The sequence below is a fragment of the Amycolatopsis coloradensis genome (assembly GCF_001953865.1).
GTDB lineage: Bacteria > Actinomycetota > Actinomycetes > Mycobacteriales > Pseudonocardiaceae > Amycolatopsis > Amycolatopsis coloradensis.
This window is the reverse complement of sequence record NZ_MQUQ01000001.1, coordinates 112,767-226,938: the sequence shown is the minus strand read 5'-3', so window position 1 is coordinate 226,938 and position 114,172 is coordinate 112,767. Positions and strand designations below refer to the sequence as shown.

Sequence of the window (114,172 nt, the reverse complement as noted above, 5' to 3'; positions counted from 1 at the left end):
CGTGGCGCGCCTTCCATTCGCCCTCCAGCATCGCGAAGACGAGTTCGTCGGTCCAGTCGCCCTTGACGACCTCGTTCTCGCGCAAGTGCGCTTCCTTGCGCATTCCGAGGCGTTCCATCAGCGTGGCCGACGCGGTGTTGCGGCCGTCACAGCGGCCGATGATCCGGTGCAGGCCGAGGTCTTCGAAGCCGAGCCGGAGCAGTTCGACGGCGGCTTCGGCGGCGAACCCCTTGCCGTGGTGATCGGGATGGAACACGAAACCGATCTCGCCCTGGCGGTGCTCACTGCTGATGTACTCGAGGTTCAGGTCGCCGATCAGCTGCCCGGTCTCGGTCAGCTCGACGGCCACGGCCAGGAACTGGCCTTCCTGGGACAGGGTGCTGCTGTGCACTCGTTTCGCGAGCGCGGCGGCGGATTCGGCGCGGCTGCGCGGGCCCCAGTAGAGGTAGCGGGCGACGTCGGCGCGGGACTGGAAGGAGTTGAGTTCGTCGAGATCGTCCTGGCGGAAAGCGCGGAGGGTGAGTCGCGGCGTGGTGATCGGGAAATCGGGCCTCAACATGGCGTCAGGCTATCCAGTCTTCGGAGTTCCGGGGCGGGCCGGCGGCGGACGGTTCTCCAGGGCGGTCGGCGGTCCCCCGAAGCCGCGCAAAAGGGCGATAACCCCGGAAATAGGGGAACCCCGAGGTGGCTCCCGGACGCCGGAATCGGCGGCCGGGCCCGAGCCGGACCGGTGCTCGGGAACCTCGGGGGCCCGGTGACTGCCTGGTATTCGCTATCAGGCACCACGCGAAGCAGAGACGACGAGCCGAAGGTGGCTCCAACTTGCGTTGTATCGCTGCTCAAAAGTCCTACGCGTGCCGTCCGCTAGCGGACAGTCACCTCACGAGTCCTGTTGGAATACAACTTTGGACCACCTCCTCTCTCGTGTACCGCCACGCTATGCGAGGACTTCAGGGTCCTGCAACAAGATTTCTTCGATCTCCGTCAGCAGGACGGTTTTGGCCGCCGGAGCGAGGAACGACGCGTTCACGGCGTTCCGTGCGAACCGGGCGATTTCGGTCGTGGTCAGACCCAGTGTTTCGGCGACGGCCAGGTACTCGCCGTCGAGCGTGGCACCGAACATCGGCGGGTCGTCGGTGTTGAGCGTGACCAGCACACCGTGGTCGAGCAGCCGCCGCACAGGATGCGCTTCGATCGACGGAAACTGTCCTGTTCGGACATTCGACGTCGGGCAAACCTCCAGCGGAATCCCTTGGGTGGCAAGGTGTTCCAGGAGTGCCGGATCGGTGTACGCGCCGACGCCGTGGCCGATCCGCTCGGCGCCGAGGTCGTGCACCGCCGACCAGACGGTGGCCGGACCGGTCGTCTCGCCCGCGTGCGGGACGCTGTGCAGCCCCGCCTCCCGTGCCGTGGTGAAGAACGGCGCGAACTGCGCGCGGCCGACGCCGACCTCGGGTCCGCCGAGCCCGAAGGACACCAGGCCTTCGGGGCGTTCGCGGAGCGCGAACACGACCGTCTCGCGCCCGGCGACGACCCCCTTCTCGCCGGGAATGTCGAAGCACCAGGCCAGTTCCACTCCGTGCTCCGCCCGTGCCGCGGCTCGCCCGGTGGCGAGACCGCTGAGGAGATCGTCCGGGGACATCCCGTCGAGGACGTGGTTGTACGGGGTCACGGTCACTTCGGCGTACCGGGCGTTCTGCGCGGCCAGATCGGCCGCCAGCCCGGTGACGAGGGTGTGGACGTCGCGGGCGTCGCGCACCAGCGACGTCACCGCCAGGTAGGTGCGGAGGAAATGCGGGAAATCGCGGAAGGTGAAGAAGCCGGCGAGTGCTTCGGCCTCGGTCGGCACCCCCGCCGAGGGGCGCCGCCTGGCCAGTTCCAGCACCGTGGGCAGGCTCGCCGAACCGACGAGGTGGACGTGGAGTTCGACCTTGGGCAGGGCGTGCACGAACGCGCGCAGCGCCTCGCCCGTGAGGAATCCGGGCATGACAAAGCTCCCTGGAAAGAGGTGGAGGGTGACGTGCGAAGGGAGCGGGCGGCTCAGGGAGCGAGGTCGCCGCGTTCGGTGTCCGTCCCGTAGAGCGGGAGCTTGAACAGCGTCACATGGCCAGCTTAGCGGCCCGGGGCGGGTCCGGTCTGGCATCGGGGGCAGTACCAGGTCGGCCTCGCCTGATACCCCGCGCCCTGCGGGGCGACCCGGAGCCGTCCGCCGCAGCGGAAACAGCCCTGTTTCGTCCGTTCGTAGGCCCAGTGCTCGCGGCCGCGGCGCAGATCCCCGGTGGTGGTCTGCGAGGTGCGCCAGGCGTTGGCCTTCAACAGTTTGCGGCCGAGCGCGACGGCCTTCGCCGGGTCGACCGCGGACACCGGCGTCCACGGCGTGACGCCGAGCAGGAAGCACATCTCGACCTTGTACATGTTCCCGATCCCGGCCATGATCCGCTGGTCCAGCAGGGCGTCGCCCAGTTCGCGATCCGGGTCCGCGGCCAGCGCGGCCGCCGCCCGTTCCGCGAGCTCGTCCGTCCACTGTGGATCGAGCAGGTCCGGGCCGAGATGCCCGACCAGGCGGTGCTCTTCGTCCGTGGGCACGAGTTCGAGATCGTGCACCCGGAAGCCGACCGCCTGCACACCTTCGGCCGCCAGGATGACGCGCGCGTGGTGGGCCGGACGGCTCCAGCGCCCGCCCGCCGGATAGACCGCCCACTTGCCGTCCATCCGGAGGTGACTGTGCAGGGTGAGGTCGCCCGAGAAGCGCGTCAGCAGATGTTTGCCGACCGTGCCGACGCCGAGCACGTCCCGCCCGGCGAGATCCGCCATGGCCAGCCGCGGCACCCTGAACTCGCCGCGCACGAGCGTCTTCCCGGCCAGCGCCTTGTCGAGGACCTTGCCGGTGAGGAAGACAGTGTCGCCTTCGGGCATCGGCGCTAACCCGTGCCGGTGTCGCTCAGCTTGGCGGGAGCTTCGGTCGTCTCGGGCTCTGGAACGTCTTCGTCACCGCGGACGCGATGCCGTCCGGCCCGGCTCGAACGGAGGACCTTCGCCAGCACCATGTTGAAGGTGAGCGCGATCTCCTGCGCGCCGGGGGAGTGCCATTCGTGGATCGGGCTGCACGCGCCCTGCGCCTGCTGCACCGCGAGCCTGTCCGGGATCGCCGTCGGCATCACCAGCGGGCCGAAGTTCTCCCGCAGTTCGGCGACGCGGAACTGGTGCTCGTAGGAGCGCACACGGAGCTTGTTGACCACGACGCCGATCGGGCGCAGCCCCGGGTTCTGCTCCTCGCGGATCTTCTCGATCGCCTCGAGCGCGCGGCGGGCGCCGGAGACGGCGTACATCGTCGGCTCGGTGACGATCAGGGCGCTGTCCGCGGCCACCAGCGCCGAACGGGTCAGCCTGCCCAGCGACGGGGGGCAGTCGAGGATCACCAGTTCGTAGGGTTCTTCGCGCAGCGGGTTGGTGTGCAGTTCGTCGAGCGCGCGGGAGAGGTTCTCCAGGCGGCGGTTGTCGGCGTCGGGCTCGTTGAGCATCTCCAGCTCTTCGGCGCCGACGAGGACGTCGATCTGGTCGCTCCACACACTGGGCGCGATCGCGCGTTCGAGTACCGACCGCACCGGCGTCTCCAGGACGTCGGCCAGCGTGCGCTCGGTGAGAGGCGGGTCCAGCGAGGTGGTGGCGTTGCCTTGCGGGTCGAGGTCGGCCACGAGGGTCCGGGCGCCCCTGCGCAGGGCGGCGGACGCGACACCGAGGGCGACCGTCGTTTTACCGACGCCACCCTTCAGGCTGAGAACAGCGACCGTGTGCACTCGATACAGCCTACGGGCAGTCGGCGGGGTGGCTCCTTGGCAAGGTGTCGAACACCGCATCGGACTACACCCGCAGGGCGCTCGAGGGCGGGCATTACCCTGTGCGTTTATGAAGACGGACACCGTGGCCACGCGGGGCTCGGGGGCGGTCCGCCGGGTTCTCGAAGCAGAACTCCGGGCCGCCCGGGCGCGAGGCGCACAACAGCCGGACGTCGTCGACGTCGGCGGCGGGAGCGGCGGCTGGGCGGTGCCGCTGGCATCCGCGGGCTGCCTGGTGACCGTCGTCGAGCCGAACCCCAACGCGCTGGCGACCCTCCGCCGCCGCGCCGAGGAGGAGGGCGTCTCCGGCAGCATCACGGTGATCGCCGACGACTCCGACGCGCTCGGCGCCCACGTCGCGGCCGGATCGGCCGACCTCGTGCTCGCGCACGGCCTGCTCGAAGTCGTCGACGACCCGGCTGCGGTGCTCGCCGCGCTGGCCGCCGCGGTCAAACCCGGCGGCGCGGTCTCGGTGCTGGTGGCGAACCGCCACGCCGCGATCCTGCAGCGCGCGCTGGCCGGACGGCTCGGCGAGGCACGGGAGCTGCTCGCGGCCCAGAGCGGCGTGCTGGGCGGCGGCCGGGAGACCGTGCTGCGGCGCTTCGACGCCGAGGCCCTCCAGGCGCAGCTGACCGCGGTGGGGCTCGAAGTGGTCTCGTTGCAGGGTGACGGGGTCGTGGCGGACTTCGTGCCCGGCGGGGTGCGGGAAGAGGACCTGGCGGAGTTCGAGCTGGCGGCCGCGTCGGTCTCGCCGCTGCGGGACATCTCCAGCAGGCTGCACATCCTGGCGCGCCGTCCGGCCTGATCGCCGGCCGCCCCGCCGGGTTGCGATAAAAGTCCCGTTCGTCACACTTCCGCCTTCGGGGTGCGCGGAATTGTCGGTGGTCCGGGCTAGCGTCTGCTCGTGGGGAGAAACGCTGAATTGCCCGGTGCGATGGCCCGCTACCGGGTGGCCACCGGGGCCACCACCTGGCCGGACGACACCGGCTGCGGTCTGCTGCACGTCGACATGGACGCCTTCTTCGTGTCCTGCGAGCTGCGCACGCGTCCGGAACTGGAAGGCAAACCGGTGGTCGTCTCCGGTGGCGGTCCCCGGTCGGTCGTGGCGGCGGCGAGCTACGCGGCGCGGGAGTTCGGTGTCCGGTCGGCCATGCCGTTCTCGACCGCCAAGCGGCTTTGCCCGCACCTGATCTGCATCACCCCGACGCCCGGCCTCTACGGCGAGGTGTCGAAGGGCGTCATGGGGATCTTCCGCGAGCTGACGCCACTGGTGGAGCCGCTGAGCCTGGACGAGGCTTTTTTGGACGTCAGCGGGGCCCTCAAGCGGCTGGACTCCTCGCCCGCGCGGCTCGGCGCCTGGATCCGGGAACGGGTCGCCGCCGACTTCGGGATCAGCTGCTCGGTCGGCGTCGCGAAGGTCAAGTTCGTCGCGAAGCTGGCGTCCGGGATGGCGAAACCGGACGGCATGGTCGTCGTCCCGGCGGCCGAGACGCTCGCGTTCCTGCGTCCACTGCCGGTGTCGGCGCTGTGGGGTGTCGGCAAACGCACCGAGGAGCACCTGCGGCAGCAGGGCCTCGACACGATCGCCGACGTCGCCGCCGCGCCGCTGCCCCGGCTGAGGCGCTCGCTCGGGCGGGCGCTGGGGGAGCATCTGTGGGCGCTCGCGAACGGGCACGATGAGCGCGAGGTGGTCCCTGAAACCCCGGACAAGTCGATCGGCGCCGAAGTGACCTTCGACGTCGACCTCCACGACCGCTCGGCGCTCGGGCTGGAACTGCTCCGGCTGTCCGAACGCGTCGCCGCCACCCTGCGCCGACGAGGGCTGCGCGGGCGGACGGTGTCGATCAAGGTCCGGTTCGCGGATTTCAAGACCATCACCCGCGCCAGGACGGCCGCCGTCCCGGTGGACGTGGCCCGCGACCTCCATCGCACCGCCGTCGAACTCCTCACCGAGCACGCGCCGACGGGCGCAGTCCGCCTGATCGGCGTAAGAGTCGAGGGTTTGGACACGGAGAGTGACGGAGAACAGCTACTTTTCGCTTCACCCGAACCTCGCTGGCGGGACGCGGAAGTCGCCGCCGACGTCGCGAGGTCGAAGTTCGGCGCCGCCGCGGTGCGGCCCGCTTCCCTGCTGACCCCCCGTGACCAGTGACATTGCCTGTTCGGCCGTCTTCGAGAGAGCCGAGTCGGGTGGTTTCGGCCAATTCGATCCCTTCTGGATACGGGATCGGGTAGTCGGACGAGCGCGGGGCTCGTATCCTGGACAGAGACACCCCGCCTGGGGTTGTCTGTTGGGTCCATGACGTTGCGCGGCCCGGCGCCCGCGACAGCTGTGCCGGAGGAGGAAAGATGCCACTCTCCGAGCATGAGCAGCGGCTGCTCGACCAGATCGAGCGCGAGCTCTATGCCGAGGACCCCAAGTTCGCATCCACGGTGCGAGGCACCCGGTTGCGCCGCCCCGCCCGCCGACGGCGTTTGCAGGGCATCGCCCTGTTCGTAGTGGGCGTCGCACTTTTGGTGCTCGGCGTGGTGGTCAACATCCGGGTCGTCGACATCCCGGTGATCAGCGTGCTCGGGTTCCTCGTGATGTTCTTCGGAGTCATGATGGCCGTCACGTCGATTCGGCATGGCGCCGAAGCGGAAGGCGGCAAGGACAGCGGTGGCCAAGGGGCAGGCGGAGGTGGCGGCGGCAAGTCGTCCCCGCGCCGGAGTTCCTTCACCCAGCGCATGGAAGAGCGCTTCCGCCAGCGCTTCGAGGAGCAGTAGCTCACACACACGCGAACGTGCCGGCAGGGCGATGCCCTGTCGGCACGTTCGCGTTGTCATACGCGTTTAGCCGACTACTTGCGGCGTGGGCCGACCGGCGCCACTGCCGTCCCGGCAGCATCCATGACCACGGTGAGTTCGCGTGAAGGTCTTTTCGCCCGGCTGAGCCTGTATCAGTGGACCACCCGGCGGCTGCGTTGGTCGCCACCCCTCGGAGTCGGCCGAGTTCACGATGTGATCTCTGGTGACGTTGGGCTGCTGTGACGTTGGCGTCCCGTCCTGAAGTACGTAAAGGACCCCTTCCTGTACCTAGGCGCAGTGAAGGGGTCCTTCATGTACCTGGATCACCCCGCCGCATCGAGGCCGCGGCCGTGGGTGGCGTGGCCGCCTACCGACCTGTCGGCAGCCCGCGCGGGGAGCCCGCAAGCACGGACCCAAGCCTTACTTTCCTCGGCGAAGTGACCGCGGGAACAGGCGGCCTTTCCACGACATGGGCGCGTTCCGCTTCAGGCTCTTGCGGACTTCGTCGAAAGCCGGGCCCAGCGCCTGGGCGTCCGGCGGCTCGTCCGAGTACCAGGACCTCTCGACGACGCCGATGACCGTCCGCAGGCCGGAGCGGCCTTCTTCGTCCAGGCGGTGCTTCTCGACGACCTTCCGGCCCGCCACGCGCACCGTGTCGCCTTCGGAGAGCGGCAGGCCGCGGTCCGCGCACTCGTCCATCAGTTCACGCCACGCCGCGTCGGCCGCGGCGGGGGAGTGGGACGTGATCTTCTGCAACCGCAGCCGTCGTTTGATCTCCCGGATCGCCGTCGGCGTGCCGAGGCCGCCGAGGACGACCACCACGGCCAGCGCGAACCACCAGGACACCCATGCCGCGAGGAACGCGAACGCTCCCACCCACAGTCCGATCGCGATCAGCGGGAGCCAGTTCGTCACGTTCGGGTTGTTCAGGAACCCGCCCTCCTCACGGAGGGGAACAGGCGCGTCCGGAGCGCGGGGCGCGGGCGACGAGCGCAGGAGCGCCCGGTATCTCAAGCGGGTGCGCACGACCACGATCACGCTCACCGCGGCCGCCAGCCCGCCGAGAAGACCGGCGAGGATGGCGGGCCACAGCGGCTCCTCCTCCTGCTGGTTCCCGGTGCCGTCCGCGCCGGGGTTCGTGTCCGGGTCACGGGGCGTGCCGGTCGCGGGAGCGCTCGACGCCGCCGCGGTCGGCACCTCCTGGGTGTCGTTGGGCTTGGAGGCGCTGGTGTCGGGCTGCAGGTACGGCGGGACGACCGCGCGGCCGTCGAGCAGCGGGGTCGGGTCGAAGCTGACCCAGCCCTTCGTCTGGAAGTAGACCTCGACCCACGCGTGCGCGTCCTCGGAGCTGATCGAGACGTAGTCGCCCTTCGGGGTACCGGAGGCGAAGCCGATGGCGACCCGGGACGGGATGCCGACCGCGCGCAGCATCACGGCCATCGCGGACGCGAACTGTTCACAGAACCCGCGTTTGCCGTTGAGGATGAAGTCGGCGAGCGCGTCGGAGTCGGTGGCGTCGGCGGTCTTGGTGTCGTAGACGAAACCGTTCTGCGCGGTGAAGAACGACCAGAGCGCCTGTGCCTTGTCGAAGTTGTTGGACTCGTTCTCCGTCAGCTGCTTGGCCTTCGCGACCACGCGGGGGTCGACCTGGTCGACCTGGGTGAACTGAGGTGGGACTTCGGCGAGGCGAGCGTCGTCGAGGCGGAGTTCTTCCTTCGACGGTTCTCTGATCGACGCGGTCTCCGTGTACGCGGGCGCGTTCTGCTTGGTGGTGGTGAACACGGCACCGCCGACCGGGTCGTACAGCCAGTTGTCGGCCAGGCCGGCGAACGTCCGCGGCACGCCGTAGAACGGCAGCCAGTTGTCGACCCAGTTCGTCGGTTCGATCCGGATCTCGCGTCCGGGGCCGGTGCGGTCGTCGCCCTTCACGGCCGGGAGCGGCTGGTTGGCCTGCACACCCTGCTGGGCGCGGCCGTTCTGTGCCAGTCCCCAGCCCTTGTTCGGCGTGTAGGTGTCGAGGGTGAACGCGCGCAGCAGCCGCTTGTCCGCGCCCATCCCGTAGATCTTGAACAGTTCCACGTTCTCGCCCTGGTCGAGCAGACCGCGCAGCTGCGTGAACGGTTCGACGCCGAAACCGCCCGCGCCGCCCCGGCCCGACCCTGTTCCGCCGGGGAGACTGCCGACCGTGCCGACGCCGGTGGCGGCCGTGCCGATGACCAGGCCCAGCGCGATCGCGGCGCTCACCACGCCGACGGGGGCGGACAGCGTGCTCGCCGAGTTGCCCAGTCCGGGCGCCTCCCGGTTGCGCCAGCGGCGATGCCGGTGGTTGCCGTCGACGGCGAGCAGCGCGGCGAACGCGGCCGCGCCGAGCAGGAACGTCCACCACGGCAGCATGTCCTCGGCCAGCGCGGCGGGCACGGCGTACACGCACAGCAGCACGAGACCGGTCGCGGCGGGCGCGGCGGCGGCCACGGCCAGGGTGTCGACCAGCACCGCGACCAGGCCGATCGCGATGGTCACCAGGCAGAGGATCGGCGGCGTGCCCTCGATGGGCGGCAGCCCGACACGGATCTGCTCGGCCGACGCGGCGAGCACGCCGCGCAGTTCCTCGAGCGCGTCCGGGCCAGGGATGATCTTCAGGATCCCGCTGGTGGTGAACGCCCCGGTGATCAGGAACAGCAGCACCAGCAGCTGAGCGAGGCCGACGACGATGGTCGGCGCGCGCAGCGAGCGCAGGGCGAGCCCGGTGGAGGCGATCAGCACGACGGCGACCAGCAGGTAGCCGAACCACGCCCAGCCGGAGACGACGCCGGTCAGCGAGGTCGAAGCGAACAGCGTGGCGAGCCCGGCGGCGACCGGCGCGAGCACACTGCTCGTCCAGACCGGTGCCGGTGCCTCGGGGCGCGGTTTGGGGGTGTGCGGGCGGGGTGGCGCCGTCGCGGTCACAGGCCGCCTCCGATCAGCGTGCCCCGGCGGGTGGCCGTCTGGCACAGTTCGGCCCAGACCTGCTGCATGGGCGATCCGGGGCCCGCGACGACGACGCCCCAGCCCGCGGCGCGCAGCAGCGCCACCGATTCCTCGGTGGCGGCGGCCCGGGTTTCGGGCCGGTTGACGCCCGAGGACCAGCCGGGGGTGTCGAGCAGCACGGCGAGGCTCCGGATCCCGCGCGGGCGGTACCGGGACAGCTCGTGCACGGATTCGTTGCTGACGGTGCCGAGCACGGCGATGAGTTCCTGTCCTTCGGCCGGATCGTGGCCGAGGGTGATGTCGCGCTGGTGCGCGGGCTGGAGCGCGGCGAGGACGTCGAGCACGACGTTGTCGTAGTGCTCGCCGCCTTCACCGGGGGTGTCGGCCAGGGTCTGGCCGTGTTCGGTGATCAGCCGGACGCGGTGACCGGAACGGCGCAGGTGAAGCCCCACCGAAGCGGCGAACGAGACGGCCCATTCGAGGCTCGCGGCGGGACCGGTGCCGTGGTGCGCGGCCGCGCGGTGGTCCAGCAGCACCGTGGTGCCGCCACGCCACGGCCGCTCCTCGACGCGGACCATGATCTCGTCGCGGCGGGCGGTCGAGCGCCAGTGGACCTTCCGGAGGTCGTCACCCTGGCGGTATTGCCGGACGATCACGTCCGCCTCGCCCTGCCCGGCGTGCAGGCGGATGCTGCCGTCGTCACCGGCGCCGATCCCGGCGCCGCTGGGCAGGCCCCACAGGCCGACCACCTTCGGCACGACGACCAGCCGTGAATGCCCGATCAGCTCGCGTTCGAACTCGCACAGGCCGAACGGGTCGGTGATCGTCGCCCGCAGTGGGCCGACCTGCTGGATCCCGCGCAGCACCGGCTGCAAGGGGTACCGCAGCGCGACCCGCCGGTCGTGGGGCAGCCGCTCGACGACGAAGCGCGGCCGCGAACCCAGCGCGTACGGCACGCCGTCTTCGAGCAGCACCTCGCCGGCGGGAAGCCTGCCGTCGCGCCAGAGTTCGAGCTGGACCTCACCGGGCGAACCGACCGAGACCCGCTCCGGGCGCAGCGCGCGGGCCGCGCCCAGCCGCAGCCGGGTCGCCGAGATGAAGAAGGCGACCAGCAAGGGCAGGGCGACGACGAACACCGCGACCCGCAGCAGATCCCGTTCGTTGAGCACGAACGAGCACACCGCCGCGGCGACGCCGGCGGCGAGGAGACAGCGGCCACGTGTGGTCAGGCCGGACAGCGCACGCAGCATGGCTGTTCTCTTATCTTCTCTCTCAGCGGTGGTTCGTACCCGCGGAGCCCTGCGGAACGGGAACGCGGTTCAGGATCGCGCGGACCACGTCGGTGGCCGAACGACGGGCGGCGTGCGCCTCGGTGGTGAGCACCATGCGGTGCGCCAGCACCGGGACCGCGACCGAATGCAGGTCGTCCGGGACAACGAACTCGCGGCCCGAAAGCGCGGCCTGGGCACGGGCGGAGCGGACCAGTTGCAGTGTCGCGCGCGGCGAGGCGCCGAGGCGGATCTCCGGCACCTGCCGGGTCGCGGACACCAGCTCGACGGCGTACCGGCGGACCTCCGGCGACATGTGCACCGACCGGACCGTCTCGATCAGCCGCTGCACCGACTCGCGGTCGGAGACGGGTTCGAGATCGGCCAGCGGGTTGTGCCCGGCGTGCTCGTCGACCATGGCCAGTTCGGCCTGCTGGTCGGGGTAGCCGATGGACACCCGCGCGGTGAACCGGTCCCGCTGGGCCTCGGGCAGCGCGTAGGTGCCCTCCATCTCGATCGGGTTCTGGGTGGCGATCACCATGAACGGCTCTTCGAGGTGGTACGTCGAGGTGTCGACGGTGACCTGGTGCTCTTCCATGCATTCGAGCAGCGCGGACTGCGTCTTCGGCGAGGCGCGGTTGATTTCGTCGCCGACCACGATGTTCGCGAACACCGGGCCGGGCCGGAACTCGAACCCGCCGGTCTGCCGGTTGTAGATGGACACCCCGGTGACGTCGCTGGGCAGCAGGTCGGGGGTGAACTGGATCCGGCTCACGGTGCAGTCGATCGAGCGGGCCAGCGCCTTCGCCAGCGAGGTCTTGCCGACCCCGGGGACGTCCTCGACGAGGAGGTGGCCTTCGGCGAGCAGGGTGACGAGCGCGATACGGATGACGTCGGGTTTGCCGACCAGCACCCGCTCCACGTTGGCGGCGATCCGCCGCGCCGTCTCGTGCAGTTCGTCGAGGGACGCTCTGCTCGCACGGCCGTTCTGACGGCCGCTGACCGAGCCGGCGGCCGTGGGGTACGGCGCTTGCCCGGTTGCCTGCTCACCCTGCTGTTCGCCGGGCGTCGCAGACTGGATTCTCGACGTCACTCGACCTCCTGATGCCACGTGGCTGGATGTCCGCTAGGTCCGCTGAAGGCCAGCTTTTCTTCACTCGGGTGGTCCCCCGAGCAGCGGTCAGCCTCCCACGAAGTGTGTCAAACTCGGGCGAACTCGTGGGGGGAACCCCGCCAACCCCAGTCGATGACTCTGTGCAACCAGAGACCTTACCTCGATCGTGTGAGGTGAGCGCGTTTTCGGGTGCTCCCGCTGACGCGGGGTTTTGTCGTATGCTCCGGTGCGAGGTCGCTCGACTACGGAGAGGCGTAATCGCATATGAGCGAGGTGAGAACCGCCCAACCCCGGTTCGATCTGAGTGGGTTCGCGGTCGCCCCGGAGCTGGCCGCTGACGCCCACGTGAAGATCTCCGCCCTGCAGGACGTGGTCGGCCAGATGGTCCGCGAGGCCAAGGTGCTCGGCCGCACGGTTCCCCTCGGCGGGGGATACGCGGACGAGGTCGGCCGGTTCATGGCGCAGTACGGGATCGGCGCCGAAGGGTCCGCGGTCGAGGCTCTCACCGCGTTCGGCAAGGAACTCGAGGCGCTCAAGAACCGGATGGAGAAGGCGTTGGCCAAGTACACCCGTCAGGACGAACAAGCGGCGGCGGACGTGGATTGTGTCGGCGGCTGAACCCATGAGGTCCCGCCTTTTCGCACTCGGCGTCCTTGTCGTCCTCGCGGTGTCCGCCTGCGGGCAAGGGGTCGCGGGTCAGGCGCGGATCCCGGCCGCCGACGACGGTGTCGCCCCGCTTCCCGCGTCCTCGGCGCCCGCGTCGAGCGGCGAGGTGGATCCGTGCGCGCTCCTGTCACCGCAGGACCGGTCGAGCGCCGGGCTGAACGTGCTCGGCGTCCCGAAGGAGATCAACGGTGCCCGCGCGTGCGACTGGACGGTGCCCGCGACCTTCGGCGTGACCGTCACCGTGGACGAGAAGAACGGGCTGACCGACCTCGAGATCGCGCGCAAGACCGCCACCAAGATCAAGGTCGGCGATCGGCAGGCGCTCGAGGTCGCCGACAAGAAGGCCGCCGACGGGACCTGCGCGGTCCTGCTCGGCATGGGGGAGAAGGCGAGCGTCCAGATCGACGTGAGCAACACGAACTTCACCGACACCACGCTCGCCTGCGAGCGCGCGGTGACGGTGGCGGGATTGGCCGAACCCAAACTGCCCTAGGAGAAGTTGCCGTGCCTGAAGGAGAGACGCCGGGGCGTGAGGTCCCGGTCGCGGCCACGCGGTACGAGGCCTACAGTCATGAGGCGCTGGCCGCCGAGGTCGAAGCGGGCAATGACCCCGAAGTGGCGGGCGGCATCGGTGCCGCCTGGGACGCGCTCGCGCGGCGCATGCACGACGCGACGTCCGAGCTGGCCGGACTCGTCGGCAGCAGTGAAGAGAACTGGCGCGGGGAAGCGGGTGACGCGCTCCGCGGCGTACTGGCCACGGCGTCGGGCTGGCTGACCCGGTCCGCGGACCTCTCGTCGGCGCTCGGGCAGGCTGTCTCCGGCCAGGCCGAGGCGGCCGCGCGGGCCCGTGCGGACATGCCGCCGCCGGTGGACTTCGATCCGGGCGCGATGATCCGCGGTGCCGCCGCGGGCGGGAACCTGCTGGCTCTCGCGGCGCTCGCCGATGAGATGGAGGCCCGCCGCGCCGAGGCCGAAGAGGCCAGGCGCAAGGCCGTCGACGTGATGAACACCCGCGACGCTTCACTGCATTCGCTGACTCCGCAGGTCTCCTTCGGGAAGCCGCCCCAGCTGGGGCGGTCTTGATCCGCGTTTCCGCGTCGGCGTTCGACGTCCTCTGGTCCGATCTCGGCCACGCGGCCCCGCCGTGGCCGCTGTCCGTCCGCAGCGTCGGCGGCACCGAAGCGGAACGTGCCGAGATCCGCGGCGCGGTCTACGAGAACCTCGCCGAACGAGGCCTCCATGACGGCGACAGGCTCGATGCCGCCCTGGAAGCGCGGCTCGACCTGCTCGCGCGCGCCGAGGTCTACGTCGAATGCGAGGCGCTGGCCGACATGACCGCCGAAGCGCCGTTCCGCGCCGTCGCGGCCGCGCGCGGGCGGCACGGCGTGCTGGCCACTCAGCCCGAGCAAACCATCGCGCTTTCCGGGATCGGCGACGGCGAGGTGTTCGCCGCGATCGTCGACGTCCTGCCGGCGCTGCGTCCCGGACCCGGCTACGGGATCAGCCTGCCCGCCGCGCGGTTCGACGGCGACCTCGAAGATCCCGTGTTCGGCGAAGGCCGGTCGTCCGCTTCGGACAGTCAGTTGCGTGAAGTGCTCGCGATCCAGGCGCGGCCGGTCTACAGTGCAGGCCAGTTCACCGTGCGGACCCGCGACCGGGACGGCCGGGCCCAGCGGGCCGGTGGGCTGACCTGGTTCGACACCGACGTGGGCGCGTATTGCGCGGCGCGGACCGAGGGCCGTGGCGGGCAGGCGTGGGTGAACGTGTCCCCGGTGGACGGTCCCCGGCTGGCCGCGCGGCTGGCCGGGTTTCTCGATCCGGACCGTTGAGCGGTTGATTCCGTGAAGGATCACGCGCGGCTCAGTGAGACGCCGTGACTGTCCATAGAGGACACCTTCGAGCCTGGTCGTCCGATTAGATGCCGGACGTCCGTATTGCCGAGGGTCGTGAAAGCGGAGCCGAAGGACTGGTGCGGCATCAGCCGTCGCACCATCCCTGGGGTGACCGGACGCCGCCGCAAGAGCGGACGCGGAGTCGCGAGTCCGGTTGGGACGGCCGGATACCTGGGATGAACCGATGACGTCAGGTCTCGTGAAGGACTCCTGCCCAGTACATGAAGGGGGCCTTCATGTACTTCAGGCGACCCGCCCACGCTCCACTGTGTCCTCGGCTGTCCCCACCGTCCCCCACCGCTCCACACCGGATTCCCCACTTTCACCCCCACTTCGCCCCACCGCAGGGTTCCGGCTGCCGATATCCGGACGCATCAGGCATAGATGAGGTTGCTTCGATACCGCCCAGGGGGATCTTGGCCACCGTCCCCCACCACGCCCCCACCTGGCCCCACCTGGCTGACCAGCGAAAACGCCTAACACGACGGAGTGGTCACGGCTTTTGTCGCGTTGACTGTGCAGAAAAGTGGGGTACGGTGGTGCGAAGTGGGGCGGTAGGGAGCCCCGTGACCGGCCTTGGTTGTTCACAGCCGAAGTCGGTAGGGAGGTGGAGCCGGTGTTCCTCGGCACCCACACCCCGAAACTGGACGACAAAGGGCGGCTCACGCTGCCCGCGAAGTTCCGCGACGCGCTCGCCGGTGGGCTGATGGTCACCAAGGGACAGGATCACTGTCTCTTCGTCTTTCCCCGGGCCGAGTTCGAGCAGATGGCGAGGAAGGTCGCCGACGCCCCGTTCACGAACGAGGCGGTCCGGGCCTACCAGCGTTATCTCTTCGCCGGGACGGACGAACAACGCCCGGACGGGCAAGGACGTGTCGCGATCGCGTCCGAGCTCCGACGCTACGCCGGGTTGAACAAGGAGTGCGTGGTGATCGGGGCGATCACCCGGCTGGAGATCTGGGATGCCCAAGCGTGGCAGGGCTACCTGGACGAACACGAGGACAGCTACGCGAAGGCTCGAGAGGAAGTTCTGCCGGGCGTCTTCTAGACGTGACCGAGGAAGCACCCACGCCGTCGGGGGGCGCGGGTTCATGCTTCGGGCACGCCGGGAACCGTCCACACGGATGCCGTGAGGCCTCTGTCCGCTCAGTGGCCCTGGTACACCTTCCCCGGTACCAGGTCAGCAGGCGGGCGGACAGGGACCTGACGGCATCCGGCATCTTCCCCGGCACTACAGGAAAGGGGGAAGACATGGCGGGCGATCACGAGCACGTTCCGGTGCTGCTGAGGCGCATCGTCGAACTGTTCGAGCCGGTCTTCTCCGACCGCGAGGCCGTGCTGGTCGACGCGACCGTCGGACTCGGCGGTCATTCCGACGCGCTGCTCACCGCGTTTCCCACGTTGCGCCTCGTCGCGCTCGATCGTGACCCCAACGCGCTGGAACTTTCCGCGAAACGGCTTGCGCCGCACGGTGATCGTGTCGACTTCGTGCACGCCGTCTACGACGAGATGCCGTCCGCGCTGCAAGGTCTTGGACTGTCCAGAGTGGACGGTATCCTGTTCGACCTCGGTGTCTCCTCGATGCAGCTGGACCGCGCCGAGCGTGGTTTCGCCTATTCCAAGGATTCCCCGCTCGACATGCGGATGGACCCGACCACCGGGATCACCGCGGCCGACGTGCTCAACACCTACGGGCCGGGCGAGCTGATCCGGATCCTGCGCGACTACGGCGAGGAACGCTTCGCCAAGCGGATCGTCCAAGCCGTGGTGGCGGAACGAGAGAAGGAACCCTTCACGCGCAGCGGGCGGCTGGTGGAACTGCTGTACGACGCGGTCCCCGCGGCGAGCAGGCGCACCGGCGGGCATCCGGCGAAGCGCACCTTCCAGGCGTTGCGGATCGAGGTCAACGGTGAACTGGAGGTGCTGCGGCGGGCGATGCCGCGGGCGCTGTCCTCGCTCGCCGTCGGCGGTCGCATCGTCGTGGAGTCCTATCAGTCCCTCGAAGACAGGCTGGTCAAGCAGGCCTTCGCGGAACTGGCGAAATCCCGGACGCCGGAAGGGCTTCCGGTCGAACTACCGGGCCACGGCCCGGAACTGAAACTGCTCACCAGAGGGGCCGAGAAGGCCGGCGAGGCGGAGACCGAACAGAACACACGGGCCGCCTCCGTGCGGCTGCGAGCCGCCGAACGGATCGGAGACCGAGCACGATGACCGCTCCCGCGAAGTCCCGCGGCCGCCGGACACCGGCGCCCGGACGGCGTGCCCGCGCGACCAGCACGGTCGACGAGACGCCGGACGCCACCGAGACCACGACGTCCACTCGCGCCTCCCGCGGCCGGACGTCGGCGGCCGAACGCGCCTACGCGCGCCGTGCGCAGCGCGCCGACCTGTTGCAGCGGGACCAGCAGCGCAACCGTCCCGACGGCGGCGCGGGCAAGGAAGCGCCGCGGAAGAAGGTCACGCTGCGCTGGCCACGCTCGCGCGCGTCCTTCGTGCTGATGATGATGGGCATGCTGGCCGTGGGGGTGGCCTGCACGCTGTGGCTGACCACGCAGGCCATCGCCGACTCGTACCGGCTCGAACAACTCCGCACCACCAACGCCGGGCTCGCCGAGGCGAAGGAACGGCTCCAGCGCGAGGTCGCGAAGGCCGAGTCGCCCGCTTCCCTGGCGCCCAAGGCGAGGGAACAGGGCATGGTGCCCGGCGGCGACCCCGCGCACATCGTGGTCGGCCCGGACGGGCAGTCCACTGTGGTGGGTGAGCCGAAGAAGGCCGAAGCCGACGCGCCCCCCGCCACCTCGATCGCGGCGCCGCCGCCGGCCGAGGGGACACAGAACGGGGTGATCGAGGGCGACCTGCCCGCGATCCCCCAGGAGGACGCGGCACCGCCGGCGCAGGGAGGTCAGTGATGTCACCCGGCCGTCCGGCGCAGAACCGGGCCCGGTCGGCGGGGAGCGCGCGGCGGACCTACGCCGCCGGGACCCGCCGTGCCACCGCCCGGCGGGGTAACGGCGGACATCCGAGCCGGTTCACCGGCGTCCGGATCATGCTGATCATCATGATGGTGCTCGCCGGCCTCAAACTGGTGCAGGTGCAGTGGTTCGAGGCCGGTGCGCTGTCCGAAGCCGCGGAACGGCAGCGGACGTCGGTGATCGAAAGCCCCGCGCAGCGCGGGGCCATCATGGACCGCAACGGGACGAAGATCGCGTTCAGCATCGAGGTGCGGACCCTCGCGGTGAGCCTGAACTGGCTCCACAAGACCAGGAACGACTTCGCCGCGAAGAACCCGGCCAAGGGCAATACCTTCGAGGCCGACGTGGCGGCCGCGGCGAAGGCGATCGCGGCCAAGCTGCCGGGGGTGATCACCGAGAAGGAACTGCTGGACAAGTTCCACAAGCCGGACGGGTTCACCTACCTGGTCCATGACATCGAACCGTCGGTCGCCGAGGCGATCGTCAAGGAATTCCCGTGGATCAGCGTCGAGAAACGCTCGAAGCGGGAGTATCCCGGTGACTCGGTGGGCGCGAACATCATCGGCTACGCGAACTGGCGTACCGACGACAAGGACGTCTCCAAACACAACCTGCACGGCGGCTACGGACTCGAAGCCTCACGGGACAACGACCTCGCCGGAACGCCGGGCCGCAAGATCGTCAACACCCGGAACGGCAACGACAACCTCGTCATCCCCGGTACCGAGCGGGACATCCAGAACGCCGTCCCCGGTTCGGATCTGCACTTGACGATCGACACCGACCTGCAGTACGAACTGCAACGGCAGCTGAGCGAGTACGTGACCAAGTCACAGGCCAAGGGCGGCCAGGCGGTCATCATGGACTCGAAGACCGGCGAGGTCTTCGCGCTGGCCAACGACAAGACGGTCAACCTCAACGACCCGGCTTCGCGCAGCGAGACGGAGAACCTGAACAACCGCGCGGTGACCACCCCGTTCGAACCCGGTTCGGTGAACAAGATCGTCACCGCCGCCGGCGCGATCGACCAGGGCATCACCACCCCCGAGGCGTCGATGTCGGTGCCGGGTTCGCTCCAGGTCGCGGACAAGATCGTCAAGGACGCCTGGCATCACGGGGCGCAGCAGTTCACCACCACCGGGATCTTCGCGAAGTCGTCGAACGTCGGAACCCTGTTGCTGGCGCAGAAGATCGGCGAGGACCGTTACGCGGACCTGCTCAAGAAGTTCGGTCTCGGCCAGCGCACCGGTCTCGGCCTGCCCGGTGAGAGCCCGGGCGTCGTCCCGCCGCGCAACCAGTGGTACGCCACGACTTTCGGAAACCTGCCGATCGGGCAGGGGCTTTCGATGACCGTCGTGCAGATGGCCGCGATGTACCAGGCCATCGCGAACGACGGGCTGCGCGTGGAACCCCGCGTGGTCAAGGCGAAGGTCAACCCGGACGGCACCGTCGTCCCCGAACCGGCGCCGAAGACCGTGCAGGTGATCAGCCCGCAGGCGGCGAAGACCGTGCGCGACATGATGCGCGCCGTGACGCAGAGCGGCCGCGGGCAGCAGAGCGGCACCGGGCCGAAGGCGGCGCTGGAGGGCTACCAGATCTCGGGCAAGACGGGCACCGGCCAGCAGGTCGACCCGCAGACGAAGACGTACAGCGACTCGCTGTACAACATCACCTTCGCCGGGATCCTGCCCGCCGACCACCCCCGGTTCGTCGTCGGCATCCGGCTCGACGCGCCGGCGAACACGGCCTCGGCCGCGCCGCTGTTCCACTCGGTGGCCGCCTACCTGGCGCAGCGGTTCCAGATCCCGCTTTCGGACGGTCCGACGCCTCAGGTCCCGCTGGTGCTCTCCTGAGGTGTCGGTCGGCTGTAGTACATGAAGGCCCCCTTACTTGCGCCTGACGCAAGTAAGGGGGCCTTCATGTACTACACGACCTTGCTGGCGCCGGACCACACGAGACCTTGTCCACCCGCAGGGGCAGGGGCTCCGGCACGGACTCCTGGCCCACGCCCAAAAGGTGCTCGTCGCTGTCCGTGCCCGGTTCCCCGCGTCGAGCGCCGCTCGAAACCCCGGGCGCGCTCACCGCCGAAGTCCTCAAGCGACAGTCGGAAGCCCTTGCGTGCCAAGGAGAGCCTCCGAAACCCAATACCACGAGCGTGCTCGCCGCGCTCACACCCCGCACCGCTTCCGTCACCCGAATGCCGCGCCGGTAACCTCCTTGGCTGTGTCGGTGCCTACTTCAGATCCCCGCAGCGGTCCCGCCGTCGAAAGCGGGTCCGGCGCGACGGCTGCCCAGGTCCCGGACAGCCCGGTCAAGGCCGTCGCCGCGCCCCCCCGTCCGGCCAGGATCGAGCCGATGCCGCTGGGCACGCTGCTCGCCAGGGCGGGCGCACGGCTCGTGGTGGGGGGCGACGACTACCCGGCCGCGGCCGAGCTGACGGTCACGGGCAGCACGCTGCGCGCGCAGCACGTCCTCCCCGGCGACCTCTTCGCCGCGCTTCCCGGTGCTCGCGCCCATGGCGCGGACTTCAGCGACCAGGCCATCGCCGCCGGTGCCGCCGCCGTGCTCACCGACGAGGCCGGAGCCGGGCGCCCGGTGCTCCGCGACGCCGGTGTGCCGATCCTGGTGCACCCGGACCCGCGGGCCGCCCTCGGCGAGATCGCGGCCTGGATCTACGGCGAGCCGTCACTGGAGCTGTCCGTCCTCGGCATCACCGGGACGTCCGGCAAGACCACGACGTCGTATCTGGTCGACGCCGGGCTCAAGGCGGCCGGGCTCACCACCGGGCTGATCGGCACGGTCGAGACCCGGATCGCGGGCGAGCGGCTCGCCAGCGGGTTCACCACCCCCGAGGCGCCGGATCTCCAGGCGCTCCTGGCGGTGATGGTGGAGCGCGGGGTCACGCACGTCCCGATGGAGGTCTCCAGCCACGCGCTGTCGCTGGGCCGGGTCAACGGCACGCGGTTCGCGGTCGGGGCCTTCACCAACCTCTCCCAGGACCACCTGGACTTCCACAAGGACATGGAGGAGTACTTCGCCGCCAAGTCGCTGCTGTTCGACGGACGCTCCACCGCCGAGGTGGTCGTCGTCGACAGCGCCTGGGGCCACGCACTCCTCACCCCGCACACGGTGACCGTCTCCACCGAGCCGGGAACGGACGCGCTGTGGCGCGCGACCGACCTGACCCCCACCCCGGCGGGGGAGCAGACGTTCACCCTCCACGGCCCCGACGGTCTCGCCGCTTCGGCGAAGATCCCGCTGCCGGGCGAGTTCAACGTGGCGAACGCCGTGCTCGCGGCCGCGATCCTCGGCACCGCCGGTGTCCCGCTCGAAACCATCGTCGACGGGCTCGCGTCGGTCGAGGTGCCGGGCCGGATGGAACGGGTCTACCTCGGCCAGCCGTTCACCGCGGTGGTCGACTACGCGCACAAGCCCGCCGCGGTCGCGCAGGGGCTCGACGCGCTGCGCGCCCGCACCGAGGGCCGGATCATCACCGTCCTCGGCTGCGGCGGCGACCGTGACACCGCGAAGCGCCCGGTGATGGGCGAGGCGGCGGTCCGGCGCAGCGAGGTGCTGATCGTGACCGACGACAACCCGCGTTCGGAGGATCCGGCCGCGATCCGGGCGGCGATGCTGGCCGGTGCCCGCAACGCCGGACCGGCGCTGGGCGGCGAGATCCTCGAGATCGCCGACCGTCATGAGGCCATCGTCCACGCGGTCGAGCTGGCCAGGCCCGGCGACATCGTGCTCATCGCGGGCAAGGGCCACGAGACCGGCCAGGAGATCCAGGGTGTCGTGCACCCGTTCTCCGACCGGGACGAGCTGGCTTCCGCCATCCGCAGACGTCTGGAGACAGAGTGATCGTGCTCAGCCTGGCCGAGATCGCCGCCATCGTCGGCGGCAGGCTGCATCGGACCGACGGCACCGCCGAGGTCACCGGAAGCGTCGAATTCGACACCCGCCAGGTCACGCCCGGCGGATTGTTCGTCGCGCTGCCCGGTGCGAAGGTCGACGGCCACGACTTCGCCGCGAAGGCCGTCGAGTCCGGCGCTGTCGCGGTGCTCGCGGCCCGCGAGGTCGACGCCCCGGCCGTGATCGTGCCCCCGCCGGCCGCCGGGGTCGCGCACGACCGGGCGTTCGCGCTGGTCTCGGACAAGGACGGCGCGGGCGCCGCGGTGCTGGCCGCACTGGCCAAGCTCGCCCGGCACGTGATCCAGAAGCTCTCCAGTGACCACCTGACCGTCGTCGGGGTCACCGGTTCGGCGGGCAAGACCTCCACCAAGGACATCATCGCCCAGCTGCTGGAGCCGCTCGGCCCGACGGTCGCGCCGCCGGGGTCGTTCAACAACGAGCTGGGCCACCCCTGGACGGCGCTGCGGGCCGACGCCTCGACCCGGCAGCTGGTGCTGGAGCTGTCCGCGCGCGGGCCCGGCCACATCGCCGAGCTGGCGGCCATCGCGCCGCCGCGGATCGGGGTCGTGCTCAACGTCGGCACCGCGCACGTCGGTGAGTTCGGCTCGCGTGAGGGCATCGCCAAGGGCAAGGGCGAACTCGTCGAGGCGCTGCCGAGCGCGGAAGACGGCGGAGTCGCCGTCCTGAACCTCGATGACCCGTACGTCGCGGCGATGGCGAGCCGCACGACCGCGCGGGTGGTGTTCGTCGGCGAGAGCGCGTCGGCGCGGGTCCGCGCCGCGGACATCACCCTCGACGACGAGGCACGCGCGTCGTTCCGCCTGATCACCCCGGACGGCGAGGCGCCGGTGAAGCTGCCGCTCTACGGCGAGCACCACGTCGGCAACGCGCTCAGCGCCGCCGCCGTGGCACTGGAAATGGGCTCGACGGTCGAGGAGGTCGCCGCCCGCCTGTCGAGCCTTGAGCGACGCTCGGACCGCCGCATGGAGGTCACCACCCGCGCCGACGGCGTCACGGTGCTCAACGACTCGTTCAACGCCAGCCCCGAGTCGATGCGGGCCGCTCTCAAGGCACTCGCGTCGATGAGCACGCAGCGCCGTTCCTGGGCCGTGCTCGGCGTGATGGGCGACCTCGGCGAGGACTCGGTGACGGCGCACGACGGCATCGGCAGGCTCGTCGTCCGGCTCAACATCGACAAGCTCGTGGTCATCGGGCAGGCAGCCGCGGCCACGCACCAGGGCGCCCAGCAGGAGGGCTCCTGGGGCGAGGAGTCGGTACTGGTACCCGACGTCGAGGCCGCCATCGCCCTGCTGCATGATCAGCTCCGCGCGGGCGACGTGGTGCTGGTGAAGGCGTCCAAGGCCGCCGCACTGTGGCGAGTGGCGGACGCCGTCCTCGCCTCCCCCGAAACGAACGCTGATTCCCCGGTAGTACCCCCTTCCCCCTCTCAAGAACGCTCGAACGGTGGTGACGCGTGATCAGCATCCTGATCGCGGCCGCGGCGGGCCTGCTGGTCTCCATCCTCCTCACTCCCTATCTGATCCGGGTCTTCTCCCGGCAGGGCTTCGGCCAGGAGATCCGGGAGGAAGGACCGCAGGGACACAAATCCAAACGCGGTACCCCGACGATGGGTGGTGTCGCGATCATCGTCGCGATGGTCGTCGGGTATTTCGTGGCTCATCTGATCAGCTCGCTCAGCGGCGGCAACGGCACCGGCGGCCCGTCCGCTTCGGGGCTGCTGGTCCTCGCGCTGGCGGTGGGTCTCGGGATCGTCGGGTTCCTCGACGACTTCATCAAGATCCGCAAACAGCGCAACCTCGGGCTGAACAAGACCGCGAAACTGGTCGGCCAGCTGGTGGTCACGATCGGTTTCGCGATCCTGGCGCTGCAGTTCGCCGACGAGCGCGGGCTGACCCCGGCGTCGGAGAGCCTGTCCTACGTGCGGGACCTCGCGCTGATCACCTTCCCGTCGGTGTTCTTCGTGATCTTCTGCTACATCGTCATCTCGGGCTGGTCGAACGCGGTGAACTTCACCGACGGCCTCGACGGTCTCGCCGGCGGCACCGCGGCGATGGTGCTGGCGACCTACGTCGTCATCGCCTTCTGGCAGACCCGCCTCTCGTGCGCGGTCACCCCGCAGGCCGCCTGCTACGACGTCCGTGACCCGCTGGACCTGGCCGTGGTGGCCGCCGCGGCGACCGGCGCCTGTGTCGGCTTCCTCTGGTGGAACGCGGCCCCGGCGAAGATCTTCATGGGCGACACCGGATCGCTGGCCCTGGGTGGCCTCGTCGCCGGTCTGTCGATGACCACCCGCACCGAACTGCTCGCCATCGTCATCGGCGGCCTGTTCATGGTCGAGATGATCTCGGTGGTCGCCCAGATCGCGGTGTTCCGCACGACCAGGCGACGGCTGTTCCGGATGGCCCCGTTCCATCACCATTTCGAGCTCGCGGGCTGGGCGGAGACCACCGTCATCATCCGGTTCTGGCTGCTCTCGGCCATCTGCTGCATGTTCGGCCTCGGCCTGTTCTACAGCGAACAGCTCGGTCTCGGGGGTTAAGCGGTGGATCAAGTGTCACGTGACCCCAGTGCCACGCACTCGCTGCGGCCCACGCGGCCCCTGGCTGCGCCGGAGAAAAGCCCAAGTACATCCAGTACGAGCGGCTTTTCTCCGGCTTGCCAGGAACCACGTGGATCCACTGCGGACGCGAGACACTGGGGCCACGCGACACTTGCCGGTCGTCACGTCCTCGTCGCCGGTGCCGGGGTCACCGGCAAGTCGATCGTCCCCGTCCTGCTGGAGCAGGGCGCGCGGGTCACCGTCACCGACAGCGACGCCGGGCGACTGGCGGAGCTGGAAGGTTTCGGCGCCGAACTGGTGCCGGGTCTGTCGGAGCCGCCCGACGGTGTCGAGCTGGTCGTGACCAGCCCCGGCTGGAAGCCGACATCGCCGTTGCTGGTGGCGGCGGCCGGAGCGGGGATCGAGGTGATCGGCGACGTCGAGCTGGCCTGGCGCGTCGGGCAGCTGCGTGACCGACCGCCGGTCTGGCTCGCGATCACCGGCACCAACGGCAAGACCACCACGGTCGGGATGCTGGAGTCGATCCTCGTTGCCGCCGGGGTCGACGCCGTGGCCTGCGGGAACGTCGGGTTCGCGGTGCTGGACGCGGTCCGCGCCGGGCACGAGGTGCTCGCCGTGGAGCTGTCGAGCTACCAGCTGCACTGGTCGTCCACGCTGGCCCCGCACGCCTCGGTGGTGCTGAACCTGGCCGAGGACCACCTCGACTGGCACGGCTCGATGGAGGAGTACGCGGCCGCGAAGGGCCGTGTCCACGCCCACTCGCGGAACGTGGTGCACAACCTCGGCGAGGAGTGGTCCGCCCGGCTCGCCGACGAGCACGCGCCCGCGGACGCCCGCCGGGTCGCCTTCGGCATGGACACCCCGCGTCCCGGTGAACTCGGGATCGTGGAGGACCTGCTGGTCGACCGCGCCTTCGTCGCCGACCCGGCGACCAGTGCCGACGAACTCGGCACGCTGGCCGACGTCCGCCCCGCCGGTCCGCACAACGTCTCCAACGCGCTCGCCGCGGCCGCGCTGGCCCGCGCGTACGGCGTCAGCGGCGAGGACGTCGCCAAGGGCCTGCGCGAGTACCGGCCCGCCCCGCACCGGGCCGAGGAGATCGGCGAGATCGACGGCGTCCGGTACATCAACGACTCCAAGGCGACCAACCCGCACGCGGCGAGTGGCTCGCTGCGCGCGCACCTGAACGTCGTCTGGATCGCCGGTGGCCAGCTCAAGGGCACTTCTGTGGACGAACTGGTCGCCTCGATCGCAGGCAGGCTGCGCGGAGTCGTGCTGTTCGGCGTCGATTCACCCGTGATCGCCGCCGCTGTCGCGCGACACGCGCCGGATGTCCCGGTCAACAGCCTCCTTCCGGGTGACGATGACCTCATGACTGCGGCGGTGAAGGCGGCCCGCGCCCTGGCGCGCCCCGGAGATGTGGTGCTGCTGGCCCCCGCCGCGGCGTCGTTGGACATGTTCTCGAGCTACGGCGCACGCGGCGACGCGTTCGCGAGCGCGGTGCGTGTCCTGCGCGACGGTGCGGGGGAGACCAGTGACGGCGGTTGAGGAGAGAAGAAAGCGCGAGCCCGCGCCGAGGCAGCGCAAGTCTCGTGAGAGGCGTGAACGCAAGGAAAGCCCGTTCGTCGCCTTCCGCACCGCGCTGACGGCGTGGCTTTCGCGGCCGCTCGCCTCGTTCCACCTGGTGCTGGCGCTCACCGGCGTGCTGACCGTGATCGGCATCGTGATGGTGCTGTCCGCGTCCTCGGTCGCCTCGTACGACCCGAAGACCGGCACCGGCGTGTACGCCCAGTTCGGCAAGCACATCATGTTCGCCGCGATCGGCGCCGTCGTGTTCTGGGTCGGGCTGCGGATACCGCTGGAACGCGTCCGGCGGCTGTCGGCGACGGCGACCGTGGTCTGCCTCGGGCTGCTCGTGCTGGTGCTGACCCCGCTCGGGTCCACGGTCAACGGTTCGCAGGGCTGGTTCAGGCTCGGCGGGTTCGCGTTCCAGCCGGTCGAGGCCGCCAAGGTCGCGCTGGCCTTCTGGGGCGCGCACATCCTGGTGATCAAGTACAACATCATCAACCAGTGGCGGCATCTGCTCGTCCCGCTCGTGCCGATCGCCCTCCTGATGTTCGCGCTGGTCATGATGCAACCCGACCTCGGCGGCACGATCACCCTCGCGGTGGTGCTGCTGGCCCTGCTGTGGTTCGCGGGCGCGCCGAAACGGCTGTTCGGCGTCCTCCTCGCGGGGGGTCTCGTCGGGGTGCTGGTACTGGCCATCATCGAGCCGTACCGGCTCGCGCGGGTCTTGTCGTTCGTCTCCGGCGACCCGGACACCAGCGCGGACGGCTTCCAGGCCAACCAGGCCAAACTCGCGCTCGCCGACGGCGGGCTGTTCGGCAAGGGCCTCGGCCAGGGGCAGTCCAACTGGGGCTACCTGCCGAACGTGCAGAACGACTTCATCTTCGCCCTGATCGGCGAGGAACTCGGCTTCATCGGCTGCGCGGTGGTGCTCGGGCTGTTCGCCGGGGTCGCCGTCGTCGGCCTGAGGATCGCTACCCGCAATCTCGACCCGTGGATCCGGATCGTCGCCGGCACGCTGACCGTTTTCCTGGTCGCGCAGGCGGGTATCAACATCGGGTACGTCGTCGGCCTGCTGCCGGTCACCGGGGTCACGCTGCCGTTGATCTCCTACGGCGGGACGTCGCTCGTGATCACCATGCTCATCATGGGGATCCTCGCCAACGCCGCCCGGCACGAACCGGAGGCGGTGGCCGCACTGCGTTCGCAGGGGCCGGGTAAATTCGGACGCCTGCTGAGGCTTCCCGCGCCCGAGCCGTACCGCCCGCCGGCCAAGCGCAAGGGCTCCGCGGCCAGGGGCCTCGCCGCCAAGGCGGCGAGGCCCGCGCCGAGGACGGCGAGGCCGTCGCCCGCCCAGGAGCGGCGCCGTTCGGTCCGGGAACCCGGCAGGAGGACGGCCGCGCGAACGGCAGTGAACCGCGGTACCGCGAAACGCCGGTACCGCAAACCGGAGAGGTCATAGGTGAACAACCCCGTTAGAGCCGACGCCGCAGCCGAGGTCGCGGGCAAGGCGCCGGTGGTCGTGGTCGCCGGCGGCGGCACCGCAGGACACATCGAGCCCGCACTCGCGCTCGCCGACGCGGTGATGCGCCTGCGTCCCGACGCGAAGGTGATCGCGCTGGGGACCGAGCGCGGACTGGAGAACAAGCTCGTTCCGGCGCGCGGCTACCCGCTGGAGCTGATCCCGCCGGTGCCGATGCCGCGCAAGCCGACACCCGAGCTGCTGAAGATGCCGATGAAGGTCCGCGACTCGGTCAAGCGCACCCGGGAGATCCTGGAGCGCGTCGGCGCGGACGTCGTCGTCGGCTTCGGCGGTTACGTCGCGCTTCCGGCGTACCTCGCCGCGCGCGGGCGCACGCCGATCGTGGTGCACGAGGCCAACGAGAAGCCGGGGCTGGCGAACAAGGTCGGCGCGCGGTTCGCCGTTCGCGTCGCCGTCGCCGTCCCGGGGACACCGCTGGCGAAGGCCGAGGTCATCGGCATCCCGCTGCGCCGCTCCATCACTTCGCTCGACCGGGCGGCGCTGCGCGCCGAAGCCCGCGAGCACTTCGGGCTCGACCCCGACGCCCCGACATTGCTGGTCTTCGGTGGCTCGCAGGGCGCGGTGTCGATCAACGGCGCCGTCTCCGGCGCGGCCAAGGAGTTCGCGGACGCCGGTGTCGGTGTGCTGCACGCTCACGGGCCGAAGAACACGCTGGTCGTCCAGGAGTTCCCCGGGAAGCCCGCGTACGTGCCCGTGCCGTACCTGGAGCGGATGGACCTGGCCTACGCCGCCGCCGACGCGGTGCTGTGCCGCTCCGGCGCGATGACCGTCGCCGAGGTCTCCGCCGTCGGCCTGCCCGCGGTGTTCGTCCCGCTGCCGTACGGCAACGGCGAACAGGCGGTCAACGCCCGGCCCGCGGTCGACGCGGGTGCCGGGCTGATGGTGGACGACGCCGACCTCACCGCCGCCAAGATCGCGGAACTGGTGATCCCGCTGGTCTCCGACGCCGATCGGATCGCGAAGATGAGTGCCGCCGCGGTCGGGCTCGGCCACCGCGAGGCCGACGAGACCCTTGCCAAGATCGTGCTGGAGGCCGCCGGTGTCTGACAATCTGCCCGACACGCTGACGCGTGCCCATCTGATCGGGATCGGCGGCGCCGGGATGAGCGGGATCGCCCGCATCCTGCTGGCCCGCGGGGTCCAGGTGTCCGGTTCCGACGCCAAGGAGTCGCGTGCTTTCCTGTCGCTGCGTGCCCAGGGTGCCGAGATCGCCGTCGGCCAGCGCGCCGAGAACCTCGACGCGTTCCCCGAGGGCCCGTCCTCGGTGATCGTGTCGACCGCGATCAAGGAGACCAACCCGGAACTGGCGGCCGCGCGGGAACGCGGGATCACCGTGCTGCACCGCGCACAGGCGCTGGCCGGGCTGATGGAGGGCCACCGTGTCGCGTGCATCGCCGGGACGCACGGCAAGACGTCGACGACGTCGATGCTGACCGTCGCGCTGATGCACTGCCACCTCGATCCGTCGTTCGCCATCGGCGGCGACCTCAACGAGTCGGGCGCGAACGCGCACCACGGCGAGGGCGGCGTCTTCGTCGCCGAGGCCGACGAAAGCGACGGGTCGTTCCTGGCCTATTCGCCGTCGGTCGCCGTGGTGACCAACGTCGAGCCGGACCACCTGGACCACCACGGCACGGCCGAGGCGTACGTCGCGGTGTTCACCGACTTCCTCGGCCGGATCGAACCGGGCGGGCTGCTCATCGTCTGCGGTGACGACGAGGGCGCCGACAGGCTGGGCGCGCAGGCGGAGGAACGCGGCATCCGCGTCCGCCGCTACGGGCGTTCGGTCACCGGCGCGGACGACGCCAAGGTGCTGGACTTCGTTCCGGCCCCCGACGGCGGCTTCGTGCGGATCTCCTTGCAGGGCAAGGAAATCGATCTCCGTGTCGCGGTGCCCGGCGAGCATATGGCGTTGAACGCGATCGCCGCGCTGCTGGCCGGGATCGAGCTGGGCGCGCCCGCCGAAGGACTGGCCGAAGGGCTCGCCGCGTTCGGCGGCGTCCGGCGGCGGTTCGAGTTCAAGGGCCGCTCGGGCGACGTCCGGGTGTACGACGACTACGCGCATCACCCGACCGAGGTCGAGGCGCAGCTGCGCGCGGTACGGACCGCCGCCGGGCAGGGGCGGGTCATCGTGGTCTTCCAGCCGCACCTGTACTCGCGCACGAAGACGTTCTCGACGGAGTTCGCGGCCGCGTTGTCGCTGGCCGACGAGGTCGTCGTGCTGGACGTCTTCGGTGCCCGCGAGAAGCCGGAACCCGGGGTGAGCGGCGCGCTCATCGCCGATCAGATCTCCGGCGCCACCGTGCACTACCAGCCCGCGTTCGACGTCGCGGCGAAGCTCGCGGCGGACCTGGTCAAGCCCGGCGACCTGCTGGTGACCATGGGCGCCGGCGACGTCACGCAGCTCGGCCCGGAGATCCTGGCCGAGCTGGACCGGCGGGCAGGCTAGCCATGACGCAGACCGGGGAACGCCGCCGCCCGGCCGAACCCGGTCGGCGTCCGGGCAGGGACCGGGCCGAACGGGCTCAACGGACAGAACGGATCCAACGGGCGAAGGCCCGGCGCGGCAGGCGATCCGTCCAGGACCGCCGCCGCATCACCCGGCCGGTCAAGCGCAAGGAGATGCGGCGGCGCTGGGTCGCGGTGCTTTCGGTGCTGACCGTCGTCGCCCTCGTCTACCTGCTGTGGTTCAGCTCGATGCTGGGCGTGCGGCAAGTGGACGTCGTCGGGGCGAGTTCCGTGCCCGGGGACCAGATCCGGGCCGCGGCGGCGGTACCGGACCAGAAGCCGATGCTGCGCCTGGACACCGACGAGATCCGCGATCGGGTGGCGCAGATGCCCGGCATCGCCACCGTCGACGTCTCCCGGTCCTGGCCTAGCACACTCGAGATCACCGTGACCGAACGTGTCGCGATCGCGTTCTTCGACAGCGGGCCCGGCGGCGACGGCGTGCACCTCGTCGACGGCGGGGGTGTGGTGTTCAAGACGGTCAAGGAGCGACCCGCGGGATTGCCCGAACTGAAGCTGCCGCTGGTGTCGGCCGACGACCCGGTGACCCGCGCGGTGACCGGCGTCCTCGGCGTGATCCCGCAGCAGTTGCTGAAGCAGGTCACCACCGCGACGGCGAAGACCCCCGGCAGCGTCGAGTTCGCGCTGGCCGACGGGAAGACGGTGCGCTGGGGGACCTCGGCCGACACCGAGCGCAAGGCGAAGGTCCTCGCCGCGCTTCTCACCCGCGAGGGCAAGGTCTTCGACGTCTCCGCCCCCGACTTGCCCACCGTCTCCTGATGCGTTTCGTCCTCTAGTTGCGGTAGTTCGCGTCACGAACTACCGCAACTAGAGGACGAAACGCGGCGGCGGGGAGGGCGTCAGGGGGTGACGAGGGCTTCGATGCCGTCCAGCATGCGCTCCAGGCCGAACGTGTAGGTCTCGTCGGCGGCTTCGCAGGTCTCCGCGTCGTAACCCCCGCTTTCCCAGATCCGGGTCATCGCCGGATGCCGTTCCACGTCGAAGTACTTCTCCCAGAACACCGACCGCTGCCCCCACCAGGCGTCGGTCGACTGCCCGGTCTGCTGCTCGACCTGGGCCGTCTCGGCCGAAAGCGCCGCGTTCGCCTGGACGTAGATCTCGATGCTGTTCGCGGCCGCGGCCGCCTCGCGCGGCGCCAGCCCGATGTCCGACACCGCCGCGATCAGGTACTCCTGGCCCGCCATCAGCCCTGGTCCGAGCACCGGCCGCACCATCGACGTCGAGCGCAGCCACGGATGTGCCCGGAACACGGCCAGGGTGCGCCCGGCGTAGAGCCGCACCTGCTCGCGCCAACCGTCCGGCCGGGGGTCGCCGGGGCCAGGGAGGTCACGGGCGGCGAGCACCGAGTCCACCATGAGGTCCAGCAGTTCCGTCTTGCCGGGGACGTAGGTGTAGAGCGTCATCGTGCCGACGTCGAGTTCCTTGGCGATCTGGCTCATCGACACGGTCGCCTCGCCTGCGCCGTCCGCGAGCGCGACGGCGGTGGAGATCACCTGGTCGAGGGTCAGTTTCGGCTTTCGTCCCCTGGTCGGATGCCGGGCTTCGCCGCGGTCACGCCACAACAGATCGAGGCTGCGCTCGAGGTCCATCCACACTCCACTCGGCCGGGAACTGGATTCTACATTCTCGTATGAGGTACGGTTAACCATTCCCGTAGGACGTACGAAAAGGAGTGGGGAATCGTGACGATCCTGGTGACCGGTGCGACCGGAAATGTCGGCAGGCTGCTGGTCGACGAACTGGTGAAGGCCGGAGCGCCGGTGCGGGCGCTGACCGTCAACCCGGTGAAGGCGGCGCTGCCGGAGCAGGTGGAGGTCGTCAAGGGTTTTCTGGGCAAGCCGGAGACGCTGCCGGAAGCCCTGAAGGGCATCGACACCGTGTACTTGGCGCCGCGGGCGGACAAGGTGGACGACTTCGTGAAGCTGGCGAAGGAGGCCGGAGTGCGCCGGGTGGTGGCGTTGTCGGGCAGCAACGCCGATGACCCGGAGGAGAACTCGAGTGGCGTGGAGTTCGCGATCATCGAGAAGGCGGTCCAGGAGGCAGGCTTCGACTGGACGTTCCTGCGGCCGGGTGCGTTCATGATGAACACCTTCGGCTGGGCGGAGACGATCAAGGCCGAGCGCGTGGTTCGCGAGGCCTATGCCGAAGCGCGGATGACACCGATCGACCTCGGGGACATCGCCGCCGTCGCGGCGCACGTCCTCCTGACCGAAGGGCACGCAGGCAAGAAGCACACCCTGAGCGGGCCGACGGCGATCAGCCAGCGCGAACAGGTCGCCGCCATCTCGGCCGCGCTCGGTGAAGAGGTCGTCTTCCAGGAACTCACCCGGGAAGAGGCGAACAAGCAGTGGGCCGCCGCCGGGATTCCGGCGGAGATCGCCAAGTGGCTGCTCGACGGCTTCGCGTACTTCACCGAGAACCCGGACACGCCGACGGGCGTCGTCCAGGAACTCACCGGGCGGCCCGGTGTCACCTACGCGGAGTGGGCGGCGGCGAACGTCGAAGCGTTCCGCTGAGCCCCACCGCGTGAGTGGCTGTGCTTGATCAAGGTCGAGCCCAGTGCGGCTTGGTGACGATGGAGGAATCAGGACGCTGAATACAGGTCGCCCTAACCGAATCGCCATTCACGACCAGCTGTACCGACTCGGTGGTTGTGCGGGCTGGTTGGGCGGCACGCGTGATCAGACGGACGGCACGCGTGAGGAGATGGACGGCACGCGTGATCAGACGGACGTCAGCGTGCCCGGCGGGGGAGGCGGGTCGGCAGCGGCGCACCACGTGGCGGCCGGTCCGCCGTCACCGGAGCGGGCGGCTGCGGCGGTGGGGACGACCGCTGGGGCTGGGGCAGCGGAGGCGGCGCCTGCGACTCGCGGGGCCAGGCCGGGGTGATCATCGCCTGTGCCCCGACCCGGCGGACGGGCAGTCCGTGCGCCTCGCGGGAGGGCAGGCCGGGCCAGATCTCGCCCGCCTCCTTCGCGGCGTCGCGGATCGCGGTGCCGTCGAGCGAGGTGTGCGTCTCTTCGATGTCCCGGTCGAGCCACTGGACGACGAACTCCAGCGGTCCGGCGGGCGGCAGTGGCCACAGAAAGATCTCGTGGTCGACGTGGAACGATGTGCCGCCCAGCCCCCGCGCGCGCAGCACCGGCTGATCCGGTTTCGACGCGGACGGCACGGAGATGGTCTCCGAACTGGCCCGGCGGCCGTCGGGAAAGAGCACCCCGACCAGCAGCGCGTTGTAGTCCGGGACCCGGCGGTGGTCGATCAGGCCTTCGCCGGGCTCGTCCAGTAGGAGATCCCGTGAGTACACCGACAGCTGGAAGGACACCGCCTCCGGCCACACCTCGATGCCGCGCAGCGCCACGATGGTCCGTTCGGCGCGGCCGAGCGGCATCGACCAGGGCAGGATCGCCGGGACGATGTACTCGTGCGGCGAGTCCACCCAAGGGCGGCCGTTGTAGCCGAACAGTTCCTGTTCCGGCACCGGGAACAGGGGGCGACCGCGCGGACCGTCGGTGAAGAAGCTCATCGCGGACCGGGTGGGGCGAACCTGGCTGACACGCCGCTCACGCCGTCGAAGACCACCATGCGGTTCACGGTATCCGATGACCGGGCCGGTACTGAACGGTTTCAGCGCACCTTTCGCGTCACCCGAAGCCCCTGAGCCGCACTTTCGTGCCCTTCGGCACCTTGGTGCCCGGCTGCGGATCCTGTTGCAGGACGAAGTCGAAACCGCCGTTTCCGCCGCCATGACCGTTGCCGTTTCCGCGACCCTCACGGTCTGCTTCCAGGCCCGCCTGACGCAGGATCTGGATCGCCTCTTCCATCCGCTTGAACGTCACGTTCGGCACTTCGACCGCGTTCGAAACGAACACCCCGATCCGGCGATTGCCCGCCTTGCCGCCGCCCTTCGGATCGGTACGGATCACCAGTCCGGCGGCGAACTGGTCGGAGAACTCCTCGCCCGCCTGGAACGGTTGGAAGCCCGCCTGCTGCAGGATCGCGAAAGCGGCGTCCTTGGCCTGGCCCGTGACGTCCGGGACCGGCGGCAGCGGTTCGGGGCCCTTGGACAGGACGATCGTGACCTGCCCGCCGATGTTCAGCTGCGAACCGGGACTCGGGTCGACGCGGATCACCTTGTTCTTGGCGACGTCGCTGAATTGCTGCTCACCCTGGACCGGGGTCAGCTGCGCGGCCTTGATCGCCGTCTCGGCGTCCTGCTGGCTCGTCCCGGCCTGGATGTCCGGCACGATCGGGCGGCCCTTGGACAGCACGACGTTGACCGTGGCGCCCGGCGCGAGCGAGGTGCCCGCCGCGGGATCGGACCGGATCACCGTGTGCTGCGCGGCGGTGTCGCTGTACTCCTCGGTGTAGGCGGGGGTGAGCTTCGCCGACCGGAGCGCGTCACCGGCGGCGGCCTGGTTCATCCCGGCCAGCTTCGGCACCGACGACGCGGTCGGGCCCGTGTCGTTGAGGATGAACGCGAACGCGCCGATCAGGCCGCCGAAGATCACCACGGCGGCCGCGATCATCAGATAGAGGCGTTTGCGCGACTGCGGCTGGTCGTCGTCCGCGGCCGGTTCGGGCCGAGGGGGAGGTGTCCGGGGCGGCGGTGCGGCGGGCGGCCGCGGTTCCCGGTACAGCGCCTGTGTTCCACGCGGTCCGGTGACCGGCATGGTGGCTTCGGCGACCGGGGTCAGCACCGCGGTCGCCATGGCGGGGTTCACCGCCGGGACGGCGGGGATGCCGGGGGTGGTGCGCTCCGCGTCGGTCTCCCGGCCGGCGTCCGGCGGCAGCGGCACGGGTACCGGGACCGCCGGGATGCCGAGCATGGTGCGCAGATGGTTCAGTTCGGCGAGGAACACCGCGGCGTCGGCCGGGCGCTGCCCGGGGTCGCGGCGGGTGGCGCGCAGGATCAGCTCGTCCAGTTGCGGAGGGATTCCCTGGCGCAGTTCGCTCGGGCGCGGGACGTCGTCGTTGACGTGCCGGTACGCCACCGAGATGGCGGTGTCGCCGGTGTAGGGCGCTCGCCCGGTGAGCATTTCGTACAGCAGGATCCCGGTCGAGTAGACGTCGCCGCTCGACGTGGTCGCGCCGGTGGCGACCTGTTCGGGCGAGACGTAGGCGACCGTGCCGAGGATGACGCTCGAACTCGTGGTGCCCGCGCTCGCGATCGCGCGGACCAGGCCGAAGTCGCCCACCTTGACCACACCACCCGAAAGCGCGGTGCCGCCGCGGCCGATGAGCACGTTCTCCGGTTTGACGTCGCGGTGCACCAGGCCGGCGGCGTGCGCCGCGGCCAGCGCGGACAGCACGGGCTCGGTGATGCTCAGCGCGAGCGCGACGTCCAGCGGTCCGCGTTCGGTGAGCAGTTCGCGCAGGGTGCCGCCGTCGACGAGTTCCATGACCAGGAACGCGCGGCCGGACTCCTCCCCGCCGGGGGTGTCGAAGCCCTGGTCGTGCACCGCCACCACGTGCGGGTGATGCAGCCGGGCCGCCGAGCGGGCCTCCCGTTCGAAGCGCTCGACGAACGACCTGTCGTCGGCGAAGCGCGGGTCCATGATCTTGATGGCGACCTGGCGGTCCAGGCGGGTGTCGACGCCGCGGTACACCGACGACATCCCACCGCGTGCGAGCAGCTTGTCCACCCGGTAGCGGCCCTCGAGCAGAGTGCCCACCAGAGTGGGGTCCGTGCGTGTCACGGCTATGGATCGTACGGAAGTGCCCATGTTCTGGTGTACGGGACCTGGCGCGCCGAGGATCACGATTTCCGTCATTCCCTCGAATCGGCGGTATGCGTGACCACGCGGGCACGCTCTGTCATGCCCATCCCGTCACCCAGGCGTACCAGCGGAGCGGGAGACGGAATGTGGCACAGTGTCACCTGTGAGTGGTATTCCCGTCGCCGACGACGTTCTCGGTGCAGATGTGGCCGTTCTCCCGCTTCCGGAGGCCGCGACCGCGCTGAACGTTTCGGCCAGCAAGGTCCGCCAGATGCTGCGTGACGGTCACCTGATCGCCGTCCGGCGCAAGGGTGAGCTCTACGTCCCTGCCGCGTTCCTGGTGAAGGACGGCGTGGTCAAGGGCCTGGCGGGCACCATTACCGTGCTCGCGGACTCCGGCTTCAGCCGGACGGAGATGCTGCGCTGGCTCTTCGCCGAGGACGACACCCTGCCGGGGGCCACCCCGGTCAACGCGCTCCGCACCAGCCACGGCACCGAGGTCAAACGGCGCGCGCAGGCGATGGCGTTCTAGCTCTGACCAGCATGAACGTCGCGGCCGCGAGGAGCTGACACCCCGCCGCGGCACTCAGCGCCGTGGTCACGGAGAGTGCGCTCAACGGCCCCGCGACAGCGGCACCCGCCGCGAGTCCGGTGATCTTCACGCTCGCCGCCGTCGTGAAAACCTGAGCCCGTACTTCCGCGGGCGCTTCGCGATGACGGATGGCGAAAAGCGCCGAAAGCTGCGGCCCTTCGGCGAATCCGGCGAGTACGGCGGCGGCCGTCAGGGTCACCACGTCGTGTCCGGTGGCCGCGAGCAGGAAGCTCGAGCCCAGCAGGCCTGTCGTGGCGAGGACCGTGCGGTCCGGCGGTGGCGGCTTGCGGGCCAGTACCGCGTTCGCGCCCAGCGACGCGGCGGCCAGCACGGTGAGCAGGAGCGCGCCGAATCCGGGGGCGTCCAGTCGCTGGGCGCCGAGCAGTGGGTAGCACACCAGCGCGATCCCGATACCGACGAAGGACACCGTGGACGTCGCGGTGGCCCGAAGCAGCGCGCGGTTGCGGAAGAGGACCGCGAACCCCTCGGCGAGCCGTCGGCGGATCGGTTTCGCGGGCTTCGCTTCGGCGGCGGGGAGTGCCCAAGCCGCGGGGAAAGCAGCCGCGACCAGCGTGATCGCAACGGCCACCGCGGCCGGGGCGCCGGCGTAAGCGGCCACGAGCCCGGCGAGTCCCGGACCGGCGAGGCTCGCGGCGGCGAACGTCATCGCGTCCAGCGCACTCGCCCTCGGCAGCGGTGTCCGGCCGCGGACCTGCGGCAACTGGGCCGTCCAGCCGCCCGCCAAGGCCGGGTTGAGCAACCCGGCCGCGACGGCGACCGCGATCACCGCGGGGACTTCGATGAGCGCGAGCACCACGCCGAGCCCGCCCGCGTAGGCGAGCAACGCCCACGCCAGCAGCCGACCAGGCCTGGTACTGCGGTCGAGCAGCGCGCCGAGGAGTGGCCCGCCCGCCGCCGCGGAGATCGTCAGGCCCGCCAGCAGCGCGGACCCGGTGGCGGCCGAGCCATCGACGCTGAGACCGAGCAGGAGCAACGCCGGTCCGGACAGTTCATCGCCGGTTCTGGCGACCGTTGCGCCGGTGAGGTAGACGGCGAGTCTGTAACGGCCTCTCATGGGTGAGACGTTACAGTGAGGGATGACTTCAGCGCAGCGGGATTTCCTGCCCGGCCGGTCGGCGCGGGCGGCGGCGCAGCGGGCGGTGGATCTGCTGGTCGTCCTGCTCTCGCCAGATCCGTCGGTTCCTGCTGTCCGCGCCGTGCTGGAGGCGCACGGCGAGACCTCGGTCGAGCTGGCGCCGTCGGACGTGGCGTCTTTGCGCGAGGCGGCTTCGGAGCTGCGGGAGGTGTTCGCGGCGCGGGATGTCGCGTCGGCGACCGGGGTGCTCAACCGGTTGCTGGCCCGGTACGGGCATCCGCCGCGGCTGACCGACCACGCCGACGGGTTCGGCTGGCATCTGCACGTGGACACCGATGACGACGGGCCGTGGGGCGCGTGGCTGGTGACGTCGTCCGCGCTGGCGTTGGCGGTGCTGCTCGCGGACCGCCAGGCGCCGCCGGGTGGGCTGTGCGCCGCCTCGGGCTGCGGGAAGCCCTTCGTGCACCTGGGCGGGGGGAGCCCGCGGCGATACTGCTCGTCGCGGTGCGCTACTCGGGAGCGGGTCGCGGCTCACCGGCGCGATCGGTCCTGAATGTCAGGAACGGGACTTTCATCGCAAAATCTGCCATAAAAGTCCCGTTCTTAACACCTGAAAGCGATTCAGCCCTGCTTGTCCCGCCACTGAATCCACGAACGCAGCTTGTCGAGGTTGTAGTCCGGCCCGCCGGTCGCCACGGTGAACAGCGAGACGCCCTGCGCCAGCAGCTTCGGGCCCAGCTCCTCGGGCTCGCCCTCGACGGCGACCGAACGCTCGATCTCCTTCGGGTCCCGGCCGACGTCGGCGCAGTGCTGGTCGAGGATCTTGACCTTGCGCTCGACGACCTCCGGGTCGCCGAAGCCGTGCCAGATGTCCGCGTGCTTCGCGACCAGGCGAAGCGTCTTCTTCTCGCCGCCGCCACCGATCAGCACCGGGACCTTGCGGACGGGCTGCGGGTTCAGCTTCCCGAGCCTGCTCTCGATCCGGGGGAGCGCCTCGGCGAGGTTGTCGAGCCGCCCACCCGCGGTGCCGAACTCGTAGCCGTACTCGTCGTAGTCCTTCTCGAACCAGCCGGAGCCGATGCCGAGGATCAGCCGCCCGTCGGAGATGTTGTCGACGGTGCGGGCCATGTCGGCCAGCAGTTCGGGATTGCGGTAGCTGTTGCACGTCACCAACGCGCCGATCTCGACCCGTGACGTGGACTCCGCCCAGGCCCCCAGCATGGTCCAGCACTCGTAGTGCAGGCCCTCGGGCTCGCCGTACAGCGGATAGAAGTGGTCCCAGTTGAACACGATGTCCACACCGAGGTCTTCGGCCTCCGAAGCCGCCCGGCGGATCGCCTTGTATTCGGCGTGCTGCGGCTGCAACTGGACGCCGATCCGGATCTTCCTGTTCGAAGCAGTGGTCATGATGGAAGCCTAAGCCTGGAGTTGCTCCACGCGCTCGCCAGTAACTTCGGAAGGGCGACGGCCGCACGACGACGGCGGGGGACGACCGCGCGGGTGCTCAGCACGTCGTAACCGAGGGCGACGATCTCGTCGAGAATGCCTTCGCAGAGTACGAGCGCCGTCCGCACGCAGGCCCGGGATTCCTCGCGCAGCAACGGGATTCCTGCTTCGGCCCGGCGATACACCGCCCGGTTGCGCGCCACCGCCACCGCCACGGCGAGCGCGCGCCGCACCCGCCGGTCCGGCAGCCCGCGGGCGCGCGACCATTCGAGCAGTTCGCGGTCGACGCCGAACGCCGCGAGTTCCTCGGTGGGCAGGTACAGCCTCCCCCGGTCGAGGTCCTCGCCGATGTCGCGCAGGAAGTTGGTCAGCTGGAACGCCTCGCCCAGCGCGGCGGCACCGGGTTCGGCCTCGGGGACCGGGACGACGGTGCCGAAGACCGGCAGCAGCTGGAGGCCGATCACCTCGGCCGAACCGTGGACATAGTCCTTGAGGTCGGCGTAGGTCGTCTACTCGGTGATCTTGAGGTCCATCGCCATGGACCGCAGGAACGCGTCGAACAGGTCGCGGTCCAGGTCGTGGCGCCGCACGGTGTCGGCGAGCGCGGTCAGCACCGGATCGGACGGCGTGCCACCGTCGAAGACTTGTCCGACCCGTCTGGCGACCTCGCCGAGCGCGAACGCCGGATCGGTGCCGGGCGCGGGATTGTCGACCAGTTCGTCCGCCATCCGCGCGAAGCCGTACAGCGCGTGCGCGAACGGCCGCGTCCGCGACGGCAGCAGCCGGGTCGCGAGGAAGAAGGTGCGGCCGTACTGGGCGTTGATGCGGCGGCATTCGGTGTACGCCGCCCGCAACGCCGGTTCGGTGATGCCGGCGGCGTCGAGTTCCGTCATCGGCCGGTGACCCTTCCCGCCGCGAGCCTGCCGGAGATCACCACCGGCGGGATACCGACGCCCGGCGTGGTCCCGCAGCCGGCCAGCACGACGTTTTCCGCCGCTCGCATCAGGTTTCCCGGCCGGAACGGACCGGTCTGGGCGAAGGTGTGCGCAAGGGAGAACGGGGTGCCCGCGGTGAGGCCGCGCTCCGCCCAGCCCGCCGGAGTGATCGTCTCGTCGACGGCGAAGTCGTCCGAGAATCCGGTGAGGCCGCGCTTTTCCAGTGTCCGCAGGAGTTCCGTGCGATAGGCGGGCCCGACCCGGCCCCAGTCGATCTTGCCGCGGCGCAGGTTCGGCGCCGGGGCCAGCACCGAGATCACCTGGTCGCCGCCGGGGGCGAGCCCCGGTTCGGTCGCGGTCGGCCGGGTCACCAGCAGCGACGGATCGCTCATCAGCCTGCCCTCGCGGATGATCTCCGAGAACGTCTTTTCCCACGCTTGGCCGAAGAAGATGGTGTGGTGGCCCAAATCCGGCCAAATTCTTCGCGAATGTCCGTGCAGGACGACCGCCGACGGCGAGTACCGCAGCGGCAGCGGACGCCGGGGGCGGGCGCCGAGCAGCCGGTACGCGGTGCCGAGTTCGGTCGCGAGAACCACGGTGTCGCAAGGGATCCGCTCACCCGAGCGGGTCCGGACCGCGCGCACCCGCGAGGAAACCCTTTCCAGCCAGGCAGCCTCGGTGCCGAACCGCAGTTCCGCGCCGGCGCGTTCGGCCGCGCTCGCCATCGCCCGCGCGATCGCGCCCATCCCGCCCGCCGGGTAGTGGACCCCGCCGACGGTGTCCATGAAGGAGATGACGCCGTACGCGCCGATCGCGCGGGCCGGGTCGAGTCCCGCGTAGAGCGCTTGGAAGGAGAACAGGCGGCGCACCCGGTCGTCACGCAGGAAACCGCCGATCTTCGGGCCGAGCCGCCCGAAACCGCCCAGTGCGGCCAGTTTCGCCAGTTCCGGCCGGACCAGGTCGAGCGGGGAATCGAAGTTCGCGCCGATGAAGTGGTCCTTCTGCACCGCGTACAACTCGGTGAGCCAGCGCCGCAGGCGACGGTAACCCTCGGCCTCGGCCGGGCCCGCGACCGCGCGGATCTCGGCCTCCATCGCCGCCGCCTCGGTGTGCACGGCGATCGTGCTGCCGTCGGCGAACCGCGCGCGATAGGCCGGGTCGAGCCGGGTCAGGGTCAGGTTGCCCGCCAGCGACTCGCCGACCGCCGCGAAGGCCTCGTCGAGCAGTTCCGGCATGGTCAGCACGCTGGCACCGGTGTCGACGGTGTTACCGCCGAAATCCGACTGACCGGCCCGGCCGCCGGGGGTCTTGTCCTGCTCCAGCAAGGTCACCCGGCGTCCGGCGCCGAGCAGGTGCAGCGTCGCCGAGAGCCCGGCGAGCCCGCCACCGATCACCACCACGTGGTCACTCGGACCGGTGACGGTGCGCATCAGTACGTCCGCTGGGTCGCCTTGACGACCAATCCGGTCAGCGCGGCGGGAGCGGGCTCGGCCAGGTGGGCGCGGTCCAGCGCGGCCAGCGCGGACTCGGTGAGCTCGTCGATGCGGCGTTCCACGGCGTCGACGGCGCCGACGTCCTGCAGTGCTTCGCGCACGGTCTCGACGGCGTCCTCGGAGAGGTGCGCGTCGCCGATGGCGTCGGAGATGACCCGGGTCGCGGCGTCCTCGCCCTGCTCGGCCGCCCGCTGGAGCCCCAGCGCGACCAGCAGCGTCCGCTTGCCTTCGCGCAGGTCGTCACCGGCGGGTTTCCCGGTGACCGACGGGTCGCCGAACACGCCGAGCAGGTCGTCCCGCAGTTGGAACGCCACGCCGACCTCGTCACCGAACTCGCGCAGCGTCGCGATCAGGGCGTCGTCGGCGCCGCCGAGCGCGGCACCGAGGTGAAGCGGGCGCATGACGGTGTACGCGGCCGTCTTGAGCTTGCAGATGTGCAGTGCCGCCTCGGGGGAGGCGTCGCCGGTGGCCTGGGTGCGGACGTCGAGGTACTGCCCGGCGAGCACCTCGGTGCGCATCGCGCGCCACGCGGGCCGGGCCGCCGCGAGGGCCGCGGGCGGGAGCGGCGCCTCGCCGAACATGTCGTCGGCCCAGGCCAGCGCGAGGTCGCCGACCAGGACGGCGGTCGCGAGCCCGAACGTGCTCGGCGAACCCAGCCACCCGCTGTCGGCGTGGAGTTTGGCGCCCGCGATGTGCACCGTCGGCGAACCGCGGCGCGAATCGGAAGAGTCGATGAGGTCGTCGTGGATCAGCGCGCACGCCTGGATCAGCTCCAGGCTGGCCACCGCCTGCAGTACGCCTTCGACGTCCGGCCCCGCCGGATCGCCGCCCGCGCCGCGCCAGCCCCACCACGCGAAGGTGGGACGCAGGCGTTTGCCGCCGCCCAGCACGAACCCGGCCAGAGCGTCGATCCCGATTCCCACGGTCGGTTCGGCGCGGCGGATCTCGGCGCCGGCGCGCTCGAGGAACCCGGCCAGCGCCCGCTCGACGTTGGCGGGCAGATCGGCGTCGTAGGCGGACGTGTCCATGAGCACATCCTCCGGGAAGGGCGCCGTCGTGACCCAGTCGGGTGGCGTGGAATGTGGTGAAACAGACCCCGCGACCAGTCCTCTGGTTGCGGTAGTTGCACGCGCATGGACCGCAACCAGAGGACTAATCGCGCGGAACCTTGTCACGCGCCCCCTTGTCGTAATGCCGCTTCGCCCGCGCCCGGTTCCCGCAGTCCGACGAACTGCACCAGCGCCGCGACCGGTTGCGCGTGTGGTCGGTGAAGATCCAGCCGCAGCCCGGCCCCTCGCATTCCCGGATCCGATCGAGATCCCCGGATCGCAGCAGGTCCTCGGTCGCCAGCGCGAGAATGTGCGGCAACGCGGTGTCGTTCACCAGCGGAACCGTCCAGCGCAGCGGCAAGGACGGCGCGAGTTCGGCGTGCCGGTACGCGGAGACCAGCGATTTCCGCAGCGGCCCGGCATCCGGCGGGTCCGACACGAGCACCCGGTAGAGCGTTTCGCGGAACGCCTTCACCGTCTCCAGGACGGCCTCGGAGATTTCCAGCCGCTCGTCGCCGGCACCGACCAGGACGACCCACTCGGACAGCCGCACCGGGGTGGAAAGCCGGTCGTCCCGCCTGGCCGGATCACGCCGCCAGGACACGGTGTTGACCAGGTCCAACGGCACGCTCCCACCGACGCTGTCGTATCCGTCCCAGTGGCCGTCCACGAATCCTCCTAATGGTCAAACTCAGTTTAGCTTGTTAGGGTCGAAGCATGACAACGTTCCGGCGGCACTACCTGGCCGGCGCCCGCGTCGGCCTCGGGCTCGGTGTCGCGACCTTCGTCCTCGGTGTCACCTTCGGCGCCTACAGCCAGACTCTGAACTGGGGGATCGCCGCCCCGATCGTCGCGTCGATCATCGTGTTCTCCGGCTCGGCCCAGTTCGCGATGGCCACCGCGCTCGCGGGCGGCGGCAACCTCGCCGTCGCGGCAGGCGCCGCGGCCCTGATCAACGCCCGGTTCCTGCCGATGGGCGTCGCCGTCGCCAAGGACCTGCGTGGCGGGCGACTGCGCCGCGCCTGGGAGGGTCAGGCCGTCGTCGACGGTTCCTGGGTGGCCGCCCATCTCGGCGAAGGGCGCTTCGACCGCGAGAAGCTCATCGGCTGCACGCTCGTCCAGTTACCCGCGTGGGTGCTGGGCACGGTGCTCGGCGTCCTCGCCGCCCCGTCCCCGGACATCGTCGCGCGCTTCGGGCTCGACGTCGTGTTCCCCGGTTTCTTCCTGATCCTGCTCATCGACGAACTGCGCCGTTCCCGCGAGGCGGTCTGGACGGCCGCGCTCGCCGCCTGCCTCGCCGGGATCCTGGTGCTGTTCGTCCCGGTGGGGCTCGCGCTGATCGGCGCCTCGGCCGCCGCCCTGGTCGGAGTGGGGGTCCGGCGATGACGCTCTGGATCACCATCGTCGTCGTCGCGCTGATCAGCGTCGGGTTCAAGGCGGCGGGCCCGGCCCTGCTCGGCGACCGGGAACTGCCGCCCCGGCTGGCCGGGATGATCGCGCTGCTCGCGCCCGCCCTGCTGGCCGGTCTGGTGCTCACCGACATCACCGGCCCGGCCTGGACCGGGGTCGACTGGACGCTCTGCGCCGGGCTGGCCGCGATCGCGGTGACCTACGTGCTGCGTGTACCGGCGCTCGCCGCGATCCTCTGCGGGGTCGTCGTCACCGCCGCACTGCGCTTCCTGATCTAGGGTCCTGCGGGAGCCTGGATCAACCCCGCACGCGAGTTCGGCGAGGAGAAGGCCGCACGTGTCGTGTCCGTGGGTGGCCGGTGGTGCCGAAGGTTTCCTTCGCCGCCCTCAATGGCTCCAGAACGGGCCGCCCAGCCCCGCCTGCTTGAAGTACGCGGCCGCCGAGGCCGGATCGCGGCGCTGGTAGCCGTGCTCGAGCCTGCCCTCGTACCAGCCTGCCGCGAGCCGCCACAGCGTCGCGAGATCCAGGACGTATCCCTTGTCCTGTCCTGTTTCCGTCAGCCATCCGTCCACACAGGACTCGCCGCAGAACAGCCGCTGGTTGCCACAGGTGTGCACGACGTCGTCCCACATCCGCGCCACCGGGACCAGGAAATGCGCGACCAGTTCACCCTTCGGTGGGGTCCGGTCGTTCACCAGCAGAGCCTGCGGCCCACCGCAACCACGGCAGCGCGTGGACACGAGCACCTCGGGTTCGGTCTTGACCAGATGCGGGATCGCGAACGCGTCCCAGGCGCAGCCGCCCCACCAGAGCGTCCGTTCACCCATCACGGAGAACCCGAGCGGGATCGCCGCGAACGGATGCGCCATCACGACGTGTTCGCGCGCGTCGAGCACCAGATGCCGCTGCTCCGCGAGCCGGTGCAGCGCCTGTTTCGCCACCGCGAGCGACCCGTGGGCGGCGTCGGCCAGTTCCGGCGCCGTCGGCCGCCTCCCGTGCTCGGCGAACGCGCGGTAGACCGCGACGCGGACGTCTTCGTCCCAGCTGGTGTCGTCTTCGGCGCTCATGGCTCCAGAGTCTCCCCAGGTGGACGTCGCTCGGCAACCGCTCGCGAGTGGCTGAAGTCGCCCGTCCCTTGCCTGAGAGGGGGCTCCCAGCCAGCGGGCTTTCCCCCCTAACATGGCGGTATGACGTCGGTGGTCGAGCGGTTGCAGGGTGATGGACCCGTGTTCTCCATCGAGTTCTTCCCGCCGAGGGACGCGGTGGACGAGGCCGTGCTGTGGAAGTCGATCCGGGAACTCGAGCCACTGGACCCGGCGTACATGTCGATCACCTACGGCGCCGGCGGCTCCAGCCGCGACGGCACGATCCGCAGCATCGCCCGCGTCGCCACCGAGACCACGCTGGTACCGATGGCGCACCTCACCGCCGTGAACCACTCCGTCGCGGAACTGCGCAACGTCATCGGCTGGTACGCCGCTGTCGGCGTGCGGAACATTCTCGCGCTGCGGGGCGACCCTCCGGGCGACGTCTACGGCGACTGGGTCCCGCATCCGGACGGGCTCAACTACGCCGAGGAACTCGTCGAACTGGTGCGGTCGCTCGGCGACTTCTGCGTCGGCGTCTCGGCGTTCCCGTACGGCCACCCGAGGTCGGCGAATCTCGAAGCCGACACCGAGTACCTGGTGCGCAAGCTCCGCGCGGGCGCGGATTTCGCGATCGCGCAGCTGTTCTTCGAGCCCGAGGACTTCCTCCGCCTGCGGGACCGGGTGGCGGCCACCGGCTGTGAGGCGCTGGTCATCCCCGGCATCATGCCGCTGACCACGCTGCGGACGCTGCACACGTCGATCAAGCTCTCCGGCGCGCCCGCGCCGCGGCGGCTGCTCGACCGGCTCGAACCGCTGGCCGACGACCCGAAGTCGTTCCGCTCGGCGGGGATCGACGCGGTGACCGAACTGTGCGAGCGGCTCATCGCCGAAGGTGTCCCCGACCTGCACTTCTACACGTTCAACCGGTCTAAGGCCACGCGTGAGGTGGTCAGCAGGCTCGGCCTGGTCCCGGCCCGCGCGTAACTCCGTACCGAAGTCGCCCGTCGTCCCGGTAGCGTGCTGGTCATGGCTTCGACCGCGCAAAGTGTGCACCAGATCTGTGACCGGTACGTCGACGAGTACGCGGCGGCCGACCCGGTCACCGCGACGACGTACGGCATCTCCGGATACGACGACCAGCTGACCGACTACTCGCCCGCCGGGCACGCGGCGCGGGCCGCGATCGCCTCCCGCGCGCTGGCCGACATCGAAGCGGCCGAGCCACGCGACGACGGCGAACGCGCGGCCAAGGCGGTCTTCACCGAGCGGACCGGGCTGATCCTGGAGATCCACGAGGCCGGTCTCGACCTCGCCGAGCTGAACGTGATCGAGAGCCCCGCGCAGAACCTGCGGATGGTCTTCGATCTCATGCCCACCGAGTCCGAGGCGGACTGGGCGAACATCGCCGCCCGCATGGCCAAGGTTTCCGAGGCGCTCGACCAGTACCGCGCGTCGCTGCTCGCCGGTGCCGACGCGGGCCACGTCGCCGCGCTCCGCCAGGTCGGCAAGGTCGCCGAGCAGGCGGAGACCTGGGCGGGTCTCAAGGACGAGCCGGGGTTCTTCGACACGCTGGTGTCGGGCGCGAAAGGCGTCAGCGACGAGCTTCGCGCCGAACTCGAGCGGGCCGCCCACGCCGCGCAGGAGGCGTACGCGGAATTCGCCGGTTTCCTGCGCGCCGAACTCGCCCCGCTGGCGCCGGTCAAGGACGCCGTCGGCGCCGAGGCCTACCAACTGTGGTCGCGGTTGTTCACCGGAGCCACCCTCGACCTGGACGAGGCCTACGCCTGGGGCTGGGCCGAGTTCACCCGCATCGAAACGGAGATGCGCGAGGTCGCGGGCCGGATCAAGCCCGGCGCCACCCTGGCCGAGGCGGCCGCCGCCCTCGACGCCGACCCGAAGTACGTCGTGCGCGGCCGGGCGGAATTCCAGGCCTGGATGCAGAACCTGTCCGACAACGCGCTGAAGTCGTTGCGTGGCAAGCACTTCGACATCTCCGACCAGGTCATGGAGCTGGAATGCAAGATCGCTCCGCCCGGCGGCACGGTCGGCGCGTACTACACCGGCCCGAGCGAGGACTTCTCCCGTCCCGGCCGCATGTGGTGGTCGCTGCCGCAGGGCAAGGACGAGTTCACCACCTGGCGTGAGGTCAGCACCGTCTACCACGAGGGCGCGCCGGGTCACCACCTGCAGATCGCGACCGCGGTCGACCAGTCGCGGTCGCTCAACAAGTACCAGCGGCTGCTGGCGTTCACCTCCGGGCACGCCGAGGGCTGGGCCCTGTACTCCGAGCGGCTGATGGAGGACCTCGGTTTCCTTTCCGACGACGGTGAGCTCTTCGGCATGCTGTCCGAGCAGCTGTTCCGCGCCGCGCGCGTGATCGTCGACATCGGCATGCACCTGGAGCTGGAGATCCCGGCGGGCACCGGCTTCCACGAGGGCGAGCGGTGGACGCCCGACCTCGGCCTGGAGTTCATGCTCACCCGGACCGTCACCGACGCGGCCCACGTGTACGACGAGATCGACCGCTACCTGGGCTGGCCGGGACAGGCGCCGTCGTACAAGCTCGGCGAACGCCTTTGGCTCACCGCGCGCGACGAGGCCCGTGCCCGGCAGGGCGACGCCTTCGACATCAAGCAGTTCCACACGCGGGCGCTCGCGCTGGGCGGGATGGGGCTGGACACGCTGCGCGAGATGCTGGCCGCGCTGGACTGAGCCCCGCTCTCGTTCTTCGTGCGGGTGATCACGCCGCGATGAAGGACGCTTTCCCCGCGAAATTCGCCAGGAAAGCGTCCTTCATCGCACTTCCGGACGTCGGCAGGGCGGTCAGCGCCCTGCTAAGCCGAAGGGGCTCTTCAGCCCCGTGCCGCAATTCACGTGCGCACGCCGCCGCTGCCTTGCTACGTTCCCTCCGTGCACCGGATCTTTCTCGTCACCCCACCCCCCGCCTCCTGAGCGGGGTGTGCGCGGCCGCGCGGCGTTCCAGCCGCCCGGCCGATCCGTGATGCGCTGAAAGCACCCCGCGTCGTCGACGTCCCTTCCGACAGACACAGACGCAGGAGCGTTTCCCATGTCCCTTGCCGTACCCACGCGCGCCCGATCGTCGGCCGCGCTGGTCCTCGCCGGCGTCCTCTGGGGGACCGGCGGTCTCGCCGGCTCCCTGCTCGCCTCCCGCGCGGAACTCCCTCCGCTGAGCGTCGCCGCGTACCGGCTGCTCATCGGCGGCCTGGTCGCCACCGGCTACCTCTGGCTCACCGGAGGACTTCGCGGCCTTCCCCGCACACCACAGGCCCGCCGTCGCCTTCTGGTGGTCGGCGGCCTGTTCGCCCTCTTCCAGGCCAGCTACTTCGCCGCGGTCTCGCTGAGTTCCGTGAGCGTCGCGACCATGACCACCATCGGCAGCGCCCCCGTGCTGCTCGCCGTCGCGACGGTCGGAAGAACCCGGCGCTTGCCAGGAACGTGGACGCTGGTGTCCCTGGCCGGTTCCCTGGTGGGACTCGCCCTGTTGCAGTGGACACCGGGGGAGAAGGCCAACGTCGCCGGAGTGCTCTTCGCACTCCTCGCCGCGGCCGGGTTCGCCGCGCTGACGCTGGTCACCGCGACCCGCGTCGAAGGCCTGGATCCCTTGCCCACCACCGCTTTCGGTTGCCTGATCGGCGGCGCGGCGCTCCTGCCCGCCGCGTTGTGGTTCGGAATGGCCGTGCCACCGCAAGCCGACGTGCTCGCGCTCGTCCTCTACTTCGGCGTCGTGCCGACGGCGCTGGCGTACGCCGCGTACTTCCGCGGCCTCGAAAGCGCGCATCCCGTACTGGCCGCGCTGTCCGCCCTGCTCGAACCGCTGACCGCCGCCCTGCTGTCCATGGCCGTGCTCGGGGAACGGCTCGGCGCCATCGGCTGGTGCGGCGCGGCGGTGCTGATCGCCGCGCTCGCCGTCGCCTATACGAAGCCTTAGAGGGGCAGCGTCCGGCCGAGGATCGCGAACGCCCGCGGATCCCCGGCGAAGTGATAGTCCCGCAGCACATCGACGAACCCGGTGCGCCGGTACAGGTTCCAGGCCCGGCTGGTGCCTTCCGGGGTGGAAAGGAGGACGTGGGCGCTGGGCACGCCGTCGAGCAGCCGTCGCAGGAGGTCCTCGCCGATCCGCTTTCCCTGGCTCGCGGGGCTGACGTGGATCTCGGTGAGCTCGAAGTAGTCGGACATCCAGTGCTCGGCGGCGGCCTGGCCCTCGCGGCGGGTCAGGCCGTGGCGGACCTGCTCATGCCACCACTGGCCGCCGCGTCCCTTGTAGCCGTAAGCGAGCCCGAGCAGGACGCCGTCCGCGTCGAGCGCGGCCATGCAGCGCCACCCTTCGCGCAGCGCGTGCGTGAGCCACATCGGCGCGCGTTGTTCCGCCGTGCCTTCGGGATAACGCATGGCATCGACGTAGATGGTCAGCGCCTCGGGGAGCCGGGCGCGGAACTCGTCCGCGGACAGCTGGACGTAACGGGTGCATTCCGAGGACATCGCGGTCACGGGCGCCCATCCTGCCCGCCGCCCGCGACGGCCGCGGGGGTGCCCCCGGTCAGCGCGACGAGCCCGTCGAACGTCGTGGGATACACCGACTTCGGGTGCCCGGCCGCCGCCCAGACGACGTCGTGGGCTCGCAGCGCGGTGTCGACGACGGTGGTCAGCGCCGCCGGGTGCCCGACCGGCGCGACCCCGCCGATCGGCTGCCCGGTGTGCTCGCGGACGAAATCCGCGTCCGCCTTGCCGACCTCGTCGGCGCCGGTCAGCGAGGCGAGGAACGCGGTGTCGGCTCGGTGCGCCCCGGAGGTCAGTGCGAGCAGGGCGGTCTCGGATCCGCCGGTACGACTGCGGAACACGAGGCTGTTCGCGATCGCGCCGACCTCGACACCGAGTGCTTCGGCCGCTTGGGCGGCCGTGCGGACTTCGGCGGGGAGGATCCGGATCCCGTCGGCGGCGGCCTGCTGACCCGCCTCCGCGAGCGCGGCCGCGACCTTGGCCACGGAGGAGGGGTGGCCGGACTGGTCGATGGTGCTCATGAGCCTATGAGATCACGTGGCCGATCCCGTGTCCCGCACCACATGCGGCGATCACCCGGCTACGGGGTCGAGGTGGCCGGGGTTGAAGAAAGGGGCACTTCAGGGTTACATTGGACTTGTTCGAACAGACGTTCGACATTCGGTGAGCGCGCACCGGTAGGTGCCCGGGAGCGGGGGCGGGGGAAGCGCCTCCGCACCGGGCACCGGCCCGGCGCTCACGTACAGGAGGAGGGTCGTCATGTCCGTTTCGGTCGTGTCCCCCGACGAAGCCAAGAGGCCGGGGGACGCCGCACAGCCCGCCCTGCCGATGTCGTTGCGCCCGCCGGCGCCACCCGCGGCGGTCTCCTTGTACGCACAGGCAAGGCGCGGCCTCGGCGAAGCGGAGCGGGAGACCGATCCCGCGGAGCGGTTCATCGGGGCGTATCTCGCCGCGCTGAGGGGCGCCGCGGCGGTACTGGAGGCCCGCGGGCGTCCGCACCGTGGCCGTGCCCGGCCGGCGAGCGGCTGGGTGCTGCTCGAATCGGTCGCACCCGAGCTGAAGGACTGGGCGGTGTTCTTCGCGGCCAACTCCGCCACGAGGGCGGCGGCGCAGGCCGGGATCACCGGCAAGGTCACCGTCGAAATGGCGGACGATCTGGCGCAGGCGGCCTCGGTGTTCCTGGAACTGGTGCGCCGGGTGGTGCACGGGCTGTCGATGGGTGACGGGGCATATGTGGCCTAGCGCGCCACGGAGAGGGGGTGCCCGATGGCCGGGCAGGCCATGATCGACCAGGGCAGGTTCCTGGAGGTGATCGGCGCCGAGACCGAGCTGATGGCTCGGGTGGCGCACACCGCGTCCGCCGACGCGCCGGTCCCGACCTGCCCCGGCTGGACCCTCGGCGAGGTGCTCAGGCATGTGGGCAGCGTCTACCGGGTCTCTCTGCGGTGGGTCACCGACGGGCGGCGTCCGGAGCACTGGCAGCGCAAGCCGGGGCCGGGACAGACGCTGGAGGAGTACTTCCGCGAGGGCCGGGACGAACTCGTCGCCGAACTGTCCGCGCACGACGCGGACGAACTGGCGCCGACCTGGTGGCCGGCGGACCGCAGTTACGGGTTCTGGCGGCGGCGTATGGCGCACGAGGCGACGATCCACCGGATCGACGCGGAGAGCGCGGCCGGACGGGACGTGTCGGAGATCCCGGAAGACGTGGCACTCGACGGGATCGACGAGGCGCTGGCGCTCTGGTTCGGCCAGCGGCTGCCGTTGCTGGGACTGTCCGGCACCAAAACCGGCTCGGTCGGCTTGCGCACCGCGGGCCACAACTGGATCGCCAGAGCCGGGCCCGCGGAAACGGTCGCCTGGCGATGCTCGGCCGAGGAAGCCCAGCGCGCGGACGATCTGGTCACCGGCAGACCGGACAAGATCTACCGCTGGCTCTGGGGCCGGGCGGGTCCGACGGCGGTGACGGTCAGCGGAGACCAGGACATGGCGGGACAACTTTGGGCCCTTCTGCGGCTCGCGACCCGATGACCGGTCGGTGGGGAAGCCAAACCGGTCAGAGCCAGTCAGCGGAGCTGAAGATGTGCCTGAAAGCAACCGAACGCGTGAACCCGCCCTGGCTGAAGGCCCCGCGATCGCGGACGCGGGTCCACCTATGACGCGAAAGTGTCGGTGGTTCCGTCTAGGTTCACCGGTGTGACAGCGCGCCTGGTGAACCTGGTCTTCGACTCGGCCCTTCCCAGAGATCTGGCGGGTTTCTGGGAAGGGCTGTTCAGCTGGGACGCCCCGTTCGAACCCGCCTTTCGCACCGAGGCGGGGCCCAAACAGGGAAAGAACTGGCTGCACCTGGATCTGGCGAGCCGTTCCCTGGAACACCAGGCCGAACTGGTGGACCGTGCGCTGTCCCTCGGCGCACGGCACGTCGACATCGGCCAGGGCCCGCCGGAGGAGAAACGGGTGCCGTGGGTGGTGCTGGCGGACCCCGAGGGCAACGAGTTCTGCGTCCTCGAGCCCCGCGAGCAGTACGCGGGCACCGGCGCGATCGCCTCGGTCGTCATCGACGCCCGGGACCCGGAGCGGCTCGCGCGCTTCTGGTCGGCCGCTCTGGGCTGGGGAATCGGTGTCCGGGAGGAGGCGATCGTGGGCCTGCGGCCGCCGGACGGCCGTGGTCCCGGCGTCGAGTTCCTGGCCTCAGAAAACGAGAGACAGCACAGGAACCGGCTGCGGTTCGAGATCGCGCCCCGGCGAGGCGGCAGCCGGGTGGCCGAAGTCCGGCGCCTGCGGGAACTCGGCGCGACAGGCCTGGGCTCGACAGGGCAAGGCGGTGAGGCGATGGTGGACCCGGAAGGCAACGAATTCAGTGTGCTCACGCCCCGCTGAGCTGGTTCGCCTGCGTTGTTTCGTCCGGGTTGCGTGGGGGCGCCGAACGCTGACCTGAGCGAAACACCGGCGCCGTGGGCAGGCAACAACCGGCCGGGACCGTTGAGGTCATGGAGACCTATCGAGTCCGGCCCACCCAGGTTCATCCCGGTGAAGAGACGGCGGTCGCGTCCGCCTGGCGGGTCCGGGTCCGCGTGGACGACCGGCCGGGCACCCTGGCCAGGATCGCGATCCGGCTGGCCGATCTCGAGTGCAACATCCTCGGGCTATCGGTGCTCCCGGTCCCGGGCGGCGTGCTCGATGAGATCGTCCTGCGCCCGGCGACCGGCCTACCGCGACAACTGCTCATCGACACCCTCCGCGACGAAGGGTGCGAATGCTCCGCTGTCATCGACGCGGATCTGGCCGAACTGGTCGATCCGGCCACCGCGACGCTCACCTCGGCCAAAAGAGCCGTCGAGGAGCCCGGTGGCCTCGCGGAGGTGCTCCGCGGGGTTCTCGCGGCCGATGTCGTCACGAAGGTCCCGTCGATCGAGGCGAACCCGGCTCGCACGGAGGGCGGGCACCGGGCGGTGTTCCCGGTGGGCGACGGCACCGCGTTCGTCGCGCGTCGCCAGTGGTCGCCGTTCGTCGAACTGGAACTGAGCCGGGCCGTGGCGCTGATCGGCCTGATGACCGCCGTTCGCGACAACGTGACCGGGCCGATCGTGCTCGACCGGCCGGATGGTGTCGCGATCGTCCTGCGGAAGGGGCTCCCCGGTGACGCGGAGGCGGTGTCCGCGCTGCACGAGAGATGCTCGATGACGACGCTCTTCCACCGCTACCACACCGGGATGCGTGCCGTGCCGCGTCGCTGGCTGCACCGGCTCCTGATGCCGCCGCGCGGCGTGAGCCTGCTCGCGGTCTGCGGCCGTGACGTGATCGGGCTCGGGCAGCTGATCCCGTCGGCCAACGGCGGCGCGGCCGAAGTCTCGCTCCTGGTCGAAGATTTCTGGCAGCGCCAGGGCATCGGCACCGCCTTGCTGGCCAGGCTCGCCGTTCTCGCCACGGCCAAGGGAGAGCGCGAACTCGCCGCCGTCTGCCTGCCCGGCGACGACTCCCTCTACCGCACCGCCACCCGCGTGGGGCTCCGCCCCGAACGCGTCCCCGGCGACTCCGGCACCCTGCGCTTCACCCTCGCCACCCCCCGCGTTTAGTCCCCTACTCGCGGTAGTTCGCTCTCCCAACTACCGCAACTAGAGGACTACTTGCGGTAGTTCGGTCTCCCAACTACCGCAACTAGAGGACTACTTGCGGTAGTTCGGTCTCCTAACTACCGCAACTAGAGGACTACTTGCGGTTCCAGAACCAGTCTTTGCCGCGCGCCTCGCCCAACGCGCGCTTCTTGCGCTCTGCGGTGAGCCTGTCCAGGTAGAACTTGCCGTCAAGATGGTCGGTCTCGTGCTGCAAACATTGCGCGAGCACGTCGACGCCTTCGACCTCGATCGGTTCGTTGCGCAGGTTGACACCGCGTACCACGGCACGCTTCGCGCGGACGACCGGGAACCAGAGTTCCGGCACGGAAAGGCAGCCCTCGCCGATCTCGTGTGTCTCTTCGGACAGTTCGGCGATCTCCGGGTTGATCACGTACCCGGTCAACCCGCCGACGTCGTAGCTGAACACCCGCAGGCCGACCCCGATCTGCGGCGCCGCGAGACCCGCGCGCCCGGCCGGTTTCACCCCGTCCATCAGGTCGGTGACCAGTGACTCGATTTTCTTGTCGAAGGTCGTGACCGGGTCGCATACGGTCTTGAGCACGGGGTCCCCGAAGTAGCGCAGGTCGCGCATCACCATGTTCGAACGTCCTTCTCGCCGGCTTGAGCGGCAATTCTAGGCCCGCAGGCGCAGGCCCTTCGGGGTCGCCCGGAATCCCGCCTCCTGAAGCACCGACGAAAGCTCCGAGGTGAGCGCCACCTCGCCGTCGGCCTTCTGCACCGCCAGCTGCCCCAGCCAGCCTTCCCGTACCGCGGTGGACAGCGCCCGCGCGGCCGAACGCAAGGTCTCCTGGTCCTCGGTGAAACTCAGCAGCGACCGGCCACCGCGTTCGACGTACATCGCCGGGAGACCGTCCACGAGCACCGCCAGCGCGCCCGCTTTCCTCGCCGGACGGTGCTTCGTGTCGCCCGTCGCGGCAGGCCACGGCAACGCGGCACCGTAGGGCTGCGCCGGGTCGGCGGCGGCGAGCACGACCGCTCCTTCCCGGGTGGTGCGCTGGTTCCCGGACTGCGCGCGCAGCCTGTCGACGGCGCCCTTCGCCGCGAACTGCGCGGCGCCGAGCCCCTCGACCACGTAACCCCGGACGACCTGTCCCGAGTCCTCCATTCCGCGCAAGACCTTGTAGATCCCGGAAAACCCGCCCGTCACCCGCTCGGTGTCGAGCGCGCCCCTGGTGAGGACGCCGTGCCGCTCCAGGAACGCCTCGGTCCGCGCGAGCGCTCGTCTGGTCGGATCCGCTTCACGTCCCGGGGGCAGCGCCCAGCGGCCGGCCACCGTCGGCGGCCCGGTGCGCGACGGCATCGCCGGCCGTCCGGCCCGAAGCCGCGCGTACCGGCCTCGGGGAGCTTGCCGACGGGGTTTGTGCGCCGCGCCCGAACCGGAGACCTGCGCCCGCAGCGGGCCGAGCGTGTCGCCGGTGACCAACCCCGCCCACACCAGATCCCACAGCGCGGCAACGACTTCGCCGTCGTTGGGCGGGGTTTCGACCAACGGCGACGCCCGGTCCACGAGCTGGCGGAAGAACTGCGCTCCACCCTCCAAAGTGGACAGGATGGCTTCGTGGAGCGGGCCGGAGGGCAGATCGTCGTCGAGGTCGGGCAGCAGCAGATCGGCGACGTCCGTCGGCGCGAGCGCCAGCCAGCCGTCGCCGCCGGACAGGGAACCGCAGCCGCACCAGGTGACTTCGCCCGCCGTGGTCAGTTCGTCGAGCAGCGACGGCGTGTAGCCGGGAAGCCTGCTCGGCAGGATCAGCGACTCGACCGCGCTCGCCGGGAGCGGGGCGCCCGCCAGTTGCTCGACCACGGACAGCACGTCGTCGGCCGTCGGCGCGGACCGCACTCGCGCGCCGATGCCGTGCCACGACGGCAGGAACCGGCCCAATGCCGCCGGTTCGACCGGTTCGACCTCGGCCCGCAGCCGGGCCAGCGACGCACGCCGGAGCCTGCGCAGCACCGACGCGTCGCAGAACTCCATGCCGACGCCGTGGGTCTCCGGATGTCCGACCGGGCTCAGTTCACCCCGGACCAGCCTGCCCTGCGCGGTCAGCCTGTCCAGCACACCGGTGACCACGGCCGTCCCCAGCCCGAAGCGTTCGGCGGCCTGCCGGGCACTGAACGGCCCACGGCTGCGGGAGTAGCGGGAGAGCAGATCGCCGACAGGATCCTCGACGGGTTCGGTGAACGCCTCCGGCACGCCGACCGGCAACGCGGTGCCCAGCGCGTCCCGCACCCGGCCCGCGTCCTCGATGGCGATGAACCGTTCGCCGCCGCCGATGCGGACCCGGATCACCCGCCGCGCCGACTCCAGTTCCTCCAGCCATTCCCGGTGGATGCCACGCGCGGCGGCCTCCTCGATCGAGAGATCTCCGAGGAACCGCAACAGATCCGCGGCCTCTTCGGCGTTGCGGGCGTGCCTGTCGGGATCGAGGCGCTGCAACGAGCGCTCGACCTCGGCGACGACTTCGGCGTCCAGCAGCTCCCGGATCGCCTCGGTGCCGAGCAGTTCGGCCAGCAGCGTCGAATCGAGCGCCAGCGCCGCCGCGCGGCGTTCCGCGAGCGGGGCGTCCGTCTCGTACAGGAACATCCCGACGTAACCGAAGAGCAGGCTGCGCGCGAACGGCGACGCCGACGGCGTCTCGACCTCGACCAGCTTGACCTTCCGCGATCGGACGTCGGCCATCAGTTCGCGCAGCCCGCCGACGTCGTACACGTCCTGCAGGACTTCCCGCATCGCTTCCAGCACCACGGGGAACCGCTCGTACTTGGCCGCCACCGAAAGCAGTTGCGACGCGCGCTGCCGTTGCTGCCACAGCGGGGTGCGGCGGCGCGGATCCCGGCGGGGGAGCAGCAACGACCGTGCCGCGCATTCCCGGAACCGCGCGGCGAACAACGCCGAGCCGCCGACCTCGGCGACGATCAGCTGCTCGACCTCCTCCGGATCGAGCAGCACGTCGTCGACGCCGATGGTGACTTCCGAGCCCTCGGCGTCCAAAGCCTCCGGCAGCCGCAGCACGATGCCGTCGTCGGAGTGCGCCATCTGCGCGTCGACCCCGCGGTTCTCCCGCAGCCGGGCCGCGATCGCGAGCGCCCACGGCGCGTTCACCTGTGCGCCGAACGGGGAGTGCAGGATGACCCGCCAGTCGCCCAGTTCGTCGCGGAACCGTTCGAGCAGCACGGTCTTGTCGTTCGGCACGTGCCGCGTGGCCGACTTCTGCTCTTCCAGATACCCCAGCAGGTTGTCGCACGCGTACTCGTCCAGCCCGGCGACGGCCGCGCGTTCCCTGGCCACCGAAGGCTCCGAAGTGGACAGTTCACGGACGAACGCGCCCAGCGCCCGCCCCAGTTCCAGCGGACGGCCGGGGGCGTCGCCCTTCCAGAACGGCATCCGCGCGGGCTCACCCGGCGCGGGCACCACGATCACGCGATCGTGGGTGATGTCGGTGACCCGCCAGGAGGAGGTGCCGAGCAGAATCGTGTCCCCGACGCGGGATTCGTAGACCATCTCCTCGTCGAGCTCGCCGACCCGCGACCCGGGTTTGTCGTCGGCGCCCGGCGTCATCACGGTGAACAGGCCACGATCGGGGATCGTGCCGCCGGAGGTCACCGCCAGCCGCTGCGAACCGGGACGGCCGTGCAGCTCGCCACTGACCCTGTCCCAGGTGATCCGGGCGCGCAGCTCGCCGAACTCCTCGCTCGGGTACCGGCCTGCGAGCATGTCGAGCACCGCGTGCAGCGCGTCGTCCGGCAGGGAGGCGAACGGCGCCGCGCGGCGGGCGAGGGTGGCCAGGTCGTCGACCGTCCACGATTCGAGCGCCACCATGGCCACGACCTGCTGTGCGAGCACGTCCAGCGGGTTTCGCGGGTACCGCACCGCTTCGATCGCCCCGGACGCCATCCGTTCCGCGACCACCGCGCAGGAGACGAGGTCGCCCCGGAACTTCGGGAACATCACCCCGCTCGACACCGCGCCGACCTGGTGCCCGGCCCGGCCGACCCGTTGCAGTCCCGAAGCGACCGTCGGCGGCGCCTCGATCTGCACGACGAGATCGACCGCGCCCATGTCGATGCCCAGTTCCAGCGAGGACGTCGCCACGACACAGGCGAGGCGGCCGGTCTTGAGTTCCTCTTCGACGTGGGTGCGCTGCTCACGCGACATCGACCCGTGGTGCGCCCGCGCGATCACCGGCGCCGCGCCCGTGGTGAGCCCGGACTGGCCGATCGCCTCGGCCGGATACCGCTGGTCCGGCTCCAGTTCGGACTGCTGGGCGACGAGTTCGTTGAGCCGCGCCGTCATCCGTTCGGTGAGCCGTCGCGAGTTGACGAACACGATCGTCGACCGATGCGCCTGGATCAGTTCGAGGACCCGCTCCTCCACGGCGGGCCAGATGGACGGCCTTCGCGGTGTGCCGTCGACCTCGTCCAGCGAGCCGGGCAACCGGGCGAGGCCCGCGTCGAGGTCTTCGTTCTGCTTCGGCCCCTGTGGACTGTCGAGATTGGACATGTCCTCGACCGGGACCTCGACGCGGACCTCGATCGTCTTCGCGAGTTTCGGCTGGACGATGGTGACCGGCCTGCCACCGGCCAGGAACGAGGCGACCTCGTCGATCGGCCGGACCGTGGCCGACAGCCCGATCCGCTGGGCGGGTTTCTCCAAGAGCGCGTCGAGCCGCTCCAGTGACAAGGCCAGATGCGCGCCGCGTTTACCGCCCGCGACCGCGTGCACCTCGTCGATGATCACCGTCTCCACGCCGCGCAGCGAATCGCGCGCGGAGGAGGTGAGGATGAGGAACAGCGACTCCGGCGTCGTGACCAGCACGTCCGGTGGCGTTTTGCCGAAGGACCGCCGCTCGGCGGCCGTGGTGTCGCCGGTGCGCATGCCGACGCCGATGTCCGGCACCGGCAGCCCCAGCCGCCGCGAAGCCTGTGAGATACCGGCCAGCGGGGCCCGCAGGTTGCGCTGAACGTCGACCGCCAGCGCCTTCAGCGGGGAGACGTAGAGGACGCGGCAGCGTTTCCGCGGCTCGGCGGGCGGCGGTTCCACGGACAGCCTGTCCAGCGCCCAGAGGAACGCCGACAGGGTCTTACCGGACCCTGTGGGGGCCACGACCAGCGCGTGTTCCCTCGCGTGCGCGGCACGCCACGCCCCCTCCTGCGCGCGGGTGGGCGCGGCGAAGGCCCCGGTGAACCAGTCCCTGGTCGCGGGGGAGAAAAGGTCGAGTACGTCTGCCACGCCCTCCATAGTGCGCCGAACCACCGACAGTTTCGCTCCGAGGGCTGTGACACGGCACCCGGTCGGGGACGAGTTCGGTGGGTTCCGCACGTACGGTGACCTCGCTCGTGGGAGCATCACGGCCATCGCGGCCGGATCGGTACTGGGGCGGCCGCCGTTCGTCTGTGAAGGGGAAAGAGCTGTGCGGATCCTGTCGGTGGACCTCGGTACGTCCAACACCGTGGCCGTGCTTTCGGCGCACGGAAGGCCGCCGCGGGTGGTCGAGGTCGACGGTTCGGCCAACATGCCGTCCGCGGTGTTCGCCACCGAGGACGGCACGATCATGGTCGGCCGCGACGCCGAACGCCGTGCCCGCCTCGACCCGACCCGCTTCGAGCCCAACCCCAAACGCCGCATCGACGAACAGACGCTCCTGCTGGGCACCGACGTCATCCCGGTCACCGAGGTGCTGGCCGCGATCCTGCGCCGCGTCCTCGACGAGACCACCCGCCAGCTCGGCGGCGAACTGCCCGACGAGGTCCGGCTCACCCACCCCGCGCAGTGGGGCCAGACCCGCCGCAACGTGCTCCTGTCCGCCGCCCGGCTCGCCGGGATGGGCGGCAACCTGGTGCTCGTCCCCGAGCCCGTCGCCGCCGCCGCGCATTTCGCGTCGTTCCCCGGCAAGACGCTCGCGCCGGGGCAGGCGCTCGCCGTGTACGACCTCGGTGCCGGCACCTTCGACGTCGCCATCGTCGGCGCGACCCCGAACGGCGGCTTCACCGTCGTCGCCGAAGACGGCCTTCCCGACCTCGGCGGCCTCGACGTCGACCAGGCGCTGCTGGTGCACGTCGGCCGTGAGGTCTCGCACAAGGACCCCCAGCGCTGGCAGCGGGTTCTGCGGCCGGAGTCCACTCCGGACCGTCGTACGCGGCGCGCCCTGCAGGAGGACGTGAAGGCGGCGAAGGAGGCCCTTTCGCGGCACCCGCAGACCGAGGTCCCGATGCCGGAGCCGTTCGAGGACGTGCTCGTCACCCGCGGTGAACTCGAGGCACTGGTGCGGCCGTCGATGCTGCGCAGTGTCGAGCTGATGTCGCGGGTGGTCCGCTCGGCGGGGATGACCCCCGACCGGCTCGCCGGGATCTACCTCGTCGGCGGTTCGAGCAGGCTTCCGCTGGTCGGCAGCCTGATCGCGGAGAAGCTCGGCGTCGTCCCCGGCAGCCTCGACCAGCCGGAGACCGCGGTCGCGCTCGGCGCGCAGCACGTCGCCTCCGATGGCATCAGCAGCCGTACACAGGGCGTCGAAGGGCAGGTCGCGGCCGGATCCGGCGCGCATCCCGGCGTCTCGGGTCCGTACGCCCCACCGCAGCAGCAGGTCGCGTCGATCCCCGGCTATCAGAACGGCGGACCCGGCCAGTCGGGCGGCTTCCCGCAGTCCGGCTACCCGAACAGCGGCCCGCAGCAGGTGCAGCAGCAGCCCGCGCCGACGAACTTCCCGACGTACGCCTTGGCCGGGCAGACCGCCGACGACAAGGCCCCCGCGAGTAAGAAGAAGCCGCTCGTCATCGGCGCCGTCGCGGCCGTCGTCGTGCTGATCGCCGCCGGGCTCGTGTACTTCCTGACGTCCTCTTCGGTGGCCACCTACACGGCGGACGAGTGCAAGACACCCGCCGCGGCCGACGACAAGGGCCTCACCGGCTGCCTGCGCCAGCTCGCCGGCAAGATCGCCGACACCGGCGACTGCAAACCCGGGATGGGCAACGGGCCGGCGAAACCGGCCGAGGAGCTCGGCGTGACGTCGACCTGCTCCGCGCCGGGCCGCGCCGGGACCCAGGTGACCTATTTGCAGAGCGACTCCGCGGAGAAGCTCAAGGCCTACACCGACGGACTGCTCAAGTCGGCGGGCGGGGACCGCACCGAGGCCAAGTGGGCGGGCAACGCCCTGGAAGGCCAGTACTCCTCGGCCGCCGGGCGGAACGCGGCCGTCCTGGTCTTCACCGTGACCGACCGGCCGCTGGTCGGCTTCATCTACCAAGTCCCGGCCGAAGGACAGACGCCGACGCCGGGCGAACTGGCCGATTACTTCGAAAAGAGCGTCCAGCCGGGCGAGTAAGTCCCTGATCCGCGCGTGAAGGCCCCCTTTCTTCGACTCAGTCGAGGGAAGGGGGCCTTCACGCGGCTCAGGCTCTCCGCCGGGCTAGACTTCGCCCGATGCGTATCACGGTCTTCCGGCGGCTCATGGCCGACGAATTCGGTCCCGGACGTGCGGAAACCCTCTCCAGGGATCACGTCTTCGGCGAACTCGGGGGACAGACCGTCGAGCAGGCTCTTGGCTCGGGAACCTCGGCCAAGGACGTCTGGCGGGCGGTCTGCGACGCCTTCGAGGTGCCGCCGGAGCGACGCTGACCTCGGGGAAAGGGCAAGAAGTCTAGCGCAACGGCGTGTCGGTCACGGTCTCGAACACACGTTCGTCTAGGGTGTTGTCCACAACGGGGTCAGCGATCCACAGCTTGGGCGCGAGGCCTGGAATTGTCGGTGGTCACCCGTAGCGTCGGACCCGACAGCTCAGAACTGAAACAAGCCTTACCGGCTCAACCAACGAGGTGGACTCCATGGCACCAGCAGCACCCGACAAGGACAAGGCGCTCGAACTGGCCCTGGCCCAGATCGACAAGCAGTACGGCAAGGGCTCGGTCATGCGCCTCGGTGAAGAGGGCCGGGTGCCGATCGAGGTCATCCCGACCGGTGCCATCGCGCTCGACGTCGCGCTCGGGATCGGTGGCCTGCCCCGTGGCCGGGTCATCGAGATCTACGGTCCGGAGTCCTCCGGTAAGACCACCGTCGCGCTGCACGCGGTCGCCAACGCGCAGCGGAACGGCGGCATCGCCGCGTTCATCGACGCGGAGCACGCGCTGGACCCGGATTACGCCCAGAAGCTCGGCGTCGACACCGACGCGCTGCTGGTCTCCCAGCCGGACACCGGTGAGCAGGCGCTCGAGATCGCGGATATGCTGATCCGTTCCGGCGCGCTCGACATCCTGGTCATCGACTCGGTCGCCGCGCTCGTGCCGCGCGCCGAGATCGAGGGTGAGATGGGTGACAGCCACGTCGGTCTCCAGGCCCGGCTGATGAGCCAGGCGCTGCGGAAGATGACCGGTGCGATGAGCAACTCCGGCACCACCGCGATCTTCATCAACCAGTTGCGCGAGAAGATCGGCGTCATGTTCGGCTCCCCGGAGACCACGACCGGTGGTAAGGCGCTGAAGTTCTACGCGTCGGTCCGCCTGGACGTCCGGCGGATCGAGACGCTGAAGGACGGCGGCGAGCCCGTCGGTAACCGCACCCGGGTCAAGGTCGTGAAGAACAAGGTCGCGCCGCCCTTCAAGCAGGCCGAGTTCGACATCCTGTACGGGAAGGGCATCTCCCGCGAGGGTTCGCTGATCGACATGGGTGTCGACCAGGGCATCCTGCGCAAGTCCGGCGCCTGGTACACCTACGAGGGCGACCAGCTGGGCCAGGGCAAGGAGAACGCGCGCAAGTTCCTGCTCGAGAACCCGGACATCGCCAACGAGATCGAGAAGCGCATCAAGGAGAAGCTCGGTATCGGCGCCGTCGTCGACGCCGAAGCCGCCCCGGCGCCGGTCGACTTCTAAGGAGATCAGGCTTGCGAGCGCCCAAGGTGGATCCGGCGGAGCTGCCGCCGGACGAGCGGAGGAAGAAGGCCAAGGAGATCTGCTTCGATCTCCTGGCCGCGCGCCCGCGCTCCACGGAGGAACTGCGTCAGGCTCTCAAACGCAAGGGCTTCGACGAGGAGACGACGGAGACCCTGCTCGGTAAGCTGGACCAGGCAGGGCTCATCAACGACGCCGAGTTCGCCGAAATGTGGGTTCGTTCCCGTCATGCCAACACGGGCTTGGCGCGGAACGCACTCGTGGCCGAACTCAAACGCAAAGGAATCGATGGGGATATCGCCGTCCAGGCCGCCGACGAGGTGGACCGAGAGGCAGAGGAGCAGCGCGCCCGAGAGCTGGTACGGAAGCGCATGCGCTCCTTGGGCAACGTCGACGAGCAGACGGCGATCCGCCGCTTGCTGGGCTTCCTCGCCCGCAAGGGCTATCCCCAGGGGCTGGCCTACACCGTGATCCGCGACGAACTCCGCGAGTTCGGCGCCGAAGCGGCTCTCTTGGACGACGCCGCCCTCGACTGAATCACCCTTCACCTGAGCTGCTCACCGGCTGAGCAAGCCCTTGCCCGCCTGCCGGTGTTCTGCTGTCCGGGTAAGGCTCCGACCAGCGTCGATACGACCGATCAGGAATCAAGAAGCACCGGACGCCCGCTCGGAAATAGCGTTACCGGCATGAACCTCATCGACGCCATCACCCTCGAAGTGACCGACACCGCGGCCGCCGAACGCTTCTACGCCACCGCCTTCGGGCTTGACACCCAGCTTCGCCTGCGGGCCGCGCAAGAGCCGACCACCGGCTTCCGCGGCTACACCCTTTCCCTGACGGTGTCCCAGCCCGCCAACGTCGACGCCCTGATCGAAGCCGCGCTCGCCGCCGGTGCGACGGCCATCAAGCCCGCCACGAAATCGATGTGGGGTTACGGCGGCGTCGTCCAGGCCCCGGACGGTGCCCTCTGGAAGATCGCCACCTCGGCGAAGAAGAACACCGGCCCGGCCACCCGCGAGATCGACGGCATCGTGCTCCTGCTGGGCGTCGCCGACGTGGCCGCGAGCAAGAAGTTCTACGCCGAGCACGGTCTCACCGTGGGAAAGAGCTTCGGCCGCGTGTACGTCGAGTTCGAATCCGGTTCGAGCCCGGTCAAGCTGGCGCTGTACCGGCGCAAGGCACTGGCCAAGGACGCCGGCGTCGCCCCGGAAGGCACCGGCTCGCACCGCATCGCGATCTGCGGCGCCGCCCCGTTCACCGACCTGGACGGGTTCGCCTGGGAGACGTCCGCACTCGCCGCCCAGTCCTGATGTGCCACTACCGGCTGCCCCCGCTCGCCGCCTATCAGGGAGAAAACGCCATGAGCACCACGTACGAAGGATTCACGGCCGAAGAGAAGGCCGCGATGAAGGAACACGCCCAGGACATGAAGAAGGCCGCGCGCCGCGGCTCCGCCGCCGATAAAGCGGCGGCGGCGGAGCAGGACGTGGTCGCGAAGATCGCCGAGATGCCCGACGAGGACCGGGTCCTGGCCGAGCGGGTCCACGCCATCGTGAAGGCCAACACCCCGATGCTCGCGCCGAAGCTCTGGTATGGCCAGCCCGCCTACGCGCTGGACGGCAAGATCGTCTGTTTCTTCCAGGCGGCGGCCAAGTTCAAAACGCGCTACGCGAGTCTCGGCTTCAACGAAGAGGCCCGGTTGGACGACGGCGCGATGTGGGCGACCAGTTTCGCCTTGGTCAAGATGACGGCCGCGGTGGAGGAGCGCATCGCCGCCCTGGTGAAGCAGGCCGTGAGCTGAGCCCGTGAGTGGCGATTCGGGCAGAGCCAAGAGTTATGGCTGGGTCGGGACTTGCGGTCCGTGAAGGACCCTTTCCTGTACCTAGGCGCAAGCAAGGGGGCCTTCATGTACTCAGGTGACAAGGGCGGCGGTGCCAGGAGGGCCGGGCCGAGTGTGAGTGGCAGGTCGCTTTACCACGCGATTGGCCACTCTCAACGCGGCAAGGAATCCCTAGGCTCGGGTGATCACCGGGAGGACCACATGATCACCATCGCTCCACTGACATCCGAAGACCGCGAAGCCTGGGAAGACCTCTTCCGCGCCTACATCGCCTTCTATGAACGTGTTGCGCCACAAGAGGTTTACGACCGCGCTTGGCGAGAGTTCCGCGAAGGGCGGCGGATGCACGCACTCGTCGCCCACCTCGACGGAAAGCTCGTCGGAATCACGCACTTCCTGGTGCACCCCAGCACTTCCGCGCTCACCGACGTCTGCTACCTGCAAGACCTGTTCACCGCGCCGGAAGCCCGGGGCAACGGCGTCGCGCGGGCACTGATCGACGCGGTCGCGGGCTGGGCGCGAGACCGAGGCTGCGAGCGCGTTTACTGGCACACCAGGGAATCCAACGCGACCGCGCGCCGCCTGTACGACCAGGTCGCGGTCAACCGGGGCTTCATCCAGTACCAGCTACCGCTCTGAAAAGAGTGAAGGCCACCCAACGCGGGTGGCCTTCACTGGCAACCGGTCAAAGCTTCGACGCCTCCGCGGCGAAAGCCTCGATCTTTCCGAAGTCCTTGGCCGCCAAAGCGCCCTTCGGCGTCAGCCACGAACCGCCGATGCAGCCCACAGTGGACAATGCGAGGTAGTCCGGAGCGGTCTTCACGGTGATCCCGCCGGTCGGGCAGAAGCGCAGCCCGGGCAGTGGCCCGCCGATCGACTTCAGGTACGCCACGCCGCCGCTGGCCTCGGCGGGGAAGAACTTCAGCGCCGTCAGCCCGCGTTCGGCCAGCCGCATCGCTTCCGAAACCGTGCTCGCGCCCGGCAGGAACGGCAGTCCGGTGTCGAACGCGGCGTCCAGGACCGAGTCCGTGCAGCCCGGGGTCACCAGGAACTTCGCGCCGGCGTCGGCGGCCTGCTTGGCGTGCTCCGGTGCGGTGACCGTGCCGGCGCCGATCACGATCTCCGGGACCTCCGCGGCGATCCGCTCGATCGAGGCGAGTGCCGCCGGGGTGCGCAGGGTCAGCTCGATCACGCCGATCCCGCCCGCGAGCAGTGCCCGCGCGGTGGGGACCGCGTCGGCGGCGTCGTCGAGGACGACGACGGGCATCACGGGGGACAGGCCGAGCAGGTCGGCGCCGGTGGTCACTGGGTTACCTCCACAGGGGTCAACGTGTGCGCCGGAGCGCCGAAGTGTTCCGGCGTGAGCGGTCCGAACACGCTCGCGCCCTGGTCGGCGGGGCCGACCGCGCGGCGCAGCGCCGCGAACAGCTCCCGGCCGGTGCCGGTCCAGGATGCCTCCGAAGGCGGGGAGTCCACCAGTTCACGACGGGCGAGTTCTTCGTCACCCACGAAGACGTCCAGCGTCCCGGCCTTGGCGTCGAGGCGGATGGTGTCGCCGTCCGCGATCCGCGCGATCGGGCCGCCCACAGCGGCTTCCGGGGTCACCTGGATCGCCGCCGGGATCTTGCCGGACGCGCCGGACATCCGGCCGTCGGTGAGCAACGCCACGTGGTGCCCGCGGTCCATCAGCACCCCCAGCGCCGGGGTGAGGCCGTGCAGCTCCGGCATCCCGTTGGCCTGCGGGCCCTGCTGCCGGATGACCACGACGACGTCGCGGTCCAGCTCGCCCGCCTCGAAAGCGTCCTTGAAGGACTTCTGGTCGGTGAACACCCGCGCGGGAGCCTGGACGACCCGGTGCTCCGGAGCCACCGCGGACACCTTGATCACCGCGCGGCCGAGGTTGCCCGCGACCATCCGCAGTCCGCCGTCGGCGGCGAACGGCCGCCACACGGGCCGCAGGACGTCCTCGTCGAGGCTGCGCGTCGGGACGTCACGCCAGACCAGTTCGCCCTCGGACAGGATCGGCTCCTGACGGTAACGGTGCAGGCCCGGTCCGGCGACGGTCTGGACGTCCTCGTGCAGCAGGCCCGCGTCGAGCAGTGTGCCGACCAGGAACTGGACGCCGCCGGCGGCGTGGAAGTGGTTGATGTCCGCGCTGCCGTTCGGGTAGACACGTGCCAGCAGCGGGATCACCGACGACAGGTCGGAGAAGTCGTCCCAGGTCAGCTGGATGCCCGCGGCCGCGGCGATGGCGACCAGGTGCATCGTGTGGTTGGTCGAGCCACCCGTGGCGAGCAGGGCGATGACACCGTTGACGACGGCCTTCTCGTCGATCACCCGTGAGACCGGCGTGTACTCCTCGCCGCGGGAAAGCTTCACCACGCGACGCCCGGCCTCTTCGGTGAGCGCCTTCCGCAACGGCGAGTTCGGCTGCACGAAGCTGGCGCCCGGCAGGTGCAGGCCCATCACCTCGACGACCATCTGGTTCGAGTTGGCGGTGCCGTAGAAGGTGCACGTCCCCGCCGAATGGTACGAAGCCGCTTCGGCGTCCAGCAGGTCTTCGCGGGTCGCCTTGCCCTCGGCGTAGAGCTGGCGCACACGCGCCTTCTCCTTGTTCGGCAGGCCCGAGTTCATCGGCCCGGCCGGTACCAGGATCGCCGGGAGGTGCCCGAAGGACAGCGCGCCGATCAGCAGGCCCGGCACGATCTTGTCGCAGACGCCGAGCAGCAGCGCCGCGTCGAACATGTCGTGGGACAGCGCGATCGCGGTCGACATCGCGATCACCTCGCGGCTGAACAGCGACAGCTCCATCCCCGGGCGGCCCTGGGTGACGCCGTCGCACATCGCGGGCACGCCACCGGCGAACTGGGCCACCCCGCCCGCTTCGCGGACCGAACCTTTCAGCAACCCGGGGTACTCCTGCATCGGCTGGTGCGCCGAAAGCATGTCGTTGTAGGACGAGACGATCGCGACGCCCGGCGCCCGCACGGCGCGCAGTGCCGCTTTGTCGACACCCTCCATCGCGGCGAAGCCGTGGGCGAGGTTGCTGCAATCGAGTCCGCGCCGCATCGGGCCCTCGTCGTGGGCGGCCTCGGCGCGCCGGAGGTGCGCGGTGCGGGTCTCGGCGCTGCGGGCGATGACGCGTTCGGTGACTTCGGCGATGATGGGGTGGACGTTCGGGGCGGTGCTCATTGTCCGGCTCCGGATCACTGGTCGTGGTGGTCCGCGGGACGGCAACGCTGGCGCCGCTGGGTCGTGACAGTGGCCACAGTACCTCGACGGAAAGCGCGGATCAAAATCGATACAGAAGATCGACTCGCGTGATCTCCGTCACGCACCTAGGTTCCACTGTGCTACTTGTCACATTGCACAACGCGCGGCAGAGTCGAGACGGCGAGGATCGCCGGCCTTCTCAGGCTCAAGCGGCCAACCGAACCGACCATCGGGAGGTACCGATGTCCACCACAGAGATCGCCGAGCTTCGGCGAGCCATCGGTCAGCTGAGGCAGTGCGTCGGCGCGCTGCGGTCCCGATACGGCGATGCTTCGGCGGTACGACGCCTGGCGAACGACGTGGAGCGACTCGACATCGACGCGACGGATCTCGACACGACCCCGAACGCGGTGCCCGCGCAGGCGAAGGCCGCCGACCGGGTCCAAATACCCGATACGCCCTACGACCCGGCGCTCTGGCACGGCGCCGATGACGAAGGCGTCGGCGGCTACAAGCGCGACCAGCGGTGAGCGCCCCCGCCGGCAAAGAGGCCGGACGGGGTACGGGGGTCCGCGCACCGTCGCGGGCCCGGATCGCCGAACGAACGCTGCGCACCGACCGGTGGTGGCTCTCCCCGCTGCTGACCGTCCTCGGCCTCTCCACCTTCATCATCTACGCGACGATCAGGGCCTTCGTCCGCACCGCTTACTGGGTGCCCGAATACCACTACCTGACGCCGTTCTATTCGCCCTGCGTCTCGGAATCCTGCGTCGAAGGCTCCCGGCACTTCGGGGCCTGGTTCGGCGAACTCCCGGGCTTCATCCCGCTCGGCTTCCTGGTCCTGCCGTTCCTGCTGGGCTTCCGGCTGACCTGCTACTACTACCGCAAGGCCTACTACCGGGCCGTCTGGTTCTCGCCGCCCGCCTGCGCGGTAGCCGAACCGCACGCGAAGTACACCGGTGAGACCCGGCTGCCGCTGATCATCCAGAACGTCCACCGCTACTTCTTCTACGTCGCCGTGGTCGTCTCGCTGGTCAACACCTACGACGCGATCACCGCGTTCCACGGCATCGACGGCGGGTTCGGTTTCGGGCTCGGCAACATCGTGCTGACCGGCAACGTGATCCTGCTGTGGGCGTACACGTTGTCGTGCCACTCGTGCCGTCACGTGACCGGCGGCAGGCTCAAACACTTCTCGAAACATCCGGTCCGCTACTGGATCTGGACCCAGATCACGAAGCTCAACACCCGGCACATGGCGCTCGCCTGGACGACGCTCGGCACACTCGTGCTGACCGACCTCTACGTGATGCTCGTGGCCAGTGGTGCGATCTCGGATCTGCGGTTCATCAACTAGCGGCGAGGGAATCTCCCGTCCCCGGCGACAAGCTTTGAGGTGGCTCTCTCTATGACCGAGGTCGAAACGTTCAACTACGACGTGGTGGTGATCGGTGCCGGCGGCGCAGGTCTCCGCGCGGTCATCGAAGCCCGAGAACGCGGCTTCAGCGTCGCGGTGGTGTGCAAATCGCTGTTCGGCAAGGCGCACACGGTGATGGCCGAAGGCGGCTGCGCGGCGTCGATGGGCAACGCGAACTCGAACGACAACTGGCAGGTGCACTTCCGCGACACCATGCGTGGCGGGAAGTTCCTCAACAACTGGCGGATGGCCGAGCTCCACGCCAGGGAGGCGCCGGACCGGGTCTGGGAACTGGAGACCTACGGCGCGTTGTTCGACCGCACCGCCGACGGCCGGATCAGCCAGCGCAACTTCGGCGGGCACACGTACCCGCGCCTGGCGCACGTCGGTGACCGCACCGGCCTCGAACTGATCCGTACGATGCAGCAGAAAATCGTTTCGCTGCAACAAGAGGACTTCAAGGAGACTGGCGACTACGAGGCGCGGATCAAGGTCTTCGCCGAATGCACGGTCACCGAACTGCTCACCGAGGACGGCCGGATCTCGGGTGCCTTCGGGTACTGGCGCGAGAGCGGCCGATTCATCCTGTTCGAGACGCCGGCGGTGGTGCTGGCCACCGGCGGTATCGGGAAGTCGTTCAAGGTCACCTCGAACTCGTGGGAGTACACCGGTGACGGGCACGCGCTGGCACTGCGGGCCGGGGCGAAGCTCATCAACATGGAGTTCGTCCAGTTCCACCCGACGGGCATGGTCTGGCCGCCGAGTGTGAAGGGGATCCTGGTCACCGAAGGCGTCCGGGGTGACGGCGGTGTCCTCAAGAACACCGAGGACAGGCGGTTCATGTTCGAGTACATCCCCGAGGTGTTCAAGGGGCAGTACGCGGACAGTGAGGAAGAGGCCGACCGCTGGTACACCGACCAGGAGAAGAACCGGCGCACCCCGGACCTGCTGCCGAGGGACGAGGTGGCGCGCGCGATCAACTCCGAGGTCAAGGCAGGCCGGGGATCGCCGCACGGCGGGGTCTTCCTCGACATCGCCAGCAGGCTGCCCGCGGAGGAGATCCGCAAACGGCTGCCGTCGATGTATCACCAGTTCAAGGAGCTCGCCGACGTCGACATCACCAAGGAGCCGATGGAGGTCGGCCCGACCTGTCACTACGTGATGGGCGGCATCGAGGTCGACCCGGACACCGCTTCGTCGAGCGTGCCGGGGTTGTACGCCGCCGGTGAGTGCTCGGGCGGGATGCACGGATCGAACCGGCTCGGCGGCAACTCGCTGTCGGACCTGCTCGTCTTCGGCCGCCGGGCGGGGCTCGGCGCCGCTTCTTACGTCGCGGAGCTGAAGGACCGTCCGTCGGTCAGTCAGTCCGATGTGGACGCCGCCGCGAAAATGGCGCTCGCCCCGTTCGATCCGCCGGAGAACGGTGTCGAGGAGAACCCGTACAGCCTGCACACCGAACTGCAGCAGTCGATGAACGATCTCGTCGGCATCATCCGCAAATCGGAGGAGATCGAGCGGGCGCTGGCGAAGCTCGGTGAACTCCGGGAGCGGATCCTGCGCGTGACCGTCGAAGGGCACCGGCAGTTCAACCCGGGCTGGCACCTCGCGGTCGACCTGCGGAACATGCTGATGGTCAGCGAATGCGTGGCGCGGGCCGCGTTGCTGCGGACCGAAAGCCGGGGCGGGCACACGCGTGACGACCATCCGGGCATGGACGCCCAGTGGCGCAACAAGCTCCTGGTGTGTTCGGCGAGTCCGGGCGGCAACCCGGTGGTGCCGGAGATCGGCATCGAGGTCAAGGCGCAGACCCCGCTGCGGCAGGACCTGCTGGAGCTGTTCGAACTGTCCGAACTGGGGAAGTACTACACCGACGAAGAACTGACGTCGCACCCCGGGAGCCAGGCATGAGTTACAAGGCGAGTTTCCGGGTCTGGCGCGGCGACGCCGATTCGGGTGATCTGCAGGACTACACCGTCGAGGTCAACGAGGGCGAGGTCGTCCTCGACATCATCCACCGGTTGCAGGCCACCCAGGCCTCGGATCTGGCGGTGCGGTGGAACTGCAAGGCGGGCAAATGCGGTTCGTGCTCGGCGGAGATCAACGGCAAACCGCGGTTGCTGTGCATGACGCGGATGTCGACCTTCACCGAGGACGAGGTCATCACCGTGACACCGATGCGGACGTTCCCGGTGATCCGCGACCTGGTGACCGACGTGTCGTTCAACTACGCCAAGGCCCGCGAGATCCCGTCGTTCACACCGCCCCCGGAGCTGAAGCCGGGGGAGTACCGGATGCAGCAGGTCGACGTGGAGCGCTCGCAGGAGTTCCGGAAGTGCATCGAGTGCTTCCTGTGCCAGAACACCTGTCACGTCGTGCGCGACCACGAGGAGAACAAGGAGTCCTTCGCCGGGCCTCGGTACCTGATGCGGATCGCCGAACTCGAGATGCACCCCCTCGACGTCGCCGACCGGCGTGACGAGGCGCAGGAGGAGCACGGACTCGGCTACTGCAACATCACCAAGTGCTGCTCGGACGTGTGCCCGGAGGGCATCCACATCACCGACAACGCGCTGATCCCGATGAAGGAACGCGTCGCGGACCGGAAGTACGACCCCATCGTGTGGCTGGGGAACAAACTGTTCCGGCGGGACAAGTAGCACCGGCTCGTGAGTGGTGATGGCGGTGAGAACCACCAGCGTTCAGGTACCTACGGGGTTCGTTGATGAAGGAATCGGGACACTCGACGTCCCGATTCCTTCATCAATACGACCATGATCCGAGGTTGCCCCGGGTCGACTCGCGACGATGACCACGTGCCACGGAGGACATCGGTGACAGCCAGACGCCTCGCTCACCCATGAGCTTAATCGTTTGCCGCCACTCAACCGCCCGTTGCACACTTACCGCACACCGACCGAGGAGGACGTATGACGCCGCGCCGCACGGCCCGCCTCTTCCTTGGCATGGAAGAGAAAAACGGCTCCCCGCCGACGTCGTAGCACGACGTCGCAAACGTGGAGCCGCCCTTCGGGAAACCGAATCGGGCGGCTCTTTCATGGTGAACCCTTGTAGCTCAACGGAAAGAGTACGGCGCTACGAACGCCGGGGTCCAGGTTCGATTCCTGGCAGGGGTACTTCTGGAACGAAGCGGTCCGGTGCGCAGTGTGCACCGGACCGCGTTCCAGGCCAAACCCCCGGCACGGCGGGGAAATCTGTTCCGTCGTCCGGTGCGGCGGTGCGGGGTCCGTGTGCCCCGCACCGCCAGAACGCGCACGGTCCGGTGACCGGCCGGGATTCATAGCCCCGGCCAGCCTGGCTCGACACCAGGGTGCGCGACTCAGGACGCCTTGCGGGCGCTGTGCACGTCGCCGCGTTCGTGGCGATGCAGCACGATGTCCTGGAAGCCGTTGTCCCGCAAGCCCTCTTCCATCGTGAGGCCGTTCGTGGCGACGACCACGAGCAACCCGCCCAGTACGAGACTCGCGGCGATCCGGCCGAGATGGTCGGGGGCGTCCACGAACGCGACGACGATGTCGAAGGTGCCCATCACCGGTAAACGGGCGACCTGATGGACCTCGTAGGAGATCCCGATCGGATCGCGCTCTTCTTCGCGCTGCGCGGCCGCGATGAGGACCTGGTCCGCGTCGACCCCGACAACGCGGCGCGCGCCCTTGCCGCGGAACAGCCGGGGGTAGCGGCCATCGCCGCATCCGACGACCAGGACCGACCTGCCCGCCAGGTCCGGCAGCGCTTCGAGCAGCGTCGTGGCCTGGTCCGCCATAGCGCCGACGCTAGCCGACTGGGTCACTGTCCCGACAGGACCAAGAGGCGTATCCCGAAGTACATGAAGGCCCCCTTCCTGTACCTAGGCGCAAGGAAGGGGGCCTTCATGTACTTGCGGAGCTACGTTGCGCGACCGGTGTTGAAGTCGGTGGCGTTGACGACCGAGGCCGGAGCGTCGTGCAACGGCTTCGTGCCCTTAGGTGCCTTCTTCCGCCGTGCCAGCTTGTTCTCCAGCCAGCTCGCGAGCTTGGTCAGGAGCAGGTTCAGCACGATGAAGATGATCGCGACGACGATCAGGCTCGGGATCGTGTTGCCGTACAGACCGGTGAGCGGTCCCGAAGCGCGGATCAGCTCATCGAAGTTGATCGTCAGCTGCCCGGCCAGTGCGGTGTCCTTGAGGATGACCACCAGCTGGCTGACCAATGCGGGCAGCATCAGGGTGACCGCCTGCGGCAGCAGCACGTTGATCATCGTCTGGGTCTTGCGCAGGCCCAGTGCGGACGAGGCTTCGGCCTGGCCCTTGGGCAGTGCCAGGATGCCCGCGCGGAAGACCTCGGCCAGGACCGAACCGTTGTAGAGCACCAGACCGGTCACCGCGGCGAACAGCGGCCGGATCTCCGCGTCGATGTCCGTGTAGAAGGAGTAGAACGCGGCCGCGAAGACCATCAGCAGGAGCACCGGGATCGCCCGGAAGAACTCGACGATGGCGGCGACCGGGACGCGGATCCACTTGTGCTCCGACATCCGGCCGATGCCCAGCAGCGCTCCGATCGGCAACGCGATCACGATCGACAGCCCGGCCGCCTTCAAGGTGTTGAGCAGACCGGGAAGGAGGAACTGGGTCCACGTCGAACCGTCGATGAAGGGCTTCCAGAGCGCTCCGGCCCACTGGCCCTTCTCGTCGAAGCCCACGTAGACGTAATAGGCGACCAATGCCAGGACGAGGACGAAAAGAACGCTGTAGAGCCAGTTCCGTGCCCGTGCCTTCGGGCCGGGGGCGTCGTAAAGGACAGCCTGTGTGCTCATCGCTTGACCTCGACCTTCTTGGCGACCCAGCCCAGCAGGAGGCCGAGGGGGAGGACCAGGACGACGAACCCGGCGGCGAAGACGAAGAAGACCGGCAGAAGCGCGTCGGATTCGTTCTCCACCATCGCCGACATCAGCAGCGCCGCTTCGGCCACACCGATGACGGACGCGACCGTCGTGTTCTTCAACAGGGCGATCATCACGTTGGTCAGCGGTGCGATCACCGACCGGAACGCCTGCGGAAGCACGATGAGCGTCAGCACCTGGAAGAAGCCGAGGCCCAGCGCGCGAGCGGCTTCGGCCTGCCCGACCGGGACGGTGTTGATACCGGACCTCAGCGACTCACAGACGAACGTCGCCGTGTAGGCGATGAAGCCGAGGACCGCGAGCCGGAAGAAGTTGTCCTCCAACGACGTCGTCGAGTCCGACGAGGCCAGGTTGAGCCCCAGAGTGGAGGACAATCCCAGCGACGTGAAGACGATGATTACCGTCAACGGGGTGTTCCGGAAGATGTTGACGTAGGCGGTGCCGAACGCCCGCATGATCGGAACGGGGCTCACCCGCATCCCCACCAGGATGGTTCCCCAGATCAGGGAGCCGATCGCGGAGAAGAAGGTCAGCTTGATCGTCATCCAGAAGGCGCCGAGCAAGTCGTAATCGGGATTGTCGAGGAAATCGAACAAGGTGCTCAACCCAGCCTCGGTATGGGAACGGTGCGCCGCGGTACACGGCGCACCGTTCGATTCCTTTGGTTCAGCGGCTCAGAGAGCCGGGTGTCAGGAGATGGCCGGGGGCTCGGGGATCTTGTAGCCCGACGGGCCGACGTTCTTCTCCAGAGCGGCCTTCCACGCGCCGTCCTGCTGCATCTTCTTGATGGCGTTGTTGATCGCGGTGACGCTCTCGGTGTCGTCCTTCTTCAGGCCGACGCCGTACTTCTCGTCGGTGAAGCCCTTGCCGACCAGCTTCAGCTTGCCGGGCTGCTGCGCGGCGTAGCCGGCGAGGATGACGTCGTCGGTGGTCATCGCGTCGACGGTCTTGTTGAGCAGCGAGGTGACGCAGTCGGTGTACTTGCCGACTTCCTGAAGCTGGACTTCCTTGGCGTACTTGTCCTTGACGTTCTGCGCCGGGGTGGAACCCTTGACCGAGCAGAGCTTCTTGTTGCCGGTCAGCGACTCCGGGCCGGTGATGTCGGTGTTCTCCGCCTGCACCAGCAGGTCCTGGTGGGCGATGAAGTACGGGCCCGCGAACGAGACCTCGTTCTTGCGCTTGTCGGTGATCGAGTAGGTGGCGACGATGAAGTCGACCTCGCCTTTCTTGATCAGGTCCTCACGCTGCGCGGACTGCGCTTCCTTCCAGGAAATCGCCGACTCCTCGACGCCGAGCTCCTTGGCGATGTACTTCGCCACGTCGACGTCGAAACCGGCGTAGGTGCCGTCGGCCTGCTTCTGGCCGAGGCCGGGCTGGTCGAACTTGATGCCGATGGTCAACTTCTTGTCGTTCTTGGCCTTCGCCACCAGGTTCTTGGCGCCGCCGGAGCCGCTGCCGGCGTCCGACCCGCCGCCACCACAGGCGGAGAGGGCGAGACCGGCCGCCACGACGGCCGCGCTCATTCGCAGAACTCGGTTCAACCGCATTCTTCTCAGTTTCCTTCCGAATCTTGTTCCAGCCTTACCAGCCGGCGGGGAAGTCCTTAGTGGGTCAGGATCTTGCCGAGGAAGTCCTTGGCGCGGTCCGTCTTCGGCTTGGTGAAGAACTCGTCCGGTGTGGAGTCCTCGACGATCTCGCCGTCGGACATGAACACCACCCGGTTCGCCGCGCGCCGCGCGAAGCCCATCTCGTGGGTGACGACGAGCATCGTCATCCCGTCCTTCGCGAGCGTGGTCATCACGTCGAGGACCTCCTGGACCATCTCCGGGTCCAGTGCCGAGGTCGGCTCGTCGAACAGCATCACCTTGGGGCGCATGGCGAGCGCGCGGGCGATCGCCACCCGCTGCTGCTGCCCGCCGGACAGCTGCGCCGGGTACTTGTCCGCCTGGTTGGCGATGCCGACGCGCTCGAGCAGGTCCATCGCGGTCTTGCGGGCCTCGCCCGAGTTGACCTTGCGGACCTTCATCGGCGCGAGCATGACGTTCTCGACGATCGTCTTGTGCGCGAACAGGTTGAACGACTGGAACACCATGCCGACGTCGGCGCGCAGCGCGGCCAGCGCCTTTCCTTCGGCGGGCAGCGGAACACCGTCCACCGCGATCTCACCGGAGTTGATGGGCTCCAGCCGGTTGATCGCCCGGCACAGCGTCGACTTGCCAGATCCGGACGGCCCGAGCACGACCACGACCTGCCCACGCGGCACCTCGAGGTTGATCTCCTTGAGCACGTGCAGGTCGCCGAAGTACTTGTTCACGGCGGCCGCCTTGATCATCGGCGCCGCCACCTCCGCGGTCATCTGGCCTCCAGGAGCGTTCGTTTGCAGGGGACTGCGGGGTCAGGCACCACGCGATGGCGGAAACCTACTCCCGTCGGACCGCTTGTAAAGGCGGCTTGACCAATACTTAGGGTTTCAAGTCCGTATCGTTCTCAAGCCGCCGGACGGCCCGGTCCACGCCCGTCCGGCGCTGATCAGCCTAGACAAGACAGGGGTCTCTCGTAACCGGGGTCACACAAGATCTGTGACGCATCGTGACCGGGCGGGCCGCGCACTAGGCCGGATGGCCGAGCGATACGGGCAGCGCGAAAGGTGACTCACCCCATAGAGTCGTTCTCCAGTCGTCGCGGTGCGGGGACGGCGTGAAAGGGAAAACACGGGTGCGGGTACTGCTGGTGGAGGACGACGACCGGGTCGCGGGCGCCTTGACGCCCGCGCTGACCCGGCGTGGCCTGACGATCAAACGCCTGGCCTCCGGCGCCGGGGTGCTCGAACTGGTGCACGAGGTCGACGTCGTGCTGCTCGACCTCGGTCTGCCCGACATCGACGGGATGGTGCTGTGCCGCCGGATCCGCGCGGTCAGCGATGTCGCGGTGATCGTCGTTTCGGCGCGGGGAGAGGTCGACGACCGGATCCAGGGCCTGCGATCCGGTGCCGACGACTATCTGGTGAAGCCCTACGACGTCGACGAACTCGTCGCCCGCGTCGAGGCCGTGCGCCGTCGCCGTGGCGAACGCCCGGCCGCGCCCGAACCGGCGGGTGTCATTCGGGCGGGTGATGTGTCGGTCGATATCGGGCGGCATGAGGTGCAGGTCGACGGCCAGCCGGTTTCGTTGTCCCGCAAGGAGTTCCAGGTACTCGCGCTGGTGGTCACCGCTCGCGGCGCGGTCTGCGCCCGCGACCACGTGCTGAACGAGGTCTGGGGGCACCGCGGCCCGGCCGAGAGCCGCTCGCTCGACGTCCACGTCGCGACCCTGCGGACCAAACTGGGCAGGCCCGCGCTGATCGAGACCGTCCGCGGCGTCGGGTATCGACTCGGCGGTGCCTACGGCCCGGCCGAAGAGGGCTGAACCGGTGCGCGTCCGGCTCCAGGCGATCGTGCTGACGCTGGTCGCGGCGCTCGTGTTCGGCCTCGGCATCCCGCTCGCGCTCAGTGTGGCGGCCAGTGCGCAGCTCGACCTCTTCCTCGACCGTCTCACCGACACCTCCCGCTTCGCGTCGCTGGCCCAGCGTCCGCTGGTGGAGAACCGGCCCGGCCTGATCGAGGACGAACTCCGCCGCTACACCGAGGTCTACGACGTGCCGGTGATGGTCGTCGACCAGGACGGCGAGATTGTCGCGAAGGCGCTCAACGGGCCGGCCACCGGCATCGATCTGAAAAGCGACGTCATCGCCTCGCATGTGCAGGCCGCGCTGGCCGGAAGGCGGTCGGAGCCGGGGCCGATCCTGATGCCGTGGAACTCCGAGCCGCTGGTGATCGCGGAGCCGATCCTGATCGACGGCGAGGTGCGGGGCGCGGTGATCACCTCCTCCTCGACCGAGAAGGCCCGCGCCGCGTTGCTGTGGTGGTGGCTGCTCATCGCGGCGGGCGCGGTGCTCGCGTTCAGCCTGGCGCTGGTCGTCGCGGTGCCGGTGGTGCGCTGGATCCTGCGCCCGGTGCGCAGACTCGACGACGCGACCGGGGAACTGGTCGCCGCCGTCGTCAGCGGCCGGGAGGTCCAGCGGGTGGGGGAGACGGGCGGGCCGCCGGAACTGCGGCAGCTCGAACGGTCCTTCGACCGGATGGCCGCGAGCGTCGACGAGGCGCTTTCGGCGCAGCGCGCCTTCGTCGCCGACGCTTCCCATCAGCTGCGGAACCCGTTGACCGCGTTGAAGATCCGGCTCGGCAACCTCGGCGGGCACGTCGACGACGACCTGGCGGCGGCCGACCTCGAAGCCGCTGTCGTGGACGCGCGGCGGCTCAACCAGATCCTCGACGAACTCCTGTCGCTGGCCCGCGCCGAGGCCTCCGGTGGCGAACTCGTACCCGTCGACCTCGACGAGATGGTCGGTGCCCGCATCGCCGACTGGACGGTGGTCGGGGAGACGCGGGAAATCGCGCTGGTCGCGTCGGGGCTCGGCGCGGGCCTGCGGGTGCTCACCCCGGCGCGCGGGCTCGAAGTCGTCCTCGACGCGCTGCTGGACAACGCGATGAAGTTCAGCGGACCGGGAACCGAGGTGCGGGTCACCGTCACCGCCACGGACGGGAAGGTGGACATCGCCGTCCGCGACCACGGGCCGGGCCTGCGCGACGAGGAACTCGAGCGGGCGGCGGACCGGTTCTGGCGCAGCACCGCGCATCAGAACGTGCCCGGGTCCGGGCTGGGCCTGGCGATCGTCACCGAGATCACGGTCCGCTCGGGAGGCTCGCTGCGGCTCGGCTCACCCGAGGGCGGCGGTCTCGAAGTGACCGTGACCCTGCCGGTCGTCAATCCTTGAGCGAGCGGAAGTAGCGCAGCGCTCCGGGGTGCAACGGGAGCGGGGCCGTCTCGATGGCCGGGTGGATGTCGATCGACAACGCCGCTCCGGCCGCCTTCGCCAGCGCACCGCGCGCGTCGAACAGCCCGCGCACCAGGGCCTCCGCGAGGTCGTCCGACATCGAAGACGGCACGACCAGGAAGTTCGGCAGCACGAGCGTGGTCACCGGCGTCTTGAGGTTGTAGGCCGTCACCGGGATGGTGGCCGTGCGGTACACCGGGCTGGTCGCCCGCAGCGCGTCCGCCAGGTCGGTGATGTCGAGCAGCCGCAGGCCCACCGTCCGCACGCGCTCCGTGATCGACGGCGTGGGCACGCCACCCGACCAGATGACGGCGTCGATCTGCCGGTTTTCCAGGGCGGGCAGCGCTTCGGTGAGCCCGAGGTTGCGCCGGTCGATCGCGCCGGTCAGCCCGGACACCTTCAGCAGCTGCTTCGACAGGTATTCGACGCCGGAGTCCGGTGAACCGATCGCGACCTTGCGCCCGCGCAGCTGGGCGAAGGAGGTGATCGGCGAATCGGCGCGGACGACGACGTGCAGGTAGTCGTCGTGGACGCGGGCGAGCGCGGCCAGCCCGGCGGTGTTCTCGGTGGCGACGTCGGCGGCCACGAACGCGACGTCGGCCTTGCCCGCGCGCACCCGGCTGATGTTGTCCGGCGAGCCCTGGGTCTCCTGGACCTCGGGGCGCGCGGAGTCCAGTTCCGCCGCCCAGGCGTCGGCCAGTGGCTCGGCGAGCTTGTCGTAGACGCCGCCGTTCAGCCCGGCCGCGATGCGGACGCGCGAGCCGGACAGATCCGGTCCGCACCCGGTGACCAGGACGCAGACCACGGCGGCCACCGCCGCCAGTACCCGTGGTCTCCTCATGAGGGTCGATCGTGCCATGGAACCCCGTCCGCGTACCCTCGAAGGCGAGATGAGCGCGCGCACTTACCAGATCCGCACCTTCGGCTGCCAGATGAACGTGCATGACTCCGAACGTCTTGCCGGGCAGCTCGAGGACGCCGGCTACGTACCGGGTGACGGCGAGGCCACACCCGACCTGATCGTGTTCAACACCTGCGCGGTGCGGGAGAACGCGGACAACAAGCTGTACGGCACCCTGGGGCATATCCGGCCGCAGAAGACCGCGAAGCCGAGTATGCAGATCGCCGTCGGCGGCTGCCTCGCGCAGAAGGACCGCGGTGAGATCGTCAAACGCGCGCCCTGGGTCGACGTCGTGTTCGGCACGCACAACATCGGCGCGTTGCCGACGCTGCTGGAGCGCGCGCGGCACAACGCCGAGGCCGAGGTCGAGATCCTCGAAGCACTCGAGACCTTCCCTTCGACGCTCCCCGCGCGCCGCGAGTCGGCGTACGCGGGCTGGGTGTCGATTTCGGTGGGCTGCAACAACACCTGCACGTTCTGCATCGTCCCGGCACTGCGTGGCAAGGAACGCGACCGCCGCCCCGGCGAAGTCCTGGCCGAGGTCCAGGCGCTAGTGGCCGAAGGCGTACTCGAAGTGACGCTGCTCGGGCAGAACGTGAACTCCTACGGCGTCGAATTCGGCGACCGTCTCGCGTTCGGGAAGCTGCTGCGCGCCTGCGGTTCGGTGGACGGGCTGGAGCGTGTCCGGTTCACCTCGCCGCATCCGGCGGCGTTCACCGAGGACGTCATCGACGCGATGGCCGAGACGCCGAACGTGTGCCACCAGCTGCACATGCCGCTGCAATCCGGCTCGGACCGGGTGCTGCGCGAGATGAAGCGGTCCTACCGCTCGGCGCGCTACCTCAAGATCCTCGACCGCGTGCGCGAGTCGATGCCCGACGCCGCGATCACCACCGACATCATCGTCGGCTTCCCCGGCGAGACCGAGGAAGACTTCCAGTCCACGCTCGACGTGGTCGAGCAGGCGCGGTTCTCCAGCGCGTTCACGTTCCAGTACTCGATCCGGCCCGGCACGCCGGCCGCCGAGATGGCCGGGCAGCTGCCGAAGGAGGTCGTGCAGGAGCGCTACGAACGGCTCGTGAAACTGCAGAACGACATCTCCTGGGCCGAGAACAAGAAGATCGTCGGCCGCCGGGTCGAGCTGCTGGTCGCCTCCGGCGAAGGCCGCAAGGACACCGAGACGAGGCGCCTGAGCGGCCGTGCCCGCGACGGCAGGCTCGTCCACTTCACGCCGACAGGGCCGCTGGTCGACCGCTCGGTCCGGCCGGGCGACGTCGTCGAGACCGTGGTGACCTACGGCGCCCCGCACCACCTCGTCGCCGACGGCGACCTGCTGTTGCACCGCCGGACCAAGGCGGGCGACAACTCCGAGGCCGGGCTCCGGCCGAAGACCAACGGCGTGACGCTGGGCCTGCCGGGCTTCGGTGCCCCGGCCGTCGCGCCGGAACCGGTGAGCGGATGTGCACTGTGACCGAACCGAAGATCGACGAACTCGCCGCCGAGATCAACGAGGTCGGCCAGCGCGCGGCCAAGACGATCGACCTGGGCAGGCGCGGGTTCTCCATCGCCGTGCTGGCGTTCGTGCTGCTGATCGCCCAGCTGCTGCCGTGGGTCGGCGAGCACGCCGGCTGGGAGGTGCTGCTCGGCCGCGGCGGCGGGATCCCGCAGCTGTTCGCCGCGACCTCCACCGGCATCGGGGTGCTCGCCTCCGCCGTCGCGCTGGTGACCCGGCGCTGGTGGCTGGCCTGGGTCTGCGCCGCGGGCGGCTGGTTCGCCTCGGTCGACGGGATGCTCGCGATCTGGTCGCAGCAGTCTTCGCACGCCACCGGCGCGGCCGGTGGGGGCCCTGGCTTCGGGATGATCCTCGCCTGGTTCGCCACCGTCGCACTGGCCATCTATTGGATGCGTGCCGCCTTCTCTCGGAGCTAGCCGACGCGCAAGGTGAGGTTGCCGGACGTGGAGGCGCTCGCGTAAAGCGCCGTCTCGGGGTGGTAGGCCTGAGCCTCAGGGAGAACGTCGAGTTCGGCCGGCAGGGTGGGGAATCAGTGTCTGGTTCTCGATCGAAGTCGAGCACGGCGATGTGTCCCTCCACAGTGGAATCAACCGCGCGGAGGGATCGGACGCTTTCATAGCGAATTTCGCTATGAAAGCGTCCTTCATCGCAGCCCTTGCCACTCTTGTCAGCGGGTGAAGTACATGAAGGGGGCCTTCATGTACTTCACCCGCTGACAAGGCGGTGAGCCGGTCCCGGCCTACCGGTCCGCGATGGCGGCCTCAGCCGCTTCGAGCCACTCACGCCACTGCGCGGCCTGCTCGTCCGCCTTCTTCGCGCGCCGCTCGTCGCCCGCCGCACGGGCCTTCGCCGCCTGCGACTCGAACTGCTCGACCCGCTCCCGGAACTGCGCCGCCCTGGCCTGCGCCTCGGGGTCGGTCCGCCGCCATTTGCTGTCCTCGGCCGACTTGACCGCGTCCTGCACGGCCTTCAGGCGGCCGTCCAGTTCGCGGATGCGCTCACGCGGGACCTTGCCGATCTCGTCCCACTGCTCCTGGATCTTGCGCAGGTGGTTCTTCGCCGCGTCGAGGTTCGCGGCCGGGTCGATCTTCTCGGCCTCGACGAGTAGTTCTTCCTTCCGCTGCGCGTTGGTCGCGAACTCGGCGTCCCGCTCGGAGAACACCGAGGACCGGCGTGCGAAGAACTTGTCCTGCGCGGCGCGGAAACGCTGCCAGAGCGCTTCGTCGCTGTCCTTGGGCGCGCGCCCGGCGGCCTTCCACTCGGTCATCAGGTCCTTGTAGCGGCCCGCCGTGTCGCCCCAGTCCTCGGACTCCGAAAGCGCTTCGGCCTCGGCGATCAGTTCTTCCTTGCGGTTCTTGGCACCCGCGCGCTGCTTGTCCAGCTCGGCGAAATGCGAGCCGCGGCGCCGGTTGAACGCCTCGCGGGCCTTGGAGAACCGCTTCCACAGTTCGTCGTCGGTCTTGCGGTCGACGCCCTTGACGGTCTTCCACTCGTCCAGGATCGCGCGCAGCCGGTCGCCCGCCGCCTTCCACTGGGTCGACTCGGCGGCGAGCTTCTCGGCCTCGTCGGCGAGGGCCTGCTTGCGGACGACGGCGGCCGCGCGGGCCTCTTCCCGTTCCTGCTTGGCCGAGGCCAGTGCTTTTTCGGCGTGGGCGATGACCTGTTCGATGCGTCCGCCCAGCGCGGCGATGTCGCCGACCACGGCGGCTTCGGCGAGGCCGTCACGCAACTGCGTGGCCGTCGCCAGCGCGTGCTTCGGATCGCCGGCACCGGACTCCAGCCGCGTCTCCAGCAGTTCGACCTCGGTGCGCAGGTCGTCGAACCGGCGCGCGTAGTGGAGCAGACCCTCGTCCGGGCTCCCGGCCTGCCAGACACCGACCGCGCGTTCGCCGTCGGGCGTGTTGACGTAGACCGTTCCTTCGTCGTCGACCCTGCCCCAAGCGGATGGGCTGGGCTCGGCGGGCGGCACGGGGGGTGTGGGGTGCCCGCCACCGAGCGCGTGCGGCACCGGGTGCGGAGCCGGGGTACCGGTGGACGTGTTCTCCTGGGCCATCGCAGGCTCCTTATCGCCTGTACGCCCGCTGGCGCGGGCGCCCCGCCAAGCGGCGGGGCCGGGTAATGCGTTGCCGTCGTGCTTCGGGGGTATCAACCCCTTGCGGCATTCAAGCAGCTCAGCGTCCACCGTGGAACCGGATGAATCACCAGAGAGCAGTGATCCTACTTCCGGTGGACCCGTTGTGTCGGTGGGTTGCCGGTCGTCCGGGCGAGGGAAGGTAACGTCGGCGGCCGTGATCCGCCGTGTCGCCGTGCTCCCGCAACCCCCGCTGCTCATCCCCGAACTGGCCGCCGGAGCGGCCGACGAGTGCGCCGAGCTGCGCGAAGCCTGTCTCGAAGCCGTGCGCCGCCTGACCAGCGCTTCTGAAGACTGGCTCGTCATCGGCGCGGCGGCGGGCGCACCGGAGGTCCCGGAACTCGCGAGCGGCTCTTTCCGCGGTTTCGGCGTCGACCTCGGTGTCTCACTCGGCCGGGTGACAACGCCCGAAACGGAGCTGCCGTTGCCCGCGCTCGTGGCCGGTTGGTTGCGCGAGCAGGGTGGCGCGACGTCCGCCCGTGTCCGCCTCGTCGATCCCGGCACTCCGCCTGACCAGTGCGAACTGCTCGGACGTGAACTGGGCGAGCCCGCCGCGGTGCTGGTGCTCGGTGACGGTTCGAGCCGCCATGGTCCGCGTTCCCCCGGCGGTGAAGACGAACGAGCGGGGTTCTTCGACACGCGAGTCCGTGACGCGCTGGACAGGGCCGACGCCGGGTGGCTGGCCGGGCTCGATCCGGACTTCGCCGCCGAACTCGGGGCCGGTGGCCGCGCGCCTTGGCAGGTCCTCGCCGGGCTGGCGGCGGACGGCGAATGGACCGCCGACGTCCTCTATTCGGCAGCGCCCTTCGGGGTCGGTTACCACGTCGCCGTCTGGGAGCACGCGTGATCCGGCCGGTCGCGGTCGTCGGCCCCACGGCGACCGGGAAGACCGCGTTGGCGGTCGAACTCGCCCTCACCCTCGGGGGTGAGGTGGTCAACGCCGACGCGTTGCAGCTGTACCGCGGGATGGACATCGGGACGGCCAAGGCGACCGCCGAGGAGCGGCGAGGCGTGCCGCATCACCTGCTGGACGTCCTCGACGTCACCGAGACGGCGTCCGTCGCCGCGTATCAGCGCGACGCGCGCGAACGCGTCGAAGAACTCCTCGGCGCCGGCCGCGTGCCGATCCTCACCGGTGGGTCGGGGCTCTACATCCAGGCCGTGCTCGACGACCTCAAGTTCCCGGGCACCGACCCCGCCGTCCGCGCCCGGCTGACCGCCGAGGCCGACGAGATCGGCGTCGCCGCGATGCACGACCGGCTCACCGGACTGGACCCGGTCGCCGCCACGGCCATCCTGCCGACCAACACCCGCCGCGTCGTGCGCGCGCTGGAGGTCATCGAGATCACCGGCGAACCGTTCTCGGCGAACCTCCCGAAACCGGGGCCCGCGCGCTACGACACGGTCCTGATCGGCATCGACCGCGAACCGGCCGAACTCGACGCCCGCGTCGACCGCCGGGTGGAGCTCATGTTCGACGCCGGACTCGTCGGCGAAGTCCGGACCCTGCTGGGCCAAGGGCTTCGTGACGGCCTCACCGCGTCACGGGCGCTGGGCTACCAACAGGTGATCGCGGCACTCGACGGTGACGAGGATTTCAAGGCCGCCGCGGACGCCACCGCGCAGGCCACCCGGAGATTCGTGCGGAGGCAACGTTCCTGGTTCCGGCGGGACAAGCGCATCGAGTGGTTCGACGGGGGTTCGGAGCGGCTGGCCGAGCGCGTCCTCGAGGCGACGGCCCAGTAACCTGAGCACCATGGGCGGCATCGAATTCCTTAAGGGGCACGGCACACAGAACGATTTCGTGCTGCTTCCCGACCCCGACGGCCGCCTCGAGCTGACCGAAGCGCGGGTGGCGGCGCTGTGCGATCGCCAGCGTGGTCTCGGGGCCGACGGTGTGCTGCGCGTGGTGCGCTCGGCCGCACTGGATGTCGAGTCCGGTGGCGAATGGTTCATGGACTACCGCAACGCCGACGGTTCGATCGCCGAGATGTGCGGCAACGGCGTGCGGGTCTTCGTGCGTTACCTGGTCGATTCCGGACTCGTGACCGAACGCGATTTCGTCATCGGCACCCGAGCGGGCGACCGGCCCGTTCAGCTGCACGCGGACGGTTCGGTGACCGTGCTGATGGGACCGGCGACGATCACCGGCACCTCGGTCACCGTGGTCGCCGGGAAGCCGTTCTCCGGAGTCGCCGTGAACGTCGGCAACCCGCATCTGGTGTCGGTCGTCGAGGACGACGTCGACGAACTCGACCTGCGCGACCAGCCCGACTTCGACTCCGACGTGTTCCCGGACGGCGTGAACCTCGAGTTCATCAACCTCCTGGGGGACAACGCGCTGAAGATGCGCGTCCACGAACGCGGCGTCGGTGAGACACGGTCCTGCGGAACCGGCACGGTCGCCGCGGTGGCGGCCGCCCTGCACCTCGCGGGCACCGACACCGGCGAAGCGACCGTCGACATCCCCGGCGGCCGCGTGGTGGTCGAGGTGCGCCGCGGCGCGTCCACCCTCACCGGTCCCGCCGAGATCGTCGCGCGCGGCGAACTCGACGAAGCCTGGTGGGCCGGGCTCGGCGCTTAGCCGACGGCGACAGGCTCCTTGGGCAGGTCGCGAAGCTTCCGGATCGGCGAGAAGATCACCCACAGCAGCGCCGCGGTCTCGCCTGCCGCGGCGACCCACAGCGTGGCCCGGATCCCGATCACCTCACCCAGGACACCGCCGAGCAGCCCGCCCAGCGGCAGCATCCCCCAGACGACGAACCGCACACTCGCGTTCATCCGGCCGAGCAGCCGGTCCGGGCAGACGGCCTGCCGGTAGGAGACCTGCGCGACGTTGTAGACGATGATCCCGAACCCGGCGATCATCATGGCCACCGGGAACAGGATGATCCGCCAGCCCGGCGCGGCCAGCGGTAGCAGCAGGTAGAACGGCCACGTCAGCAGCGGAACGAGCCAGATCGACCTGGCCTGCCCGATCCTTCGGGTGATGGCGTTGGCGAAGATCGCGCCCGTGATGCCGCCCACCCCGCCGATCGCGAGCACGAGGCCGACGGCCGCCGGGGAAAGTCCCAGCTCCCGGTTCAGAAACAGGATCTCCACCGCGACGAAGACGCCGTTGAACAGGTTGGCTGTCGCCGTGCAGGCGACGATCGCACGCAGCGCGGTGTCGGTGAACACGAACCGCAGTCCCTCGACGATCTGGGGGAGCAGCCTCGTGTCTTCGTGCCGCTCGGGCTCCGGTTCGACGGTGCGGATCCGCAGCAGGAACAACGCCGAGGTGAGGAAACCGAGTCCGGTCGTGAGCACGGCGTTGGCCGCACCGACGAGTTGCACCAGCCCGCCGCCGATACCCGGACCGGTCAGGAAAGCCACGGACTGGCTGGCCTGGAGCTTCGCGTTGCCTTCGAGGAGATGCTCCCGGCCGACCAGACTCGGCAGATACGACTGGTACGCGACGTCGAAGAACACCGTCGCGGCGCCGACGAGCGTGGCCACCACGATGAGCTGGGTCAGGGTCAGGACCCCCGCCCACCAGGCGACCGGGATGCTGAGCAGCAGCACCACGCGGACGAAGTCGGCGCGCAGCATCAGCACGCGGCGCCGCATCCGGTCCACCCATACCCCGGCGGGCAGCCCGATGATCAGGAACGCGATCGTCTCGGCCGCGGTCAGCAGTCCCATCTGGAACGGCGTCGCGGCCAGCACGGTGGCCGCGAGCAGCGGAATCACCGTGTGGCCCGCGAAAGCGCCCGCCTGACTGGCCGTGTCGCCCGCCCAGAGCCGCCGGAAGTCCGCGTGGAAGAAGAGGGAGTCTCTGCGCACGACGCCACCTTGGCGTGAGTGATTGGAAACTGTCAATCACTTTCGCTCTAGGCTGTCCCTGTGGCTACCCCGCGACGCGACGCGACCGAAGCCGAGATCGCCGCGATGGCGTCCGGAATAAGGCTGCGCATCATCCGGTTGACCTACTCGGAGGCGCTGACCAACAAGGAACTCGCCGAACGTCTCGATCGAGACCCGGCGACGACGCTGCATCACGTGCGCCGTCTCGTCGACACAGGGTTCCTCGAAGCGCTCCCCCCGAGACGCGGCACACGCGGCGCGAAAGAAATTCCGTATCGCTCGACCGGGTTGTCCTGGCATCTTGATGCCCGGGACAGGGGGATCGATCAGGCGATCTTCGAGGCTTATCTCGCCGAGATCGCCGATGTGGGATTGGACCACGTGCAGCAGACACGAATGGTCGTCCAGGTACCGGACGAGCAGATCGCCGAGTTCGAAGAGCGGCTGATGGAGCTGCTCGACGACTTCATCACCCGGCCGCTGGATCCCGACGCGAAACGCACGGCCATCTACCTGTCGAAATATCCCAGTAGGTAATGAATTCGGTCCCGCCGCCGAAACGTGGGACCATGGAGGCACGATGACGGAACTGACACACAACGATCTGAACGACATGGACCCTTCGACCGGCGAATTGGAGCTCGAGGACCGCGCCTCGCTCCGCCGGGTAGCGGGCCTGTCCACCGAACTCGCGGATGTCACCGAGGTCGAATACCGGCAGCTGCGCCTGGAGCGCGTCGTTCTGGTCGGTGTGTGGACCGAGGGCAGTGCCCTCCAGTCCGAGGCCTCGCTCGCCGAACTCGCCCGGCTCGCCGAAACAGCGGGCTCCGAGGTGCTGGAAGGCCTGGTGCAGCGGCGGATCCGCCCGGATCCCGCCACCTACATCGGCTCGGGCAAGGTCAAGGAACTGCGCGAGATCGTGGTGGCCACCGGTGCCGACACGGTCATCTGCGACGGTGAACTTTCGCCGGGCCAGCTACGCCAGCTGGAGGAGAAGGTCAAGGTGAAGGTCATCGACCGCACCGCCCTGATCCTCGACATCTTCGCGCAGCACGCCCGCTCCAAGGAGGGCAAGGCGCAGGTCGAGCTGGCCCAGCTGCAGTACCTGATCCCGCGGCTTCGCGGGTGGGGTGCGGCGCTGTCCCGGCAGGCCGGTGGCCGGGCGGGCGGTGCCAACGGCGGCGTCGGTCTGCGTGGTCCCGGTGAGACGAAGCTCGAAACCGACCGGCGGCGGATCAGCAAACGCGTGTCGAAGCTGCGCCGGGAGATCGCCGCGATGGACACCATCCGCGAGACCAAACGTGGCCGCCGGGTGGCCAACGAGGTGCCGAGCGTCGCGATCGTCGGCTACACCAACGCCGGCAAGTCGAGCCTGCTCAACGCGCTGACCGGCGCCGGGGTGCTGGTCGAGGACGCGCTGTTCGCCACGCTGGACCCGACGACCCGGCGGGCGCAGACACCCGACGGCCGCACGTACACGCTGACCGACACCGTCGGTTTCGTGCGGCACCTGCCGCACCAGCTGGTGGACGCGTTCCGCTCGACGCTGGAGGAGGCGGCGAGCGCCGACCTGCTCGTGCACGTCGTCGACGGTGCCGACCCGACGCCGGAAGAGCAGGTCAACGCGGTGCGCGAGGTGCTCGCCGAGATCACCAAACGCCGTTCCGAGCCGCTCCCGCCGGAGCTGCTGGTGATCAACAAGGCCGACGCCGCCGACGAGGTGTCGCTGGTCCGGTTGCGGCACCAGATGGCCGGTTCGGTGCAGGTGTCGGCGCGGACCGGCACCGGCATCACGGAGCTGGCCGACGTGATCGCGGAGCGGTTGCCGCGGCCGGAGATCGTGGTCGAGGCACTGATCCCGTACTCGCGAGGCGAACTCGTCTCCCGCGCCCACGCCGACGGCGAGGTGCTGGAAGAGGAACACGTCGAGACCGGCACCCGGTTGCTCGTCCGGGGACGGCCCGAACTGGCCGCCGCGCTGAGCGACTTCCAAACGGACGGCTCGGCTCTGTAAGCAAGCAGCAGGTCCGTGAAGGCCTCCTTCCCTACTCTCGAGGTAGGGAAGGAGGCCTTCACGGCGTTGGAACACTCGCAGGTAGCACCACTGGCCCACCAGTCACAGCGATGGCGCGTGAAGGCCCCCTTCACGCGGCTCAGCCGAGGAAACTCGACCTTCACGTACTTCAGGTGACCAGGGAGTCGCCTCGGGTCGAACGTGGCCTACGCGACATTCCGCCCCATCTCAGCGTTCGCACCGAACTGCGCGTCGTCCCGGACGTCTCCGTAGTGTGGGGTTTCAGGGGTTCCACGGTACGGAGGTGGATGTGCGGGGGATTGTCGCGGCCGCGATCGTGCTGGGGGCGTTCATCGGCGGGACCGCTCCCGCCGCGGCGCAGGAGGTACCGGCACCGCAGCCGGTGTGCGTGAACCGCGAGTCCCGGCTCAGCGAGTTGTCCGGTCTCGTTTCGGACGGCGAGCGCCTGTACGCCCTCAACGACGGCGGAACCAAGACGCAGGTCTTCGTCCTCGGCCGGGACTGCAAGGTCCAGAAGGTCATCTCGGCCCCGACGGATCCCTACGATCCCGAGGACCTCGCCCGCACCGCGGACGGCACGTTCTGGCTTTCCGACACCGGCGACAACCGCAAGAAGCGGGACACGGTCGCGCTGATCTCGCTGACCCCGCAGGGCAAGGCGACCCTGCACCGGCTCACCTATCCCGACGGGCAGCACGACGTCGAAGCACTGATCATGGACCGCTCGGGTACCCCGTACCTGATCACCAAGGACCTGTTCGGCGACTCGAAGGTGTACCGGCCCACCGGCCCGCTCGCCAGTCCCGGCCCGACGCCGCTGGAAAGCGTGGGGTCGTTGCAGATCAAGGAGACTTCGACGACGGGCGGGCCCGCCGGGTCGATCGGCTCGATGACGGTGACCGGGGCTGCGTCGATGGCCGACGGTTCGGTGGTCGCGTTGCGTACCTACACAGACGCCTATCTCTATGCCGTCACCGACGGAGACCTGGCGGGCGCGTTGCGACGCGAACCCGTACGGGTGCCCCTGCCGAACGAAAAACAGGGGGAGGCGCTCGCCTTCGACCCGGACGGGACCCTGCTGTCCGGCGGGGAGGGCGTCGGAGAGCAGATCCGCGCGGTGAAGGGTGCGGCCGCCCTCGCCGTGGCCAAGTCCGAGGGCAGGACTTCGGGCGGGACGTCCGCGGCCGGTGGCGAGGGCCAGGGATCCACTTTCCCGTACGTGCAGGTCGGTATCGCCGCGATCGTCGTGATCGGCGGCTTCCTCCTGGTCGGCAGGCTCCGTAAACGGCGTGCCTGACCCGAAGCGACGAGTCGGCCGAAGCCTGCCGGGTCTGACCCGTGGTCTCGTGGACCCGGGATCCCGGCGTGCTCCAGCTCTGGACTAAAGCCTGCGGAGAACGGCGACGACCTTGCCGAGGATCGTGGCGTCGTCACCCGGGATGGGCTCGTACGCCTCGTTGTGCGGCATCAGCCAGATGTGGCCGTCCTTGCGCTTGAACGTCTTGACCGTCGCCTCGCCGTCGATCATCGCCGCCACGATCTCGCCGGGATCGGCCGTGGGCTGCTGGCGCACGACGACCCAGTCGCCGTCGGTGATGGCGGCGTCGACCATCGAGTCACCGGTGACGCTGAGCAGGAAGAGGTCACCTTCACCGACGATTTCCCTGGGCAGCGGGAAGACGTCTTCGATCGCCTGCTCTGCCAGCACTGGCCCACCGGCGGCGATCCGGCCGACGAGCGGCACGTACGCGGCCTTCGCGGCCGACTGCGGCTGCTCGACGTCGATGCCCATCGGGTTGTCGTCCGTCACGGCGAGCACACCCACCGCGCGCGGACGGTTCGGATCGCGTCGCAGATATCCCTTGCGCTGCAGGGCCTGCAACTGGTGCGACACCGATGAGGTGGAGGTCAGCCCGACCGCCTCGCCGATCTCACGCACGCTCGGCGGGTAGCCGAACCGGCTCACCCACAGTTTGATCACGTCGAGCACCTGCTGCTGCCGCACGGTCAGGGTCTCGTCCACCTCGTAGACCTCGGGCAAGGCGCGCACCTTGCCCGAGCGCCTAGGCGCGTTCCCCGCCTTGCTCTCCTTAGCCACCGTATCGCTCCTTCATCTCCTGCGTCGCCTCCCAGCACGTCCGGTTCCCCGGACCGACTTCGCGTGTCTTCGCCGGTGACGGGCGATCTTCCCGCCCACGGCACCGGCGGCGTCCGCACAGCAGACGCCCTGGTCAACGACGTTAGCCCGCCGGGACGACGATTTCAAACATCTGTTCGATGGACACGCCGTGTCGCTCGATTTTTGTCGGTGGAAGGTGGTACACATTCGCACGGGCGTTCGATAGAACGCGTGTTCGATCATGATCGCCGGGTCCGCCCGGCGCTGGACCTGAGTTAAGCAGGACTTGCGAGGAGGTTCCGATGTCGATTCTGGCCGATCGAGGACTGGTGCGCCCCAGTTCCCCCGGGCCCGTTCCGGCAGGGGCGACCAGGCCCGTGCGCGTGATTCGGGGCAGGCGTGCCGAGCCCTTGCGTCCGCCGACCAGGGCGCGGGTCGTGGCAGGCCGTCGCCCTGGCGTCGTCACCGCCTCACCGGCGTGCCCGGCGCCCAGGCGACTCCCGCTCCGGTGGCCGTCGCTCGTCGCGATGGCCTTGCTCGTCGCCGGGGTCGTCACCGGATTGGGTCTGTTCCTGGCCGGGATTCCCGGCGCCGCGGTGCCCGAACGGACCACCACGGTGTCCGTTTCCGCGGGGGAGACGCTGTCGGATCTCGCGGCCCGATTCGCGCCAGGCAGCGACACCGGCGCGGTCGTCGCCAAGATCAAGGAACTCAACTCCCTGGAAGACGCCGTTCTCGTGCCCGGACTGCCGCTCACGGTCCCCGTCGCGGCCGAGGTCGCCGAGGGTGGGAGGTAACCCTGGAAGACGCTCTCACCCGCCGTGGGTGATGTCCCCTTTCGTGTCTGATCAGGCCCGCAGCCGCGGTTGCGTGCGCCCCACCTGCGATCTAGTCTCCACCGCTATATGTAGTAGTTACATGGCTGTAGTTGGTCCATAGCTTGGGGTAGACTCGGTACCAGTTGTCCACAGCTGGCTGGCGTTCACCCACCGGATGTCCACAGATCGATCCACATGTCGATCTTTCCCGTCGTTGCGTGGCGGCGGGAGCGGGCGTCCACTCGGGACCGGCCGGCGCGGAGGGGAAAGGTGATCGGCGGATGAGGTGCCCGTTCTGCCGGCATGCGGACTCTCGGGTCGTCGACTCCCGAGAGGTGGACGAGGGTCAGGCGATCCGGCGGAGGCGCTCGTGCGCCGCTTGCGGCCGGCGCTTCACCACTTCGGAGACGATGGTGCTCGCCGTCGTCAAACGATCCGGGGTCACCGAGCAGTTCAGCCGGGACAAGGTGGTCCGGGGGGTGCGCCGCGCCTGTCAGGGCAGGCCGGTCGACGACGACGCGCTGCAGCAGCTCGCGCAGCGGGTCGAGGAATCGATCCGGTCAGCGGGGCTGGCGGAGATCCCGAGTCACGAGGTCGGCCTGGCGATCCTGGGCCCCCTGCGCGAACTCGACGGCGTCGCCTATCTCCGGTTCGCCAGTGTCTACCGCTCCTTCTCCTCGGTCGAGGACTTCGAGAAGGAGATCTCGGACCTTCGTGAGGCCATGGCCGCCGCACCGGACGAGAGCGATCAAGACGCGAAAGACGGCTGATGCCGCCTCCCGCGTGGGAGTGAGGGAAGACCCATGACCGACACCGTGGGAACAGGCAACCCGGGCACAGCGCGGACGAGTGGGAAAAAGAAGCAGGCCGGCGGGCTCACCGTCCGGCGCGTCTTCACCACCGAGGGCGTCCACCCGTACGACCAGGTCACCTGGGAGAAGCGGGACGTCGTGATGACGAACTGGCGCGACGGTACGGTCAACTTCGAGCAGCGGGGTGTCGAGTTCCCCGACTCGTGGTCGGTCAACGCGACGAACATCGTCACCAGCAAGTACTTCCGCGGCGCCGTCGGCTCACCTCAGCGCGAGCAGAGCCTCAAGCAGCTGATCGACCGCGTCGTCCACTCCTACGTCGGCGCGGGCCGCGAACACGGCTACTTCACGACCTCCGAGGACGCCGAGGTCTTCGAGCACGAACTGACCTGGATGCTGCTGCACCAGGTGTTCAGCTTCAACTCGCCGGTGTGGTTCAACGTCGGCACCGCCTCGAAGCAGCAAGTCTCGGCATGCCAACCCTATGACGCGCTGGTCAACACCCCCGGTGGCGCGGTGCCCATCGGGCGCATCGTCGAACTGGACGCGGTGGGAGCCAAGGTCTACGACGCCCAGGGCTTGACCAAGGTCGTCGCGACGAAAGCGAACGGGATCAAGGAAGTCCTTCGTCTCACGACGAAGTCCGGTCATCGGCTCGACGTGACCGCAGATCACCTCGTCTGGCGCTCGACCGGGAGTGGTGGCTCCTTCGTGCCCGCCGGGGAGCTCCGTGCCGGAGACACCCTCGAATGGCACCGGCGCGATGCCTTCGGCGAGGCCGAGATCAACGAGCGGGACGTGGCCGAAGCCGCGCTCGCGGGCTGGTTGCAGTCGGACGGTTTCGTCGGCCAGTACGAAGGAACCAATCGTTCGCTGACGATCGAGGCCATGACGGTCACCGACGCCGAACTCGCATGGGTGCGGCGTGCTCTGGACCGGGTTTTCCCCGAGGTCCATCGGCACGAGCGGAAAGTCGAGACGCAGGACCAGTCGCTGGACTGCCGTCGCACCCGTCTCTACGGGACCAAGCTGGAAGCCTTCGTGAGTGACTGGGGGCTGCGCGCTCGCGGCCGCGCCATGACGGTCCCCGAGGATCTGAACACCGCGCCGCTGCCCGTCGTCGCCGCGTATCTCCGGAGCATCTTCCAGGCCGAGGGCTACGTGTCCGAGCGTGAGCGGTCGACGCTGGTCGGTCTCGACATGATCAGCGAAGAGCTGATCCGCGGGATCCAGCACCTTCTGTCCAGGTTCGGCATCTTCGCGCGGGTCGGCCGCAAGGAAGAGAAGCGGGACGACCGGCACGACCTGTGGGGAATCCGCATCCGAAACGCCGGGGATCGCCGGGTCTTCGCCGACACCATCGGCTTCCTCGACCCGATCAAGGCCGCGAAGCTCGAGGCATCGTTCGAGAAGCCAGGGCGTCCCGCGCTGGAGACCAAACGGCCGCAGATCGCGAGCATCGAAAGCCGCGGCGAGATGCCGGTCTACGACATCCAGACGGAATCCGGCGAGTACCTCTCCGGCAACCTCCGGGTCCACAACTGTTTCATCCTCGCGGTCGACGACACCATGGAGTCGATCCTCAACTGGTACCGCGAAGAGGGGCTGATCTTCAAGGGCGGCTCCGGTGCCGGCCTGAACCTCTCCCGCATCCGTTCCTCGCGTGAGCTGCTGTCCTCGGGCGGTACCGCGTCCGGCCCGGTCTCGTTCATGCGCGGCGCCGACGCGTCCGCGGGCACCATCAAATCCGGCGGCGCCACCCGGCGCGCGGCGAAGATGGTCGTCCTCGACGTCGACCACCCGGACGTCGAAGAGTTCGTGCGAACCAAGGCCCGCGAAGAGGAGAAAATCAAGGTCCTCCGCGACGCCGGGTTCGACATGGATCTCTCCGGTTCGGACATCACCTCCGTCCAATACCAGAACGCGAACAACTCGGTCCGTGTCTCCGACGAGTTCATGCGGGCCGTCGAGTCCGAGGGCGAGTTCGGCCTGCGGGCGAGGATGACCGGCGAGGTCATCGACCGGGTCGACGCCAAGAAGCTGTTCCGCACCATCGCGCAGGCCGCCTGGGAATGCGCGGACCCGGGACTGCAATACGACGACACGATCAACGACTGGCACACCTGCCCCGAATCGGGCCGCATCACCGCGTCCAACCCGTGCTCCGAATATTTGCACCTGGACAACTCCAGCTGCAACCTCGCCTCGCTGAATCTGCTCAAGTTCGCCACCGCCGACGGCGGTTTCGATGCGCCGCTGTTCGCGAAGGCCGTCGAGCTGGTCATCACCGCGATGGACATCTCGATCTGTTTCGCCGACTTCCCGACCGAGGCGATCGGTGAGACCACGCGTAAGTTCCGCCAGCTGGGCATCGGGTACGCGAACCTCGGCGCGCTGCTGATGGCGCTCGGGCACGCCTACGACTCCGACGGCGGCCGCGCGCTCGCCGCCGCGATCACGTCGCTGATGACCGGCGTCTCGTACCGGCGTTCGGCCGAACTCGCCGCGGTCGTCGGACCGTACGAGGGCTACGCGCGCAACTCCGAGGCGCATCGGCGGGTCATGCGCAAGCACGCCGCGGCCAACGAACTGGTGCGGACCTACCACGCGAACGACGCCGCGATCCGCGCGCTCGCGACCCAGGAATGGAAGCGCGGTATCGAACTGGGCGAGACCAGCGGCTGGCGCAACGCGCAGGCTTCGGTACTCGCGCCCACCGGATGCCTGACCGCGGACACCCTGGTCACCACCGACCGCGGGCTGGCCCGGCTCTCCGAACTCGGCGATCTGTACGGCGATCGCTGGCAGAACGCCGAATTCACGGTCGCGACCGACGAAGGCCCGCGCAGGGCCGCGAAGTTCTTCGTCAACGGCGAGGAGCCCACCCGCCGGATCGAGACCAAGGGCGGATACCGGATCCAGGGCACTCTCGCCCACCGGGTCAAGGTGGTGGAGCCGGGAACCGGGGCCTGGGTCTGGAAACGGCTCGCCGACATCCGGTCCGGCGACCTGGTGCCCCTGCGACTGGGCGGCTTGGTCGGTGCCCCCCGCCGGGTGCCGCTGCCGGTGCTCGACCAGGCGTACTACGCGGGCGACCGCGGTATCCGGGTGCCGGACGAGGTCACCGCCGATCTCGCGGAACTGGTGGGGTACTTCGAAGGCGACGGCAGCTCGCACTCGAAGGGCATCCGGCTCTGTGTGGCCGACACCGATCTCGATGTCGTCGACCGGTTGCGGATCCTGAGCAAAGGGCTTTTCGGTCTCGAACCCGCGGTCCGGCCATGTCAGGGCTACCGGGAGGTGACACTTCAGTCCGTCCGGCTGGCCCGATGGTGGCAGGCGGCTGGATTCGCGAAGGAGCTTCCCGGTTCCGACCACGTCGGCAAGGGATGGACTCCCCGAGTCCCCGCGACCATCCGTGAGTCCAACGACCCTGAGGTCTACGCTGCTTTCCTGCGCGGAGTCTTCGAGGCGGACGGGACCGTGCTCGAAGGAGTTCCGAGCGTCTCGACCTCTTCGGAACTTTTCGGCGAAGACATCCGGACTCTGCTGCTGGCCTTGGGCATGGCGACCACGACCCGCCGGACGACCAGCGGGTCCGGCGGGCCGATAGTTCAGATTCGGCCGCGTGACGTCGACCACGCCATGGTCTTCGACGAGATCGTCGGTTTCATCGGTGAGCGCAAGGCTCGGGCGATGGTGTGCTTGGAGCCGAAGGGCTCGGCCAAGGGCGATCGAGTGCACCTTCCGCGGCAGGTGTGGGACATACTCGTGCCGTTCGGACACGAGTACCGCGACGCGGTCGTTCAGTCGCTGCGGCAGACCGGTGGAGTGGCACGGATGCTCGCCCGCCGGATCTACTCCGAGACCTTCGATCCCAGGCTGGGCCGGGCGCTCGACTACCTCTTCGAGCCTGTCGAGTCCAATGAGGACGGCGGTGTTCAGCCCACCTACGACCTGTCGGTTCCGGACAACGTCACCTACGTCGCCAATGGCTTCGTCAGTCACAACACCATCGGCTTCATGATGGACTGCGACACGACCGGCATCGAGCCGGACTTCTCGCTGGTCAAGTTCAAGAAGCTGGTCGGCGGCGGTTCGATGCGGATCGTCAACCAGACGATCCCGCGCGCGCTGGTCGCCCTCGGCTACCAGGCCGAACAGGTCGAGGCGATCGTCGAGTACATCGCCGAGCACGGTCACGTCGTCGACGCTCCTGGACTGCGCTCCGAGCATTACGAGGTGTTCGACTGCGCCGTGGGGGAGCGGTCCATCGCGCCGATGGGGCACGTCCGGATGATGGCCGCGGTGCAGCCGTTCCTGTCCGGCGCGATCTCGAAGACGGTCAACATGCCGGAGTCGGCGACCGTCGAGGAGGTCGAAAAGATCTACTTCCAGGGCTGGAAGTCCGGTCTCAAGGCACTCGCGATCTACCGCGACAACTGCAAGGTCGGGCAGCCGCTGTCCAGCGGGAAGAAGGAGAAGGCCGAGGCCGAGACGGTCGTCGAGTACCGGCCGGTCCGCAAGCGCCTGCCGAAGAAGCGCCCGAGCCAGACGGTGTCCTTCACCGTCGGCGGCGCCGAGGGCTACCTGCACGCCGGCTCCTATCCGGACGACGGGCTCGGCGAGATCTTCGTGAAACTCGGCAAGCAGGGCTCGACCCTCTCGGGCGTGATGGACGCGTTCTCGATGTCGATCTCGGTCGGCCTGCAGCACGGGATCCCGCTGGAGTTCTACGTTTCGAAGTTCTCCAACCTGCGCTTCGAGCCCGCCGGGATGACCGACGACCCGGACATCCGGATCGCCACGAGCGTCATGGACTACCTGTTCCGCAGGCTGGCGCTGGACTACCTGCCGTACGAAAAGCGCGTGCAGCTCGGCATCTTCACCGCTGACGAGCGGTCGGCGCAGGTCGAGGCGAACTACGGCGCCGCGCCGGCCGCGGAACCGGAGAACGTCGACATCGAGGCACTTCGGTCCACTGTGGATTCGTCGGCCGCGGACCCCGCCAAGCGGGTGGCCCATTCGACGGCGGAACTGGTGGAGCTGAACCTCGGCACGGCTTCCGACGCGCCGCTCTGCATGACCTGTGGCACCAAGATGCGACCCGCCGGTTCTTGCTACGCCTGCGAAGGCTGCGGAGCGACCTCCGGTTGCAGCTGACGCCCGCGAACTACAGAGGCCAAGACACTGGGCAGCGCGGAATCACCGCTTCCGCGCTGTCCAGTGATCGCTGTCAGCCTGACGGCGGATGTTCCTGGCGGCGGCCAAGCCCAGAACCATCTTGGCTCCCGACCGCTTGGCCTCGTAGGCGACACCGGCCATCGTGTAGCCGGTGTGGTAAATATCGTCGAGAACGAGAACGGTCCGGCCTTCGAGATCCTCGTCGATCCGGAACTCGTGAAGCAGCGCGGCGCGTTCACGGTCGGTCATTTTCTTGGCAGGCTTCCGGCCCTCGCTTCTGGATTCGACCGTGGTCAGGGGAATGCCGAGCTCCTGGGAGAGAAGCGTCCCGATCATGACGCTCACCGACGGCTTGTCCCGAGCGTGGCCAGGAACGGGAAGGATGCGAGTGGCTTCGTTGAACCATTCGTGCCGGACCACCACATCGCTCAACGACCGGCACAACCTCAGCCCCGCGTGATCCACCTCCGCCCGGCGGGCAGCGGCGTAGCCCTTGATCAGCCGGATGAGGTCGGCCGTTTCGGTATGGACGAGTTCGGACGAGCCTTCCCTGACCGATCGCTGATAGAAGTCCAGCGCGACCGCGGCGTCGAGATGGCCCTTCTGTTCGATGTTGATGACGAGAACCTCTCGCAGGAAGTCCATGAACTCATTCAGTGAACTGTCGGGCTCGAAGTCCATCCGGATCCGGTAAGGCCACGCCGCGTCGTGTTTCAGCGTGCGAACTCTTTCGGCTCGCGGCAGGACGCCGAGGACGTGATCGGTGATCGCCGGGACACCGCGGTATTCGAGGAACCATGCCGATGCCGATCGCTCCAGTCGCCAATCCTCGAGGTGTTTCCCGCGACGATCCGGGCGATAACGTGGTGCTGTCAAAGTCGCTCCCTCTGAGAACGTGGACGAACCCAAGCTTGGCACGGAGCGCCGACAGCCGGTCGGAATTCCGGAGATCGGGCCGACCCCTCATCGAGCCAGGTCGAGGACGAGCGTCGCCACCGCCAGCGCGAGAAGACCCGCCGGGAAGGCGATGTTGTAGAGCACGCGTGCGCGTATGTGGGTGATGACGGCGCCGACGTAGAACAGCACGAGCCCGACAGCCGCCGCGGTGCCGAGGAACGTCACCCCGAACAGGCCGAGCAGCAGTCCAGCCGCACCCGCCGCTTTGAGCGCGGCCAGCGGCGGGATCCAGGACTGGGGCACGCCGACTTCGGCGGAGTTCTTGAGGACGAACGGGATACGCGCGAGGTCAGCGGCGGCGATTCCGGCGTTGAACACGACCGTCACGATGGCCAAGGTGAGGTAAGCGGTGAACATGCGCTCTGGACGAGGCCCGCGGCCCGAACGTGACAGCCGCTGGAGCACAACCCGGCCGTACTGTTTCATCGGTCGACTTGGCGAATGTGCGAAAATCGCACCACACTGATAACCGATGACCAGGCCGCGATTCGGGTGGCCCGGCGGTACGGGATTGAAGTTCACGGAACCGTATGGCTCCTGGCCCCGGGCCTGCCGGGATGGGAAGCTGACCGAAGTGGCTGCCGGAAATCTCATCGACCTGGTCCGAGCCACAGGTGCGCGCCTGCCCTGTACCGGTGCTGAGTTCGGCAGGTGGGGCCGAGCCCACTATCTGTTGTGACCGGCCACCGGGATCAGGAACGCCAGCGGTCGAGGACGGCGTCGATGGCGGCCTGAATGCGGTCGCGGGCGGCCTGTCGTTCCACGCCCGCCATGAGGAGGTCGTCGTAGTCGGTGTCCAGGTGCCGGATCGAGGCGACGACGGCGAGGAACACCGCTCGTTCGGCCAGTTCCCGTCCGGCGGCCGACCGGCCGACCCGGCCGCTGCCGCGCAGGCCGGCGTGTTCGGCGATGGCGCGGGCTCGTTCCGGTGGGCAGCCGGGGAACATTGCGGTGATCGCGGCGAAGAACCGCGCGGTGAACTCGACGTCCTCGTGCGCGCGGCGTTCACGATCGCGCCCGCGGCGTCGTTCCCGGACGTCCTCGTCGGCGAGGCACTGGTCCTCGGCGCTGCGCAACGCCGCGTCCTCGACGAGGATCCCTTGCCGCTCATGGCGTTTCCGTGACCGGTTGAACTTCATGACGACGGCGGAGAGCCGGCTCGCCTTCTTCGCCCGGCGGGTCAGGGCGGTGTCACCCGAAGGCAGGAAGACCAGGTGGCCGAGGTCGGCGCAGTCGAGGCAGTGCGGCACCTCGTTCTCCAGGAACAGCAGGTCGCCGGTGCCGCCGCAGTCGGCGCACGCCCAGTCCTTGAAAGCCACCGAGACGATGAGATCGGGAGCTTTCCGTTGCCTGGCCACGACTTGCGCACGTTTGGCTTCGGACAACCCGGGCATGATCCACTGCGTCCGGAACACCGGTTCGAGACCGGCCAGTTCGCCCGAGGCCGCCTTCAGCGGGGCTCGGTCGCGCGTCGCCCCGACGTGCTCGATGTCCGCGCTTTCGAGGCCTTTCCCGGTCGCCCATCGCCGGAGCGCGCCGAGAGCGAAGCTCAGTTTCTCCGCGCTCACCGGCAACGCCGTCGACAGGTCGGGGATCCGGCCCTGCTGCCAGGACCTGAGGACGGGGTCCGGTAGCCAGCCGATCCCCGTCAGGACGTCGAGCGCGGTCACCGATTTGCGTGTGGACAGCAGTTTCTCCGCCGTCTCCACGACGCGCTGTTCCAGTTTCGCCTCACCCTGCATCGCCGGGAATCCTAGCGATCACGCGGTTTCGGCCCGCGCCCGGTAGGCCCGGATCTTGGCGCGGTTGCCGCAGCGCTCCATCGAGCACCAGCGGCGGTTGCCCGAACGGGATGTGTCGAAGAAGAGCAGGTGGCAGTCGTCGGCCGAACATTCGCGGACGCGGCCGGACCGTTCGCCCGCGACGAGCCCGATCGCGTCGCGCGCGACGGCGCCCAGGAGCTGTTTCCCGGTGACGGGAGGCGCCCAGGTGAGCCGCCGCGTTTCCGGATCGATGACCGGCCGCGGGGTCGCCGCCGTCGCGTCGTTCAGCAGGACAAGGTCTTCCTCCGACGGCGCTTCGCCGCGGGCGAGGGCGGGCGCGACGCGGTAGAGCGCGTCCCGGAGTTCCTTGAGCGCGGCGAGTTCGGACGGCCGGATCCGGACGTCGGTCAAGGGCGCTGTCAGCGCCAGCCGGGAGCCGGTGAACCACTCGGCGAGGCCGGACGGCGTATGCGCGATCTCGTAGCGCTCGTACGGGCCGGGGCCGCCGGTCAGCATGAGTTCGAGGCTGAGGCTGCCCGGGTCGAACCGGTACCGCTCGCCCTGGGCGTTCACGAGAAGTCTTGTTCCCGGAGTCATGTAACCACTATAGTCGGTTTCAGAAACCAGGTAAGACGGTTACGGCGGAGGCGTGATGATCGGGAAGACGAAGGACGCGGGCTGGGAGATCGGCGTGTCCAAGACGGTGGCCCATCCGCTGGAACACGTGTGGAAGTACCTCTCGGGGCCGGGTCTGGCGGCCTGGCTGGGCGACGTGCGGCTGGAGCCGGAGAAGGGCGCGCCGTACGAGACGGCCGAGGGCACGGTCGGCGAGGTTCGCGGCTACCGCGTGCGCGAGAAGATCCGTCTCACCTGGCGGCCGAAGGACTGGGATCACGAGAGTACGGTCCAGGTAGGACTCCGTCCGGCCGGACCGGGCAAGACGACCGTCGTCTTCCATCAGGAGCGGCTCGCCGGTCCGGAGGAGCGTGCCGCGCAGCGAGAGCACTGGCGGACCGTGATGAAGGTCGTCGTCGACGGCCTCGCCGCCTGATCAGGACAGTGCTCGCCGCGCCTGTTCGTCCAGTGCCCCGGTGATGCGTTCGGGACTCAGGCCGAGTTCGCCGGTCTGGTGGAGGAAGACCTCGGGAGCGAGCGGCGCCAGCAGGATGTCGGCTAGCACGTCCGGGTCCTTCGCCTTCGCCTGCTCGGCGAGGAAACGGACGTGCGTGCGCCACAGCCGGTACGGGCCGGTGGTGAACCGTGAGTGCCCGACTTCGGTGCCGAGGACGAGATGCGCGTGCCGGGCGAGCAGGCCGGTCATCGCCGCGTAGAACGCGGCCAGCCGCTCGGCGGGTGGCGCGCCGGGGCCCAAAGGGGGAGGGCCGGTGAGCAACCGCTCCTGCAGTTCCCGCTCGTGGTCGTCCAGTAAGGCGACGGCGATCGCCGATCGGTCGGGGTAGCGGCGGTACAAGGTGGCGCGGCCGACCCCGGCCGCTTTGGCGATGTCCTCCATGGTGACGTCCGCGGCCGGACGTGCGGCGAAGAGTTCTTCGGCGGCCTTCAGGATCTTCGCGCGGTTACGGGCGGCGTCCGAGCGCTCCCGTCCCGGGCCGTTCGCGAGCAGATCTTCCTTCGGCATGTCCGCAGCCTAGGGAATATCCGGACGCGACGTCCACTTGTACCCGGCGAAGCAAGTGGACGCTGTGTCCATTTCCTGGCTGGGAGGCCCCGATGAGCCACCTTCTCCACCTCGACTCCAGCGCCCGCGGCGCGTCGTTTTCCCGCGAACTGAGTGCTCGTTTCGCCGAGGTCTGGCGTGCCGCGCGTCCTGGCGCGGGCTACACCTACCGCGACGTGGCCGCCGAGCCGGTGCCGCCGATCGGGCAGGCCTGGACCGAGATCTGTGACGCCCTCCTCGCCGCCGGGATCACCGACCCGGACGGCTACGCCTCGGTGGTCGAGACTCCGGAACAGCGGGAGGCCTGGGCCGTGGTCGAGCCGCTGCTGGCCGAACTGCTCGCCGCCGACGTCGTGCTGATCGGCGCGCCGATGTACAACTTCTCGATTCCCGCGACGCTCAAGCTGTGGATCGACCAGGTGACGTTCCCGAAGATGTCCTTGGCGGGCAAAGCCTTCGTGGTCGCCGGGGCGCGCGGCGGCACCTACCTGCCGGGCACGCCGAGGGAGCCTGTCGACCACCACGAGCGCTATCTCCGTGACTTCTTCGCCGGGCACTACGACGTCCACGACGTCACGTTCCTGCATTCCGAACTCACGAACGCGCTCGTCGACCCGCGGCTGAGCCCGCGCGACCCCGACCGGGTCGCGTCGCGGGAAACGGCGCTGCGGGCGGCGGAGTCGTTCGCCTCGGCGGAAGGGGCGGTCTGATGGGCTGGGGAATCCTGCTGGTGGCCGGGGTCGTCGAGGTCGCCTGGTCGCAGAGCATCAAACCGACGGAGAACTTCACCCGGTTCTGGCCGACCGTGCTCTGTTTCGTACTCGGCGTCGCGGCCGTCTACCTGCTTTCGAAGGCGATGGACACGCTGCCGGTCGGGACCGCGTACGCCGTGTTCACCGGGATCGGCGCGGTGGGCGCGATCGTGTTCGGCATCGTGATCCACCAGGATCCGCTCGGTTTCGGGCGGTTCGCGGCGATGGCGCTGATCGTCGGAGGGGTGGTGCTGGCGAAGGTGACGGAGTGAGCCGGGTGTGATGAAAGGGTCTTTCGAAGCGAAAGACCCTTTCATCACACGTCAGGCGAGCTTCTCCCACAGGAATTCGAGCATCAGCGCCCATTTGAACGCCAGCTGCTCGTTGTCGGCCGCCGCGCCGTGGCCACCCTCGATGTTCTCGTGGTACCGCACGTCGTGCCCCTGCTCCAGCATCCGCGCGACCATCTTGCGCGCGTGCGCGGGATGCACCCGGTCGTCCCGGGTGGAGGTGACGAACAGGACCGGCGGATAGTCCCGTCCACCGTGGACGTTCTGGTACGGCGAGTACTTCCCGATGAAGTCCCATTCCGCGGGATCGTCGGGATCTCCGTACTCGGCCATCCACGACGCTCCCGCGAGGAGTTTGTGGTATCGCTTCATGTCCAGCAGCGGCACCTGGCTCACGATCGCCCCGAACAGGTGCGGGTACCGCGTGAGCATGACGCCCATCAGCAGCCCGCCGTTGCTGCCGCCCTGGATCCCGAGCCGGTCCGGCTCGCTGATGCCGCGCTCGACGAGGTCGGCGGCGACGGCCGAGAAGTCCTCGTAGACCTTGTACCGCTTGGCTTTGGTGACCGAGGTGTGCCAGGCGGGCCCGTATTCGCCGCCGCCGCGGATGTTCGCGACGACGTAGGTCCCGCCGCGCGAGAGCCAGCCTCGGCCGATCACGCCGCTGTAGCTGGGGGTCAGCGAGACCTCGAAGCCGCCGTACCCGGTCAGCAGCGTCGGCCCGCCTTCGGCGCCGGAGGGGCGTACGACGAAGTACGGGATCTTCGTGCCGTCCTCCGACGTCGCGAAGTACTGCGAGACCGTCATGCCGTCGCTGTCGAAGAACGAAGGCGCGCTTTTGAGGACTTCGACGTCGCCGCCGACGTGCCCGTAGCTCAGCGTCGACGGCTGGGTGTAGCCGCTGGAGTCGAGCAGGTACTCGTCGCTGACGTCGGGGTGGGTGCCGGTGATCTGCGCCGTGCCCCATTCCGGTGTGCCGGCGAGCGGCTGCGAACTCCAGTCGTCCGACGGCGTGAGCACGTGCAGTTCAGTCCGGACGTCGGACAGCGTCGAGAGCAGCAGGTGGTTGTGCGTCCAGGCCCAGTACTCCAGCGACGTGTGCGCGTCGGGCGTGAAGAGCGTCGTGAAGGTGCGCTCACCCGCCATGAAGGCGTCGAATCCGGAGGCGAGCAGGGTGCCGGACGGATAGGTGGTGCCGTCGACGGTCCAGTCCGAGCGGAGCCGGATCAGCAGCCATTCGCGGTGCGAGGACGTCTGCGCGTCTTCGGGGACCTCGATCCGCTTCAGCTCGTCAGCCGTCCTGACGTACCGCTCGGTGCGGTAGAAGTCGATCGACCGGTAGACGAAGTCGCGTTCGTATCCCTCGGTCGGGTCGTGGTGGGCCGACACCGAGACGTCATCCGGCTTGCCCTCGAAGACCACCGTCGCCTCTTCGAGCGGGGTGCCGCGCCGCCATTCCTTGGCCAGCCTCGGATAGCCCGAGCTGGTCAGCGTCCCCGCGCCGAAATCGGTGCCGATGTAGACGCGGTCGCGGTCGATCCAGCCGATCCGGGTCTTGGCTTCGGGCACGAAGAACCCGTCCTCGACGAAACGGCGTTCTTCGAGGTCGAATTCGCGGACGACGGTCGCGTCGGCCCCGCCTCGCGACAGTTCGACCAGCGCGATGTCGTAGCCCGGCCGCAGGACGGCGGCGCCCTGCCACACCCAGTTCTCGCCGTCGGCCTCGGCCAGCGCGTCGACGTCGAGCAGGAGATCCCACTCCGGCGCGTCGAGCCGGTACTGCTCGAGGGTGGTGCGGCGCCACAGGCCGCGAGGGTTGGCCGAGTCCTGCCAGAAGTTGTACAGGTACTCGCCGCGGCGACGGACGTACGGGATCCGGTCGTCGGCGTCGAGGACCTCGCGGACCTCGTCACGGATGCCGGCGAACCGCTCGCCGGTGGACAGCTCCGCCAGAGATTCGGAGTTGCGGGCTCGCACCCAGTCCAGCGCGTCGCCGCCGGTCACGTCTTCCAGCCACAGGTACGGGTCCTCGTCACTCATGCTGACAGTCTCGCCGGGGTGTCGGCCCCGGCGCCACCAGGTGTGGCGTTTCGTATGCTGAGGGCTCGCACGCTGGGGGGAGACCATGACCGGCACCGACGAGGTATCCCGCCATCCGGGCACCGCCGTGGTCGGCCTGCTTATCGTCGCGGCCTTGACCGCCGCCGGGATGGCGATGGCGGGCGGACCGCGGGAGATCCACGGCCAGGCCCTTCCTGTACCGGACGCGCTCCCTTCCGAACGCGCCAAGGCACCGGCCAAACCCGCGCCCGAGGAGGTGCGGGAGCTGGAAACGAACCCGCTGCTGGCCGACGGGGTCGCGCTCGGCGCGGTCACCTGCCGGTTGCCGGCGATCAGCCGGGACCCCGCGAAGCTGGAGCGGTACTACAAGACCTTCGCGTCCTGTCTCGCCGAAGCCTGGAAACCGGCTTTGGACCAGGCGAACGAACCCGCGCTGACGGTGACCGTGCAGGTGACGCTGCCGGAGACGAGCGCCTGCGGGAAGGTGCCGAGCGAGGCCGAGGCCGTCGCCTACTACTGCGGTGGTGACACCACGATCTACGCGCCGACCGAGTGGATGCTGAGCGACGCCGGTCTCGAACGGTCCCGTCACCTCGCGACCATGGCCCACGAGTACGGGCACCACATCCAGCGCTCCAGCGGGATTTTGTCGGCCGCCGCGGAGAAGATGACCTCGCCGGACGAGGACAGCCCGGCCGACAAGGAACGGGTCCGCCGTATCGAACTCCAGGCGAACTGCTTCGGCGCGCTCGCCCTCGCGGCCGCCGCCGGGCGCGGGTCGATCAGCACTTCGCTGGCCACCGCCGCGCTCGACACCTACGGCGACACCGACGACAGCGACACCCACGGCAGTGGCCGTAACCAGCTGAAATGGGCGAAGGCCGGGTTCTCCGGGAAGACGACGTCGTCGTGCAACACCTGGGCGGCACCCGCTTCGGAGGTCAAATGAGCGACGACGTGATGGCCGAGATCCACACCGGTCTCCAGCTGCACATCTCCGGCGACCGGGCGGGCGCGCGCGAGAAGTTCGCCGCGCTGTGGGAGCGGATCGGTGCGGAAGGCGACCCGCTGCACCGATGCGCGCTCGCGCACTACATGGCCGACGTCCGCGACGACCCGGCCGACGAACTCGCCTGGGATCTCCGCGCGCTCGCGGCCGCGGATTCACTGACCGACGAACGCGCCCAGGAGTATCACGCGACCCTCGCCGTGCGCGGGTTCTACCCGTCGCTGCATCTCAACCTCGCCGAGGATTACCGCAAACTCGGTGATCACGAGGCCGCGAAGGCCCAGTGGGAGCTCGGTCGGGGGACCCTCGGCGCGCTCGGTGACGACCCGTACGGCACTGGGATCGTCGAGGCCTACGACGCGCTCGCGGCCAGGCTGGGCATCGAATCGGACTCTCCGGACTTCCGCGCACGGCGGTGAGGCCATAACCTGGAGTGACTCAGGTCACCCATCCGGGAGGAGCGCGTATGCGGATTTCCGATCTGTTGCGGAACAAGGGGGCGGCCGTCGCGACCGTCTCGCCGGAGACGAACGTCACTGAGCTGCTCGAGAGACTCGCGAAGCACAACGTCGGCGCCCTGGTGGTCGTCGACGACGAGGGCGGGATCGTCGGGATCGTCTCCGAACGGGACGTGGTGCGACGGCTCAACGAGCGCGGGCCCCAGCTGCTCGACGGATCGGTGTCCGCGATCATGACGAAGATGGTTGCGAGCTGTACCCCCGAGGACTCGGTGGACCAGCTGTCGGTCCTGATGACCGAACGCCGCATCCGGCACGTCCCGGTCCTGGTGGACGGCAGGCTCGCCGGGATCGTGAGCATCGGCGACGTCGTGAAGACACGAATGGAGCAGCTGGAGAAGAGTCAGGAACAGCTCGAGGCGTACATCTCGCAGGGCTGATCTTTGTTATGAACGGACCTTTCATAACAAAATCTGTTATGAAAGGTCCGTTCATAACATCGCCGACGGCTACTCGCGCCAGCCGGAAAGCTCCACACCCTTCGCGACATCCACCCGGTATCCGAGTGTCACGACGCCCTTCGCGCCCGGAGCGAGCGTCAGCCGCCAGGTGAACTCACCCAGATCGGTCTGCTCCACCGGCTCGGGCACCGCGCGGACGTCGCGGACCGTGATCGCTTCGTCGCGGGAGACCGGCGCCTGGTCCAGCACGGTCACCACCGCTTCGCGCGGGCTGTGGTTGCTGATGGTCGTGGTGTAGGCGGCCTCCCGTTTGCGCACGCCGGACAGCGTCGCCTTGCTCGCCGAGCGATGCGAGAGTTCCCGTTCGACCCGGATCCGGTCGTCCACGCCGAGAGCGAGTTCGAGTTCCTCGCCCGGTGCCCAGACGTCGAGCCGCGTGGTGCCGACGAACTCCGTCTCGTGAAACACCGACGCCTTCCCGGGCCGCAGGGTGTGTTCCGACGTGTTGACCACGGCCGCCCGCAGATACGCCTCCGACGAGACCGCCGGAGCGGTGACGTAGCCCAATTTCGCCGTCAGGTCCAGCCGCGCCAGCGTCGTGCGATGACCCTGCGCGCCCGAAGGCACCGCCACCGGACGGCCCGGCCGGTAGGTGACCGCGGTGGCCCCCTCCTCGGCGGTCGCGGTCCGCACCGCCATCGGGGCCCCGGCGGGCGCCATGCTCACCGCTTCCGGGATCCCGCCGCCCATCGGTGACGCCCCGCCGTACGCGGCGCGTGCCATCACCGGCTGGACCGGGCGTACGCGGTCGAGGAACCACGGTTCGAGTTCGGGGACCTCCACGGTGTTCGCCGGCCGCGCGGTGGACAGGGCCAGCTCGCATTCGGGCCAGTCCTCGCCGGTGTGCTGGGTGATCCTCCCGTACCAGGTCACGCTGACGTCCTCGCCACGGACGCGGACGTCGTAACCGGGCTCCCAGCTCGCGTTCGCGACCACATAGGACAGTTCGAGGCCGATCTCCGCGCCGTCCTCCTGGCTTTCCAGCTCGACCGTGACCGTCGCGCTGTCCACTTCGGCCAGTCCCTGCTTCGACTGGATCTCCCGGTCCAGCGCGCCGAGGTCGTCACGAAGCCGGGCGAGCCGGACGCCGAGTTCGCGGCGTTTGCCCAGCGCGTCCGCCAGCTGCGTGCCGAGCGCGTCGGTCACCTCCGCGACCCGGACCGGTTCGGCCGTGCCCGCCGCGAGCGCCTTCGCGAAGCTGCCGCCACTCCGCTTCGCCACCCCGGTCAGCAGCTCGACCTTCGCGGTCTCCGCGGCGACGGCGTCCGCGACCTCGTCGACCACGGCCTGGTCGGCGTGCCGCCGCTCGGTCAGCGCGCGCAAGGAAGCGTCGGCGGGCGCGGGATGGCGCTCGACGGCGACGTCGACCCCCGCGATGACCGCCGGACCGGAGCCGGTGATCCGGACCGAATCGGAGTCCAGGTTCCAGGGCAGGCCGGCGAAGCTGAACCGCGTCTCGTTGTCAAGGCGTGCCGAGGCCCGTCTCGTTATCCGGGCATGGTGGGGGTACACGGTGACGGCGACGATCGGTGCTTCCACGATGCTCGGCATGCCTCCGACGTTAGTCTCTTGACACCTGTTCGGGGGGCCGGAAACCTCAGCTGCGTCTTACCCGCCCGCCTTTGGGGGTCACGTGAGAGTCGCCAGACTCGCCGCCTTGTTCACCGCCGTCCTGGTTCTTCCAGCGACGGCTCTGCCTGCTCAAGCCGACACGCCGCCGACACCGGTCTTCAAGGACGGGCAGGCGCAACCGGTGTTCGACCCGGCGGACGTCATCCGGGAGAACGTCTGGGTCACCGCGCCGGTCGACAGCGACGGCGACGGCAAGGACGACCTCGTGCACGCGGAGGTGGTGCGGCCGCGCGCGACCCAGCAGGGCATGAAGGTCCCGGTCGTCTACCAGGCCAGCCCGTACTACGCGGGCGGCAACGACGTCGCGAACCACAACGTCGACACCGAGCTGTACGTGCCCGGCGCCAAACGCGCCCCCGCGGGCCCGCGGATCGCGACCAGGACCGTCGGCCCGAACCCGGCGCCCATCAACTGGAGCTACCAGAACTACTTCATCGCCCGCGGCTTCGCCGTGGTGTACGGGGAGTCACTCGGCAGCGGCCAGTCCACCGGCTGCCCTAGCACCGGCGACGTCAACGAGACCATCGGCGCGAAGTCCATTGTGGACTGGCTGAACGGCCGCGCGGCGGCGCGGGACGCCGCGGGCAAGGCCGCGGTCGCGGACTGGAGCACCGGCAAGACCGGCATGACCGGCGTCTCCTACAACGGCACGCTGCCCAACGCGGTGGCCAGCACCGGCGTCGAAGGGCTGGAGACGATCGTCCCCATCGCGGCGATCTCCAGCTGGTACGACTACTACCGCAACGACGGCGCCGTCGTCGCGGCGGGCGGTTTCCAGGGCGAGGACGCGGACGTGCTCGCGGACTATGTCTACACACGCCAGGATCGCGCCGTCTGCCGCCCGCTGATCGACCGTATCGCCGTCGACCAGGACCGGGTGACCGGCGACTACAGCCCCTTCTGGGACGTGCGGAACTACCGGGACGACGTGCGCAAGGTCCGAGCCTCGGTGCTCGTCGTGCACGGCCTCAACGACTGGAACGTCAAGACCGATCAGGGCACGCGCTGGTACGAAGCGCTCAAGCAGCACGGCGTCGAGCACAAGATCTGGCTGCACCAGTCCGGCCACAGCGACCCGATCAGCCTCCGCCGCGACGTCTGGCTCGCCACGATCAACAAGTGGATGTCGCACTACCTCTACGACGTGGACAACGGCATCGAACGCGAGCCGAAGGCCACCATCCAGCGCGAGGACAAGTCGTGGGTGGACGAGCCGGAGTGGCCGCTGCCCGGCACCCAGGACGTGAAGCTTCACCCGTGGCCCGGTGGTTCCTCGAAGGGCAAGCTCGACACGCGCAACTCCGTTCCGGGCAAGGCCGCCGTCGAGAAGCTGGCCGACGACGCGAGCAAGACCGTCGAACAGCTCGCCAACGCGACCTCGTCGGGCAACCGGCTGCTGTACTCGACCACCGCCGCGAAACAGCCCGTACGCCTGGCAGGCACCGCGAAGGTCGATTTGTCGGTGTCCTTCGACAAGCCCGCCGCCAACGTGACGGCGGTGCTCGTCGACCGCGCCCCGAACGGTACGGCCAAGGTGATCAGCCGAGGCTGGACCGACCCGCAGAACCGCCGCGACCCGGCCCGCACCGACCCGATCACCCCCGGTGAGAGCTACCAGATCGAGGTCGAGCTGGTGGCGAAGGACTACCTGCTCGCGGCCGGGCACAAGATCGAGTTCCTGCTGGCCTCCAGCGACCACGACTACACGCTCCGGCCGAAGCCCGGGGCGGGGATCTCGCTCGAACTGAACCGGACCACCGTGGTGCTGCCGGTGACGGGCGGGAAGCCCGCGCTGCGCGCCGCCTTCGGCTGAGCCGTCCCGCTCCGGATGCCACGTTCCCCTCGGGGGCGTGGCATCCGGCGTTTCCTGGCCGAAAACGCCGACCCGACCTCGGCCTTGTATGGAAAATGTATTTCGCCCGGCTTTGCTTCGCGGCGTCCGGCTTCCCCATCCGATGGAGGTCTCCATGTCCAGGTTGCGCCGCCTCGCAGTACTCGCCGCGGCCACCGTCATTCCCGCGCTCGGCCTGACCCTGGCCGGAACGACGCAGGCGTCGGCGGCTCCGAACTTCCAGGTCCCGTTCAAGTGCGGGGTGACGGTCACGGCCGCGACGTTCAGCGGGCACAGCCCGGCGAACTCGGTCGACTTCCAGAAGTCGGGGATCACCGGGATGCCGGTGCTCGCCTCGGCGGGCGGCACCGTCAGCCGGGTCGCCAACGAAGGCAGCACGAGCTACGGGCGCTGGGTCGAGATCGATCACGGTGGCGGCTGGACCACCCGTTACGCCCACCTGTCGACCCAGTCGGTCTCGGTCGGCCAGGCCGTCAGCCTCGGCAAGCAGATCGGCACGGCCGGGGCCACCGGCGGGGTGACCGGTCCGCACCTGCACTTCGAAGAGCGGCTCAACGGAACGGCGCAGAAGGCGAAGCTGAACGGGGTCGCGGTGCCGTACTACGGCCACACGAACTTCACCAGCAAGAACTCGTGCGGCGGCAACCCGTATGAGGCCACCGAGGTGTGCGGCAGCGGGTTCTCGGTGGTCGACTCGCAGTCGCTCGCCAACGGCTCCGGCACGGCGTACCTGCTCTACAACTCTTCGACCAAGTCCAACTGCGTGACCACGCTGAAGGCGGTTTCGCTCGGCACCGCGTCGCCGGTGTCGGCGTTCCTCGAAGTCCAGGGATCGGCTCGCACGACCGACTCCGGCAGCTTCACCTACTACGCCGGGCCCGTGAAGAAGACGGCTGCCTCGACCTGCGTCAAGTGGGGCGGTTCGGTCGGGGCGAACGCCTACGAGAGCCCGTTCGAACACTGCGACTGACCCCGAAGGGCCGGGCACGATAGACCACCCCACCGACAGGATCCGCGTTCCCGCGCCCGGTCCGCGGCGGTTGTGCACAACGGTCCCGGCTGTCCACAGATGTGTCCTGCCCCCACCCGGCGGCCCCATTCCCGCCGCAGAGTGGGGGCATGACCACTTCCACCCCGACCGGCAGGACCAAGGTCGATCTGAAGGATCCGGCGGACCTGCTCGCCGCGATCCCGTACATCCTCGGGTTTCACCCCGAGAACTCCGTCGTCGTCTTCGGGCAGCGCGGGCCGGACCGCAAGCGGCAGGGCATGACCCTGCGTGTGGACCTCCCGCCTCCCGGTCTCGAGCGGGAACAGGCGCTGGCCGTCGCGGGCAGGCTCGCCGCGACCGCGCACACCGGCACCACGGTGGCCGTCGTCGGCGGCGGTTCCCCGAATCCGGCCGGGCGGCCACCGCGCCGCCGCTTCGTCCGGCGCCTGGAATCCGCGCTCGCCGAGCACGACATCCCCCTGCTGCACTCGCTGTGGGTGCCGTCCATCACCGCCGGCGTGCGGTGGGGGTGCTACCGCGACCGGGACTGCGGCGGCCTCCTGCCCGACCCTCGCGAGTCGGTGATCGCCGCGGTCGTCACCAGCGCCGGCCACGTCACCCGTGAGAGCAGGGAGGATCTGGAGCGTCTCTTCGAAGCCGGTCCGCCGGAAACGCTCGCGCGGCGTTCCGAACTCCTGACCCGGCTGGCGGAGCCGCCTTGGGAAGGAGGCGCCGTCGCCGAGGCGGCGCTCGCCGAGGTGAACGCGGCGCTCGCCCGTGTCGAGCGTGGTGACCAGGTGGTCACCGACGATCAGGCCGTCCGCTTGGCCTGGGCGCTGTCCCTGGTCGAAGTCCGGGACGCGTGCCTGCTCACCGCCGCACCGGCGGACTCGCCGCTGGCTCGGACCGCGGAAGATCTCTGGCTCTGCCTCGCCCGTGAGCTGCCCGAGCCGGAATCCGCCGAGGCGCTGTGCTTGAAAGCGCACGCCGCCTACGCTCGCGGTGACCTGACCGTCGCCGGGATGGCGCTGGCCAGGGCTCGCGAAGTCGATCCGGAGCACAGGATGACCGGACTGCTGACAGCCGCCCTGGACGGGATGCTGGCTCCGTCCGAAGTGGCCGGGATCATCCTGCGGCAGCGGGAGGAAAGGCCGCCGCCGTTCAGCCTCGGGCCGCTGGGCGGGACCGCGTGAACTCCCACGCGTCGGCCACGATGCCGTCGAGGTCGGTGCGCTCGGGCTTCCAGCCGAGTTCGCCACCCGCGCGCTCGCTGGAGGCCACCAGCACCGACGGGTCACCCGCCCGGCGCGGCGCGACCGCGGCGGGGATCTCGTGACCGGTGATGCGGCGGCACGCCTCGATCACCTCGAGCACGGAGAAACCGGTGCCGCTGCCGAGGTTGTAGATGCGGTGCTCGCCGTCGGCGGCGTGGCGCAGGGCCAGCTGGTGTGCGTCGGCGAGGTCGACCACGTGGATGTAGTCGCGGATGGCGGTGCCGTCCGCGGTCGGGTAGTCGTCACCGAAGATCTGGATCCGCTCGCGGTCCCCGGTGGCGACCTGGAGAACGAGGGGGATCAGGTGGGTCTCTGTGGTGTGCCGCTCGCCGAAGGAGCCGTAGGCGCCCGCGACGTTGAAGTAACGCAGGCTCACCGCGGCGATGCCGTGCGCGCGCGAGAACGACGTGATCGCGTGGTCGATGGCCAGCTTCGTCGCGCCGTAGGTGTTCGTCGGCCGCGCCGGCGCGGTTTCCGGGATGGGAGAGGACTCGGGTTCGCCGTAGGTGGCGGCGGTGGAGGAGAACACCAGCCGCTTCGTGCCGTGGTCGCGCATCGCCTCGAGCAGGCGGAGCGAGGTCAGGACGTTGCCTTCCCAGTACTTCGCCGGATCCGTCATCGACTCGCCGACCAGCGACTTGGCGGCGAAGTGGAGGACACCGTCGAACCCGTCGCCGAGGATGCGCCGCGCGACCTCGGCGGCGTCGCCCTCGACGAAGGTGGCGTCCGGGTGCACCGCGTCGGCGTGCCCGGTGGAGAGGTCGTCGACCACCGTGACGTCGTGCCCGGCCTCGATGAGACGGGCCGCGCAGACGCTGCCCACATAACCGGCTCCGCCCGTCACCATCAGCTTCAGGGTCCTGGTCGGTTCGTCGGTCACGTTCGCGCCTTTCTGCTGCGGATGCGGTCGCGGCTCAGTCTCCACGCCCCCGGGCACCGGACGCGTCCGGGGGTCGAAAGGCCTCTCGTGAGGCGGATCCGCCGTGTGTTCCGCTTCCACACACGCGAGTTCCGCCTTCAAACACACGTGATCGCCATCCAAGCACGCGTGTCCCGCCCAAGAGCACGCGGCGACCAGGGGCCTTTCGCGTGGCGCCTTCGCCAACAGCGTCGTTCGGATGACCATAAATTCGCACAGTCCTGCCTCGCCCGGCCGATCGGGACGGTGGGCAGCCCTCTCGCCAGATGCCTAAAGGTCGTCGTGACCCGCGCCGCGCGAAGGCACCGCGGTGAACAGCCTGGGGTGACGCAGATCCGCCGCCTCATACGCGGCCTTGACCGCTCGCCCCACGGTGTCCACATCGGACTCGCGGACCAGCGCGATCGCCGAGCCGCCGAAACCGCCG

Annotated in this window: 104 protein-coding genes, 1 tRNA gene and 1 pseudogene (2 of these 106 only partly in view); 65 read left to right on the top strand and 41 right to left on the bottom strand. The window is 69.5% G+C overall.

Annotation, left to right across the window (positions count from 1 at the left end; translation table 11 throughout):
- The 4 genes from BS329_RS01065 to BS329_RS01050 form a co-directional block, all read right to left on the bottom strand.
- Window positions 1–559, bottom strand: the 5' portion of a protein-coding gene (locus BS329_RS01065) for a GNAT family N-acetyltransferase (protein ID WP_076154853.1). The gene continues 5 nt to the left of window position 1, outside the view; only the first 559 of its 564 coding nucleotides appear in the window; it begins with the start codon at window positions 557–559; its stop codon lies off the left edge, out of view.
- 378 nt (window positions 560–937) lie between these two features.
- A complete protein-coding gene (add, locus tag BS329_RS01060; RefSeq protein ID WP_076154852.1) occupies window positions 938–1,987 on the bottom strand; it encodes an adenosine deaminase in 1,050 nt (349 codons plus the stop codon).
- Between the two features lie 125 nt (window positions 1,988–2,112).
- Entirely contained in the window at window positions 2,113–2,916 is an 804-nt protein-coding gene (locus tag BS329_RS01055) for a DNA-formamidopyrimidine glycosylase family protein (protein ID WP_076154851.1), read from the bottom strand.
- 5 nt (window positions 2,917–2,921) lie between these two features.
- On the bottom strand, window positions 2,922–3,797 hold the full coding sequence (locus BS329_RS01050; RefSeq protein WP_076154850.1) for a ParA family protein: 876 nt from the start codon (window positions 3,795–3,797) through the stop codon (window positions 2,922–2,924).
- 109 nt (window positions 3,798–3,906) lie between these two features.
- On the opposite strand from BS329_RS01050, the gene BS329_RS01045 reads away from it, so the two are divergent.
- The 3 genes from BS329_RS01045 (at window position 3,907) to BS329_RS01035 (ending at window position 6,602) form a co-directional block, all read left to right on the top strand.
- The gene (locus tag BS329_RS01045) at window positions 3,907–4,641 is read left to right on the top strand and encodes a methyltransferase domain-containing protein (protein ID WP_076154849.1); all 735 of its coding nucleotides are present in this window, start codon (window positions 3,907–3,909) and stop codon (window positions 4,639–4,641) included.
- A 129-nt stretch (window positions 4,642–4,770) separates the two neighbouring features.
- Complete coding sequence (gene dinB / locus BS329_RS01040) at window positions 4,771–5,988, top strand: DNA polymerase IV (RefSeq protein WP_076154848.1); 1,218 nt, start codon at window positions 4,771–4,773, stop codon at window positions 5,986–5,988.
- Window positions 5,989–6,185: 197 nt separating this feature from the next.
- Window positions 6,186–6,602, top strand: a complete 417-nt coding sequence (locus tag BS329_RS01035; protein WP_076154847.1) for a DUF3040 domain-containing protein — start codon at window positions 6,186–6,188, stop codon at window positions 6,600–6,602.
- Window positions 6,603–7,043: 441 nt separating this feature from the next.
- Here the strand turns inward: BS329_RS01035 and BS329_RS01030 are convergent, their stop codons facing one another.
- The 3 genes from BS329_RS01030 to BS329_RS01020 are packed head-to-tail and all read right to left on the bottom strand — an operon-like array spanning window position 7,044 to window position 11,951.
- Window positions 7,044–9,569, bottom strand: coding sequence for a transglutaminase TgpA family protein (locus BS329_RS01030; RefSeq protein WP_076154846.1), 2,526 nt, complete (start codon window positions 9,567–9,569; stop codon window positions 7,044–7,046).
- Window positions 9,566–10,840 carry a DUF58 domain-containing protein gene (locus tag BS329_RS01025; protein WP_076154845.1) on the bottom strand — a complete coding sequence of 425 codons (1,275 nt, stop codon included), beginning with the start codon at window positions 10,838–10,840 and terminating at the stop codon, window positions 9,566–9,568. Before BS329_RS01025 ends, BS329_RS01030 begins: the two co-directional genes overlap by 4 nt.
- Window positions 10,841–10,862: 22 nt before the next feature.
- Entirely contained in the window at window positions 10,863–11,951 is a 1,089-nt protein-coding gene (locus tag BS329_RS01020; RefSeq protein WP_076154844.1) for an AAA family ATPase, read from the bottom strand.
- Between the two features lie 285 nt (window positions 11,952–12,236).
- On the opposite strand from BS329_RS01020, the gene BS329_RS01015 reads away from it, so the two are divergent.
- The 16 genes from BS329_RS01015 (at window position 12,237) to BS329_RS00940 (ending at window position 30,392) form a co-directional block, all read left to right on the top strand.
- A complete protein-coding gene (locus tag BS329_RS01015; RefSeq protein WP_076154843.1) occupies window positions 12,237–12,590 on the top strand; it encodes a hypothetical protein in 354 nt (117 codons plus the stop codon).
- A 4-nt stretch (window positions 12,591–12,594) separates the two neighbouring features.
- A complete protein-coding gene (locus tag BS329_RS01010; RefSeq protein ID WP_076155109.1) occupies window positions 12,595–13,131 on the top strand; it encodes a DUF3558 domain-containing protein in 537 nt (178 codons plus the stop codon).
- An 11-nt stretch (window positions 13,132–13,142) separates the two neighbouring features.
- Window positions 13,143–13,721 carry a PPE domain-containing protein gene (locus tag BS329_RS01005; RefSeq protein WP_076154842.1) on the top strand — a complete coding sequence of 193 codons (579 nt, stop codon included), beginning with the start codon at window positions 13,143–13,145 and terminating at the stop codon, window positions 13,719–13,721.
- On the top strand, window positions 13,718–14,467 hold the full coding sequence (locus BS329_RS01000) for an ESX secretion-associated protein EspG (RefSeq protein WP_076154841.1): 750 nt from the start codon (window positions 13,718–13,720) through the stop codon (window positions 14,465–14,467). The genes BS329_RS01005 and BS329_RS01000 overlap by 4 nt, the downstream gene beginning before the upstream one ends.
- Before the next feature lie 679 nt (window positions 14,468–15,146).
- Window positions 15,147–15,578, top strand: coding sequence for a division/cell wall cluster transcriptional repressor MraZ (gene mraZ / locus BS329_RS00995; protein WP_076155107.1), 432 nt, complete (start codon window positions 15,147–15,149; stop codon window positions 15,576–15,578).
- Window positions 15,579–15,781: 203 nt separating this feature from the next.
- Complete coding sequence (gene rsmH, locus BS329_RS00990) at window positions 15,782–16,741, top strand: 16S rRNA (cytosine(1402)-N(4))-methyltransferase RsmH (RefSeq protein WP_076154840.1); 960 nt, start codon at window positions 15,782–15,784, stop codon at window positions 16,739–16,741.
- A complete protein-coding gene (gene ftsL, locus BS329_RS00985) occupies window positions 16,738–17,439 on the top strand; it encodes a cell division protein FtsL (protein WP_076154838.1) in 702 nt (233 codons plus the stop codon). The genes rsmH and ftsL overlap by 4 nt, the downstream gene beginning before the upstream one ends.
- Window positions 17,439–19,355, top strand: a complete 1,917-nt coding sequence (locus BS329_RS00980) for a peptidoglycan D,D-transpeptidase FtsI family protein (protein WP_076154836.1) — start codon at window positions 17,439–17,441, stop codon at window positions 19,353–19,355. The genes ftsL and BS329_RS00980 overlap by 1 nt, the downstream gene beginning before the upstream one ends.
- Window positions 19,356–19,857: 502 nt before the next feature.
- Window positions 19,858–21,363, top strand: coding sequence for a UDP-N-acetylmuramoyl-L-alanyl-D-glutamate--2,6-diaminopimelate ligase (locus BS329_RS00975; RefSeq protein ID WP_076155105.1), 1,506 nt, complete (start codon window positions 19,858–19,860; stop codon window positions 21,361–21,363).
- Complete coding sequence (locus tag BS329_RS00970) at window positions 21,360–22,892, top strand: UDP-N-acetylmuramoyl-tripeptide--D-alanyl-D-alanine ligase (protein WP_076154834.1); 1,533 nt, start codon at window positions 21,360–21,362, stop codon at window positions 22,890–22,892. Before BS329_RS00975 ends, BS329_RS00970 begins: the two co-directional genes overlap by 4 nt.
- Window positions 22,889–23,974: a phospho-N-acetylmuramoyl-pentapeptide-transferase gene (gene mraY / locus BS329_RS00965; RefSeq protein ID WP_076154832.1), complete on the top strand. Its 1,086-nt coding sequence runs from the start codon at window positions 22,889–22,891 to the stop codon at window positions 23,972–23,974. The genes BS329_RS00970 and mraY overlap by 4 nt, the downstream gene beginning before the upstream one ends.
- A gap of 12 nt (window positions 23,975–23,986) precedes the next feature.
- Window positions 23,987–25,543, top strand: a complete 1,557-nt coding sequence (gene murD, locus BS329_RS00960) for a UDP-N-acetylmuramoyl-L-alanine--D-glutamate ligase (protein ID WP_279628119.1) — start codon at window positions 23,987–23,989, stop codon at window positions 25,541–25,543.
- On the top strand, window positions 25,530–27,023 hold the full coding sequence (ftsW, locus tag BS329_RS00955; RefSeq protein WP_076154830.1) for a putative lipid II flippase FtsW: 1,494 nt from the start codon (window positions 25,530–25,532) through the stop codon (window positions 27,021–27,023). The genes murD and ftsW overlap by 14 nt, the downstream gene beginning before the upstream one ends.
- Window positions 27,024–28,151 carry an undecaprenyldiphospho-muramoylpentapeptide beta-N-acetylglucosaminyltransferase gene (murG, locus tag BS329_RS00950; RefSeq protein ID WP_076154828.1) on the top strand — a complete coding sequence of 376 codons (1,128 nt, stop codon included), beginning with the start codon at window positions 27,024–27,026 and terminating at the stop codon, window positions 28,149–28,151.
- A complete protein-coding gene (gene murC / locus BS329_RS00945; RefSeq protein ID WP_076154827.1) occupies window positions 28,144–29,553 on the top strand; it encodes a UDP-N-acetylmuramate--L-alanine ligase in 1,410 nt (469 codons plus the stop codon). Before murG ends, murC begins: the two co-directional genes overlap by 8 nt.
- A gap of 2 nt (window positions 29,554–29,555) precedes the next feature.
- The gene (locus tag BS329_RS00940; RefSeq protein ID WP_076154826.1) at window positions 29,556–30,392 is read left to right on the top strand and encodes a cell division protein FtsQ/DivIB; all 837 of its coding nucleotides are present in this window, start codon (window positions 29,556–29,558) and stop codon (window positions 30,390–30,392) included.
- An 80-nt stretch (window positions 30,393–30,472) separates the two neighbouring features.
- On the opposite strand, the gene BS329_RS00935 is transcribed toward BS329_RS00940, so the two are convergent.
- Window positions 30,473–31,222, bottom strand: a complete 750-nt coding sequence (locus BS329_RS00935; RefSeq protein WP_076155103.1) for a TetR/AcrR family transcriptional regulator C-terminal domain-containing protein — start codon at window positions 31,220–31,222, stop codon at window positions 30,473–30,475.
- Between the two features lie 93 nt (window positions 31,223–31,315).
- Between BS329_RS00935 and BS329_RS00930 the strand changes: the two genes are divergently transcribed.
- Entirely contained in the window at window positions 31,316–32,149 is an 834-nt protein-coding gene (locus BS329_RS00930; protein ID WP_076154824.1) for an NAD(P)H-binding protein, read from the top strand.
- Window positions 32,150–32,367: 218 nt separating this feature from the next.
- Here BS329_RS00930 and BS329_RS00925 read toward each other — a convergent pair whose 3' ends face one another.
- Together BS329_RS00925 and BS329_RS00920 are read right to left on the bottom strand one after the other, a co-directional pair.
- Window positions 32,368–33,159 carry a hypothetical protein gene (locus BS329_RS00925; protein WP_076154822.1) on the bottom strand — a complete coding sequence of 264 codons (792 nt, stop codon included), beginning with the start codon at window positions 33,157–33,159 and terminating at the stop codon, window positions 32,368–32,370.
- A 118-nt stretch (window positions 33,160–33,277) separates the two neighbouring features.
- Entirely contained in the window at window positions 33,278–35,332 is a 2,055-nt protein-coding gene (locus BS329_RS00920) for a Stk1 family PASTA domain-containing Ser/Thr kinase (protein ID WP_076155101.1), read from the bottom strand.
- Between the two features lie 184 nt (window positions 35,333–35,516).
- On the opposite strand from BS329_RS00920, the gene BS329_RS41710 reads away from it, so the two are divergent.
- Entirely contained in the window at window positions 35,517–35,885 is a 369-nt protein-coding gene (locus tag BS329_RS41710) for an Rv2175c family DNA-binding protein (protein ID WP_084749295.1), read from the top strand.
- Here BS329_RS41710 and BS329_RS00915 read toward each other — a convergent pair.
- Entirely contained in the window at window positions 35,854–37,020 is a 1,167-nt protein-coding gene (locus BS329_RS00915) for an MFS transporter (RefSeq protein ID WP_084749293.1), read from the bottom strand. The genes BS329_RS41710 and BS329_RS00915 overlap by 32 nt on opposite strands.
- Before the next feature lie 22 nt (window positions 37,021–37,042).
- Here BS329_RS00915 and BS329_RS00910 point away from each other — a divergent pair, with 22 nt between their 5' ends.
- Window positions 37,043–37,594, top strand: coding sequence for a CGNR zinc finger domain-containing protein (locus BS329_RS00910; protein ID WP_076154820.1), 552 nt, complete (start codon window positions 37,043–37,045; stop codon window positions 37,592–37,594).
- A gap of 68 nt (window positions 37,595–37,662) precedes the next feature.
- Here BS329_RS00910 and BS329_RS00905 read toward each other — a convergent pair whose 3' ends face one another.
- The 5 genes and pseudogenes from BS329_RS00905 to BS329_RS00885 form a co-directional block, all read right to left on the bottom strand.
- Window positions 37,663–38,448, bottom strand: a complete 786-nt coding sequence (locus tag BS329_RS00905) for an LLM class F420-dependent oxidoreductase (RefSeq protein ID WP_076154818.1) — start codon at window positions 38,446–38,448, stop codon at window positions 37,663–37,665.
- Window positions 38,445–39,380: pseudogene (locus BS329_RS00900) on the bottom strand (phytoene/squalene synthase family protein). The gene BS329_RS00905 and the pseudogene BS329_RS00900 overlap by 4 nt, the downstream one beginning before the upstream one ends.
- Window positions 39,377–40,852 (bottom strand): phytoene desaturase family protein, encoded by a 1,476-nt coding sequence (gene crtI / locus BS329_RS00895; RefSeq protein ID WP_076154816.1) that lies wholly within the window; start codon window positions 40,850–40,852, stop codon window positions 39,377–39,379. The pseudogene BS329_RS00900 and the gene crtI overlap by 4 nt, the downstream one beginning before the upstream one ends.
- A complete protein-coding gene (locus BS329_RS00890) occupies window positions 40,852–41,943 on the bottom strand; it encodes a polyprenyl synthetase family protein (RefSeq protein WP_076154814.1) in 1,092 nt (363 codons plus the stop codon). The genes crtI and BS329_RS00890 overlap by 1 nt, the downstream gene beginning before the upstream one ends.
- Window positions 41,944–42,067: 124 nt before the next feature.
- On the bottom strand, window positions 42,068–42,634 hold the full coding sequence (locus tag BS329_RS00885; RefSeq protein ID WP_076154813.1) for a CGNR zinc finger domain-containing protein: 567 nt from the start codon (window positions 42,632–42,634) through the stop codon (window positions 42,068–42,070).
- 47 nt (window positions 42,635–42,681) lie between these two features.
- Here BS329_RS00885 and BS329_RS00880 point away from each other — a divergent pair, with 47 nt between their 5' ends.
- Both BS329_RS00880 and BS329_RS00875 read left to right on the top strand, forming a co-directional pair.
- Window positions 42,682–43,350: an AzlC family ABC transporter permease gene (locus tag BS329_RS00880; RefSeq protein ID WP_076154811.1), complete on the top strand. Its 669-nt coding sequence runs from the start codon at window positions 42,682–42,684 to the stop codon at window positions 43,348–43,350.
- Complete coding sequence (locus tag BS329_RS00875; protein ID WP_076154810.1) at window positions 43,347–43,652, top strand: AzlD domain-containing protein; 306 nt, start codon at window positions 43,347–43,349, stop codon at window positions 43,650–43,652. The genes BS329_RS00880 and BS329_RS00875 overlap by 4 nt, the downstream gene beginning before the upstream one ends.
- Before the next feature lie 108 nt (window positions 43,653–43,760).
- Here BS329_RS00875 and merB read toward each other — a convergent pair whose 3' ends face one another.
- Window positions 43,761–44,441: an organomercurial lyase gene (gene merB, locus BS329_RS00870; protein ID WP_076154808.1), complete on the bottom strand. Its 681-nt coding sequence runs from the start codon at window positions 44,439–44,441 to the stop codon at window positions 43,761–43,763.
- A gap of 120 nt (window positions 44,442–44,561) precedes the next feature.
- Between merB and metF the strand changes: the two genes are divergently transcribed.
- The 3 genes from metF (at window position 44,562) to BS329_RS00855 (ending at window position 48,411) form a co-directional block, all read left to right on the top strand.
- Window positions 44,562–45,446, top strand: coding sequence for a methylenetetrahydrofolate reductase [NAD(P)H] (metF, locus tag BS329_RS00865; protein ID WP_076154807.1), 885 nt, complete (start codon window positions 44,562–44,564; stop codon window positions 45,444–45,446).
- 42 nt (window positions 45,447–45,488) lie between these two features.
- Window positions 45,489–47,174: a DUF885 domain-containing protein gene (locus BS329_RS00860; RefSeq protein WP_076155099.1), complete on the top strand. Its 1,686-nt coding sequence runs from the start codon at window positions 45,489–45,491 to the stop codon at window positions 47,172–47,174.
- Window positions 47,175–47,529: 355 nt separating this feature from the next.
- Complete coding sequence (locus tag BS329_RS00855) at window positions 47,530–48,411, top strand: DMT family transporter (protein WP_076154805.1); 882 nt, start codon at window positions 47,530–47,532, stop codon at window positions 48,409–48,411.
- On the opposite strand, the gene BS329_RS00850 is transcribed toward BS329_RS00855, so the two are convergent.
- The gene (locus BS329_RS00850) at window positions 48,408–48,971 is read right to left on the bottom strand and encodes a GNAT family N-acetyltransferase (RefSeq protein ID WP_076154803.1); all 564 of its coding nucleotides are present in this window, start codon (window positions 48,969–48,971) and stop codon (window positions 48,408–48,410) included. The genes BS329_RS00855 and BS329_RS00850 overlap by 4 nt on opposite strands.
- The gene (locus tag BS329_RS00845; RefSeq protein WP_076154802.1) at window positions 48,968–49,501 is read right to left on the bottom strand and encodes a YbaK/EbsC family protein; all 534 of its coding nucleotides are present in this window, start codon (window positions 49,499–49,501) and stop codon (window positions 48,968–48,970) included. The genes BS329_RS00850 and BS329_RS00845 overlap by 4 nt, the downstream gene beginning before the upstream one ends.
- A gap of 238 nt (window positions 49,502–49,739) precedes the next feature.
- Here BS329_RS00845 and BS329_RS00840 point away from each other — a divergent pair, with 238 nt between their 5' ends.
- The 4 genes from BS329_RS00840 to BS329_RS00825 all read left to right on the top strand — a co-directional run bounded on the left by BS329_RS00840 (window position 49,740) and on the right by BS329_RS00825 (window position 53,056).
- Window positions 49,740–50,222, top strand: a complete 483-nt coding sequence (locus tag BS329_RS00840) for an SAV_6107 family HEPN domain-containing protein (protein WP_076154800.1) — start codon at window positions 49,740–49,742, stop codon at window positions 50,220–50,222.
- Between the two features lie 24 nt (window positions 50,223–50,246).
- Complete coding sequence (locus tag BS329_RS00835; protein ID WP_076154799.1) at window positions 50,247–51,011, top strand: maleylpyruvate isomerase family mycothiol-dependent enzyme; 765 nt, start codon at window positions 50,247–50,249, stop codon at window positions 51,009–51,011.
- A 165-nt stretch (window positions 51,012–51,176) separates the two neighbouring features.
- Window positions 51,177–51,860 (top strand): VOC family protein, encoded by a 684-nt coding sequence (locus tag BS329_RS00830; RefSeq protein WP_076154797.1) that lies wholly within the window; start codon window positions 51,177–51,179, stop codon window positions 51,858–51,860.
- A gap of 110 nt (window positions 51,861–51,970) precedes the next feature.
- Window positions 51,971–53,056: a GNAT family N-acetyltransferase gene (locus BS329_RS00825; protein WP_076154796.1), complete on the top strand. Its 1,086-nt coding sequence runs from the start codon at window positions 51,971–51,973 to the stop codon at window positions 53,054–53,056.
- A gap of 133 nt (window positions 53,057–53,189) precedes the next feature.
- Here the strand turns inward: BS329_RS00825 and def are convergent, their stop codons facing one another.
- Together def and BS329_RS00815 are read right to left on the bottom strand one after the other, a co-directional pair.
- Window positions 53,190–53,693 (bottom strand): peptide deformylase, encoded by a 504-nt coding sequence (gene def / locus BS329_RS00820; RefSeq protein WP_076154794.1) that lies wholly within the window; start codon window positions 53,691–53,693, stop codon window positions 53,190–53,192.
- A gap of 36 nt (window positions 53,694–53,729) precedes the next feature.
- Window positions 53,730–58,352, bottom strand: a complete 4,623-nt coding sequence (locus BS329_RS00815) for an ATP-dependent helicase (RefSeq protein WP_208619119.1) — start codon at window positions 58,350–58,352, stop codon at window positions 53,730–53,732.
- A gap of 172 nt (window positions 58,353–58,524) precedes the next feature.
- On the opposite strand from BS329_RS00815, the gene BS329_RS00810 reads away from it, so the two are divergent.
- From BS329_RS00810 to BS329_RS00780, 7 genes are all read left to right on the top strand, one after another.
- Complete coding sequence (locus BS329_RS00810; RefSeq protein WP_076155096.1) at window positions 58,525–60,432, top strand: Hsp70 family protein; 1,908 nt, start codon at window positions 58,525–58,527, stop codon at window positions 60,430–60,432.
- A 98-nt stretch (window positions 60,433–60,530) separates the two neighbouring features.
- Window positions 60,531–60,725 carry a DUF3046 domain-containing protein gene (locus tag BS329_RS00805; protein ID WP_076154793.1) on the top strand — a complete coding sequence of 65 codons (195 nt, stop codon included), beginning with the start codon at window positions 60,531–60,533 and terminating at the stop codon, window positions 60,723–60,725.
- 206 nt (window positions 60,726–60,931) lie between these two features.
- Window positions 60,932–61,972: a recombinase RecA gene (gene recA / locus BS329_RS00800; protein ID WP_076154791.1), complete on the top strand. Its 1,041-nt coding sequence runs from the start codon at window positions 60,932–60,934 to the stop codon at window positions 61,970–61,972.
- Window positions 61,973–61,998: 26 nt separating this feature from the next.
- Window positions 61,999–62,526 (top strand): regulatory protein RecX, encoded by a 528-nt coding sequence (locus BS329_RS00795; RefSeq protein WP_143252807.1) that lies wholly within the window; start codon window positions 61,999–62,001, stop codon window positions 62,524–62,526.
- 150 nt (window positions 62,527–62,676) lie between these two features.
- Complete coding sequence (locus BS329_RS00790) at window positions 62,677–63,300, top strand: VOC family protein (RefSeq protein ID WP_076154787.1); 624 nt, start codon at window positions 62,677–62,679, stop codon at window positions 63,298–63,300.
- 50 nt (window positions 63,301–63,350) lie between these two features.
- A complete protein-coding gene (locus BS329_RS00785; protein ID WP_076155094.1) occupies window positions 63,351–63,791 on the top strand; it encodes an iron chaperone in 441 nt (146 codons plus the stop codon).
- 240 nt (window positions 63,792–64,031) lie between these two features.
- The gene (locus tag BS329_RS00780) at window positions 64,032–64,469 is read left to right on the top strand and encodes a GNAT family N-acetyltransferase (RefSeq protein WP_076154785.1); all 438 of its coding nucleotides are present in this window, start codon (window positions 64,032–64,034) and stop codon (window positions 64,467–64,469) included.
- A 46-nt stretch (window positions 64,470–64,515) separates the two neighbouring features.
- Here BS329_RS00780 and eda read toward each other — a convergent pair whose 3' ends face one another.
- Both eda and edd read right to left on the bottom strand, forming a co-directional pair.
- Window positions 64,516–65,136 (bottom strand): bifunctional 4-hydroxy-2-oxoglutarate aldolase/2-dehydro-3-deoxy-phosphogluconate aldolase, encoded by a 621-nt coding sequence (gene eda / locus BS329_RS00775; protein ID WP_076154783.1) that lies wholly within the window; start codon window positions 65,134–65,136, stop codon window positions 64,516–64,518.
- Entirely contained in the window at window positions 65,133–67,022 is a 1,890-nt protein-coding gene (gene edd, locus BS329_RS00770) for a phosphogluconate dehydratase (protein ID WP_076154781.1), read from the bottom strand. Before edd ends, eda begins: the two co-directional genes overlap by 4 nt.
- A 263-nt stretch (window positions 67,023–67,285) precedes the next feature.
- On the opposite strand from edd, the gene BS329_RS00765 reads away from it, so the two are divergent.
- The 5 genes from BS329_RS00765 to BS329_RS00745 all read left to right on the top strand — a co-directional run bounded on the left by BS329_RS00765 (window position 67,286) and on the right by BS329_RS00745 (window position 71,594).
- Window positions 67,286–67,573 carry a hypothetical protein gene (locus tag BS329_RS00765; RefSeq protein ID WP_076154779.1) on the top strand — a complete coding sequence of 96 codons (288 nt, stop codon included), beginning with the start codon at window positions 67,286–67,288 and terminating at the stop codon, window positions 67,571–67,573.
- The gene (locus tag BS329_RS00760; protein ID WP_076154777.1) at window positions 67,570–68,400 is read left to right on the top strand and encodes a hypothetical protein; all 831 of its coding nucleotides are present in this window, start codon (window positions 67,570–67,572) and stop codon (window positions 68,398–68,400) included. The genes BS329_RS00765 and BS329_RS00760 overlap by 4 nt, the downstream gene beginning before the upstream one ends.
- A gap of 51 nt (window positions 68,401–68,451) precedes the next feature.
- On the top strand, window positions 68,452–70,368 hold the full coding sequence (locus BS329_RS00755) for a fumarate reductase/succinate dehydrogenase flavoprotein subunit (protein ID WP_076154775.1): 1,917 nt from the start codon (window positions 68,452–68,454) through the stop codon (window positions 70,366–70,368).
- Entirely contained in the window at window positions 70,365–71,117 is a 753-nt protein-coding gene (locus BS329_RS00750; protein WP_076154773.1) for a succinate dehydrogenase/fumarate reductase iron-sulfur subunit, read from the top strand. The genes BS329_RS00755 and BS329_RS00750 overlap by 4 nt, the downstream gene beginning before the upstream one ends.
- 405 nt (window positions 71,118–71,522) lie before the next feature.
- Window positions 71,523–71,594 (top strand) — tRNA-Arg (locus BS329_RS00745).
- Window positions 71,595–71,797: 203 nt separating this feature from the next.
- On the opposite strand, the gene BS329_RS00740 is transcribed toward BS329_RS00745, so the two are convergent.
- From BS329_RS00740 to BS329_RS00720, 5 genes are all read right to left on the bottom strand, one after another.
- Window positions 71,798–72,241: a class I SAM-dependent methyltransferase gene (locus tag BS329_RS00740; RefSeq protein WP_076154771.1), complete on the bottom strand. Its 444-nt coding sequence runs from the start codon at window positions 72,239–72,241 to the stop codon at window positions 71,798–71,800.
- Window positions 72,242–72,363: 122 nt separating this feature from the next.
- A complete protein-coding gene (locus BS329_RS00735; RefSeq protein WP_076154769.1) occupies window positions 72,364–73,269 on the bottom strand; it encodes an amino acid ABC transporter permease in 906 nt (301 codons plus the stop codon).
- Window positions 73,266–73,961, bottom strand: a complete 696-nt coding sequence (locus BS329_RS00730) for an amino acid ABC transporter permease (protein WP_208619118.1) — start codon at window positions 73,959–73,961, stop codon at window positions 73,266–73,268. The genes BS329_RS00735 and BS329_RS00730 overlap by 4 nt, the downstream gene beginning before the upstream one ends.
- An 84-nt stretch (window positions 73,962–74,045) precedes the next feature.
- A complete protein-coding gene (locus BS329_RS00725) occupies window positions 74,046–74,903 on the bottom strand; it encodes a glutamate ABC transporter substrate-binding protein (RefSeq protein ID WP_076154767.1) in 858 nt (285 codons plus the stop codon).
- Window positions 74,904–74,959: 56 nt separating this feature from the next.
- The gene (locus BS329_RS00720; protein ID WP_174720529.1) at window positions 74,960–75,688 is read right to left on the bottom strand and encodes an amino acid ABC transporter ATP-binding protein; all 729 of its coding nucleotides are present in this window, start codon (window positions 75,686–75,688) and stop codon (window positions 74,960–74,962) included.
- A gap of 383 nt (window positions 75,689–76,071) precedes the next feature.
- Between BS329_RS00720 and BS329_RS00715 the strand changes: the two genes are divergently transcribed.
- Both BS329_RS00715 and BS329_RS00710 read left to right on the top strand, forming a co-directional pair.
- Window positions 76,072–76,761 (top strand): response regulator transcription factor, encoded by a 690-nt coding sequence (locus BS329_RS00715; RefSeq protein ID WP_076154763.1) that lies wholly within the window; start codon window positions 76,072–76,074, stop codon window positions 76,759–76,761.
- 4 nt (window positions 76,762–76,765) lie between these two features.
- A complete protein-coding gene (locus BS329_RS00710; protein ID WP_076154761.1) occupies window positions 76,766–78,169 on the top strand; it encodes a sensor histidine kinase in 1,404 nt (467 codons plus the stop codon).
- On the opposite strand, the gene BS329_RS00705 is transcribed toward BS329_RS00710, so the two are convergent.
- The gene (locus tag BS329_RS00705; RefSeq protein ID WP_076154759.1) at window positions 78,159–79,070 is read right to left on the bottom strand and encodes a TAXI family TRAP transporter solute-binding subunit; all 912 of its coding nucleotides are present in this window, start codon (window positions 79,068–79,070) and stop codon (window positions 78,159–78,161) included. The genes BS329_RS00710 and BS329_RS00705 overlap by 11 nt on opposite strands.
- 16 nt (window positions 79,071–79,086) lie before the next feature.
- Here BS329_RS00705 and miaB point away from each other — a divergent pair, with 16 nt between their 5' ends.
- Both miaB and BS329_RS00695 read left to right on the top strand, forming a co-directional pair.
- Window positions 79,087–80,601, top strand: a complete 1,515-nt coding sequence (miaB, locus tag BS329_RS00700; protein WP_208619130.1) for a tRNA (N6-isopentenyl adenosine(37)-C2)-methylthiotransferase MiaB — start codon at window positions 79,087–79,089, stop codon at window positions 80,599–80,601.
- Window positions 80,598–81,059 carry an Rv2732c family membrane protein gene (locus tag BS329_RS00695; protein WP_084749287.1) on the top strand — a complete coding sequence of 154 codons (462 nt, stop codon included), beginning with the start codon at window positions 80,598–80,600 and terminating at the stop codon, window positions 81,057–81,059. The genes miaB and BS329_RS00695 overlap by 4 nt, the downstream gene beginning before the upstream one ends.
- Before the next feature lie 323 nt (window positions 81,060–81,382).
- Here BS329_RS00695 and BS329_RS00690 read toward each other — a convergent pair whose 3' ends face one another.
- Entirely contained in the window at window positions 81,383–82,696 is a 1,314-nt protein-coding gene (locus BS329_RS00690; protein ID WP_076154755.1) for a DUF349 domain-containing protein, read from the bottom strand.
- A gap of 235 nt (window positions 82,697–82,931) precedes the next feature.
- On the opposite strand from BS329_RS00690, the gene BS329_RS00685 reads away from it, so the two are divergent.
- The 3 genes from BS329_RS00685 to dapF are packed head-to-tail and all read left to right on the top strand — an operon-like array spanning window position 82,932 to window position 85,358.
- A complete protein-coding gene (locus BS329_RS00685) occupies window positions 82,932–83,621 on the top strand; it encodes a class III extradiol dioxygenase subunit B-like domain-containing protein (protein WP_076154753.1) in 690 nt (229 codons plus the stop codon).
- Complete coding sequence (gene miaA / locus BS329_RS00680) at window positions 83,618–84,520, top strand: tRNA (adenosine(37)-N6)-dimethylallyltransferase MiaA (protein ID WP_208619117.1); 903 nt, start codon at window positions 83,618–83,620, stop codon at window positions 84,518–84,520. Before BS329_RS00685 ends, miaA begins: the two co-directional genes overlap by 4 nt.
- A gap of 10 nt (window positions 84,521–84,530) precedes the next feature.
- Window positions 84,531–85,358, top strand: a complete 828-nt coding sequence (gene dapF, locus BS329_RS00675; protein ID WP_076154751.1) for a diaminopimelate epimerase — start codon at window positions 84,531–84,533, stop codon at window positions 85,356–85,358.
- Here dapF and BS329_RS00670 read toward each other — a convergent pair.
- On the bottom strand, window positions 85,355–86,599 hold the full coding sequence (locus BS329_RS00670) for an MFS transporter (RefSeq protein ID WP_076154749.1): 1,245 nt from the start codon (window positions 86,597–86,599) through the stop codon (window positions 85,355–85,357). The two genes, dapF and BS329_RS00670, sit on opposite strands and share 4 nt — an antisense overlap.
- Before the next feature lie 60 nt (window positions 86,600–86,659).
- Between BS329_RS00670 and BS329_RS00665 the strand changes: the two genes are divergently transcribed.
- The 3 genes from BS329_RS00665 to BS329_RS00655 all read left to right on the top strand — a co-directional run bounded on the left by BS329_RS00665 (window position 86,660) and on the right by BS329_RS00655 (window position 89,952).
- Complete coding sequence (locus tag BS329_RS00665) at window positions 86,660–87,157, top strand: ArsR/SmtB family transcription factor (protein WP_076154747.1); 498 nt, start codon at window positions 86,660–86,662, stop codon at window positions 87,155–87,157.
- A gap of 43 nt (window positions 87,158–87,200) precedes the next feature.
- On the top strand, window positions 87,201–88,634 hold the full coding sequence (gene hflX, locus BS329_RS00660; protein WP_076154745.1) for a GTPase HflX: 1,434 nt from the start codon (window positions 87,201–87,203) through the stop codon (window positions 88,632–88,634).
- Window positions 88,635–88,944: 310 nt separating this feature from the next.
- Window positions 88,945–89,952, top strand: a complete 1,008-nt coding sequence (locus BS329_RS00655) for an SdiA-regulated/phytase-like domain-containing protein (protein WP_076154743.1) — start codon at window positions 88,945–88,947, stop codon at window positions 89,950–89,952.
- Between the two features lie 84 nt (window positions 89,953–90,036).
- On the opposite strand, the gene lexA is transcribed toward BS329_RS00655, so the two are convergent.
- The gene (lexA, locus tag BS329_RS00650; RefSeq protein ID WP_076154741.1) at window positions 90,037–90,753 is read right to left on the bottom strand and encodes a transcriptional repressor LexA; all 717 of its coding nucleotides are present in this window, start codon (window positions 90,751–90,753) and stop codon (window positions 90,037–90,039) included.
- A gap of 323 nt (window positions 90,754–91,076) precedes the next feature.
- Between lexA and BS329_RS44285 the strand changes: the two genes are divergently transcribed.
- The 3 genes from BS329_RS44285 to BS329_RS00635 all read left to right on the top strand — a co-directional run bounded on the left by BS329_RS44285 (window position 91,077) and on the right by BS329_RS00635 (window position 97,567).
- A complete protein-coding gene (locus BS329_RS44285; RefSeq protein ID WP_076154739.1) occupies window positions 91,077–91,571 on the top strand; it encodes a LysM peptidoglycan-binding domain-containing protein in 495 nt (164 codons plus the stop codon).
- 302 nt (window positions 91,572–91,873) lie between these two features.
- The gene (gene nrdR, locus BS329_RS00640; protein ID WP_037304189.1) at window positions 91,874–92,362 is read left to right on the top strand and encodes a transcriptional regulator NrdR; all 489 of its coding nucleotides are present in this window, start codon (window positions 91,874–91,876) and stop codon (window positions 92,360–92,362) included.
- A 33-nt stretch (window positions 92,363–92,395) separates the two neighbouring features.
- Window positions 92,396–97,567, top strand: coding sequence for an adenosylcobalamin-dependent ribonucleoside-diphosphate reductase (locus BS329_RS00635; protein WP_076154737.1), 5,172 nt, complete (start codon window positions 92,396–92,398; stop codon window positions 97,565–97,567).
- A 42-nt stretch (window positions 97,568–97,609) separates the two neighbouring features.
- On the opposite strand, the gene BS329_RS00630 is transcribed toward BS329_RS00635, so the two are convergent.
- The 4 genes from BS329_RS00630 to BS329_RS00615 all read right to left on the bottom strand — a co-directional run bounded on the left by BS329_RS00630 (window position 97,610) and on the right by BS329_RS00615 (window position 100,905).
- Window positions 97,610–98,464 (bottom strand): phosphoribosyltransferase, encoded by an 855-nt coding sequence (locus BS329_RS00630; protein ID WP_143252777.1) that lies wholly within the window; start codon window positions 98,462–98,464, stop codon window positions 97,610–97,612.
- Between the two features lie 87 nt (window positions 98,465–98,551).
- Entirely contained in the window at window positions 98,552–98,902 is a 351-nt protein-coding gene (locus tag BS329_RS00625) for a DoxX family protein (protein WP_076154733.1), read from the bottom strand.
- Window positions 98,903–99,237: 335 nt separating this feature from the next.
- Complete coding sequence (locus tag BS329_RS00620) at window positions 99,238–100,287, bottom strand: DUF2293 domain-containing protein (RefSeq protein WP_076154731.1); 1,050 nt, start codon at window positions 100,285–100,287, stop codon at window positions 99,238–99,240.
- Between the two features lie 18 nt (window positions 100,288–100,305).
- On the bottom strand, window positions 100,306–100,905 hold the full coding sequence (locus BS329_RS00615; protein ID WP_076154729.1) for a CGNR zinc finger domain-containing protein: 600 nt from the start codon (window positions 100,903–100,905) through the stop codon (window positions 100,306–100,308).
- A gap of 55 nt (window positions 100,906–100,960) precedes the next feature.
- On the opposite strand from BS329_RS00615, the gene BS329_RS00610 reads away from it, so the two are divergent.
- Window positions 100,961–101,359, top strand: coding sequence for an SRPBCC domain-containing protein (locus BS329_RS00610; RefSeq protein WP_076154727.1), 399 nt, complete (start codon window positions 100,961–100,963; stop codon window positions 101,357–101,359).
- Here the strand turns inward: BS329_RS00610 and BS329_RS00605 are convergent, their stop codons facing one another.
- Window positions 101,360–101,947 carry a TetR/AcrR family transcriptional regulator gene (locus tag BS329_RS00605; protein WP_076154725.1) on the bottom strand — a complete coding sequence of 196 codons (588 nt, stop codon included), beginning with the start codon at window positions 101,945–101,947 and terminating at the stop codon, window positions 101,360–101,362.
- Window positions 101,948–102,039: 92 nt separating this feature from the next.
- On the opposite strand from BS329_RS00605, the gene BS329_RS00600 reads away from it, so the two are divergent.
- Together BS329_RS00600 and BS329_RS00595 are read left to right on the top strand one after the other, a co-directional pair.
- Complete coding sequence (locus BS329_RS00600; RefSeq protein WP_076154723.1) at window positions 102,040–102,696, top strand: FMN-dependent NADH-azoreductase; 657 nt, start codon at window positions 102,040–102,042, stop codon at window positions 102,694–102,696.
- On the top strand, window positions 102,696–103,010 hold the full coding sequence (locus BS329_RS00595; protein WP_076154721.1) for a DMT family transporter: 315 nt from the start codon (window positions 102,696–102,698) through the stop codon (window positions 103,008–103,010). The genes BS329_RS00600 and BS329_RS00595 overlap by 1 nt, the downstream gene beginning before the upstream one ends.
- 51 nt (window positions 103,011–103,061) lie before the next feature.
- On the opposite strand, the gene BS329_RS00590 is transcribed toward BS329_RS00595, so the two are convergent.
- Window positions 103,062–105,068: a prolyl oligopeptidase family serine peptidase gene (locus tag BS329_RS00590; RefSeq protein WP_076154719.1), complete on the bottom strand. Its 2,007-nt coding sequence runs from the start codon at window positions 105,066–105,068 to the stop codon at window positions 103,062–103,064.
- An 85-nt stretch (window positions 105,069–105,153) separates the two neighbouring features.
- Between BS329_RS00590 and BS329_RS00585 the strand changes: the two genes are divergently transcribed.
- The 3 genes from BS329_RS00585 to BS329_RS00575 are packed head-to-tail and all read left to right on the top strand — an operon-like array spanning window position 105,154 to window position 106,996.
- The gene (locus BS329_RS00585) at window positions 105,154–106,038 is read left to right on the top strand and encodes a neutral zinc metallopeptidase (protein ID WP_076154717.1); all 885 of its coding nucleotides are present in this window, start codon (window positions 105,154–105,156) and stop codon (window positions 106,036–106,038) included.
- Window positions 106,035–106,517, top strand: coding sequence for a hypothetical protein (locus BS329_RS00580; RefSeq protein ID WP_076154715.1), 483 nt, complete (start codon window positions 106,035–106,037; stop codon window positions 106,515–106,517). The genes BS329_RS00585 and BS329_RS00580 overlap by 4 nt, the downstream gene beginning before the upstream one ends.
- A gap of 47 nt (window positions 106,518–106,564) precedes the next feature.
- Window positions 106,565–106,996 (top strand): CBS domain-containing protein, encoded by a 432-nt coding sequence (locus BS329_RS00575; protein ID WP_076154713.1) that lies wholly within the window; start codon window positions 106,565–106,567, stop codon window positions 106,994–106,996.
- Window positions 106,997–107,065: 69 nt separating this feature from the next.
- On the opposite strand, the gene BS329_RS00570 is transcribed toward BS329_RS00575, so the two are convergent.
- Window positions 107,066–108,628, bottom strand: coding sequence for a DUF4139 domain-containing protein (locus BS329_RS00570; RefSeq protein ID WP_076154711.1), 1,563 nt, complete (start codon window positions 108,626–108,628; stop codon window positions 107,066–107,068).
- Between the two features lie 82 nt (window positions 108,629–108,710).
- Between BS329_RS00570 and BS329_RS00565 the strand changes: the two genes are divergently transcribed.
- From BS329_RS00565 to BS329_RS00555, 3 genes are all read left to right on the top strand, one after another.
- Window positions 108,711–110,522 (top strand): Xaa-Pro dipeptidyl-peptidase, encoded by a 1,812-nt coding sequence (locus BS329_RS00565; RefSeq protein ID WP_076154709.1) that lies wholly within the window; start codon window positions 108,711–108,713, stop codon window positions 110,520–110,522.
- 154 nt (window positions 110,523–110,676) lie between these two features.
- On the top strand, window positions 110,677–111,531 hold the full coding sequence (locus BS329_RS00560; RefSeq protein ID WP_076155086.1) for a M23 family metallopeptidase: 855 nt from the start codon (window positions 110,677–110,679) through the stop codon (window positions 111,529–111,531).
- A gap of 149 nt (window positions 111,532–111,680) precedes the next feature.
- Window positions 111,681–112,745 carry a DUF4192 domain-containing protein gene (locus tag BS329_RS00555; RefSeq protein WP_076154707.1) on the top strand — a complete coding sequence of 355 codons (1,065 nt, stop codon included), beginning with the start codon at window positions 111,681–111,683 and terminating at the stop codon, window positions 112,743–112,745.
- Here BS329_RS00555 and galE read toward each other — a convergent pair.
- Both galE and galK read right to left on the bottom strand, forming a co-directional pair.
- A complete protein-coding gene (gene galE, locus BS329_RS00550; protein ID WP_143252806.1) occupies window positions 112,714–113,673 on the bottom strand; it encodes a UDP-glucose 4-epimerase GalE in 960 nt (319 codons plus the stop codon). The two genes, BS329_RS00555 and galE, sit on opposite strands and share 32 nt — an antisense overlap.
- Before the next feature lie 342 nt (window positions 113,674–114,015).
- Window positions 114,016–114,172 carry the 3' portion of a galactokinase gene (gene galK / locus BS329_RS00545; RefSeq protein WP_076154705.1) on the bottom strand. Its footprint extends 1,025 nt past the window's final position, so the window shows 157 of its 1,182 coding nt (coding positions 1,026–1,182); the start codon falls outside the window, past its right edge — the gene reads right to left on this strand; it ends in the stop codon at window positions 114,016–114,018.

Bases quoted from the DNA above. Each gene is read 5' to 3' on its own strand.
- add (WP_076154852.1), bottom strand. From the start codon at position 1,987: ATGCCCGGATTCCTCACGGGCGAGGCGCTGCGCGCGTTCGTGCACGCC.
- BS329_RS01055 (WP_076154851.1), bottom strand. From the start codon at position 2,916: ATGCCCGAAGGCGACACTGTCTTCCTCACCGGCAAGGTCCTCGACAAG.
- BS329_RS01045 (WP_076154849.1), top strand. From the start codon at position 3,907: ATGAAGACGGACACCGTGGCCACGCGGGGCTCGGGGGCGGTCCGCCGG.
- dinB (WP_076154848.1), top strand. From the start codon at position 4,771: ATGGCCCGCTACCGGGTGGCCACCGGGGCCACCACCTGGCCGGACGAC.
- BS329_RS01035 (WP_076154847.1), top strand. From the start codon at position 6,186: ATGCCACTCTCCGAGCATGAGCAGCGGCTGCTCGACCAGATCGAGCGC.
- BS329_RS01025 (WP_076154845.1), bottom strand. From the start codon at position 10,840: ATGCTGCGTGCGCTGTCCGGCCTGACCACACGTGGCCGCTGTCTCCTC.
- BS329_RS01015 (WP_076154843.1), top strand. From the start codon at position 12,237: ATGAGCGAGGTGAGAACCGCCCAACCCCGGTTCGATCTGAGTGGGTTC.
- BS329_RS01010 (WP_076155109.1), top strand. From the start codon at position 12,595: ATGAGGTCCCGCCTTTTCGCACTCGGCGTCCTTGTCGTCCTCGCGGTG.
- rsmH (WP_076154840.1), top strand. From the start codon at position 15,782: ATGGCGGGCGATCACGAGCACGTTCCGGTGCTGCTGAGGCGCATCGTC.
- ftsL (WP_076154838.1), top strand. From the start codon at position 16,738: ATGACCGCTCCCGCGAAGTCCCGCGGCCGCCGGACACCGGCGCCCGGA.
- BS329_RS00980 (WP_076154836.1), top strand. From the start codon at position 17,439: ATGTCACCCGGCCGTCCGGCGCAGAACCGGGCCCGGTCGGCGGGGAGC.
- BS329_RS00975 (WP_076155105.1), top strand. From the start codon at position 19,858: ATGCCGCTGGGCACGCTGCTCGCCAGGGCGGGCGCACGGCTCGTGGTG.
- BS329_RS00940 (WP_076154826.1), top strand. From the start codon at position 29,556: ATGACGCAGACCGGGGAACGCCGCCGCCCGGCCGAACCCGGTCGGCGT.
- BS329_RS00935 (WP_076155103.1), bottom strand. From the start codon at position 31,222: ATGGACCTCGAGCGCAGCCTCGATCTGTTGTGGCGTGACCGCGGCGAA.
- BS329_RS00925 (WP_076154822.1), bottom strand. From the start codon at position 33,159: ATGAGCTTCTTCACCGACGGTCCGCGCGGTCGCCCCCTGTTCCCGGTG.
- BS329_RS00915 (WP_084749293.1), bottom strand. From the start codon at position 37,020: ATGAGAGGCCGTTACAGACTCGCCGTCTACCTCACCGGCGCAACGGTC.
- BS329_RS00910 (WP_076154820.1), top strand. From the start codon at position 37,043: ATGACTTCAGCGCAGCGGGATTTCCTGCCCGGCCGGTCGGCGCGGGCG.
- BS329_RS00905 (WP_076154818.1), bottom strand. From the start codon at position 38,448: ATGACCACTGCTTCGAACAGGAAGATCCGGATCGGCGTCCAGTTGCAG.
- crtI (WP_076154816.1), bottom strand. From the start codon at position 40,852: ATGCGCACCGTCACCGGTCCGAGTGACCACGTGGTGGTGATCGGTGGC.
- BS329_RS00890 (WP_076154814.1), bottom strand. From the start codon at position 41,943: ATGGACACGTCCGCCTACGACGCCGATCTGCCCGCCAACGTCGAGCGG.
- BS329_RS00880 (WP_076154811.1), top strand. From the start codon at position 42,682: ATGACAACGTTCCGGCGGCACTACCTGGCCGGCGCCCGCGTCGGCCTC.
- BS329_RS00875 (WP_076154810.1), top strand. From the start codon at position 43,347: ATGACGCTCTGGATCACCATCGTCGTCGTCGCGCTGATCAGCGTCGGG.
- merB (WP_076154808.1), bottom strand. From the start codon at position 44,441: ATGAGCGCCGAAGACGACACCAGCTGGGACGAAGACGTCCGCGTCGCG.
- metF (WP_076154807.1), top strand. From the start codon at position 44,562: ATGACGTCGGTGGTCGAGCGGTTGCAGGGTGATGGACCCGTGTTCTCC.
- BS329_RS00860 (WP_076155099.1), top strand. From the start codon at position 45,489: ATGGCTTCGACCGCGCAAAGTGTGCACCAGATCTGTGACCGGTACGTC.
- BS329_RS00855 (WP_076154805.1), top strand. From the start codon at position 47,530: ATGTCCCTTGCCGTACCCACGCGCGCCCGATCGTCGGCCGCGCTGGTC.
- BS329_RS00845 (WP_076154802.1), bottom strand. From the start codon at position 49,501: ATGAGCACCATCGACCAGTCCGGCCACCCCTCCTCCGTGGCCAAGGTC.
- BS329_RS00840 (WP_076154800.1), top strand. From the start codon at position 49,740: ATGTCCGTTTCGGTCGTGTCCCCCGACGAAGCCAAGAGGCCGGGGGAC.
- BS329_RS00835 (WP_076154799.1), top strand. From the start codon at position 50,247: ATGGCCGGGCAGGCCATGATCGACCAGGGCAGGTTCCTGGAGGTGATC.
- BS329_RS00825 (WP_076154796.1), top strand. From the start codon at position 51,971: ATGGAGACCTATCGAGTCCGGCCCACCCAGGTTCATCCCGGTGAAGAG.
- def (WP_076154794.1), bottom strand. From the start codon at position 53,693: ATGGTGATGCGCGACCTGCGCTACTTCGGGGACCCCGTGCTCAAGACC.
- BS329_RS00815 (WP_208619119.1), bottom strand. From the start codon at position 58,352: ATGGAGGGCGTGGCAGACGTACTCGACCTTTTCTCCCCCGCGACCAGG.
- BS329_RS00805 (WP_076154793.1), top strand. From the start codon at position 60,531: ATGCGTATCACGGTCTTCCGGCGGCTCATGGCCGACGAATTCGGTCCC.
- recA (WP_076154791.1), top strand. From the start codon at position 60,932: ATGGCACCAGCAGCACCCGACAAGGACAAGGCGCTCGAACTGGCCCTG.
- BS329_RS00790 (WP_076154787.1), top strand. From the start codon at position 62,677: ATGAACCTCATCGACGCCATCACCCTCGAAGTGACCGACACCGCGGCC.
- BS329_RS00785 (WP_076155094.1), top strand. From the start codon at position 63,351: ATGAGCACCACGTACGAAGGATTCACGGCCGAAGAGAAGGCCGCGATG.
- BS329_RS00780 (WP_076154785.1), top strand. From the start codon at position 64,032: ATGATCACCATCGCTCCACTGACATCCGAAGACCGCGAAGCCTGGGAA.
- edd (WP_076154781.1), bottom strand. From the start codon at position 67,022: ATGAGCACCGCCCCGAACGTCCACCCCATCATCGCCGAAGTCACCGAA.
- BS329_RS00765 (WP_076154779.1), top strand. From the start codon at position 67,286: ATGTCCACCACAGAGATCGCCGAGCTTCGGCGAGCCATCGGTCAGCTG.
- BS329_RS00755 (WP_076154775.1), top strand. From the start codon at position 68,452: ATGACCGAGGTCGAAACGTTCAACTACGACGTGGTGGTGATCGGTGCC.
- BS329_RS00750 (WP_076154773.1), top strand. From the start codon at position 70,365: ATGAGTTACAAGGCGAGTTTCCGGGTCTGGCGCGGCGACGCCGATTCG.
- BS329_RS00740 (WP_076154771.1), bottom strand. From the start codon at position 72,241: ATGGCGGACCAGGCCACGACGCTGCTCGAAGCGCTGCCGGACCTGGCG.
- BS329_RS00735 (WP_076154769.1), bottom strand. From the start codon at position 73,269: ATGAGCACACAGGCTGTCCTTTACGACGCCCCCGGCCCGAAGGCACGG.
- BS329_RS00725 (WP_076154767.1), bottom strand. From the start codon at position 74,903: ATGCGGTTGAACCGAGTTCTGCGAATGAGCGCGGCCGTCGTGGCGGCC.
- BS329_RS00720 (WP_174720529.1), bottom strand. From the start codon at position 75,688: ATGATCAAGGCGGCCGCCGTGAACAAGTACTTCGGCGACCTGCACGTG.
- BS329_RS00705 (WP_076154759.1), bottom strand. From the start codon at position 79,070: ATGAGGAGACCACGGGTACTGGCGGCGGTGGCCGCCGTGGTCTGCGTC.
- miaB (WP_208619130.1), top strand. From the start codon at position 79,087: ATGGAACCCCGTCCGCGTACCCTCGAAGGCGAGATGAGCGCGCGCACT.
- BS329_RS00690 (WP_076154755.1), bottom strand. From the start codon at position 82,696: ATGGCCCAGGAGAACACGTCCACCGGTACCCCGGCTCCGCACCCGGTG.
- dapF (WP_076154751.1), top strand. From the start codon at position 84,531: ATGGGCGGCATCGAATTCCTTAAGGGGCACGGCACACAGAACGATTTC.
- hflX (WP_076154745.1), top strand. From the start codon at position 87,201: ATGACGGAACTGACACACAACGATCTGAACGACATGGACCCTTCGACC.
- BS329_RS44285 (WP_076154739.1), top strand. From the start codon at position 91,077: ATGTCGATTCTGGCCGATCGAGGACTGGTGCGCCCCAGTTCCCCCGGG.
- nrdR (WP_037304189.1), top strand. From the start codon at position 91,874: ATGAGGTGCCCGTTCTGCCGGCATGCGGACTCTCGGGTCGTCGACTCC.
- BS329_RS00635 (WP_076154737.1), top strand. From the start codon at position 92,396: ATGACCGACACCGTGGGAACAGGCAACCCGGGCACAGCGCGGACGAGT.
- BS329_RS00625 (WP_076154733.1), bottom strand. From the start codon at position 98,902: ATGTTCACCGCTTACCTCACCTTGGCCATCGTGACGGTCGTGTTCAAC.
- BS329_RS00620 (WP_076154731.1), bottom strand. From the start codon at position 100,287: ATGCAGGGTGAGGCGAAACTGGAACAGCGCGTCGTGGAGACGGCGGAG.
- BS329_RS00615 (WP_076154729.1), bottom strand. From the start codon at position 100,905: ATGACTCCGGGAACAAGACTTCTCGTGAACGCCCAGGGCGAGCGGTAC.
- BS329_RS00610 (WP_076154727.1), top strand. From the start codon at position 100,961: ATGATCGGGAAGACGAAGGACGCGGGCTGGGAGATCGGCGTGTCCAAG.
- BS329_RS00605 (WP_076154725.1), bottom strand. From the start codon at position 101,947: ATGCCGAAGGAAGATCTGCTCGCGAACGGCCCGGGACGGGAGCGCTCG.
- BS329_RS00600 (WP_076154723.1), top strand. From the start codon at position 102,040: ATGAGCCACCTTCTCCACCTCGACTCCAGCGCCCGCGGCGCGTCGTTT.
- BS329_RS00595 (WP_076154721.1), top strand. From the start codon at position 102,696: ATGGGCTGGGGAATCCTGCTGGTGGCCGGGGTCGTCGAGGTCGCCTGG.
- BS329_RS00590 (WP_076154719.1), bottom strand. From the start codon at position 105,068: ATGAGTGACGAGGACCCGTACCTGTGGCTGGAAGACGTGACCGGCGGC.
- BS329_RS00585 (WP_076154717.1), top strand. From the start codon at position 105,154: ATGACCGGCACCGACGAGGTATCCCGCCATCCGGGCACCGCCGTGGTC.
- BS329_RS00580 (WP_076154715.1), top strand. From the start codon at position 106,035: ATGAGCGACGACGTGATGGCCGAGATCCACACCGGTCTCCAGCTGCAC.
- BS329_RS00575 (WP_076154713.1), top strand. From the start codon at position 106,565: ATGCGGATTTCCGATCTGTTGCGGAACAAGGGGGCGGCCGTCGCGACC.
- BS329_RS00570 (WP_076154711.1), bottom strand. From the start codon at position 108,628: ATGCCGAGCATCGTGGAAGCACCGATCGTCGCCGTCACCGTGTACCCC.
- BS329_RS00560 (WP_076155086.1), top strand. From the start codon at position 110,677: ATGTCCAGGTTGCGCCGCCTCGCAGTACTCGCCGCGGCCACCGTCATT.
- BS329_RS00555 (WP_076154707.1), top strand. From the start codon at position 111,681: ATGACCACTTCCACCCCGACCGGCAGGACCAAGGTCGATCTGAAGGAT.
- galE (WP_143252806.1), bottom strand. From the start codon at position 113,673: ATGGTGACGGGCGGAGCCGGTTATGTGGGCAGCGTCTGCGCGGCCCGT.